This window comes from Cedecea sp. Ae19-4, assembly GCF_059801165.1.
In genome coordinates, this window is sequence record NZ_JBCHWG010000002.1 from 170,590 (window position 1) to 285,932 (window position 115,343).

Annotated in this window: 100 protein-coding genes (2 of these 100 only partly in view); 41 read left to right on the plus strand and 59 right to left on the minus strand. The window is 55.8% G+C overall.

Translation table 11 applies throughout. From position 1 onward, the window contains the following. Positions 1-474 carry the final stretch of a cellulose biosynthesis protein BcsG gene (bcsG, locus tag AAIE02_RS13620; RefSeq protein ID WP_498532759.1) on the plus strand. It extends 1,209 nt beyond the left edge of the window, so the window shows 474 of its 1,683 coding nt (coding positions 1,210-1,683); the start codon falls outside the window, past its left edge; the stop codon is at positions 472-474. A 171-nt stretch (positions 475-645) separates the two neighbouring features. Here the strand turns inward: bcsG and AAIE02_RS13625 are convergent, their stop codons facing one another. Beyond that, a complete protein-coding gene (locus AAIE02_RS13625) occupies positions 646-1,308 on the minus strand; it encodes an OmpA family lipoprotein (protein WP_498532760.1) in 663 nt (220 codons plus the stop codon). A gap of 154 nt (positions 1,309-1,462) precedes the next feature. Between AAIE02_RS13625 and AAIE02_RS13630 the strand changes: the two genes are divergently transcribed. Next, positions 1,463-3,793, plus strand: a complete 2,331-nt coding sequence (locus tag AAIE02_RS13630) for a molybdopterin guanine dinucleotide-containing S/N-oxide reductase (protein WP_498532761.1) — start codon at positions 1,463-1,465, stop codon at positions 3,791-3,793. Here the strand turns inward: AAIE02_RS13630 and AAIE02_RS13635 are convergent. Continuing rightward, positions 3,741-4,202, minus strand: a complete 462-nt coding sequence (locus AAIE02_RS13635) for an N-acetyltransferase (protein WP_008460587.1) — start codon at positions 4,200-4,202, stop codon at positions 3,741-3,743. The two genes, AAIE02_RS13630 and AAIE02_RS13635, sit on opposite strands and share 53 nt — an antisense overlap. Then, positions 4,199-4,762 carry a DNA-3-methyladenine glycosylase I gene (gene tag / locus AAIE02_RS13640; protein WP_498532762.1) on the minus strand — a complete coding sequence of 188 codons (564 nt, stop codon included), beginning with the start codon at positions 4,760-4,762 and terminating at the stop codon, positions 4,199-4,201. The genes AAIE02_RS13635 and tag overlap by 4 nt, the downstream gene beginning before the upstream one ends. A 359-nt stretch (positions 4,763-5,121) precedes the next feature. On the opposite strand from tag, the gene AAIE02_RS13645 reads away from it, so the two are divergent. The 3 genes from AAIE02_RS13645 to eptB all read left to right on the plus strand — a co-directional run bounded on the left by AAIE02_RS13645 (position 5,122) and on the right by eptB (position 10,153). Further along, entirely contained in the window at positions 5,122-6,330 is a 1,209-nt protein-coding gene (locus AAIE02_RS13645; RefSeq protein ID WP_166878835.1) for an L-lactate MFS transporter, read from the plus strand. A gap of 272 nt (positions 6,331-6,602) precedes the next feature. Continuing rightward, positions 6,603-8,279 (plus strand): LTA synthase family protein, encoded by a 1,677-nt coding sequence (locus AAIE02_RS13650; protein ID WP_498532763.1) that lies wholly within the window; start codon positions 6,603-6,605, stop codon positions 8,277-8,279. A 191-nt stretch (positions 8,280-8,470) separates the two neighbouring features. Beyond that, entirely contained in the window at positions 8,471-10,153 is a 1,683-nt protein-coding gene (gene eptB, locus AAIE02_RS13655; RefSeq protein WP_498532764.1) for a kdo(2)-lipid A phosphoethanolamine 7''-transferase, read from the plus strand. Positions 10,154-10,231: 78 nt separating this feature from the next. Here the strand turns inward: eptB and AAIE02_RS13660 are convergent, their stop codons facing one another. The 3 genes from AAIE02_RS13660 to AAIE02_RS13670 all read right to left on the minus strand — a co-directional run bounded on the left by AAIE02_RS13660 (position 10,232) and on the right by AAIE02_RS13670 (position 11,158). Then, complete coding sequence (locus tag AAIE02_RS13660) at positions 10,232-10,462, minus strand: hypothetical protein (protein ID WP_498532765.1); 231 nt, start codon at positions 10,460-10,462, stop codon at positions 10,232-10,234. 214 nt (positions 10,463-10,676) lie between these two features. Further along, positions 10,677-10,922, minus strand: coding sequence for a hypothetical protein (locus AAIE02_RS13665; RefSeq protein WP_336983224.1), 246 nt, complete (start codon positions 10,920-10,922; stop codon positions 10,677-10,679). Beyond that, positions 10,919-11,158, minus strand: a complete 240-nt coding sequence (locus AAIE02_RS13670) for a hypothetical protein (RefSeq protein ID WP_498532766.1) — start codon at positions 11,156-11,158, stop codon at positions 10,919-10,921. Before AAIE02_RS13670 ends, AAIE02_RS13665 begins: the two co-directional genes overlap by 4 nt. Before the next feature lie 251 nt (positions 11,159-11,409). Here AAIE02_RS13670 and AAIE02_RS13675 point away from each other — a divergent pair, with 251 nt between their 5' ends. Then, a complete protein-coding gene (locus tag AAIE02_RS13675) occupies positions 11,410-11,502 on the plus strand; it encodes a hypothetical protein (RefSeq protein ID WP_498532767.1) in 93 nt (30 codons plus the stop codon). 277 nt (positions 11,503-11,779) lie between these two features. Here AAIE02_RS13675 and AAIE02_RS13680 read toward each other — a convergent pair whose 3' ends face one another. Both AAIE02_RS13680 and AAIE02_RS13685 read right to left on the minus strand, forming a co-directional pair. Beyond that, entirely contained in the window at positions 11,780-20,434 is an 8,655-nt protein-coding gene (locus AAIE02_RS13680) for a hemagglutinin repeat-containing protein (protein ID WP_498532768.1), read from the minus strand. A gap of 10 nt (positions 20,435-20,444) precedes the next feature. Beyond that, positions 20,445-22,121, minus strand: coding sequence for a ShlB/FhaC/HecB family hemolysin secretion/activation protein (locus AAIE02_RS13685; protein ID WP_498532769.1), 1,677 nt, complete (start codon positions 22,119-22,121; stop codon positions 20,445-20,447). An 846-nt stretch (positions 22,122-22,967) separates the two neighbouring features. On the opposite strand from AAIE02_RS13685, the gene dppA reads away from it, so the two are divergent. The 12 genes from dppA to ghrB all read left to right on the plus strand — a co-directional run bounded on the left by dppA (position 22,968) and on the right by ghrB (position 36,304). Beyond that, entirely contained in the window at positions 22,968-24,575 is a 1,608-nt protein-coding gene (gene dppA, locus AAIE02_RS13690) for a dipeptide ABC transporter periplasmic-binding protein DppA (protein ID WP_008457607.1), read from the plus strand. Positions 24,576-24,749: 174 nt separating this feature from the next. Further along, a complete protein-coding gene (gene dppB / locus AAIE02_RS13695; RefSeq protein ID WP_008457609.1) occupies positions 24,750-25,769 on the plus strand; it encodes a dipeptide ABC transporter permease DppB in 1,020 nt (339 codons plus the stop codon). A 9-nt stretch (positions 25,770-25,778) separates the two neighbouring features. Continuing rightward, the gene (dppC, locus tag AAIE02_RS13700; protein WP_498532770.1) at positions 25,779-26,681 is read left to right on the plus strand and encodes a dipeptide ABC transporter permease DppC; all 903 of its coding nucleotides are present in this window, start codon (positions 25,779-25,781) and stop codon (positions 26,679-26,681) included. Positions 26,682-26,691: 10 nt separating this feature from the next. Beyond that, the gene (dppD, locus tag AAIE02_RS13705; RefSeq protein WP_008457613.1) at positions 26,692-27,675 is read left to right on the plus strand and encodes a dipeptide ABC transporter ATP-binding protein; all 984 of its coding nucleotides are present in this window, start codon (positions 26,692-26,694) and stop codon (positions 27,673-27,675) included. Continuing rightward, positions 27,672-28,679 carry a dipeptide ABC transporter ATP-binding subunit DppF gene (gene dppF, locus AAIE02_RS13710; protein ID WP_008457615.1) on the plus strand — a complete coding sequence of 336 codons (1,008 nt, stop codon included), beginning with the start codon at positions 27,672-27,674 and terminating at the stop codon, positions 28,677-28,679. The genes dppD and dppF overlap by 4 nt, the downstream gene beginning before the upstream one ends. 202 nt (positions 28,680-28,881) lie before the next feature. Beyond that, positions 28,882-30,069 (plus strand): MFS transporter, encoded by a 1,188-nt coding sequence (locus tag AAIE02_RS13715; protein ID WP_498532771.1) that lies wholly within the window; start codon positions 28,882-28,884, stop codon positions 30,067-30,069. 58 nt (positions 30,070-30,127) lie between these two features. After that, the gene (locus tag AAIE02_RS13720) at positions 30,128-31,021 is read left to right on the plus strand and encodes a LysR family transcriptional regulator (protein ID WP_498532772.1); all 894 of its coding nucleotides are present in this window, start codon (positions 30,128-30,130) and stop codon (positions 31,019-31,021) included. Between the two features lie 79 nt (positions 31,022-31,100). Further along, a complete protein-coding gene (locus AAIE02_RS13725; protein WP_166994876.1) occupies positions 31,101-32,120 on the plus strand; it encodes a substrate-binding domain-containing protein in 1,020 nt (339 codons plus the stop codon). 113 nt (positions 32,121-32,233) lie between these two features. Beyond that, complete coding sequence (locus AAIE02_RS13730; RefSeq protein ID WP_336819334.1) at positions 32,234-32,983, plus strand: sugar phosphate isomerase/epimerase family protein; 750 nt, start codon at positions 32,234-32,236, stop codon at positions 32,981-32,983. Between the two features lie 2 nt (positions 32,984-32,985). Further along, positions 32,986-33,921: a PfkB family carbohydrate kinase gene (locus AAIE02_RS13735; protein WP_166994877.1), complete on the plus strand. Its 936-nt coding sequence runs from the start codon at positions 32,986-32,988 to the stop codon at positions 33,919-33,921. Positions 33,922-33,989: 68 nt separating this feature from the next. Next, entirely contained in the window at positions 33,990-35,273 is a 1,284-nt protein-coding gene (locus tag AAIE02_RS13740; protein WP_008457627.1) for an MFS transporter, read from the plus strand. Positions 35,274-35,329: 56 nt separating this feature from the next. Next, positions 35,330-36,304, plus strand: coding sequence for a glyoxylate/hydroxypyruvate reductase GhrB (gene ghrB / locus AAIE02_RS13745; RefSeq protein WP_336983236.1), 975 nt, complete (start codon positions 35,330-35,332; stop codon positions 36,302-36,304). A gap of 577 nt (positions 36,305-36,881) precedes the next feature. Here the strand turns inward: ghrB and AAIE02_RS13750 are convergent. From AAIE02_RS13750 to AAIE02_RS13760, 3 genes are all read right to left on the minus strand, one after another. Continuing rightward, the gene (locus AAIE02_RS13750) at positions 36,882-37,574 is read right to left on the minus strand and encodes a hypothetical protein (RefSeq protein ID WP_008457632.1); all 693 of its coding nucleotides are present in this window, start codon (positions 37,572-37,574) and stop codon (positions 36,882-36,884) included. 177 nt (positions 37,575-37,751) lie between these two features. Further along, entirely contained in the window at positions 37,752-38,462 is a 711-nt protein-coding gene (locus AAIE02_RS13755) for a DUF3053 domain-containing protein (protein ID WP_312745393.1), read from the minus strand. 271 nt (positions 38,463-38,733) lie between these two features. Then, positions 38,734-39,540, minus strand: a complete 807-nt coding sequence (locus AAIE02_RS13760; protein ID WP_494494211.1) for a MipA/OmpV family protein — start codon at positions 39,538-39,540, stop codon at positions 38,734-38,736. Between the two features lie 547 nt (positions 39,541-40,087). Between AAIE02_RS13760 and AAIE02_RS13765 the strand changes: the two genes are divergently transcribed. Next, on the plus strand, positions 40,088-40,375 hold the full coding sequence (locus AAIE02_RS13765) for an HTH-type transcriptional regulator (protein ID WP_008457638.1): 288 nt from the start codon (positions 40,088-40,090) through the stop codon (positions 40,373-40,375). A 108-nt stretch (positions 40,376-40,483) separates the two neighbouring features. Here AAIE02_RS13765 and AAIE02_RS13770 read toward each other — a convergent pair whose 3' ends face one another. Beyond that, positions 40,484-40,876, minus strand: a complete 393-nt coding sequence (locus AAIE02_RS13770; RefSeq protein WP_498532773.1) for a nuclear transport factor 2 family protein — start codon at positions 40,874-40,876, stop codon at positions 40,484-40,486. 92 nt (positions 40,877-40,968) lie between these two features. Here AAIE02_RS13770 and AAIE02_RS13775 point away from each other — a divergent pair, with 92 nt between their 5' ends. Further along, the gene (locus AAIE02_RS13775; protein ID WP_498532774.1) at positions 40,969-41,715 is read left to right on the plus strand and encodes an AraC family transcriptional regulator; all 747 of its coding nucleotides are present in this window, start codon (positions 40,969-40,971) and stop codon (positions 41,713-41,715) included. A gap of 91 nt (positions 41,716-41,806) precedes the next feature. Here the strand turns inward: AAIE02_RS13775 and tcp are convergent, their stop codons facing one another. The 4 genes from tcp to AAIE02_RS13795 all read right to left on the minus strand — a co-directional run bounded on the left by tcp (position 41,807) and on the right by AAIE02_RS13795 (position 47,027). After that, positions 41,807-43,468, minus strand: a complete 1,662-nt coding sequence (gene tcp, locus AAIE02_RS13780; protein WP_498532775.1) for a methyl-accepting chemotaxis citrate transducer — start codon at positions 43,466-43,468, stop codon at positions 41,807-41,809. A 172-nt stretch (positions 43,469-43,640) separates the two neighbouring features. Then, positions 43,641-45,710, minus strand: a complete 2,070-nt coding sequence (gene glyS / locus AAIE02_RS13785; protein ID WP_498532776.1) for a glycine--tRNA ligase subunit beta — start codon at positions 45,708-45,710, stop codon at positions 43,641-43,643. A gap of 9 nt (positions 45,711-45,719) precedes the next feature. Beyond that, complete coding sequence (gene glyQ / locus AAIE02_RS13790) at positions 45,720-46,631, minus strand: glycine--tRNA ligase subunit alpha (protein ID WP_039298895.1); 912 nt, start codon at positions 46,629-46,631, stop codon at positions 45,720-45,722. A 108-nt stretch (positions 46,632-46,739) separates the two neighbouring features. Continuing rightward, on the minus strand, positions 46,740-47,027 hold the full coding sequence (locus AAIE02_RS13795) for a YsaB family lipoprotein (RefSeq protein ID WP_336983241.1): 288 nt from the start codon (positions 47,025-47,027) through the stop codon (positions 46,740-46,742). A 199-nt stretch (positions 47,028-47,226) separates the two neighbouring features. Here AAIE02_RS13795 and AAIE02_RS13800 point away from each other — a divergent pair, with 199 nt between their 5' ends. After that, positions 47,227-48,222 carry an acyltransferase gene (locus tag AAIE02_RS13800; protein WP_008457652.1) on the plus strand — a complete coding sequence of 332 codons (996 nt, stop codon included), beginning with the start codon at positions 47,227-47,229 and terminating at the stop codon, positions 48,220-48,222. Here the strand turns inward: AAIE02_RS13800 and AAIE02_RS13805 are convergent. From AAIE02_RS13805 to xylA, 4 genes are all read right to left on the minus strand, one after another. Continuing rightward, positions 48,219-49,142: a GlxA family transcriptional regulator gene (locus AAIE02_RS13805; RefSeq protein ID WP_336983243.1), complete on the minus strand. Its 924-nt coding sequence runs from the start codon at positions 49,140-49,142 to the stop codon at positions 48,219-48,221. The two genes, AAIE02_RS13800 and AAIE02_RS13805, sit on opposite strands and share 4 nt — an antisense overlap. Next, entirely contained in the window at positions 49,139-49,681 is a 543-nt protein-coding gene (locus tag AAIE02_RS13810) for an isochorismatase family protein (protein ID WP_498532777.1), read from the minus strand. The genes AAIE02_RS13805 and AAIE02_RS13810 overlap by 4 nt, the downstream gene beginning before the upstream one ends. A gap of 250 nt (positions 49,682-49,931) precedes the next feature. Next, positions 49,932-51,386: a xylulokinase gene (xylB, locus tag AAIE02_RS13815; RefSeq protein ID WP_166878887.1), complete on the minus strand. Its 1,455-nt coding sequence runs from the start codon at positions 51,384-51,386 to the stop codon at positions 49,932-49,934. Between the two features lie 45 nt (positions 51,387-51,431). Then, entirely contained in the window at positions 51,432-52,754 is a 1,323-nt protein-coding gene (gene xylA, locus AAIE02_RS13820; RefSeq protein ID WP_166994889.1) for a xylose isomerase, read from the minus strand. A 371-nt stretch (positions 52,755-53,125) separates the two neighbouring features. On the opposite strand from xylA, the gene xylF reads away from it, so the two are divergent. From xylF to xylR, 4 genes are all read left to right on the plus strand, one after another. After that, entirely contained in the window at positions 53,126-54,118 is a 993-nt protein-coding gene (gene xylF, locus AAIE02_RS13825; protein ID WP_498532778.1) for a D-xylose ABC transporter substrate-binding protein, read from the plus strand. Positions 54,119-54,168: 50 nt separating this feature from the next. Further along, positions 54,169-55,710, plus strand: a complete 1,542-nt coding sequence (locus AAIE02_RS13830; RefSeq protein ID WP_498532779.1) for a xylose ABC transporter ATP-binding protein — start codon at positions 54,169-54,171, stop codon at positions 55,708-55,710. Beyond that, the gene (gene xylH, locus AAIE02_RS13835; RefSeq protein WP_166994892.1) at positions 55,688-56,869 is read left to right on the plus strand and encodes a xylose ABC transporter permease XylH; all 1,182 of its coding nucleotides are present in this window, start codon (positions 55,688-55,690) and stop codon (positions 56,867-56,869) included. The genes AAIE02_RS13830 and xylH overlap by 23 nt, the downstream gene beginning before the upstream one ends. A gap of 110 nt (positions 56,870-56,979) precedes the next feature. Further along, entirely contained in the window at positions 56,980-58,158 is a 1,179-nt protein-coding gene (gene xylR / locus AAIE02_RS13840; protein WP_498532780.1) for a D-xylose utilization transcriptional activator XylR, read from the plus strand. Positions 58,159-58,218: 60 nt separating this feature from the next. Here xylR and AAIE02_RS13845 read toward each other — a convergent pair whose 3' ends face one another. Then, a complete protein-coding gene (locus AAIE02_RS13845; protein ID WP_008457665.1) occupies positions 58,219-59,055 on the minus strand; it encodes a protein bax in 837 nt (278 codons plus the stop codon). Between the two features lie 347 nt (positions 59,056-59,402). Here AAIE02_RS13845 and AAIE02_RS13850 point away from each other — a divergent pair, with 347 nt between their 5' ends. From AAIE02_RS13850 to avtA, 3 genes are all read left to right on the plus strand, one after another. Beyond that, on the plus strand, positions 59,403-60,158 hold the full coding sequence (locus AAIE02_RS13850; protein WP_498532781.1) for a hypothetical protein: 756 nt from the start codon (positions 59,403-59,405) through the stop codon (positions 60,156-60,158). Positions 60,159-60,276: 118 nt separating this feature from the next. Beyond that, positions 60,277-62,307: an alpha-amylase gene (locus AAIE02_RS13855; protein ID WP_498532782.1), complete on the plus strand. Its 2,031-nt coding sequence runs from the start codon at positions 60,277-60,279 to the stop codon at positions 62,305-62,307. A gap of 243 nt (positions 62,308-62,550) precedes the next feature. After that, positions 62,551-63,804: a valine--pyruvate transaminase gene (gene avtA / locus AAIE02_RS13860; protein WP_498532783.1), complete on the plus strand. Its 1,254-nt coding sequence runs from the start codon at positions 62,551-62,553 to the stop codon at positions 63,802-63,804. 39 nt (positions 63,805-63,843) lie between these two features. Here avtA and AAIE02_RS13865 read toward each other — a convergent pair whose 3' ends face one another. The 13 genes from AAIE02_RS13865 to hycA form a co-directional block, all read right to left on the minus strand. Next, the gene (locus tag AAIE02_RS13865) at positions 63,844-64,866 is read right to left on the minus strand and encodes a HoxN/HupN/NixA family nickel/cobalt transporter (protein WP_008457672.1); all 1,023 of its coding nucleotides are present in this window, start codon (positions 64,864-64,866) and stop codon (positions 63,844-63,846) included. Further along, positions 64,844-67,102 carry a carbamoyltransferase HypF gene (hypF, locus tag AAIE02_RS13870; RefSeq protein ID WP_498532784.1) on the minus strand — a complete coding sequence of 753 codons (2,259 nt, stop codon included), beginning with the start codon at positions 67,100-67,102 and terminating at the stop codon, positions 64,844-64,846. The genes AAIE02_RS13865 and hypF overlap by 23 nt, the downstream gene beginning before the upstream one ends. A gap of 80 nt (positions 67,103-67,182) precedes the next feature. After that, the gene (gene fdhF / locus AAIE02_RS13875) at positions 67,183-69,333 is read right to left on the minus strand and encodes a formate dehydrogenase subunit alpha (RefSeq protein ID WP_336983252.1); all 2,151 of its coding nucleotides are present in this window, start codon (positions 69,331-69,333) and stop codon (positions 67,183-67,185) included. Positions 69,334-69,370: 37 nt separating this feature from the next. Beyond that, entirely contained in the window at positions 69,371-69,916 is a 546-nt protein-coding gene (gene hydN, locus AAIE02_RS13880; protein ID WP_008457677.1) for an electron transport protein HydN, read from the minus strand. 325 nt (positions 69,917-70,241) lie between these two features. Then, positions 70,242-70,724, minus strand: a complete 483-nt coding sequence (gene hycI / locus AAIE02_RS13885) for a hydrogenase maturation peptidase HycI (protein ID WP_008457678.1) — start codon at positions 70,722-70,724, stop codon at positions 70,242-70,244. Beyond that, the gene (locus tag AAIE02_RS13890; RefSeq protein ID WP_008457679.1) at positions 70,717-71,127 is read right to left on the minus strand and encodes a formate hydrogenlyase maturation HycH family protein; all 411 of its coding nucleotides are present in this window, start codon (positions 71,125-71,127) and stop codon (positions 70,717-70,719) included. Before AAIE02_RS13890 ends, hycI begins: the two co-directional genes overlap by 8 nt. Beyond that, positions 71,127-71,891, minus strand: a complete 765-nt coding sequence (locus tag AAIE02_RS13895) for an NADH-quinone oxidoreductase subunit B family protein (RefSeq protein WP_008457680.1) — start codon at positions 71,889-71,891, stop codon at positions 71,127-71,129. The genes AAIE02_RS13890 and AAIE02_RS13895 overlap by 1 nt, the downstream gene beginning before the upstream one ends. Continuing rightward, positions 71,891-72,433: a formate hydrogenlyase complex iron-sulfur subunit gene (locus AAIE02_RS13900; RefSeq protein ID WP_498532785.1), complete on the minus strand. Its 543-nt coding sequence runs from the start codon at positions 72,431-72,433 to the stop codon at positions 71,891-71,893. The genes AAIE02_RS13895 and AAIE02_RS13900 overlap by 1 nt, the downstream gene beginning before the upstream one ends. Before the next feature lie 154 nt (positions 72,434-72,587). Next, a complete protein-coding gene (locus AAIE02_RS13905) occupies positions 72,588-74,297 on the minus strand; it encodes a hydrogenase large subunit (RefSeq protein ID WP_498532786.1) in 1,710 nt (569 codons plus the stop codon). Between the two features lie 17 nt (positions 74,298-74,314). Continuing rightward, on the minus strand, positions 74,315-75,241 hold the full coding sequence (locus tag AAIE02_RS13910) for a respiratory chain complex I subunit 1 family protein (protein ID WP_498532787.1): 927 nt from the start codon (positions 75,239-75,241) through the stop codon (positions 74,315-74,317). Positions 75,242-75,250: 9 nt separating this feature from the next. Further along, complete coding sequence (gene hycC / locus AAIE02_RS13915) at positions 75,251-77,059, minus strand: formate hydrogenlyase subunit 3 (protein ID WP_498532788.1); 1,809 nt, start codon at positions 77,057-77,059, stop codon at positions 75,251-75,253. Then, positions 77,056-77,661 (minus strand): 4Fe-4S dicluster domain-containing protein, encoded by a 606-nt coding sequence (locus tag AAIE02_RS13920; protein ID WP_008457685.1) that lies wholly within the window; start codon positions 77,659-77,661, stop codon positions 77,056-77,058. The genes hycC and AAIE02_RS13920 overlap by 4 nt, the downstream gene beginning before the upstream one ends. An 88-nt stretch (positions 77,662-77,749) precedes the next feature. Continuing rightward, on the minus strand, positions 77,750-78,205 hold the full coding sequence (gene hycA, locus AAIE02_RS13925) for a formate hydrogenlyase regulator HycA (RefSeq protein WP_008457686.1): 456 nt from the start codon (positions 78,203-78,205) through the stop codon (positions 77,750-77,752). 310 nt (positions 78,206-78,515) lie between these two features. Here hycA and hypA point away from each other — a divergent pair, with 310 nt between their 5' ends. The 8 genes from hypA (at position 78,516) to AAIE02_RS13965 (ending at position 85,818) form a co-directional block, all read left to right on the plus strand. After that, the gene (gene hypA, locus AAIE02_RS13930) at positions 78,516-78,878 is read left to right on the plus strand and encodes a hydrogenase maturation nickel metallochaperone HypA (protein ID WP_166867612.1); all 363 of its coding nucleotides are present in this window, start codon (positions 78,516-78,518) and stop codon (positions 78,876-78,878) included. After that, positions 78,871-79,734, plus strand: a complete 864-nt coding sequence (hypB, locus tag AAIE02_RS13935; RefSeq protein ID WP_008457688.1) for a hydrogenase nickel incorporation protein HypB — start codon at positions 78,871-78,873, stop codon at positions 79,732-79,734. Before hypA ends, hypB begins: the two co-directional genes overlap by 8 nt. Next, the gene (locus tag AAIE02_RS13940; RefSeq protein WP_008457689.1) at positions 79,725-79,985 is read left to right on the plus strand and encodes a HypC/HybG/HupF family hydrogenase formation chaperone; all 261 of its coding nucleotides are present in this window, start codon (positions 79,725-79,727) and stop codon (positions 79,983-79,985) included. Before hypB ends, AAIE02_RS13940 begins: the two co-directional genes overlap by 10 nt. Next, entirely contained in the window at positions 79,985-81,106 is a 1,122-nt protein-coding gene (hypD, locus tag AAIE02_RS13945; protein WP_498532789.1) for a hydrogenase formation protein HypD, read from the plus strand. Before AAIE02_RS13940 ends, hypD begins: the two co-directional genes overlap by 1 nt. Further along, positions 81,103-82,113 (plus strand): hydrogenase expression/formation protein HypE, encoded by a 1,011-nt coding sequence (gene hypE, locus AAIE02_RS13950; protein ID WP_498532790.1) that lies wholly within the window; start codon positions 81,103-81,105, stop codon positions 82,111-82,113. Before hypD ends, hypE begins: the two co-directional genes overlap by 4 nt. Before the next feature lie 109 nt (positions 82,114-82,222). Further along, positions 82,223-84,307, plus strand: a complete 2,085-nt coding sequence (flhA, locus tag AAIE02_RS13955; RefSeq protein WP_498532791.1) for a formate hydrogenlyase transcriptional activator FlhA — start codon at positions 82,223-82,225, stop codon at positions 84,305-84,307. Positions 84,308-84,353: 46 nt separating this feature from the next. Beyond that, the gene (gene yajD, locus AAIE02_RS13960) at positions 84,354-84,701 is read left to right on the plus strand and encodes an HNH nuclease YajD (protein ID WP_008457693.1); all 348 of its coding nucleotides are present in this window, start codon (positions 84,354-84,356) and stop codon (positions 84,699-84,701) included. A 148-nt stretch (positions 84,702-84,849) separates the two neighbouring features. Continuing rightward, the gene (locus AAIE02_RS13965; protein ID WP_498532792.1) at positions 84,850-85,818 is read left to right on the plus strand and encodes a chemotaxis protein; all 969 of its coding nucleotides are present in this window, start codon (positions 84,850-84,852) and stop codon (positions 85,816-85,818) included. Positions 85,819-85,854: 36 nt separating this feature from the next. On the opposite strand, the gene rhaM is transcribed toward AAIE02_RS13965, so the two are convergent. The 5 genes from rhaM to rhaB form a co-directional block, all read right to left on the minus strand. Then, positions 85,855-86,169 (minus strand): L-rhamnose mutarotase, encoded by a 315-nt coding sequence (rhaM, locus tag AAIE02_RS13970; RefSeq protein WP_166994921.1) that lies wholly within the window; start codon positions 86,167-86,169, stop codon positions 85,855-85,857. Further along, entirely contained in the window at positions 86,166-87,314 is a 1,149-nt protein-coding gene (gene fucO, locus AAIE02_RS13975) for a lactaldehyde reductase (protein ID WP_498532793.1), read from the minus strand. The genes rhaM and fucO overlap by 4 nt, the downstream gene beginning before the upstream one ends. Before the next feature lie 10 nt (positions 87,315-87,324). After that, entirely contained in the window at positions 87,325-88,149 is an 825-nt protein-coding gene (gene rhaD, locus AAIE02_RS13980) for a rhamnulose-1-phosphate aldolase (protein ID WP_336706689.1), read from the minus strand. A gap of 108 nt (positions 88,150-88,257) precedes the next feature. Then, positions 88,258-89,520 carry an L-rhamnose isomerase gene (locus AAIE02_RS13985; RefSeq protein WP_498532794.1) on the minus strand — a complete coding sequence of 421 codons (1,263 nt, stop codon included), beginning with the start codon at positions 89,518-89,520 and terminating at the stop codon, positions 88,258-88,260. Beyond that, on the minus strand, positions 89,517-90,989 hold the full coding sequence (gene rhaB, locus AAIE02_RS13990) for a rhamnulokinase (RefSeq protein WP_498532795.1): 1,473 nt from the start codon (positions 90,987-90,989) through the stop codon (positions 89,517-89,519). Before rhaB ends, AAIE02_RS13985 begins: the two co-directional genes overlap by 4 nt. A gap of 310 nt (positions 90,990-91,299) precedes the next feature. Between rhaB and rhaS the strand changes: the two genes are divergently transcribed. Both rhaS and rhaR read left to right on the plus strand, forming a co-directional pair. Further along, the gene (gene rhaS, locus AAIE02_RS13995; protein WP_498532796.1) at positions 91,300-92,136 is read left to right on the plus strand and encodes an HTH-type transcriptional activator RhaS; all 837 of its coding nucleotides are present in this window, start codon (positions 91,300-91,302) and stop codon (positions 92,134-92,136) included. Positions 92,137-92,209: 73 nt separating this feature from the next. Continuing rightward, positions 92,210-93,052, plus strand: coding sequence for an HTH-type transcriptional activator RhaR (gene rhaR, locus AAIE02_RS14000; protein ID WP_498532797.1), 843 nt, complete (start codon positions 92,210-92,212; stop codon positions 93,050-93,052). 3 nt (positions 93,053-93,055) lie between these two features. On the opposite strand, the gene rhaT is transcribed toward rhaR, so the two are convergent. Continuing rightward, positions 93,056-94,093 (minus strand): L-rhamnose/proton symporter RhaT, encoded by a 1,038-nt coding sequence (gene rhaT, locus AAIE02_RS14005; protein ID WP_336983692.1) that lies wholly within the window; start codon positions 94,091-94,093, stop codon positions 93,056-93,058. Positions 94,094-94,499: 406 nt separating this feature from the next. Between rhaT and sodA the strand changes: the two genes are divergently transcribed. Together sodA and yiiM are read left to right on the plus strand one after the other, a co-directional pair. Further along, entirely contained in the window at positions 94,500-95,120 is a 621-nt protein-coding gene (sodA, locus tag AAIE02_RS14010; RefSeq protein ID WP_008457716.1) for a superoxide dismutase [Mn], read from the plus strand. Between the two features lie 73 nt (positions 95,121-95,193). Next, positions 95,194-95,871 (plus strand): 6-hydroxyaminopurine reductase, encoded by a 678-nt coding sequence (gene yiiM, locus AAIE02_RS14015; protein WP_336983691.1) that lies wholly within the window; start codon positions 95,194-95,196, stop codon positions 95,869-95,871. An 85-nt stretch (positions 95,872-95,956) separates the two neighbouring features. On the opposite strand, the gene phoU is transcribed toward yiiM, so the two are convergent. From phoU to pstS, 5 genes are all read right to left on the minus strand, one after another. After that, on the minus strand, positions 95,957-96,682 hold the full coding sequence (phoU, locus tag AAIE02_RS14020) for a phosphate signaling complex protein PhoU (RefSeq protein ID WP_008457720.1): 726 nt from the start codon (positions 96,680-96,682) through the stop codon (positions 95,957-95,959). 13 nt (positions 96,683-96,695) lie between these two features. Then, entirely contained in the window at positions 96,696-97,469 is a 774-nt protein-coding gene (gene pstB, locus AAIE02_RS14025) for a phosphate ABC transporter ATP-binding protein PstB (RefSeq protein ID WP_008457722.1), read from the minus strand. Between the two features lie 47 nt (positions 97,470-97,516). Further along, the gene (pstA, locus tag AAIE02_RS14030) at positions 97,517-98,407 is read right to left on the minus strand and encodes a phosphate ABC transporter permease PstA (RefSeq protein ID WP_008457724.1); all 891 of its coding nucleotides are present in this window, start codon (positions 98,405-98,407) and stop codon (positions 97,517-97,519) included. Next, on the minus strand, positions 98,404-99,366 hold the full coding sequence (pstC, locus tag AAIE02_RS14035; protein WP_008457726.1) for a phosphate ABC transporter permease PstC: 963 nt from the start codon (positions 99,364-99,366) through the stop codon (positions 98,404-98,406). The genes pstA and pstC overlap by 4 nt, the downstream gene beginning before the upstream one ends. A gap of 64 nt (positions 99,367-99,430) precedes the next feature. After that, positions 99,431-100,471 (minus strand): phosphate ABC transporter substrate-binding protein PstS, encoded by a 1,041-nt coding sequence (gene pstS, locus AAIE02_RS14040; protein WP_008457728.1) that lies wholly within the window; start codon positions 100,469-100,471, stop codon positions 99,431-99,433. 192 nt (positions 100,472-100,663) lie between these two features. Here pstS and AAIE02_RS14045 point away from each other — a divergent pair, with 192 nt between their 5' ends. Then, positions 100,664-101,047 carry a hypothetical protein gene (locus tag AAIE02_RS14045; RefSeq protein ID WP_157141406.1) on the plus strand — a complete coding sequence of 128 codons (384 nt, stop codon included), beginning with the start codon at positions 100,664-100,666 and terminating at the stop codon, positions 101,045-101,047. 63 nt (positions 101,048-101,110) lie between these two features. On the opposite strand, the gene AAIE02_RS14050 is transcribed toward AAIE02_RS14045, so the two are convergent. From AAIE02_RS14050 to mnmG, 14 genes are all read right to left on the minus strand, one after another. Continuing rightward, a complete protein-coding gene (locus AAIE02_RS14050) occupies positions 101,111-101,518 on the minus strand; it encodes a cupin domain-containing protein (protein WP_166994937.1) in 408 nt (135 codons plus the stop codon). Positions 101,519-101,687: 169 nt separating this feature from the next. Then, positions 101,688-103,517, minus strand: a complete 1,830-nt coding sequence (glmS, locus tag AAIE02_RS14055; protein WP_166994939.1) for a glutamine--fructose-6-phosphate transaminase (isomerizing) — start codon at positions 103,515-103,517, stop codon at positions 101,688-101,690. Positions 103,518-103,796: 279 nt separating this feature from the next. Further along, complete coding sequence (gene glmU / locus AAIE02_RS14060) at positions 103,797-105,167, minus strand: bifunctional UDP-N-acetylglucosamine diphosphorylase/glucosamine-1-phosphate N-acetyltransferase GlmU (protein WP_498532798.1); 1,371 nt, start codon at positions 105,165-105,167, stop codon at positions 103,797-103,799. A gap of 295 nt (positions 105,168-105,462) precedes the next feature. Then, complete coding sequence (locus AAIE02_RS14065) at positions 105,463-105,882, minus strand: F0F1 ATP synthase subunit epsilon (RefSeq protein ID WP_008457739.1); 420 nt, start codon at positions 105,880-105,882, stop codon at positions 105,463-105,465. A gap of 19 nt (positions 105,883-105,901) precedes the next feature. After that, complete coding sequence (gene atpD / locus AAIE02_RS14070; protein ID WP_008457741.1) at positions 105,902-107,284, minus strand: F0F1 ATP synthase subunit beta; 1,383 nt, start codon at positions 107,282-107,284, stop codon at positions 105,902-105,904. Between the two features lie 158 nt (positions 107,285-107,442). Beyond that, positions 107,443-108,306, minus strand: coding sequence for a F0F1 ATP synthase subunit gamma (atpG, locus tag AAIE02_RS14075; protein WP_008457744.1), 864 nt, complete (start codon positions 108,304-108,306; stop codon positions 107,443-107,445). A 50-nt stretch (positions 108,307-108,356) separates the two neighbouring features. Then, positions 108,357-109,898: a F0F1 ATP synthase subunit alpha gene (gene atpA, locus AAIE02_RS14080; RefSeq protein ID WP_008457747.1), complete on the minus strand. Its 1,542-nt coding sequence runs from the start codon at positions 109,896-109,898 to the stop codon at positions 108,357-108,359. Positions 109,899-109,910: 12 nt separating this feature from the next. Then, complete coding sequence (gene atpH / locus AAIE02_RS14085) at positions 109,911-110,444, minus strand: F0F1 ATP synthase subunit delta (protein WP_039299001.1); 534 nt, start codon at positions 110,442-110,444, stop codon at positions 109,911-109,913. A 14-nt stretch (positions 110,445-110,458) separates the two neighbouring features. Then, a complete protein-coding gene (atpF, locus tag AAIE02_RS14090) occupies positions 110,459-110,929 on the minus strand; it encodes a F0F1 ATP synthase subunit B (RefSeq protein ID WP_008457751.1) in 471 nt (156 codons plus the stop codon). Between the two features lie 61 nt (positions 110,930-110,990). Then, the gene (gene atpE, locus AAIE02_RS14095; protein WP_000429386.1) at positions 110,991-111,230 is read right to left on the minus strand and encodes a F0F1 ATP synthase subunit C; all 240 of its coding nucleotides are present in this window, start codon (positions 111,228-111,230) and stop codon (positions 110,991-110,993) included. Between the two features lie 47 nt (positions 111,231-111,277). Then, on the minus strand, positions 111,278-112,096 hold the full coding sequence (atpB, locus tag AAIE02_RS14100; protein ID WP_008457754.1) for a F0F1 ATP synthase subunit A: 819 nt from the start codon (positions 112,094-112,096) through the stop codon (positions 111,278-111,280). An 8-nt stretch (positions 112,097-112,104) separates the two neighbouring features. Then, entirely contained in the window at positions 112,105-112,485 is a 381-nt protein-coding gene (gene atpI, locus AAIE02_RS14105; RefSeq protein ID WP_008457755.1) for a F0F1 ATP synthase subunit I, read from the minus strand. Positions 112,486-113,104: 619 nt separating this feature from the next. Then, on the minus strand, positions 113,105-113,728 hold the full coding sequence (gene rsmG / locus AAIE02_RS14110) for a 16S rRNA (guanine(527)-N(7))-methyltransferase RsmG (protein WP_008457757.1): 624 nt from the start codon (positions 113,726-113,728) through the stop codon (positions 113,105-113,107). Between the two features lie 56 nt (positions 113,729-113,784). Continuing rightward, positions 113,785-115,343, minus strand: partial view of a tRNA uridine-5-carboxymethylaminomethyl(34) synthesis enzyme MnmG gene (mnmG, locus tag AAIE02_RS14115; RefSeq protein WP_498532799.1) — the 3' portion only. It continues 331 nt past the right edge of the window; the window shows 1,559 of its 1,890 coding nt (coding positions 332-1,890); the start codon falls outside the window, past its right edge; the stop codon is at positions 113,785-113,787.

Here is a 115,343-nt window from a genome sequence, read left to right on the forward strand (position 1 = left end):
GGCAACAGCAAAACAGCCGACTATAAGGCGCGGGCGCAGAAGCTGTTCGATGAGCTGGATTCTTTCCTGACCGAGCTTGAGAAGTCGAACCGCAAAGTCATGGTGGTGATTGTGCCGGAGCACGGCGCGGCGTTGAAAAGCGATAAAATGCAGGTTTCCGGGCTGCGTGACATCCCGAGTCCTGACATCACCCACGTGCCGGCAGGCGTAAAATTCATCGGCATGAAAGCACCGCACAGCGGCGATGCCATTGAAATCAACCAGCCAAGCAGCTATCTGGCGATTTCAGAACTGGTTTCCCGCTCGGTGGACGGCAAAAACTTTGTTGCCGACCAGGTGGACTGGAGCGCGCTCACCAGCAATCTGCCACAAACTGCCCCGGTTTCGGAAAACTCAACGGCAGTGGTACTGAAGTATCAGGATAAGCCTTATGTCCGCCTGAGCGGGGGTGACTGGGTACCGTATCCGCAATAACGTTTGTGTTTAGACGACCAAAAACCGGTGCCTTATGCGCCGGTTTTTTTATGGCGAAAATCGAAAATACAGTGCAACAACTGCAATAAGTCTAACTCTTCAGCGAGAGGGGTTCCTGAAAGAAAAAGACGTCATATCGAGAGGCTGCTAAGCCCACTGCCGGACATTACGTTAGCCCAAAGGACTCAGGGTAATTTCTACGCGGCGATTCTGAGCTTTACCATCCGCGGTGCTGTTGCTGGCGATCGGGTTCGCAGGGCCTGCGCCGGTGGTGCGAATACGGCTGGCATCAACGCCCTGGGTAATCAACGCGCTTCCTACGCCGTCTGCACGCTGCTGTGACAGGCGCATATTCAGCTCGTTACTGCCGGTGCTGTCGGTGTAACCGACCACGTTAACCGCCGTTTTTGGGTACTCTTTCAACACCATCGCCACGCCGGTCAGGGTATTGGCACCCGCCGGTTTCAGGGTGGCGCTGCTGCTGTCGAAGGTGACATTGTTCGGCATATTCAGCACGATGTTGTCGCCGCTACGGGTCACGCTCACGCCGGTTCCACGCATTTTGTCGCGCAGCTTAGCTTCCTGCACATCCATGTAATAGCCTACCCCGCCACCGAGCGCTGCACCAGCCGCGGCACCAATCAGCGCGCCCTTGCCGCGATCTTTCTTCGATGACGAAAGTGCCCCCACGCCCGCCCCAACCAACGAGCCAATCCCGGCGCCTATGCCAGATTTTCCGGCCTGGCTTTCGCCGGTGTACGGATTGGTGGTGCAGCCGGAAACCGCTAAGGTGCCACACACGACGGCGGCGATAATCATGACGCGTTTTTTCATCTTATTTCCTTCTATCCTTATTCATCCTTTGCCGGATATGCGCCCGGCGATTGATTATGACGACAAATCGTGTAGAAAATTCCGGTAAGAATTCTGAATAGTGAACATAAATACGCGGGCGTAGAGCCCAGCACCTGCCATCGCGGAGTCCAAATTGGCCAATACATCGCCTGCACGAAAACAAATCCTCACCGCCGCACACTGGGGCCCCATGCTGGTCGAAACCGACGGGCAACGGGTTTACCACTCTCGCGGTGCGCTTGAAACCGGTCATCAAAACTCGCTGCAAAGTGCCGTGCCAGACCAGGTTCACAGCAAAGCTCGCGTGGCGTTTCCTATGGCCCGGAAAGGGTTTCTGGCCTCCCCGGATAAGCCTCAGGGAGTTCGCGGTAAAGATGACTATGTCCGCATCAGTTGGGATGATGCCCTGACGTTGATTCACCAGCAGCACAAGCGCATTCGCGAGAGCCACGGCCCGGCGGCCATTTTCTCAGGTTCCTACGGCTGGCGATCCAACGGCGTGCTGCACAAAGCCTCCACGCTGCTTCAGCGCTACATGAGCCTCGCGGGCGGCTATACCGGGCATTCCGGCGACTACTCCACCGGTGCTGCGCAGGTGATCATGCCCTACGTGGTGGGCTCTAACGAGGTTTACCAGCAACAGACCAGCTGGCCGCTGCTGCTTGAGCACAGCGAAGTCGTGGTGCTCTGGAGCGCGAACCCGCTCAACACGCTGAAGATTGCCTGGAATGCCAGCGACGAACAGGGCGTGAAGTTCTTCGAACAGCTAAAAAACAGCGGCAAAACGATCGTCGCCATCGACCCGATGCGCTCTGAAACGGTGGATTTCTTCGGGGAACGAGCCGAATGGATCGCCCCGCATATGGGCACCGACGTAGCGCTGATGCTCGGCATTGCCCACACGCTGGTCATTCGCGGCAGGCACGATACCGCTTTCCTCGCCCGCTGCACCTATGGCTACGACAAATTTGAAGCTTATCTGCTCGGCAACGCTGACGGGACGCCCAAAAGTGCGGCCTGGGCGGCTGAGATCTGCGGTATCCCCGCGGTAACCATCGAAAATCTGGCCGATCTTTTCAGCCGCAAGCGCACCATGCTGATGGCGGGCTGGGGTATGCAGCGCCAGCAATACGGCGAACAGAAACACTGGATGCTGGTCACGCTGGCCGCCATGCTGGGCCAGATTGGCACTCCGGGCGGCGGCTTTGGCCTTTCCTACCACTTCGCCAACGGCGGCAACCCGACCCGCAGCGCAGCGGTTCTCGGTTCCCTGCAGGGCTCTCTTAAAGGCGGCACCGATGCCGTGGAGAAAATCCCCGTGGCGCGCATCGTCGAGGCGCTGGAAAACCCCGGCAGGGATTACCAGCACAACGGGCAACGGCACACCTTCCCGGACATTCGTATGCTGTGGTGGGCCGGCGGCAGTAACTTCACCCATCATCAGGACACTAACCGCCTGGCCGCAGCCTGGCAAAAGCCTGAGCTGATCGTTATCTCCGAATGCTTCTGGACCGCAGCGGCAAAACACGCCGATATCGTTCTGCCGGTGACCACTTCGTTCGAGCGGAACGACATGACGATGACCGGTGATTACAGCAATCAGCATCTGGTCCCCATGAAACAGGTCGTCGCCCCGCAGGGAGAAGCGAGAAATGACTTTGATATTTTTGCAGAGCTAAGCGAACGATGGGAATCCGGCGGTGAAGCACGGTTCAGCGAAGGGAAAAATGAGCTTGAATGGCTGGCGTCTTTCTATGATATCGCCCGTCAGCGTGGCGCTACGCAGCAGATCGAGCTCCCGGACTTCAATGAGTTCTGGGCAGCTAACCAACTGATAGAAATGCCAGAAAATGCGAAAAATGCCGAATTTATTCGCTTTGCCGCTTTTCGGGACGATCCTGAGGCAAACCCACTCAAAACGCCGAGCGGTAAAATTGAGATCTACTCTGAGCGCATCGCCAGCTTTGGCTATGCCGACTGCCCGCCGCACCCAAGCTGGCTGCCACCAGACGAATGGCAGGGAAATGCTGCCTCCGGCCAGCTACAGCTACTTTCATCCCATCCGGCTCACCGCCTGCACAGCCAGCTGAACTATGCCGGACTGCGCGACCAGTACGCCATCGCCGGGCGAGAGCCTATTACGCTGCACCCGATTGACGCTAAAGCGCGCGGCATCGCTCACGGAGATTTAGTGCGGGTATGGAACGCTCGCGGGCAAGTGCTGGTTGGCGCTCAGGTAACCGATGGCATCAGGCCCGGCGTGGTGTGTATCCACCAGGGCGCATGGCCCGACCTGGATGAAGACCGGCTGTGTAAAAACGGCGCGGTTAACGTCCTCACCATGGATATTCCGTCTTCGCGGCTGGCCAACGGCTGCGCGGCAAATAACTCCCTCGTCTGGGCGGAGAAATTTACTGGTCCTGCTCCTGTCGTGACGGCGTTTGATCCGCCTGCCAGTTCATAATCCACGTCGGGTGCTGCGTTTCTTCCTGCCAGGCGCTCTCTTCGATATGAAAGCCGTGGCGGTGGTAGAAATGCACCGCCCGGCGATTTTTTTGATACACCTCGAGACTTAAGGCCGGGTATTCCGCCTTCACCTTCGCCAGCAATTCGCCGCCGATCCCCTGCCCGGCAAAAGAAGGTGCCACGAACAGCGCGCCGATAAACTGCCGATCCATCACGCTGATAAACCCCACCGTCTGCTGCTGGTGCAGATAAACCCACGTTTTTGACTGAGGAATATAGACATTGCGTACCAGGTTGAGGCTTTCGTACCAGTAGCTTTCCGGGATAAACGGATGGCCGTCGATAGTACTTTCCAGCCAGAGCGCCATGAGCGCATCCATTTCCCCAATGTTAAACAGCTGGATCATTGGCGAACATCAGGGTGGCAGAAGCAGCCCGTCACATGGTCATTGACCAGGCCGCAGGCTTGCATAAACGAATAGCAAATTGTCGACCCCACAAACTTAAACCCACGTTTTTTTAGCGCTTTAGACAGCGCATCTGACGTCGGTGTAAAGGCCGGGACCTCGCGGAGTGAAGCGGCATGCGACACCTGAGGTGTATGGTCGACAAATCCCCAGACAAAATCCGGGAAGCTCTCGCCGTTAGCTTCCATCGCGAGGAAAGCTTTGGCGTTGGTGATGATCGCCTCGATTTTCCCTCGGTGGCGAATAATGCCGGCATCCTGCATCAGCACATTCACCTCTTCCGGCTGAATCAACGCCACGGCATAGGGGTCAAAATGCCTGAAACGCTGTCGGTAATTTTCGCGTTTTTTCAACACGGTGATCCACGACAGTCCGGCCTGCTGGCCTTCCAGGCAAATCATCTCAAAGAGCTTCTGCCCGTCGGTAACCGGCACGCCCCACTCTGTGTCGTGATACTCCAGATACAGCGGATCCTGAGTGACCCAGCCACAACGTTCCATTTAGCTCTCCCTGTAACCTGCCGAGCGCGGGTAAATTTTACTTTCTGACAATAGTGAATCCGGGATATTTCGCAACCCTGAATGAGATCAAAGAAAGGGCACTTAACACCGGTAATTTTGCAAAATGTTAACTATATCTCATTTATGATTTAACATTTGATATACAGCAAATACGCACAACACAACGATAGCGAGCACTAACCAACAAAACATAAAGTGCAACAGGAAGGCCGTTCATACCGTTTCAGAGGCACTTCATTCCGTTCTTCATGCATTTCATGCCGTTTTTTCCTGGAATAAACGGCGCTTCGCTATCGTAGGCGGCAGATAACTTCCCTTAGATTCGCAGGACATCTGCCATGAACACTGCCACCTACAACCGTACTCGCTGGTTAACCCTCATCGGAACCATCATTACTCAGTTCGCGCTGGGTTCCGTTTATACCTGGAGCCTGTTCAACAGCGCGCTGTCCCAGAAACTGGACGCGCCAATCAGCCAGGTCGCCTTCTCCTTCGGCCTGCTGAGCCTTGGCCTCGCCATCTCTTCTTCCGTGGCGGGCAAACTGCAGGACCGCTTTGGCGTGCGTAAAGTCACCATGGCGGCGGGTGTGCTGCTCGGAGCCGGATTGTTCTTCACCGCACATGCCAACAACCTGATGATGCTCTGGCTCACGGCGGGCGTGCTGGTTGGCCTGGCGGACGGCGCTGGCTACCTGCTGACGCTGTCGAACTGCGTGAAGTGGTTCCCGGAACGTAAAGGCCTGATTTCTGCCTTCTCCATCGGCGCCTATGGCCTCGGCAGCCTCGGTTTTAAATACATTGATACCCACCTGCTGGCGGCCTACGGCCTGGAAAACACCTTTATGATTTGGGGTGGCCTGGCGATGGTGATGGTGCTGTTCGGCGCCACCATGATGAAAGATGCTCCGCTGCAGGAAACTAAATCCGCAAACGGCGCGGCAAAAACCGATTTCACTCTCGCTGAATCTATGCGCCAGCCGCAATACTGGATGCTGGCTCTGATGTTCCTCACCGCCTGCATGAGCGGCCTGTACGTTATCGGCGTTGCAAAAGATATCGCTCAGGGCATGGTTCACCTGGATGCAATGTCCGCCGCCAACGCGGTCACCGTTATCTCCATTGCTAACCTTAGCGGCCGCCTGGTGCTCGGTATCCTGTCCGATAAAATTGCCCGTATCCGCGTGATAACTATTGGTCAGGTGATTTCTCTGGTCGGTATGGCGGCCCTGCTGTTTGCCCCACTCAACGAAGCCACCTTCTTTGCGGCCATCGCCTGCGTTGCCTTTAACTTTGGCGGCACCATCACCGTTTACCCTTCGCTGGTCAGCGAATTCTTTGGCCTGAACAATTTGACCAAAAACTACGGCGTGATTTACCTGGGCTTCGGCATCGGCAGTATCTGCGGCTCTATCATCGCCTCGCTGTTCGGCGGCTTCTACGTGACCTTCTGCGTTATCTTCGCGCTGTTGATTCTGTCGCTGGCAATTTCCACCACGATTCGCCAGCCGGTACGCGCCGTACTCAATCACAAGCACGCCCACGCCTGATAGCCTCGTCACACCCATATTAAGGCCGCCGAATAGGGCGGCCTTAACGCAATTCATCCCCGCCTCGCTTGCCCTCTTCAAACAAAAACACAACCACAGCAATGAAATAACCGGCTTTGGGGAGACTTTTTCACCACAAGCTGTATTATCCCGGCCAGGATAAATCCCCTTCTAACCGCCTTATCCTCTTTTCACGCGTCAGGCCAGCAGAGGGATGTCTCTCCTAAGACAACATTTGCTATCCAGAACAGTCCCACAGAGAAACGAGCATTATGGTACAAAAAACCAGCCGAAAATCGCTCTGGACATATCTTTATGTCACATTGCTTCTAATTGCAGCCCTGATCATCATTGCGGGTAACTCTCCGCGCGATATCTACCCTCTTGTTATCGCGGCAAGTGCCTTCATTTTTACCTGCGGACTGTTTTATTTACTCTCCGCCAGAGTCATTTTTGCCGTCGGGACCAGCAGCCTGCTGGTGATCCTGCTGCAATTTTGTAACCAGCTTAAGGTCCACTATTACAAAGACCAGCTGCTGTTTAGCGATTTTTACCTGATGGCCGATCCGGCCAATGCGGGCACGCTGCTGCATTATCCTTCCGCCGGTATCGCCGTTGCGGCAATGATAGCGCTGCTTATCCTGACGATTATTATCAGCTGGCGCGCCGTACCGCGGCGGAAAGGGATGCTCGCCCCGCTGATTGCCCTCGGCGTGATGCTGGGCTCGGCGTCAACGCTTAGCCACAGCGTAATGAAGAATCAGCACGACTGGGCCACCAAACTGCCTGGCGGAACCGGCGTGCTGTCAAACCTGGCGCTGTCAGGCATCCAGGCCAGCTATGACGCGCCAACGTTCCCTCAGGCGACGTCTCAGGAATTTATTTCCCGCGCGGCGGCGCTGAATAACAAGACAACCGCCTCAGCCAGCGTGAAGCCTGATATCGTTCTGCTGCTGCAGGAATCAACGGTGGATCCGCGCCTGTATAAAGTGCCTGATCCTCAATTACTGCCGCACTTCTCTATGTTTGAGCAGGACAGTAAGGTGAAAGCCCACACGCTGATGCGCGTGCAAACCTTCGGGGGCGGCACCTGGCTGTCTGAGTTCGCAGCCTTAACCGGCATGCGCAGCGATGATTTCGGGGCGTTGAAAAATTCGGTGTTTTATTCCGCGGTCGATCACGTCAACGACAGCCTGTTTAAGCAGATGAAAGACAACGGTTATTACACCGTGGTTCTGACGCCATTCAACAAATCGGCCTATAACGCCGGCCACGCCTACACCATGATGGGCGTGGATAAAATTATCCAGCCGCAGGAGTTGGGCTACCCGGGTGATTTGGCAGATAACCTGTGGCACATTCCCACCGCAGATGTCCTGAGCTATGTTAAAAAGCTCCTTGCCAGCCACACCGATAAACCCGTGTTTGTTTATGCCTTAACGATGTATGAACACGGCCCTTATGACGCAGGGCATGCCGATGATTACCAGCTGACGTCGGCGATGAAGAACAAGGATGCCGCCGGGAAATTCAGCCATTACGTTGAGAAGATTAAAAACTCAGAAACCGCGCTGGCTGACTTCTTCCAGTTTGTTGACCAACGCCCGCGTCCGACCATGTTTATGTACTTTGGCGACCACCAGCCAGCCATAGACTGGGCCAATGGCTACACCACGGAACAGGATGATCCGGTCCATCTTTCACAATTCAGCCTGCGGGATAATTATAATGCCCCGCCGGTGGCTGACCTGGGCGCCATCACCGACATCGCTTTCCTTGGGGGGATGTTGCTCGAACAGGCCCAGCTAAAAGTGTCGCCGTTCTATCAGGCCAATATCGATATGCGCCATTTGTGCCAGGGCAGGCTGAATGATTGCCCGGACACAACGCTGTTTAATAGCTACCGGCATTATGTCTACGATGAACTGCATGCGGCCTCGAAGCCCTGATTCTCTCTGCTAAGCAGACGGCAAAAAGACCCCGGCCTAAAACTGGGGTCTTTTTTTGTTAAAAACCGGCCATTTCCTTCGAATTTTGCCCTCTCACCAGGAATCCTCTTCGTTTCACAAGCTTTTCAGAACTAGCTGGCGACTCCACGGTCTGAATAGCGCTTATATTTTATATCGCCTGGATGCCCTGCATGAATTACATAAAAACATTATCCCAGCAAAAACTGTGTCTCTTGCTGGGGGTATACATTGGCTGGTTTTTGAATATCTCTGTTTTCTACCAACGTTTTGATAGCCGTGCCCAGCTCTTCATCGCTTGGAAGGGCCTGGCCGCCGCGGCAGAGTTTTTCGCCTGCCTGCTGGTGACGTTTTTCCTGTTACGCCTGCTGTCGCTCTTTGGCCGCAATCTCTGGCGGGTACTGGCCTCCTTCGTGGTGCTGTGTTCCGTGGCCGCCAGCTACTACATGACCTTCTTCAACGTGGTGATTGGCTACGGCATTATTGCCTCGGTGATGACCACCGATATCGATCTTTCCAAAGAAGTTGTCGGCTACCACTTTGCCATCTGGATGACGCTGGTCAGCGCTATCCCGCTGTTCCTTATCTGGTTCAACAGCGCCCAGGACACGCTGCTTCAGCAGTTGAAAACCCCCGGCCAGCGCATCAAAAACATCGCTATCCTGCTCTGCGCGGGGCTGCTGGTTTGGGCGCCTCTGCGTATGCTGGGTGAAATGCAGTCCGACGATGAGCAAGGTTCAACGACGGATATGGCAAGTTACGGCGGGGTGGTGGCCAGCTCCTATGTGCCGGTCAACTGGGTTTCCTCCTTGGGGCTGTTTGCCTGGGCGAATGCCGATGAATCCACCGGCAACGGTTCGCTAATGAACCCGACGAAAAAGTTCACCTACGTCACACCGCCGGGACTGGACGACGCTTATGTGGTGTTTATTATTGGCGAAACCACGCGCTGGGATCATATGGGAATATTTGGCTATGGCCGTGACACCACGCCGAACCTCGCCAAAGAGAAAAATCTGGTCGCCTTCCGCGGGGAATCCTGCGACACCGCAACCAAGCTATCGCTGCGCTGCATGTTCGTCCGCGAAGGCGGGGCAGAAGATAACCCTCAGCGTACGCTGAAAGAGCAAAACATCTTCGCGGTCTTAAAACAGCTGGGGTTTAGTACCGACCTTTACGCCATGCAGAGCGAAATTTGGTTCTACAAAAACGCCATGCCGGACACCCTTGCCTTCCGCGAACAAATCGCCGCCGAGCCCCGCAATCGCGGTAAAACCGTGGACGACATGCTGCTGGTTGATGAGATGAAGCAATCTCTCGAGCAGAATCCTGACGGCAAACATCTGATCATTCTGCATACCAAAGGCTCCCACTTCTCCTATGCCCAGCGCTACCCGCGCAGCTTTGCGAAATGGACGCCAGAATGCATTGATATTGGCAAAGGCTGTTCAAAGGAGATGCTGATTAACGCCTTTGATAATTCGGTCCGGTATGTCGATACGATGATAGACAGCGTGCTCGACCAGCTTCGCGATAAGAAAGCGATAGTCTTCTACGCCGCCGACCACGGTGAGTCCATCAGCGATTCCATGCATCTGCACGGCACGCCGCGGAAAATGGCACCGCCGGAGCAATTCCGCGTCCCGCTGCTGGTTTGGGCCTCGGATAAATACCTGGCCAATCCAACGGCTGCCGACGCCTTTAAACATCTGCAAGAGCAGGCAGCCATGAAGGTGCCGCATCGCCACGTTGAGTTGTTCGACACCATCCTCGGTTGCCTGGGCTACACCTCGCCTAACGGCGGGATTAATCAGAATAACAACTGGTGCCACGTGCCGGATAAAGCGGCGAACTGAATAAAAAAAGCTCAAAACCTCTGAAGGTTATGAGCTTTATTTTCTGCCTGAAAGCACCTGCGGGTGCATTCATGGTTATTATTCTACAGGCACAAACTCCTCAATCGGCTCGCCCATGCTGTTCAGGTAGGTTCTGTATTTTACTTTACCAGAATCGCCGTCAGAGAAATCGTAGGTCCCGGTGCACTCGAGCTTATCCTTACAGGCTTTGACCGTAACCTGGTCGTAAGCATCAATCACTTTTACCCCAGCGTTATTGGAGTCCAGCACGTCGTTATAAGCTTCAATCAGCGCCTTTCTGACTTCCACCTGATTGCAATCGACGCGGCTATAATCTTCCGCTGCGGCCTGAAAAGAGCATGCACTTAACGCGGCGAAGAAAACGCCTGAGATACGTGCTTTGCCTTTTATCCCGCGACATGTTCAGCAACAGCGAGCCACCGCCAGATTTCCGGCAGTCCGACAGCTCTTTATCGAAGGCCAGCGCCTGAGTTGAACTAAGCGCATTATTCTCAACAATAACTTATTTATTTAACATTCGCTTTCTATAGGACAAGTAATAGGAAAGCCATAGACATATCCCCAAAAAGAAACCTACAACTGCCATTTTGACGGCAACATGCACTTTTTCATGGCTAAAAAAATCAACATCAACTCCGGGGGCAAGGATCCACTGAAATACTAAGCTCAATATGAACATAGTAGCCGGAACGGCTGCGCAGGAATAAAAAAATAACAATACCAATTTCCATGTTGGTACTTTCATCATTTTTTTGCCTCCACATTTTTATCACTCGTAGCATAATTGGAAAGACCAGAAGCTGCAGAGTCTGCAACATTAGCTGCTACTGATGGCACTGAGCTTTGAGGTACAGATTTGGAAATTGTCCATACACCTGTAGGTATCCATTCGTACTGCTTTGACATTGGATTTAGCACTTTCTCAAAAGGAACTTTGATTATGTTACCAACGATATAACCTGTCCCGGCACTTACTGTACTCAAAATACCTCCTGATCCCCTCCCAATATCGGTGCCTTTCTCGTTGCCTTTGCCCTTGTTGGCGCTGGCGTTAACCGAAATGCCGGGGCTTTCGTTTTTGCCGTCCAGTTTCTGGCTGTTCAGGGATTAGGCGAAGTTTGAGACAGGGGCGCTGCTCAAGGCGCGGGTGGTGCCCGGTTGCCTGATACTGACTGCCTGGGAGCCACTTCCGACTCCGCCACCGGAGAGAGCTGCTCCCGCCAGAGCCGGAGATTATGCAGACCCTGAAGAAGATCTGTAAGTTCTCCGCCCACAAGCAGCAACAGGTGACGGAGCTGATCGAGGTGATCGGCAAACCGAAGCGGTAAAGAGCTAACTGACTGGTGTATAAAGTAAAGAACCCAACCGTGGAGGGTTGGGATTTATTGCTAGATAAGATCTTACTTACTTTTTAGCGCAGGCACTACATAGTAAAAAAACCATAGGATAATACTTGCTGGGATAGATCCAAAAGTAGCGCCTCTCAATCCTTTCCATAAGTTATAAAAATAAGAAGTACCTTCAGATAGATAAGTTAATCCTTCAAAAAAAAGGAAAAAAAACGTGACAATGGAGCAAATAGCAAGCTCAATTAGTAAGAAAACCTTAGCTAACACGACGAGGCTTTTCATCATTTATTTGCCTCAGATTTTTTTCTAAATATTTCGGTAATAGTTCTGATGCAGCAGAATCACCCATATTACCGACTATAGATGGTAAAGGATGTTGTGGCACTGGTTTAGTAATTGTCCATACTCCTGTTGGGACCCATTCGTACTGCTTTGATACTGGGTTAAGAACTTTGTCCATCGGTACTTTAATTATATTTCCTGCAACATAACCCGCTGAAGCGCCTGCCTTACTCATCAGAGTGCCTATAAACGGATCATCACCACTAATTTCAGCCTGGTAATAACCACTGGCTGCGTTCCATGTCACCGTAGGATTATATCCCTTACCGACTGTAATCCCGCCAACAATTACTGAACCAATTACGTCAGACAGTTTTACTTCACCTGTTGTTCCATATTGAATACCTGCACTGGCTGCCCCCGTAATACCCACAGCAACAAGCAACTCTTTGGAGTTATTCACCGCATTAGTAATAATCGCTTTGCCCCCCATTACCGCTACCGGCCAGGACGTTGGTGTCATAATCACATCCATAACTCTATCACTGGTTGTGATATTATCGTTCAGGAATTTCAGATCCGAGCCGTTAAGATATTTTACTATTGCCGCTGCATCCGGATCTTTCAGCTTCTCGCTTAACCTTACCTGATGCTTATTCGCATCCAGAGCAACGTTAGTGTTTGCCTGAATCAGCTCCTCCCAACTCACACAAGCCACACCGCCACCGGTACAGGCATCAATCAGTTCTTTACTATTTTTATTGCTGATATCGATATATTTTTCGACCACCTTTTTACAGTCACCACCAGATTTTTTGCATTCCTGCATTTCTTTATCAAGCTGACGAGCCTCTTTCTCACTCAGCCAGTTATTCTCAACCGTCATTTTCCCGGTCTGTGCCCCTGCGACCGCATCTGCTGTACCGTTACCGGTTAATCCACCCGCCAGCCCTGCCGCCAGCGTTGCCAGCGCGCTTACCGTCTGCTTCTCTGTTTCAGTCAGTTCGCTGACCGGCTTACCGTAGGCATTCGTCGCCACCATCCCGACCAGCTCTGCCGTGGCCGCTCCCGACGCGCCGACCAGTGCATTATTTCCCTGTGCCGCCGCCAGCGCCGCATTCACCGCCGCGTGAGCAAGTACCTTTCCGCCCGCGTCCAGCCCGCTGCTGCCGATGATATTCGCGATAAACGGAGCCGAACCGCCCGCCACCGCTTTGGCCAGGTCGCCACCTGCCAGGCCCTGCACCGCTGCCGTTGCCGCCTGAATGGCACGCTGCACTTTCCCGCCCGTGCCAAAGTCAGAGTCGGCAAACGCCCTGTCATAGAACGACTGATAAGCATGGCTGGCAACCTCTGCGTCAGTCGGCGTTTTATCCGGGTTAGCTTTAATCAACGCCTCTTTCGCCGCCTGAAGCTGCTCCGGGGTGACGCTCTTCATCTTCTCGTTCGCCACCCGGGTGGCTTCAATTTTGCCCTGCGTCGCCGCAATATTCCCCGCCTGCACCCCAATCTCACCGATAAGCTGCGCCTCACGCAGCCGATTCTGCTCTTTCTCTTTGTCGAAGATCGGGCTTAGCGTCTGGTTGGCGTGCTCCGCGTCACGACTCAGGTTAGCCACATCCTGCTGCTGTTTCTCTTTATCGCGGATAACGATGGTGCCTTCGCTCACCGCCGACTTCGTCGTGGAGCTGGCACTGCCGGAGCCGTTCGCCCCCACCAGTAGCCCGCTCGCCACGTTCCCCAGGAACTGGCTGCCCACGCTACCGCCCGAGCTGATGCCCACGCTCTGGTGCTCTACCTTGTACTCCGCGCTGTTCTCAATATCCTTAAAGCCCAGCGCCCCCGTATCCAGTTTATTTTTTCCGGCATCCGCCGTCGAGCCGATGACCGCCCCGTTCAGCTGCGTATGCTCGCCCACCGTAATATCAAACCCGCCTTTACCGGCGAAAATGCCCGTCTGCTCCTGCACCGACGCGTACGTGCTGTGCATTTTATCCCGCGAGGCGTTGAGCGACAACGAACCACCGCCCAGACTTGCGCTCCCTCCGGCGCTCATATTGGTCTGCTTAGAGTCGTAATTGTCCGTGTCCTGCTCGCTGGTAAGCTGAAGGTTGCGGCCCACGTCCATCTTCACGCTGTTACCGCTCGCCTGCGCCCCGCTCAGCGTCGTGTCGCGCCCGCTGACGATATTGAGGTTATTCCCTGCATTCAGCGTCGTTTCGGTATGCGAGGTACCGGTGCCTTTCTCGTTGCCTTTGCCTTTGTTGACGCTGGCGTTAACCGAAATGCCGTTCGCCCCGCTGCCGAAGTTGATCCCCACGCCGTAGGCGCTGCCGTGGCTTTCGTTTTTGCCGTCCAGCTTCTGGCTGTTCAGCGCGGACTCCAGCACCACGTCACGCTTCGCGTTCAGCAGCATGTCTTTGCCCGCCTGTAGCTCGCTGCCCTGTACGCGAATATCGCCCTCGCTTGCCTTAATCGTCAGGTTATTCCCGGCGGTAAGCTGGCTGCCCTGGCTCTGGTTCGACGTCTGCGTCTGGGTCGATGTCGACGACTGGCTGCCCCAGGAGAGATTCACGCCCACCACGCTACCCGGCGAGCCGCCTTCGGCGTTATTCAGTTGATTCCCCTGGTAAGCCTCCACACCACTTAGCGCCGACTGCACGCCCTGTAGCGTGGCCAGGCGGCCGTTGCTCTCTTTTCTGGCGGAGTTTGCCTGGCTCACCGCCTGATTCACCGCGCTCCCCACCACGCCGGACAGCGCCAGCGTCAGGCCGCTGGTTTTTTGCTCGGTGATGTGGGTTTGCGTACTCTGATTTTCCGCCGCAAGAATGCTCACGTCCTTCCCGGTCAGCAGCAGACCCTGCTTCGCCAGCACCTCTGAGCCTTTCACCGTCAGCGCGTTACCGGCGCTCAGGTTCACGTTCCCGGCGGTGCTGCCTACCGTGCTGCCGGTGCTGCTCAGTGATTTGCCGCCGTCGGTGGTTTTCAGCTCACTCTTGCCATAGCTCACCCCAATCCCGCCGGTGCCGGACAGGCCGGAGGTTTTCTCCTGATACTGATGATTTTCCTGGCGGGTGTTTTCAGCCGTGGTTAAGGTCAGGTCGTTGCCGGCAGACAGATTAACGTCATGGGTTGCCGCCACGCTGCTGCCCTTCACGGTCAGATTATTTCCGGCCTGCAGGGTGATACTGTCGCCATCAAGCGTACTGCCCAGCGCGTCCGTTACCTTCACGTCGTCATGGGTGGTGATGGTCTTTTTCGACAGCCAGCCGCCGGAGCTTTGCCGGCTATTTTCGGTGACCTGATACGACGACTCGCCGCTGGTGATATTGATATCGTTGCCTGCCGCCACCGCAAGCTTATCTGCCGCAGTAACGCTTGCCGCGCGGGCGTTCACGTCGTGCCCGGCGCTCAACGCCACGGTGCCGTTGCCGTTTATCTGGCTGCCGACATCCGTTGTCTGAACGACGTGCCGGTCGTTGCCGCCGCCCCAGTCGCCGGATTCCGTGTGGGTGGTGGTCACGGTGTTCAGGCTCAGGTCATTGCCGGCCAGCAGCCGCATTTTGCTGTTTGCGCCGCTGTTGCTGACCAGGCTGCCGGTCAGGCTGATGTTGTTCAGCGCCTGCAGCCCCAGCTCGCCGCCATCGTTCTGCACGAAGATACCGGCAGGGCGGTCGATCCAGCTGTTGGTGCCATCTCCACGCGTGGTGGTGGTGCTATTGATGTCGCGGCCAGCCACGGCAATCAGGCCATCGCTGGCCTGCAGCGTTCCGCCTATGTTATTGATATCGGTCCGCGCCTGAAGACTGACGCGATTTCCACCAAGATAGCCGCTGTTGGTGATGTTTTCGGCAGTGATTTGCGTAATTTCGCGTCCGCTGATATGTCCGCTGTTAGTGAGATCGTTTTTCACGTTCAGCGCAATGTTGCCGCCGGACATCAACGCCCCGCTGCCGTCGAGGTCGCCCGGCCGCACGCGGGCATAGACCTGCGGCACCAGTACGCTTTGTACCGACCCGTCAGGCAGCGTCACGTCCTGTTTCACCAGCCAGACCATATCGCTGGTCAGCAGCGCCATTTGCTGAGGCGTCAGCGCCACGCCCGGCGTGAGGTTGTATTGTTTACCAAACGCCACGCCCGCATCCATCAGCGCCTGATACTGATTCTCATCGTTATCAAACCCTTTCAGGAAGCGGTTCCCGGTCAGTTCAGTTATCTGCTGGCGGATCAGGTTTTGCTCATAGAAGCCATCGCCCAGCCGCTTGAGGATGTTCCCGCCGTCCAGCGCGAACTGGCTTTGCATATAGTCGCTGCTGAGCCACTGCTTCTGATTGGTAAAGCGCGGGTCGGTCTCAATCAGGAACGGGACGTCGTTCGACGGGCGCAGCTGATAAAGGCTATTATCGGGCAAACGAAGATCGGGCTGCGTAATGCTAATCGCGCTGTCCGGGCCGCTGGCAATCTCCACCCTTTGCCCCGGCGGGGCGGTAATGGGGTGCTGCGCCAGCGCTGCATCCAGCTTGCCCGGGTCGATAATATGGGTTGTGACGCCGCCGGTATCGCGGCTTGAGATAGCCGTGCCGCTGCCGTTAACCTGGGCGTTGCTCTGCCAGGCCATCTGCTTCAGATCGATTTTTTGGATAATCACGGCCGGTTTGTAACTGCTGGTGTCTTTCCCCTGGCTGGTTTTGGTGCCGCCCAGTTTCTTTTTCTTCTTCTTGGCATACCAGCGCGTCTGGCTACCCACGTCGGTAATCACACGCTCGCCCAGGGTTGCCAGGTTATTCAGTTGAACTATCGTGCCGCCCAGCAGCCCACCGGCAACAACCGTGCTGTCGCGGTTATTCAGCTGATTGCTGTTGATGGTCAGGTTGCCGCCGGCGATGATTTTGCCCGGATCGGTCTCCACGACCTGCGTCTCTTTCACCGTCCGCTGGTAGTTGTACTCATAAAACTCTTCGCTCTGTGAACCGTCCGGCATCTTAGCCGTATGCACGCCGTACTTATTCTTTTTACTGGTATCGACCTTACTCCAGTCGTAATGCGTCGGAGAACCTTTCAGCGCCGCTTCGTGATGCGCAGAGTTTTCCGTCTCCAGTACCTGTGTTTTCAGGTTGTCATTGAGGTTATTAATCTCGCCAATATTGAGGGTCATATTACCGGCGGATTCCAGCGTCGAGCTGTGGTTATTGAACGTCAGCGCCTGCCCCTGAGCCTGCCATTGATCGTTGAGACTGCCGCCGATAGCCACATCACCTGCGCTGTAGATCATGGCGTGGCCGACGTTATTTAGCGTTCCAACGCCCAAATCCAGGCGCTGACGGGCAGCGATAACGGGGGCCACATTGTCTTTCGCTTCGTTATTTAGCGTTCCTGCCTGCAGGGCAACGCGGTCGCCATAAATACGCCCGGTGCCGTAGTTGTTAAGCGTGCCGGCGCTGATATGGGTTAAGCCGCCGTCCAGCAGCCCCCAGTTTGTCAGCGCCCCGCTTACCAGCAGGTGAGTTTCCCCGGCGCTTATCTCCCCGTTTGCACGGTTGAGCAATGCCGGAACGTTCATAGTCATTACGCCCCCGGCTTTCGCCAGGCCTTCATTAATTAGCCCCTCGGCAAAAGTGAAGCTGACGTTGCCGTTGGCAATAATCTGGCCGACGTTAAGCAGCGCTTTTTGCAGGTTCAGCGCCATTGCATCCTGCGAGAGAAGTTTGCCGTCGCCGGTCGCTGACCCGGCATCCAGCGTAAGCATCTTCCCGGCAATGAGCGTGCCCGCGCTGTTGGTCAGCGCCAGGCTCTGGCCGCCGTTCACCGTTAACTGATTGCCGGACGAAAGCAGGCCGCGCGTATTGTCCAGGACGCCACCCGAGTTAAGCGTCAGGGTATCGCTGCTGCGAACGGCGCCATCGATATTGTTGAGTGAGCCGGTATTCAGCGTTACCGACTGACCTTCGATGCCTTGCTGGTCTGAATGAGTGGTACGGTTGACTATGCTGGCGGCGTTAAGCGTCGCAGTTTTCCCGCTACGGATAAGCCCGCTGCCGTTTTCCAGCGCATTCTGCGTCGTGAGCTGCAGGTTACCCGCCACCTGAACCTGCCCGCCGGTGTTGTTGAGCGCGTGAGCGGTAATGCTCGCTTCACCTCCGACAGCAATCGTCCCGGCCTGGTTGTTGAACGGGTTACCGAGGGTATCCAGCCGCGCATCTTCCGAGGCAACGATCCGCCCGGCGTCGTTCAGCAATACGCCACTCAGCAGGGTCAGATGCTTGCCTGAGGTCAGCTCGCCATGGCTGTTTACCAGCGCTCCGCCGCGAGTATCCAGCGAAAGCGATTTGCCCGCCTGAATCAGGCCCTGCTGGTTGTTGATGCCCTCATTGATAAGCGAAAGCGTGCCGTCGCTTGCCAGCGTGCCTGAGGTGTTATTCAGCGCCAGCGTGGTCAGGCTGGCGTCTTTGCCGGAGGCAATAAACCCGCCGCTGTTATCCAGCGCGCCGCTCTGCACGGTAAGCTGACCCTGGCTCAGAACGCCGCCGTTTTTCCCGCTGTTGCGGTTGGTGAATGTACCGCCCGCTAAATCCAGAGAGAGATCCCCTCCCGCCTGGAGCAGGCCGGCGTCATTGTTTAGCTGGCTGCCGTTCAGGCTGAGGCTCTGCGTGCTGGCTATCACGCCGCTGCTATTATCCAGCGCTCCGCCTTTGAGGCTTAGCGCCCCTTTGCCCGACAAGTTACCGCCGCTGCGGTTTGTCAGGCTGCCGCCCTGCACGTTAACGTCCAGCGTTGAGCCGGACTGGAGCGAGCCCGCGTCGTTATTCAGCTGGCTGCCGTTGAGCTGGAGCCCCCCGGCGCTGGCGATAACGCCATGTTGGTTGTCTAACGCACCACCGTTTACCGTCAGCGCGCCATTGCTGAAAATGCCTTTCTTGCCGCTGTTGCGGTTGCTGAGCGCGCCGCCCTGCAGGTCCAGCGCTAAATCAGTCCCAGCCTGAACCAGCCCCTCGTCATTGTTCAGCCCGCCGCTTTGCAGCTTCACGCTTTTGCTGGCGGCGATTACGCCCTGCTGGTTGTTCAGGCTTTGCTTCGCGGTGTTGACCTCGACCGCATCTGCCTGAATTCTTCCCTGCTGGTTATCAAGTTTCGCCCCGCTAAGCGTCAGCTTTTTACTGTTTGCGACAATGTTTCCGCCGCGGTTATCAATGCCGCCCGCATGAGCCAGCGTCAGTTCGCTATCTCCGCTTTGCTGTAACAAACCCTGGCGATTGGAAAGCTGGCTGGCGGTAAGGTTAAGTTTATCGGCGCTCAGGCTGCCGCCGTCATTGTTCAGCATCCCGTTGGTGCTGACCGTTATCTGCTGCGCCGCGACATTCGCTTTTTGGGTATGAACATCGCCCTGCGCTGCCGCTAGCTCCACAGAACCCGCCCGGTTCTGGCTGGCGCTAAAATCAATGCTTGTGCCCTTCGCCGTCAGCTTGTTTACCGCGCTATTCTGCCCGCTAACGGTGAGTTTGCCCTCACTTTGCATCGCCAGGTCGCCCGCCGCGCTGGCGGTACCGTCCGCTTTCATCCCTGCAGCAAGCACGCCGTGACTTGAAATATCATTGCGTGAGGCAAGCTGCACGTTGTTGCTGGCCTGGATCAGGCCGCTGTTGGTGATTGAACCATCGGCATTGACCACGACGTCGCCTGCCGAGGCTCCTATTGTTCCGGCATTGTGTACGCCGACGCCGGATTCCGTCCCTCTCAGCTGGATTTTATTGGCGTACATGCCGCCAAGCTGCGCCACATCCACCGCAAACTGTGGGCGCGCGCTGCCATCATCGGATTTCGCCGTCGCAGAACGATCGCTGGCGCGGACGTTATTCCGCCCGGTGGTTATCTCAAGCTCTCTCGCCTGAATAGTGGCGTTCACTTTTACCGCCCGGGCAATCAGTTCGGTCGTGTCCTGGCGCGAACTGTCCATCCCTCGCCCCTGTACGGTAATAGTGCCCCGGCTCACGTCGTAACCGGTTATCTGGCCGTTCGACAGCTGCACCTGCCCGGTGGTCAACGTTGTGCGGTTGGCGTTGATAAAACCGCAGCCGTTACAGGTGATCCCGGCCGGGTTAGCAATGACGATTTGCGCCTGCCGCCCCGCCACTTCCAGCATCCCATTGAGCTGGCTTGGATCGCGCGAGTTCACTTCGTTCAGAATGACCTTCGCCTCGCCTTTCGCCAGCCACGGGTTAGCCGCCACCATGCCGCCCAGCTGGGTTTGGGTCATCTGATGGGAGTTGTTTAAAATCGCCCCTTTCTGGTCGATGTCGAACTGGCTGTACTTATTCTGGGAAACCCCGGCCGCGCTCGGCGTCTGGATGTTGATCTGCGGTGTGCCGTTCGCGCTGTTTATGATGGTCGGCTGCTGCTGGCCTGGCGCGCTGCCGTCGGCCACGATGTCTGCCCAGGCCGGCGTACTGACACAGCCCATCGCCAGTAAAAGACTGAAGCTAATACGCCCGAGGCGGCTCATGCAACGGCGCTGAGTATGGCCCACTCCCTCGGATGGAGAGGAGACAGCTCGACCCGAGGCGGCAATATCCGGCACGACCATCAGCACGCCACGCGCTTTGTTAAACACGATGCGATAGAGATTCTTATTCATCCTTGAGTCCTCAATATTGCCAGTTCAGATTGAAACCGAACGTCACCGGGTCGGTGGTAAAACCCTGCGGCTTTGACAGTGGAATACCGGCGAAAATATCGTAGCTTGCACCCAGTAACAGCCCGCGTAGCCCGAGCGCACCGCCCGCCAGGTGATTGCCTACAAGATAAGGGCTACTGTGACCGCTCACTTCCCCGTAATCCACGCCGAGATAGAGCTGCTGACTCGGCAGCGGCGTAAACCAGCCAAATTCATTGCGAACCGTCCAGCCGTTATCCGCGCTCAAGGTACGCTCGCCGTCGAAGCCTCTCACCGTCCAGCGGCTGCCGATAGAAAACTGCTCCTGCGGTGTTAAAGGCGTGTTGGTCTTCTGCCGCATATACTGCACGTTGTAGCGGAAGTTTTGCCCTGCCAGCGCGAAAGGCAACTCAAGCTGGGCGTTCATCAGCAGGATTTTGCTCAGCGCCGTTGCCTCGCCAAAATACTCTTCGGTAGCAGGGATCGAACCAAACCAGCGGGTGCCTCGCTGGTAGCTGATACCGGCATCCAGCGTAGCGGCGTAGATATAGTGGCGATGCTGTAACCCCACTTTCCAGGCAGCGGTTTTACGGCGCTGGGCGTCTATCTGGGTATCATCGAGAAAGTTTTTCGACTCACGGGTAATAATGTCGTAGGTAAAACTGGTCTTCTGGCTGCCGCTGCGGTGCAGGACGCGGCTTAGCTGAAAGGCGAGGTTATTGCTTTTTCCCCGGTAGCGGTAATCCCCGTTCAGCCCGGCGATAGTCTGGTAGTAGTCGTTGCTGCTGGCCGTCAGGCTCGTCATCCAGTAACCGAAAGGCACCGCGTATTGCCCGGTGTAGTTATGCGTCCCCTTTTCACCGTGAGGCTGCAGCGCACTGCCGGCGTTAAGGTAAAGCGTGTCGCTGAGGCTTAACGGGTTATCAACATAAAGCGTTACGCCGCCCTGATAGCGCCCTGTACTTCGGCTCCCGGAATCATCCAGCGACAGGCCAAGCCGCCACATACGCGACTGTTTCCAGTCCAGTAATATATCGCTCTCGCCCGGCTGTTCCCCGGGAATAATTTCCATATTGGCCTGAACGGTGGGTACGCGCTGGAAATTCTCCAGGCCTTGCTCGATATCGCGTAAATCCAGTAGCGCACCTGGTTTTGCCGGGAAACTATTTAATAACGAAACATAATGCCCGCTTTGCGGGGTAAATCTCACCTGCCGGATAGTGCCCGGCAAAATAGTAAGAATTAACTTACCTGAATTAAGATTTTGCTGAGGGGCAAGTACACGGGTCGTGACGTAGCCGCTATCAATAAGACGATTTTGTAATACGCTCATTAACTTATTAATGCCTTTACCACCCAGACAATGCCCGACCCCGCGATTGGCTAATTTTTGCAGCGGCAGCCAGCGAGGTATTTTTTCGCGCTGCTGTAATTCAACCTGCCGAATGGGAAAACAAGGCGTTTCCTTTGGAAAATCAAGGCTGAAAGAAGGCGTAGCCTGCGGTGACAGCCTGACGTCCGGCACCGGCGGTGCGAGTTGCGCCTCACGAGCACGCTGGCTTTCCTGTTGTCGAATAAGCTGCTCGTCAGCCAGTGGGGCGGAATATCCAGAATGAAGCAGTGAGAGTAAAACAATACCGCCATAAACAAAGAACTTTAGAACGCGCACAGAAATTCCCTTTAATTTTCACGCCATTATTGGCGCGAGGTCCATAAATCAACAGGTGAAAATTGCAGGCATTCCATTTACAGCAGCGTATTGATGAGAGTGTTAACAATTGCAGGAAGCCAATAATTGTTTCAGGTTATTAAGATATTAAATTAATGTCAATTTGTTATTTTTAGGAATCTTCCAATTATCGTACGTATTTATATAACGAATTAATTACTTGGATGAATACTTTAAATTTACCTCGCCAGACTCCCTATTAATTATAAGGGGGGATTACCAGCCAGGAAGGGTTGAACCGCCTCCGCCCCTCACTTACTGCCGTGGTTATGCTTTTATGCGGGATATAATTCATCGTATTTGGTTATGGAAAAGCATGGTTTTTTGCGCCGCCGCTTATGATGGCAGACAGCATTTTCCGCTGTGAGCGATGCAGATCACAAAATAAATCGTGCAACAATTCATCGTTTAACACAAAATTTTACCTATTCCGGACAATCGATTCGCGCTATAGGTTGCAAATTAAGCAGTGCAATATTCTGGTAACAAGCCTGTAGCATAAATTTCCCTGCTGGAAATGTCCCCGGAAGGTTTTTTTAATCTTTGCCCGCCGAATCCCACCTTGCTTGTAAATCCCCGTGACCTGTATTGACGTTTCCTTAATCTGTTGACAGATTGTAGGACGAGAGGGGCTATTTACGGACCGTCTGTGCTACCTCCATGCATGACTCGCGAAAGGAACTGCTAGCCTCACCACCGCCTCCGGGCACACCGTACCGACCACCCACCAATAACAATGGTCAGACGGTTACAAAACACAACACGACACATAATTGGAGCAGAATAATGAGTATTTCCTTGAAGAAGTCAGGGATGCTGAAATTTGGTCTGAGCCTGGTTGCCATGACCGTTGCAGCAAGCGTACAAGCCAAAACCCTGGTTTATTGTTCAGAAGGTTCCCCAGAGGGCTTTAACCCACAGCTGTTCACTTCCGGCACGACTTACGATGCCAGCTCCGTACCGATTTATAACCGTCTGGTGGAATTTAAAACCGGCACCACCGAAATCATCCCAGGCCTGGCTGAAAAATGGGACGTTAGCCCGGACGGTAAAACCTACACCTTCCACCTGCGTAAAGGCGTGAAGTGGCAGGACAATAAAGACTTCAAACCGACTCGCGATTTCAACGCCGACGACGTTGTGTTCTCCTTTGACCGTCAGAAAAACAAAGATAACCCGTATCACAAAGTCTCTGGCGGCAGCTACGAATACTTCGAAGGCATGGGCCTGCCTGACCTGATCACCGAGATCAAGAAAGTCGACGATAACACCGTGCAGTTCGTGCTGGCGCGTCCAGAAGCGCCGTTCCTCGCGGACATGGCCATGGACTTCGCCTCTATTCTTTCTAAAGAATATGCGGACAATATGATGAAAGCCGGCACCCCGGAAAAAACAGACCTGAACCCAATCGGTACCGGTCCATTCCAGCTGCTGCAGTACCAGAAAGACTCCCGTATTCTGTATAAAGCCTTCCCGGGCTACTGGGGTACCAAGCCGCAGATCGATCGCCTGGTCTTCTCCATCACGCCTGACGCTTCCGTGCGTTATGCCAAACTGCAGAAAAACGAATGTCAGGTGATGCCGTTCCCGAACCCGGCCGACATTGCCCGTATGAAAGAAGACAAGAACATCAATCTGATGGAACAGGCTGGCCTGAACGTGGGCTATCTCTCCTTCAACACCGAGAAGAAGCCGTTTGACGACGTGAAAGTGCGTCAGGCGCTGACCTACGCGGTGAACAAAGAAGCGATCATTAAAGCCGTTTATCAGGGCGCGGGCACCGCGGCTAAAAACCTGATCCCACCAACCATGTGGGGCTACAACAATGACGTGAAGGACTACACCTACGATCCTGAAAAAGCGAAAGCGCTGCTGAAAGAAGCGGGTCAGGACAAAGGCTTCACCGTTGACCTGTGGGCGATGCCAGTTCAGCGTCCATACAACCCGAACGCTCGCCGCATGGCTGAGATGATTCAGGCTGACTGGGCGAAAGTTGGCGTGACCGCCAAAATCGTGACCTACGAGTGGGGCGAGTACCTGAAGCGTGCTAAAGCCGGTGAACACCAGGCCGTCATGATGGGCTGGACCGGCGACAATGGGGATCCGGATAACTTCTTCGCCACCCTGTTCAGCTGCGCCGCGGCGAAAGACGGTTCCAACTACTCTCGCTGGTGCTACAAGCCGTTTGAAGATCTGATTCAGCCGGCTCGCGCCACCGACGACCACAACAAGCGTGTTGAACTGTACAAACAGGCTCAGGTTGTGATGCACGATCAGGCGCCAGCGCTGATCATCGCTCACTCCACCGTGTTCGAGCCAGTGCGTAAAGAAGTTAAAGGCTACGTGGTTGATCCACTGGGCAAACACCACTTCGAAAACGTGTCCGTCGAATAATAAAAGTAACGTGCTTTATTCCCTCTCCCCCATGGGGAGAGGGTTAGGGTGAGGGGTATTGGCGTTGTCCATCCTCACCCCGACCCTCTCCCTCAAAGGGAGAGGGGGAAACATTTGTGAGCAATACAGACGGAACAGTTACCAGGCTTTCCGTCACTACAGAGAATCCGGGATATGCTGCAGTTCATCCTCCGACGACTGGGGTTAGTCATCCCCACGTTTATAGGTATTACCCTACTCACCTTCGCTTTCGTGCATATGATCCCCGGAGACCCGGTGATGATCATGGCCGGAGAGCGCGGTATTTCTCCTGAGCGTCATGCCCAACTGCTGGCCGAGATGGGTCTCGACAAGCCAATGTGGCAGCAGTACCTCCATTACATCTGGGGCGTAATGCATGGCGATCTGGGCATTTCATTAAAGAGCCGCCTCCCGGTTTGGGACGAGTTCGTGCCGCGCTTTAAAGCGACGCTGGAACTCGGCATCTGCGCGATGATTTTCGCCGTTGCCGTCGGCATTCCGGTGGGCGTTCTGGCCGCCGTGAAGCGTGGTTCAATCTTTGACCACACCGCCGTGGGCCTCGCGCTGACCGGCTATTCCATGCCAATTTTCTGGTGGGGTATGATGCTCATCATGCTGGTATCGGTGCACTGGAACCTGACGCCGGTGTCCGGGCGCATCAGCGACACCGTGTTCCTTGATGACTCCCTGCCGCTCACCGGGTTTGCGCTGATAGATACCGCTATCTGGGGCCAGCCGGGTGATTTTATTGACGCCGTCGCCCACATGATTTTGCCTGCCATTGTGCTGGGCACTATTCCGCTGGCGGTTATCGTGCGTATGACCCGCTCTTCCATGCTGGAAGTGCTGGGCGAAGACTACATCCGTACCGCTCGCGCCAAGGGTCTGACCCGCATGCGCGTGATCGTGGTTCATGCCCTGCGCAACGCGATGCTGCCGGTCGTCACGGTTATCGGCCTGCAGGTCGGTACTCTGCTGGCAGGCGCCATCCTGACGGAAACGATCTTCTCCTGGCCGGGTCTTGGCCGCTGGCTCATTGACGCTCTGCAGCGTCGTGACTACCCGGTAGTCCAGGGCGGCGTGCTGCTGGTGGCGACGATGATTATCCTCGTCAACCTGCTGGTAGACCTGCTGTACGGCGTGGTGAACCCGCGTATACGCCATAAGAAATAAGGGGCCATCATGACGCAACTGACAGAAAACAAAGTGGTGGCAGCACCCAAGCCGATGACGCCTTTCCAGGAGTTCTGGCACTACTTCAAACGCAATAAAGGGGCGGTGATCGGCCTGGTGTACGTCGCCATCATGATCTTCATCGCCGTCTTCGCTAACTTCCTCGCGCCCCACGCGCCAGCGGAGCAGTTCCGCGACGCGCTGCTGCACCCGCCGGTGTGGCAGGAAGGCGGGAGCTGGAGCTACATCCTCGGCACCGACGACGTCGGTCGCGATGTGCTGTCCCGCCTGATGTACGGCGCTCGCCTGTCGCTGCTGGTCGGCTGCCTGGTGGTTGTCCTGTCGCTGGTGATGGGGATTATGCTGGGCCTGGTCGCCGGTTACTTCGGCGGCGTGGTCGACAACATCATCATGCGCGTGGTCGATATCATGCTGGCACTGCCAAGCCTGCTGCTGGCGCTGGTGCTGGTGGCTATCTTCGGCCCGTCCATCGGCAACGCCGCGCTGGCGCTAACCTTCGTCGCGCTGCCGCACTATGTGCGTTTAACGCGTGCTGCGGTGCTGGTGGAAGTTAACCGCGACTACGTGACCGCCTCCCGAGTGGCGGGCGCTGGCCCGGTTCGCCAGATGTTTGTGAATATCTTCCCGAATACCCTTGCGCCGCTGATCGTTCAGGCGTCGCTCGGCTTCTCGAACGCCATTCTCGATATGGCCGCCCTTGGCTTCCTCGGCATGGGCGCGCAGCCGCCAACACCGGAGTGGGGCACCATGCTCGCCGACGTGTTGCAGTTCGCGCAGAGTGCCTGGTGGGTTGTGACCTTCCCAGGGGTTGCGATTCTGCTAACGGTGCTGGCATTTAACCTGATGGGTGACGGTCTGCGTGACGCGCTCGATCCCAAACTGAAGCAGTAAGAGGTTCGAGATGGCGTTATTAAATGTAGATAAATTATCGGTGCATTTCGGCGACGAAGACGCACCGTTCCGTGCCGTGGACCGCATCAGCTATAGCGTGGATCAGGGGCAGGTTGTCGGCATCGTGGGCGAGTCCGGCTCCGGTAAATCCGTCAGCTCGCTGGCGATTATGGGGCTTATTGACTTCCCTGGCCGGGTGATGCCGGAAAAACTGGAATTCAACGGCCGGGATCTGAAGCGCATTTCTGAGAAAGAGCGCCGCAACTTGGTGGGCGCCGAAGTGGCGATGATCTTCCAGGACCCGATGACCAGCCTGAACCCGTGCTACACCGTCGGTTTCCAGATTATGGAAGCCATTAAGGTGCACCAGGGGGGTAACAAGAAAACCCGCCGCCAGCGCGCAATCGACCTGCTGACCCAGGTGGGTATTCCTGACCCGGCTTCACGTCTCGACGTTTACCCGCACCAGCTTTCCGGCGGGATGAGCCAGCGCGTGATGATCGCCATGGCGATCGCCTGCCGTCCTAAGCTGCTGATCGCCGATGAGCCAACCACCGCGCTCGACGTAACTATTCAGGCGCAGATCATCGAGCTGCTGCTGGAGCTGCAGCAAAAAGAGAACATGGCGCTAATCCTGATCACCCATGATCTCGCGCTGGTTGCCGAAGCCGCCCATAAAATCATCGTGATGTACGCAGGCCAGGTTGTGGAAGCGGGTTCGTCCCACGATATCTTCCGCGCGCCGCGCCACCCGTACACCCAGGCTCTGCTCCGTGCGCTGCCGGAATTTGCACAGGATAAAGCGCGTCTGGCCTCGCTGCCGGGCGTAGTGCCGGGCAAATACGACCGCCCGAACGGCTGTCTGCTGAACCCGCGCTGCCCGTATGCGACCGACAAATGTCGCAGCGAAGAGCCAGCGTTAACCCTGCTGGCAGATGGGCGTCAGTCCAAATGCCACTACCCACTCGATGATGCCGGGAGGCCAACCCTATGAGTACCCAACAGGCCGCCGCGCAACCGCTGTTGCAGGCCATCGACCTGAAAAAACATTACCCGGTGAAGAAGGGCTTTTTCGCTCCTGAACGCCTGGTAAAAGCGCTGGACGGCGTAAGCTTTACCCTCGAACGCGGCAAAACGCTGGCGGTCGTCGGTGAATCCGGCTGCGGGAAATCCACCCTCGGCCGCCTGCTGACCATGATCGAAGTGCCGACCGGCGGGGAGCTTTACTACCAGGGCCAGGATCTGCTGATCCCGGACGCCTCGGCGGAAAAGCTGCGCCGGCAGAAAATCCAGATCGTCTTCCAGAACCCCTATGGCTCGCTGAACCCGCGTAAAAAAGTGGGGCAGATCCTGGAAGAGCCGCTGCAAATCAACACCAGCCTGAGCAAAGCCGAGCGCCGCGAAAAAGCGCTGGAGATGATGGCGAAAGTGGGTCTGAAAACCGAGCACTACGACCGCTATCCGCACATGTTCTCCGGCGGCCAGCGCCAGCGTATCGCTATCGCTCGGGGCCTGATGCTTGACCCGGACGTGGTGATTGCCGATGAGCCGGTCTCCGCACTCGACGTGTCGGTGCGTGCTCAGGTACTGAACCTGATGATGGATCTGCAGCAGGATCTGGGGCTGTCCTACGTGTTCATCTCCCACGACCTGTCGGTGGTAGAGCACATCGCCGATGAAGTGATGGTGATGTACCTCGGCCGCTGCGTGGAGAAGGGCAGCAAAGAGCAAATCTTCTCCAACCCGCGCCACCCGTACACCCAGGCGCTGCTGTCCGCCACGCCGCGCCTGAACCCGGACGAACGTCGCGAACGCATCAAGCTGACCGGCGAGCTGCCAAGCCCGCTGAACCCGCCGCCGGGCTGCGCCTTTAACGCCCGCTGCAGCCGTCGCTTCGGGCCATGCACCCAGCTCCAGCCGCAGCTGAAAGACTACGGCAATGGCCAGCTGGTGGCGTGTTTCGCGGTTGACCAGGATGTGAACGGGGAACTGCGTTAATCGTTTTCACCCTCTTCTTAAAAGGAGAGGGTTTTTTCACAACACATTGATTAATTTATTTTTTCCAAGAAAACCTGGCAGACTCCCGTATTATTCCCCCACAGAAACAGTGAAATCATAAATCCTGCATTTATCCCCCGCCGCTGACTGAGTAAATTGTGATCCCTGTCACTCATGCATGTCTCTGCGGAAGCGCAATACTATGTCGAATAATAAAGATAAACCTGCCACATCCCCGTGGATCGCGGTCTTTTCCCTGACCGTGGCCTGCTTTGTCATGGTTACCACCGAGTTTCTCCCCATCGGTTTGCTGACCAACATCGCACCTTCCCTGAATGTTTCCACCGGCACCGCCGGGCTGATGGTGACCATGCCAGGCATTGTTGCCGCCGTCGCGGCCCCGGTGCTGAGCCTGGCTTCCGGCAGCCTCGACCGCCGCCTGCTGATGCTTGGCCTGTCGCTGCTGTTGGTCGTCTCAAACCTGGTGTCCGCCCTGGCCGTTAACTTCCCGATGATGCTGCTGGGCCGCGTACTGCTGGGGATCTCCGTCGGCGGGTTCTGGTCCTTCTCGATGAACTATGGCCGTCACCTTGTGCCGGAAGCGAGTCAGGGACGCGCCGTGGCGCTGATCATTAGCGGCGTGTCCGTCGGCGCGGTGTGCGGCGTCCCCGCCGGGGCATTCATCGGCGACCTGTTCGGCTGGCGTACGGCATTCTTTGCCAGCGCCTGTTTAGCCGCCATCACGCTGCTGGCCCAGTTTCGCCTGCTGACTTCCGTGCCGCCTGGCCGGGCGCTCACCGTTCAGGATTTGCTGTCTCCGCTGCGCCTGCCTATGGCCCGCATTGGGCTTATCGCCATTGTGCTGCTGTTTGTGGGCCATTTCTCGGCTTACACCTATCTGCGTCCGCTGCTGCAGCAGGTCTTTGTGCTCAGCCCGTCGGCGATCACTTTCCAGCTGCTGGCCTACGGCGCAGTTGGCCTGCTGGGTACCTTTATCGGGGAACGCCTGGCGGAGCGCAGCCTGCGCGGGACCTTCATTCTGGCGACGGCGATGCTGGCCATTATCCTGCTCGTCTCCCCACTGCTTAGCGGCCTTGCGGGCGCCACGGTAATGGTGCTGGTGTGGGGCCTGGCCTTTGGGGCCGTGCCGGTCTGCGCGACAAACTGGATGTTTGAAGCGGTGCCGGACGCGCCGGAAGCAGGCCAGGCGCTGATGGTCACGGTGATTCAGGTTGCCCTGGCATCAGGTGCCCTGATCGGCGGTGAAGTCGTAGACTGGCACGGCGTCAGCAGCGCCATGCTGTTTGGCGGGGCGCTGCTGCTCTCGGCCACGCTGGTTTTCGGCCTCTCCTTGCGCAGCCGGATGATTAGCGCTAAACAATGTGGATGATTGTTTACGTGGATAAACAAAACCCTGCCGGAGGCAGGGTTTTTCGTTGAGGACGGCTATGGATCATCACTTACTGGCTATTCGGGTGTTTAATCGCGTGGTGGAAACCGGCGGGTTTACCCGTGCCGCCGACTCTCTGAGTATGCCGAAAGCGACCGTCACTAAACTGATTCAAAATCTTGAAAACCACCTGCAGACCAAGCTGTTTCAGCGCACAACCCGCAGCGTATCGGTCACCAAAGAGGGCGAATGCTACTACCGCCGCACCGTAAAATGGCTGGCCGACCTGGAGCAGATGGAAGGCAGCATGACCGAATCACAAACCGAGCCTCAGGGCGTGCTGCGCGTGGATGTCGGCGGATCTTTCTCTCGCGAGATACTGATTCCCGCGCTGCCGGAATTTCTTGAACGCTACCCGGGTATCTCCATAGATCTTGGCGTCAGCGACCGACAGGTCGATTTAATCAACGACAATGCGGACTGCGTGATACGCAGCGGCCCACTGGTTGATTCCACGCTGATTGCCCGCCGCCTGTTTACTATGGACTGGGTTACCTGCGCCACGCCGGACTACTTTCAGCGCTACGGCACGCCTTCCCGGCCCGAAGAACTTGAACAGGGATACCCGCTGGCGCATTACCGCCACGCGCGCAATGACCGCATCTCTCCGCTGCGCTTTGTCGATCGGGGAAAAACCATCGAGATGCAGCACCGCTATCAGATTAGCGTCAACGAAAGTAACGCCCATCTCGCCATCGCGCTTTCCGGGGCGGCCTTAACCCAGGTCGTTCGCTTTGCCGCCCAGCCGTATCTCGACAGCGGGAGGCTAGTCAGCGTGCTTGAGGCTTACCCACCGCCGCCGGAACAGATGTACCTGGTTTATCCTTCCAACCGCCACCTTAGCGCCAGGCTGCGGGTATTTATTGAATGGGCCGTGGCGCGGTTTGCCTGACCGGTGTAAAGACGCCACCTCACTTTTCCCCGCATAAAAATATGTTACTCTCCGCAGGGTTAACCCTCTGGAGACGGCTATGAACGGCAAGGCAGCGCGCCCTACGATAAGCGATGTCGCGAAAGCGGCGAAGACCGGGAAGACCAGCGTTTCCCGCTACCTTAACGGTGAGCAGAACGCGCTGTCTGATGACCTTCGTGGGCGCATTGAGCGCGCCATTGCCGAACTCGACTACCGCCCAAGCCAGATGGCGCGAGGCCTGAAAAGAGGCCGCACCCGCCTTATCGGGCTGATCATTGCCGACATCACCAATCCTTATTCCGTCGACGTGCTGAGCGGTATAGAAGCCGCTTGCCGCGAGAAAGGCTTTACGCCGCTGGTGTGTAACACCAACAACGAAGTCGATCAGGAACTGCACTACCTCGACCTGCTGCGCAGCTATCAGGTTGAGGGGATTGTAGTCAATGCGGTTGGGATGCGTGAAGAGGGGCTCAACCGCCTGCAACAGTCCGCCCTGCCGATGGTGCTTATCGACCGCAAAATCCCGGACTTTGCCTGTGACATGGTCGGGCTGGATAACATTCAGGCCGCAACAACCGCCACCGAACACCTCATCGAGCAGGGCTTCGAAGCTCTCCTTTTCCTGAGCGAACCGCTTGGCATGGTGAACACCCGCCATGAGCGGTTGCGAGCATTTCGCAGCACTTTAGGCCGTCATTCCGGCATAATTGCCGAAAATGCCGAAACACCGCTGCATGAAGCAGAACGAATAGACAACACGCTTCGCGAGTTCCACTCCCGCCACCGCGGTATGCGTAAAGCGGTGATCTCCGCCAACGGCGCGCTAACGCTGCAGGTTGCCCGCGCAATGCGCCGCCTCGGCCTGAGCTGGGGCAGCGATATCGGGCTGTTGGGGTTTGATGAGCTGGAGTGGGCGGAACTTGCCGGCGTCGGCATCACCACCCTGAAGCAACCTACCTGGCAGATAGGCTACGCCGCGCTGGAGCAAGTTGTGAGGCGCATTGAAGGCACCGCTGAAACCGTACGTGAACAGCTATTCTCCGGCGAGCTTATCGTGCGAGGCTCCACCTCCCGCTAAATCTTTTGTTCGTGATGGCGCTCAAAAATTGGCAAGCAGGGTCTTTTCTTTGGAACCGGTTCCATCTAGCGTAAATAACATTAGTCGTTCGTTGTTATCGCCTGGAGACCACCATGCCGCGAAAAATTATTGTCGTCACCGCCGCCTACGGCCACGACCGCCTTGCCGCCCTCGGTGGCCAACAGGCGGTGCTGCCGATCATTGCTGAAGCGGGGGCCGACGGCGTAGAAATCCGCCGCGAACTGTTCACCGCCACACAGCTGGATTTTCTGTCGACCGTGGCCGGAGAAATTACCCAGCACGGGCTTGAGGCCTGCTATTCCGCGCCGGAGCCGCTGTTCACGGGCGACGGCAAGCTAAACTCGCTGATCCCTTCACTTCTGCAGGAGGCCCACCAGCTAAATGCCCGCTGGCTGAAGCTCTCTCTCGGGCAGTTCAACACCGCCCAGGCATTCGACACGCTAAAACAGTGGCTCAGCGAAAGCCCCGTGGCGCTGGTGGTGGAAAACGACCAAACCGACAGCGGCAAACTTGCGCCAATGCAGCGCTTCCAGGCCGCCTGTGGCGTTCACAACCTGCCGGTGACGCTCACCTTCGATATGGCCAACTGGCTGTGGGTGGACGACTCTCCACAGCAGGCCGCCCGCACGCTGGCACCTTCCGTGAGCTATATCCACGTCAAAACAGCGGTCGCCCAGCATAACCGCTACCGCGCTGTGGCGCTGGATGATGCCAGTTCAGACTGGAAAGGGCTGCTGAATATGCTGCCGCCAGATGCCCCACGCGGCATTGAGTTTCCGCTGGAAGGGCGAGACCTGGTCGCAGTTACCCGGCATTACGTCAATCTTTTACGCGAGGAATAACCATGCATCAGCTGGATGTCATCACGATAGGTGAAGCGATGGCGATGTTTGTCGCCAGCGAAACCGGCGACCTTGCCGCCGCCGAACATTTTGTGAAACGCGCGGCTGGCGCGGAGTTAAATGTCGCCACGGGGCTGGCTCGCCTGGGCCTGAAGGTGGGCTGGGTAAGCCGCGTAGGCAACGACTCTTTTGGCCGCTACGTGCTGCAACAGCTGGCGAAAGAAAACATCGACAGCCGCGGAGTGACGGTCGATGAGCAGTACCGCACCGGTTTTCAGCTCAAATCCAAAGTCGAAGATGGAACCGATCCCATTGTGGAGTATTTCCGTAAAGACTCCGCCGCAAGCCACTTATCTGTGGCCGATTTCAACGAGGAGTACTTCCTCTCGGCTCGCCATCTGCACCTGAGCGGCGTGGCGGCGGCACTCTCTGACACGTCTCTTGCGCTGCTGAGCCACGCGGCCAACACGATGAAACAGCAGGGCAAAACGCTTTCCTTCGATCCGAATCTGCGCCCGGTGCTGTGGCGCAGCGAAGCCGCAATGGTGAAACAGCTTAACCAGCTGGCATTCCAGGCCGACTGGGTGCTGCCCGGCGTAAAAGAAGGCATTGTGCTGACAGGTCAAAACACACCTGAAGGGATCGCCGATTTTTATCTGCATCAGGGCGTGAAGGTCGTGGTGCTAAAAACCGGCGCAGACGGCGCCTGGTATAAAACCGCAGACGGCGAGAAAGGCGCCGTGGCGGCGGTAAAAGTGGAAAACGTAGTGGACACCGTGGGGGCCGGAGACGGCTTTGCGGTCGGGGTGATCAGCGCCCTGCTGGAAGGGAAATCTTTGCATCAGGCAGTCAGCCGGGGCAACAAAATCGGCTCACTGGCGATACAGGTCATCGGTGACAGCGAAGGGCTACCGACCCGAAGCGCACTGGGCGAATAACGCCAAATCCATCGCTCTGTCCCCTACAAACAAAGCGATACGGTTAACCTCAAGATAGAGGCACTCTCATGAAAAACCAGACAATCGCGCCAAAGCGCTGGTGGTACATCATGCCTATCGTGTTTATCACGTATAGCCTGGCTTACCTCGACCGCGCCAATTTCAGCTTCGCTTCCGCCGCAGGCATCAACGACGACCTCGGCATCACCAAAGGCATTTCATCGCTGCTGGGGGCGCTGTTTTTCCTCGGCTACTTCTTCTTCCAGATCCCCGGGGCGATGTACGCCGAGCGCCGCAGCGTGCGTAAGCTTATCTTCGTCTGCCTGATTCTGTGGGGCGGCTGCGCCTCGCTGACCGGCGTGGTGAGCAACATTCCAATGCTGGCCGCCATCCGCTTTGTCCTCGGCGTGGTGGAAGCGGCGGTGATGCCAGCGATGCTGATTTACATCAGCAACTGGTTTACCAAATCCGAACGCTCCCGCGCCAATACCTTTCTGATCCTCGGCAACCCGGTCACCGTGCTGTGGATGTCGGTCGTTTCCGGCTACCTGATTCAGGCCTTCGGCTGGCGTGAGATGTTTATCATCGAAGGGATCCCGGCGGTTATCTGGGCGTTTGCCTGGTGGATGCTGGTAAAAGATAAACCTGCCCAGGTGGGCTGGCTGTCCGACAGTGAAAAATCGGCCCTGCAGGCGCAGTTACAGAAAGAGCAGGAAGGCATCAAAGCCGTGCGTAACTACAGTGAAGCCTTCCGGTCACGTAACGTGGTTATTCTGTGTATGCAGTATTTTGCCTGGAGCATCGGGGTGTACGGTTTCGTGCTGTGGCTGCCATCGATTATCCGCAGCGCGGGCGCGTCAGGCATGGGAATGGTAGAAGTCGGCTGGCTCTCTTCCGTGCCTTATCTGGCCGCGACCATCGCGATGATCGCCGTCTCATGGGCGTCGGACAAAATGCAAAATCGGAAGCTGTTCGTCTGGCCACTGCTGCTGATTGGTGCCCTGGCGTTCCTCGGCTCATGGCTGGTCGGTGCCAACCATTTCTGGGTGTCCTATACGCTGCTGGTGATTGCCGGGGCCGCGATGTACGCCCCTTATGGCCCCTTCTTCGCCATTATCCCGGAGATGCTGCCGAAGAACGTTGCCGGCGGCGCGATGGCCTTAATCAACAGCATGGGCGCGCTGGGCTCCTTCGTCGGCTCCTGGTTTGTGGGCTACCTGAACGGTGCCACCGGCAGCCCGGCAGCGTCCTATGTCTTTATGGGGCTGGCGCTGCTCGCCTCGGTATGGCTTACTCTGATTGTGAAGCCCGCTAATCATCAACAAATCCCGTCCGGCGCACATCACGCCTGACTCCGCGCCGGGCGCTCTGTCGCCCGGTTCGCGTTTAACCGAAAACGGAGAATCTCATGAAGCCGTCCGTCATCCTCTACAAGGCACTGCCTGACAATCTGCTGTCCCGGCTTGAAAGCCACTTTACCGTCACCCAGCTTGACGATATCAGCCCGGAAACCGTGCAAGCGAACGCAGCGCTGTTTGCCAATGCGGAAGGTATCCTCGGCTCTGGCGGCAAGGTCGACGCAGCGTTTCTCGCGCATACGCCAAAGCTGCGGGCAGCTTCTACCGTTTCTGTCGGCTACGATAACTTCAATGTGGACGCCCTGAACGAACGCGGCGTTGTGCTGATGCACACCCCGACGGTGCTGACCGAAACCGTCGCCGATACCGCCATGGCGCTGATCCTGTCCAGCGCACGCCGCGTGGTGGAAGTCGCCGAGCGCGTGAAGGTCGGCGAATGGCAAAGCAGTATTGGTGCTGACTGGTTTGGTATCGACGTGCATCATAAAACGCTCGGTATTCTGGGCATGGGGCGCATCGGCCTGGCGCTGGCACAGCGCGCGCACTTCGGCTTCAGTATGCCAATTCTGTACAACGCCCGCCGCCATCATAAGGAAGCGGAAGAGCGCTTTAACGCCCGCTACTGCGACCTGGACACCCTACTGGCAGAGTCTGACTTCGTTTGTATTCTGCTGCCGCTCAGCGACGAAACCCGCCACCTGATTGGCGCAGAACAAATGGCGAAAATGAAGTCTTCCGCCATTTTAATCAACGTCGGCCGCGGCCCGGTGGTGGACGAGAAAGCGCTGATTCAGGCGCTGGAAGAGGGAAAAATTCACGCCGCCGGACTGGATGTCTTCGAACAAGAACCCCTGCCGCTGGAGTCCCCGCTGCTCGGCATGCCGAATGTGGTGGCCTTGCCGCACATCGGTTCCGCCACCCATGAAACCCGCTACGGCATGGCAGAATGCGCGGTGGAAAACCTGATTACCGCGTTAACCGGCAGGGTGGAAGTGAACTGCGTGAATCCGCAGGTACTGAAATAGCTTTTCCGGCGGGCCAGAAAAAAGCTAGCCCGTCGAATAAATGACGTTATGCCGGTATGAGGCTGCCTCGGTCTTATACCGCATGATCATTTCCTGCATTTATGTTTGCTCGCATATAAATATAATTATTTTATCAATAATCCACGGCAGATTCCCCTGCACCTCACCATCTTAAGTATCTGGCAACGATATAAATCATAAATATGGCGAAAACACCAACAGGCCAGATGGGGCCATCAGGAAAAAAATAGACCCAGAGAATAGCGAACAAGGCCGTTGATGCTGTTGGAATACAGGGAAAAAATAAAGATCTAAAAAGTCGTTTAAAAAATCGTTTAATCACATTCATCATAGTTATCGAATAGCAAGGTAAAATACAATATAATTTACCATTTCAAGTAACGAACAGTTATATAAACCATAAGTATAAAGAAAACACCAACAGGCCAGATAGGGCCATCAGGAAAAAAATAGACAAGAACCACGGCAAACAAGAATGTTGCCGCTGTTGGGATGTACGGAGAGAATAAAGATTTTAAAAATCGCTTAAGAAGTCTTTTTATAATATTCATCATAGTTATCGAACCATGCTAGTGATAATGTCGATAATTTCGTCATCTGATGTCCAAACTACATCTCGTGCACGAGAATATTGAAACAATGGCTCAATCAGAAAGTACATCATCTCCAGATCTTGCGCGTATAGCGCTGAATAGTAACCTGGATAAGCGGCACGAAGCCGATGGGCGCTTTCTGCTGCTCTCTGGACGACACCATACATAGTCGCACCCATCGCCACTCTATTTGCTGTATGCCCAGCAAATATACTCACACCTTGTCTTGCGCCCATTCCAAAAGCAACTGTGCTCGCAACCATTAATGCGAGTCCGTGGCTGGTAAGTGTGTTGGACGCAATACGGGCATTTACAGCCATCAGTTTTTTCTGGATGTATTGTAATTGCTCAGATGTCCTAAATTTAATAAGATTAACAAAATAAATTTCCAACATATCACCAATGACGCCACCATTCTTTAACAGATAAATAACACCCTTAGTAAATCTGATATCTTCAGTTTTTTGCTGCTGGCACACATCCTGGTATTCTTCAGTAAAGCAGGATGTGTAATACAAAGCCCGCGTTGCCCCCGCGCCAATGGTTTCAATCTGATGTGAGACTGCTTTCCGAACCCCAATGACTGCACGATCAAGCTTTTGAGCAAGAATTTTATTTGACTGCAGATAACTAATAACGTCATTTCTGTAAAACATACATAGCCGCTCCGTGCTAATTATTAAGTCCGTTTTAAAAGGGTATATTTTAAAATCCGGCAAGTAAATAAAAAGCGTTTATTAAATAACCCAGCCGGCCATCCTTTTATCGAGAATATCAGCCATAAAAAAGCGGAGTCGCCGTGAAGCGCTCCGCTTTTTCTTAGAGCATAAAACTTACTGCGTAGCAGCCTGCGCTGCGGCCCAGGCCTGAGTAAATGCCTGGTGCTGAGCGGACAGCGGGCCAATCAGCGAGTTGTACTGGCTTGCCTGCTGGGAAGTCGGGAACTGAATCCCGCCGTTAGCAAAGCCAACTTGCGTTCCCTGCTGAGCGATAAAATCACCCACCTGCACCAGCTGCTGGGTCAGGGTCTGCGCGGCTGGGATCAACGGCGCCATGGCGTTCGCCGGGCCGGTGACGACTTTCTGGTAAACCTGATAGTAAACGGTTTTCAGATCGTCAGGCTGCTTCAGCGCTGCAAGCGCACCGTCGGCCTGCATCTTGGCATTCTGAACCTGCTGACCCAAAACGTTCAGCGAACCGTTAGCCTGGCGCAGCGCGTCGCGCTGGGTCATGTAATCCTGCGGAGCGCGGATGCTGTTCACGCTATCCACAACCGGCTTCATGCCTTCGTCCATGGCCTGGCTAACCTGCTGGGAGAAGCCGTACAGAATGGCGTAGTCAGAGACCAGCGGGCCAAACTGTTTTTTCTGATCGGACGTCAGCGTCGGCAGGCGGTCGCCGCTACGCATAGCCGTGTTTTGCAGAAAATCGATGAACGCCTTACGCTGATCGCCTTCTTTATCGAAGCAACCACTCAGGCTCACCACCATTAATAACGCCGCCAGCGGCGCAAACCAGCGAGACCAGGACTTACCTGTCGCCATCATTTCTACTCCTGTCACCAATGCACTACCTGGCAAATTGCCACCCAATAACGATGCTAAGAATAGTCCAACCGCCCTTCGCAAGATACCCTTTCGCAACAATCTCTTTCCGCTCTGAGCAAGCTTTGCCTCTCTGCCTGAACTTTGGCAAGGCACTGGCTGAGGAATAACAAAGACCTTCTACTTAGCAAGGTTTAGTCATGCAGAGTAAATAATAAAGCGGCCGCTAATCTGGCCGCTTATGCAAACACATCCTCGTCCAGGACCACTATCAGAAACTGTAGCTGGCGCTGACAAAACTCAGCGTGGCCACTTTCTTTGCAACAATTGGGCTGTCGGCGGCATCACCCACTAAGGCGGTGACTCCCGCCCCCGCCTGTAGCGCAATATTTTGGGTCCATTCATAATTTAGCGCTGCGGTCAGCGTGACATCCTTAAAACCACTGCCTGGTCGCCAGGTAGAAAAGGCCGTGCGCTGCGCCTGCTCGGGAGTCACGCCAAAATAGCCGCGTTGATAGCCGCTGTTTGCCCATGTTGTGGAGAGATTTGTTTGCAGAGAGAACTGATCGTTAAGAGGCGTTACGGTGCCAACCCCCAGTTCAGCCAGTAAAGTGCGGCCTAAATCCTCTCCGCCATAATGCCTTTTCTTCGTCGCCTGCAGCACCTTTACATAGCTGCGGAAGGGATCCAACAGATAGCTTAGCTCCACGCCCGCCTGCAAAGCGCCCCCCAGGTCGCCCATGCCCTTAAGCGTTCTGTCTTTGCCATCAAGCGTATTAATAACTTCATCCCGGCCTGAGTCATAATCAAGCAAGAGCGCCACGCCAAAAGGCTCATCCAGCGGCAGCGCCCAACTAAGGCCATTATTCCCAAGACTCACGCTGCCCCAACTTCCGTGACTGTAGCCGATGCTCAAATCGTAAAGCGCCGTTGGCCGGTATTTATCCGCCCCCTGATAAGCCGGGGCAAACGCGACGCCGCCGCCAACGGTTAAATAAGCTTTTCCATCTTCAGCCTGGGCTAATACAGGAAATAAAAGGGATAAAGCAAATGCCGAGATTGCCAGAGATTTTTTCAAAATTAAGTTCCTTTATTTAAAACCACGGTTAGGTATTAAGGAATTGAAATCATTGAATTAATGGTAAATGTTAAAAACATATCTTTTTATATTCAGATACCGCAAAATACAACGTATAGCACCGACAGTGAAACGCAGGATAAATAAACGACAGCAAAACAAAATACACAATTAATTCATTAGACATCTAATTAATAACGGCCGTTCTAATTTTATTTAGTTTTGTACCGCATCAGCGGATGAGTTATTTTTTAATGTGAGTACATTAGGCATGTCCAGCAAAATTTTATCTTTGCCCGCTGCGGCCAACACCTCTGCTCCAGGCATGATGTCATAAACCGCATAACTATTTACATATTTATACTAAAAGCCTGCATCTATGACTTTTCAAGCACTTACTTCGACTGCGTATTCAGCTGAAACGCATAAGCATTTTTTGCAGCACGTTTAGCCACTAGCGTGATCCCACGCACGCTTTAAATCCAGCTACAGTTAATAGGCTTCTTTGCGTTCACGTTCTCGCTGTGTGATTTATGAGGAGTTCTCAATGGAATATAAAGATCCAATGATTGAGCTGCTTAGCAGTCTTGAGCAGATTGTTTTTAAAGATAATCAGGCCGTTAGCCTGAGTCAGAAACCCAGCGCCTTCTCGGAGTTTGAGCAGCTACGTAAAAGTACCGGACTAAAAATCGATGATTTTGCTCAGGTGATGGGGGTCAGCGTAACGATGGTGCAGGAATGGGAGTCCAGACGACTCAAACCCTCCATCACCGAACTGAAATTAATGCGTCTGATTCAGGCCAACCCAGGCCTTAGTAAACAGTTAATCAGTTAGAAAACCGCTGTACCGCAAGAAAACAACCCCGCCATGACGCGGGGTTTGTCATTAATAAGCCACCGTCTTAGCTCCTGTCTCTGGCAACATCGTGGGTACTAAAGAAAATCAGCGCCTGCTGCCAAAATCACTGTCCTCGCTCACCCCGTGAATCATCCGGGTTACCTCTTCGCAACGATGAATTTTTCCAGCCAGTAAGGTAAATCGGGCAAACACTTCGAATTCACTCCATTGAGCCTCATTTTTCTCGACCTTTACATAGTGCTGCGTAAATACGGTGTCTCCTTCCCCAACGGCGGCCTTAACTGTCAGATGCATTTTTTGGGTCTGCACTTTTAGCGCGCTCATATGATTAATGAAGTCATTATAGCTCAGTGATTTGCCATCGACGATTTGCCGGTAATCCGCAGCAAAGTACTGTGCAATTTTTTGTTCATCATGCTCGGGGCTACAAATAATTTCCTGTAATGCGTCAATGACGCTCTGGCTTTGCGATTTCATAGAAAACTCCTTTTGTTGGAGCCCCCAGTCTACAAAGCATTAATAACTGGATAATATCCGTATCAAGACAACTTTTACGGTTAATCAGCCATATGATAAAAACACAAAAAATTGATTATTTGCGTCAACACTCAACGCCCTGGCACAAACATACCTCGGGACAGCTTTATTGGCTTGAGCAGGGCGTGATGGTGATTGAAACGCTACAGGCGCAGTGGCACGTTACCGCCGGCACGCTGGGTTGGTTTCCCACCGGAATAGAGCACCGGGCCTGGTTTCCGGGCAACGTCAAAGGAAGCAGCCTTTATCTCTCTGCAGCCTCCTGCACCTTATTCCCACCTGAACCGGGGATTTATGGGGTCGACCATTTTGTGTTTGCGCTGCTGGCGCGTTTAGAACTTAATGTTAACCAACCCCTGTCATCTGATTATTTATGTAGCCTTCTCACGCTCTTGAGCCATGAAATAAAGCAGCTCCCACAATGGCCTCTCGAGCTCACTTTGCCTTCGGATCGCCGGGCGCGTAACGTTGCAGAGGAATTATTGAGACATCCCGCCACCAGGCTCGATCAGGCGCAGCTTGCTCAGCAATGGGGACTAAGCGTCAGAAATCTCAGCCGTTTATTCAATCAGCAAACCGGGTTAAGTTTCAGCCAGTGGCGGCAACAGGCGAAAATAGTGTCCTCACTCCAGTGGATAATTTCGGGTTTACCCATCAGTGAAGTCGCCGAGCGAAGCGGCTACAGCAATATCAGCGCTTACATAGAGGCGTTTCGGTTGAGATTTGGCAAGACGCCCGGACAATTTAAAGTGTCATCCTGCCAGCCGTCAGCAGGATGAATCATGCCTATTCGCGGAGGGTGGAATCGGAAGTCCTGTACCTTCGGAACCCTCCCGGAGTCTCTTCGCTCAGCACTGGCAATGAAAAAAATCAGAACGTTTCCCAGTTTGCATCAGAGGCTGAGGCCATTTGCGGTTTCAACGTCGCTGGCTGCGGGCGAAGTTTTTCCTGCACCGCCTCCACACGGCGTCCGCCGGATTGCTGGAGCTGGAAAACCGCCACCGCCAGGCGTAGCTCGCTCGCCTGGTCTTCCAAAGCCGCAGCGGCAGAAGCGGACTCTTCCACCAGCGAGGCGTTCTGCTGGGTCACGCTATCCATCTCAGATACCGCCTGCGCCACCTGTTCAATGCCTTTGCTTTGCTCTTCAGAGGCCGACGCAATTTCGCCCATGATGTCAGTCACGCGAGTGACCGCCGAGACGATCTCTTTCATGGTCGCGCCCGCCTCTCGCACCTGGCTGGAGCCGGTATCAATGCGCGACACCGAGTTTTCAATCAGCACTTTAATCTCTTTCGCCGCCTGTGCGCTGCGGCTAGCCAGCGTTCTGACTTCTCCCGCAACCACGGCAAATCCACGCCCTTGCTCACCCGCACGCGCAGCTTCTACCGCGGCGTTCAGCGCCAGAATGTTGGTCTGGAAAGCAATGCTGTCGATAACGCTGGTGATATCCACGATTTTGCCAGAGCTTTCGGCGATTTCGTTCATGGTGCTGACCACGCTATCCACCACGCGCCCGCCTTTTTGCGCGGTTTCGGAGGCGTTTTTCGCCAGACCGGTGGCCTGACGAGCGTTATCGGTGTTCTGTTTCACGGTCGCGGTCAGTTGCTCCATGCTGGCCGCCGTCTCCTCCAGCGCCGCCGCCTGCTGCTCGGTGCGGGAGGAAAGATCGCTGCTGCCGGCAGAGATTTCGCTGGCACCGGTGTAAATAGAATCCGCATTGTCACGCACCACGCTCACGGTCTTCGCCAGCGATTGCTGCATGGATTTAAGTCCGGCAGACAGGCGGCTCATTTCGCTGCGCCCTTCGGCGTCGATCGTACGAGTTAAATCCCCCTCAGAGATCGCCTGGATATGCCCCATTACGTTTTTCAGCGGGCGCAGCAGCACGCGCTGCAGCCCCAGCCAGATAACCACCAGCGCCGCGATGACAATCAGTAAAATGGTGCCCAGCGTCCAGAGCATACCGGTATAGCTGCTTTGGTTCTCCGCGCTGGCGGCCTTCAACAGCCGGGTGTTCTGAGTCAGCCACTGGCCGTAAACGGCTTTGAAATCGTCCTGAGCCTGCTGGGCGTCGAGGTTGCCATAAGCCTGGTAGTTATCGGCCTTCAGGAACTGAATAGACTGGGCCATGACGTCGTGCATTTGCTTGAAGCTGGCCGCCGCTTTGTCGTCGAGGGCTTTATCCTGACCCGGCACATCGTCGGAATCCATGTAGCTGGAGAACTGCTTTTGCGCGTCGACCAGCAGCACACCGGCATTCGTTAGTAGCTTGTTCATCGCCTCCAGCGAGGCAGGATCGCGCTGATTTTTCAGCACACGAATCGCCACGCGGTTGATGGTGACGCGAGTTTCAACCAGCGTCTGGAAGCTGCCGCCCAGCTGCTGCTGCTGGTAGTTCAGCAGGCCGGTATTCTGGAAGTTAAGGCGATCGCTGCTGACGGAGGAGTAGTACAGAGCCCCGGTCACCAGCAAGAGCACGCTGAAGATCCCCAGCGTAGTGACAATTCCGGTGATAACTTTGATATTTTTCATAGCGCCCAACGTTCCTGAGGTAATGGCCGATATGAGATATATCGGTTCGGCGCAGATTTCCCTTACCGCCTGTGACGCGACTTTTTGTTAATCCATTGATATTTGAAAGTAAAAAAATTAATAAAAAAACCCGCCGAAGCGGGTTTTGGGATTTCGTCACAACACAAGGCAATTACTGCAGCAGAGAGATGTCCGCCACCTGCAGGAACAGCTCGCGCAGCTTGGTCAGCAGCGTCAGGCGGTTAATACGCAGATCTTTATCTTCTGCGTTTACCATCACTTTGTCGAAGAACTCATCCACCGGCTCGCGCAGATTCGCCAGCTCTTCCAGGGCTTCCTGGTAACGGCCTTCAGCGAAGTACGGCTGTAGCTTATCGCGCAGCACGACAACGTTGGTCGCCAGGCGAATTTCTTCGGCTTCTTTCAGCACGGTGGCCTGTACGGTGTCGTTCAGCACTTCGTCAGACTTGGCAAGAATGTTGGAAACACGCTTGTTCGCCGCCGCCAGAGACGCCGCCGCTTCCAGAGTACGGAAGTGGGAAACCGCCTTCATGCGAGCATCGAAATCAGCCGGTTTGGTAGGACGACGCGCCAGTACCGCCTGGATGGTGTCAACCGCGTGGCCTTCTTCCTGATACCAGGTGCGGAAGCGACCCAGCATAAAGTCGATAACCTCATCCACCACGTTGGTGTTGGTCAGCTTGCTGCCGTAGAGGCGAACCGCTTCTTCGGTCAGGGTCTGCAGATCCAGCGGCAGGTTTTTCTCGACGATAATACGCAGCACGCCCAGAGCGGCACGGCGCAGCGCAAACGGATCTTTGTCGCCTTTCGGATGCTGGCCGATGCCGAAGATGCCCGCAAGGGTGTCCATCTTGTCGGCAATCGCTACCGCACAGGCTACAAGGTTAGACGGCAGAGCATCGCCCGCAAAGCGTGGCTGGTACTGCTCGTTCAGCGCAACCGCCACGTCTTCCGCTTCGCCGTCGTGGCGCGCGTAGTGCATGCCCATCACGCCCTGGGTGTCGGTAAACTCGAACACCATGTTGGTCATCAGGTCGCACTTGGACAGCAGGCCTGCACGGGTCGCGTGGTTCACGTCGGCACCAATCTGGCCCGCAATCCAGCCGGAAAGGGCTTCGATACGGTTGGTTTTGTCGCGCAGGGTGCCCAGCTCTTTCTGGAACAGCACGGTTTCCAGACGCGGCAGATTGTCTTCCAGGCGTTTTTTGCGGTCGGTATTGAAGAAGAACTCGGCATCTGCCAGGCGCGGGCGAACCACCTTCTCGTTACCGGAGATGATCTGCACCGGGTCTTTGGACTCGATGTTCGCCACGAAGATGAAGTTCGGCAGCAGTTTGCCGTCGGCCGCGTAGACCGGGAAGTACTTCTGGTCACCCTTCATGGTGTAAACCAGCGCTTCAGCAGGCACGGCCAGGAATTTCTCTTCGAACTTCGCGGTCAGCACCACCGGCCATTCCACCAGCGAGGTGACCTCTTCCAGCAGGCTTTCGCTCAGGTCAGCCTGACCGCCGATTTTACGGGCGGCTTCTTCGGCATCACGTTTGATGACGGCTTTACGCGCTTCATAATCGGCAATGACCTTCCCGCGCTCCAGCAGGATCTGCGGGTACTGGTCGGCATTGTCGATGGTGAACTCTGGCTCGCCCATAAAGCGATGGCCGCGAATGACGCGGGCGGACTGAATGCCCAGAATAGTGGCAGGGATCAGTTCGTCACCCAGCAGCAGCGTCACGGTGTGAATCGGACGCACGAACTGGATATCGGACGCGCCCCAGCGCATCAGCTTAGGAATCGGCAGCTTAGCCAGAGAAGTAGCGATCATGTTCGGCAGCAGAGTCTGCACGCTTTCGCCCTTCACGTGGGCGCGATACATCAGCCACTCGCCTTTGTCGGTAGCCAGACGCTCGGCCTGGTCAACGGTGATCCCACAGCCACGAGCCCAGCCTTCGGCGGCTTTGCTTGGTTTACCTTCTGCATCGAATGCCGCAGACACCGCAGGGCCGCGTTTTTCGACTTCGCGATCCGGCTGTGAAGCCGCCAGATTAGCAATTTTCAGCGCCAGGCGACGCGGGGCAGCAAACCATTTTACTTCGCCGTGGGCGATGTTGGCCGCATCCAGCTCGGCGGTAACGTTGGCAGCGAAGGATTCAGCCAGGCTGCGCAGGGCTTTTGGTGGCAGCTCTTCAGTGCCGATCTCCACCAGAAAAGTTTTTTCAGACATGGCGGCCTCTTAGTTTTTCTTATTGCACATCGGGAAGCCAAGCGCTTCACGAGAAGCGTAGTAGGCTTCGGCCACGGCTTTGGTCAGGGTGCGAATGCGCAGAATGTAGCGCTGGCGCTCGGTCACGGAAATGGCCTTGCGCGCATCCAGCAGGTTAAAGCTGTGAGCGGCTTTCAGAATACGTTCGTAGGCCGGGAGCGGGAGCGGAGTTTCCAGCGCCAGCAGCTGCTGCGCTTCTTTCTCGTACTGCTCGAAGCAGGTGAACAGGAAGTCCACGTCGGCGTATTCGAAGTTATAGGTGGACTGCTCCACTTCGTTCTGGTGGAACACGTCGCCGTAGGTGGTTTTCCCCAGCGGGCCGTCGCTCCACACGAGGTCGTAAACGCTGTCTACGCCCTGAATGTACATGGCCAGGCGCTCTAAACCGTAGGTGATTTCGCCGGTTACCGGCTTGCACTCGAGGCCGCCAACCTGCTGGAAGTAGGTGAACTGCGTCACTTCCATGCCGTTGAGCCAGACTTCCCAGCCCAGGCCCCACGCGCCAAGCGTTGGGTTTTCCCAGTTATCTTCCACGAAACGAATGTCATGGATCTCCGGATCCATACCCAGCTCTTTCAGCGACCCGAGGTACAGCTCCTGAATGTTGTCCGGAGAAGGCTTAATCACTACCTGGAACTGGTAGTAGTGCTGTAAACGGTTCGGGTTTTCGCCGTAGCGGCCATCGGTAGGACGGCGGGACGGCTGCACATAAGCGGTGGCCATTGGCTCCGGCCCTAAGGCACGCAGGCAGGTCATCGGATGAGAGGTGCCTGCGCCCACTTCCATGTCCAAAGGTTGAACAATGGTGCAGCCCTGGCGAGCCCAGTAGTCCTGTAAAGTCAGGATCAGGCCTTGAAAGGTCTTGGTATCAAACTTTTGCATGTTGAATTCGCACGCGTTCGGTGGATTTAAGAGAAGCGGCCAGTATATACGCAAACGCGGTCGAGTTGTATCAACACGGCAACGGAACGGCCGTGAGGGAGAAAGGCGTCAGGTTGTTGCGCGTTGGTTGAGGTTTTCGCGGCTGGAAAGGTGTGAAAATTGACCGCTTTCGTCAAACGAACAGGTAAACCCCTCTTTGCGGGCGGTGCTGCCCATCATTTCGTAGCTGGCCTGATACTGCTTAAAATCTGACAGATTAATACGCTGCGGCTGGGTGTTGTAGCGATAAGCGGCCTGATTTTTACAGGCAAGCTCCATTGCTTCGGTGTGAACCACCGGGCGCAACTTCTGCGCGACCTGGCCTTCCTGCGGCGTAGAACTGCAGGCGCTGAGCATTAACGCCAGAAAAGCGGTTAAGAGGAGCCTATTTTTTCTTTCTGCCATCATCATTCGCTACCAGTACGTTAAACTCGGTTTCTTATGTCAACTCCTCGTGCAGCAGGCATTTTGCGAAGCCGCCACGGGGATAGCAAGATGCGCCGGGCAAACTCAGACATTTCCGGACACGGGTAAGCAAGCGGGTTCAGAGGGACGAATGCAGCAAAAAATAAACTGGATAGACAACCTTCGGGGCATCGCCTGCCTGATGGTGGTCATGATCCACACCACAACCTGGTACATCACGAATCCACACACCGTCACCGCGTTTAGCTGGGACTTTTCAAACGTTCTGAACTCGGCTTCTCGCGTCAGCGTCCCGCTGTTTTTCATGATTTCCGGCTACCTGTTTTTTGGTGAACGCAGCGCGCAGCAGCGGCACTTTCTACGGATAGCCAGCTGCCTGCTGTTTTATAGCGCCATTGCGCTGCTGTATATCTGGCTGTTTACCCCCATCAGCACCGGCCTTGCGCTACGCTATATCCTGGTCAAGCCGGTGTTCTACCACCTGTGGTTTTTCTTCGCGATTATGGTGATTTACCTGCTTTCACCGCTGATACAGGTCAAGAAAGTCAGTGCCGTGACAATTCTGGGGCTGATGGTGCTGCTCGGCGTGGTGGCCAACCCCAACACGGTGCCGCAGACGGTGGGCAATATGCGCTGGCTGCCCGTTAACCTCTACATCAACGGCGACACCTTCTATTACGTGCTTTATGGGCTGCTTGGCCGGGCGATTGGGATGCTCGAAACCCAAAGAAAAGGCGTCAGCGGCCTGGCAGGCGGCCTGTTTGTGATTTGCGTCATCTCCATTGCGCTGGGCACGCATCGGCAGTTGGAAATCAACAAAAACTTCGCCGAAACCTTTTACGTCTACTGCGGGCCGCTGGTGTTTATCGCCGCCATCAGCCTGCTGGTCGTCGCCAAAAACTGCCTGAACCAGCGCCCGCTGCCCGGCCTGACGTTTATCTCACGCTACTCGCTGGGTATTTATGGGTTTCATGCGCTGATTATCCATTACCTGCGTACCCATAATATCGAGCTGACCCACTGGCCAGTGCTGGATATTCTGTGGATCTTCGGCGCGACGCTGGCGGGCAGCCTGCTGCTGGCCGTTGGGCTGGGAAAACTTGACCGCAAAAAGCTGGTGAGTTAAGCGTCGCGGCTGCGGCCTCTGGCCCGATGAAGCTGGCGCGGAGAGGAAAACCCGGCGGCGCTGGCGGCCTGTTCCATACGCTGCCCCTGCTGCAGCCGCTGTTCCGCAACCGCCAGCCGGAGCTGTTCCAGGTAGTCGCGCACGGAAATGCCCAGGTGATGCTGAAAAAGGCGGGATAAATGTCGGGGGCTGACGTGAACCCGGTTAGCAATTTCCGGGATCGGCCAGGCAGCCTCAGGTGCAGCCGAAAGCAGATCCTGCGCGCGATGCACCGCCGGGTGAATGTGGTTCCGGTAGCGAAGCCAGGGCGAAAGCTGCGGATCGTCTCCCGAACGGCGGAACCAGACCACCATCTCTCTGGCAACATCGAGTGCCATCCGTGGCCCGCAGTGGCGGTTAATCAAATGCAAAGCGAGATCGATCCCCGATGTGATCCCTGCGCTGGTCCATATACCGCGATCTTCCACAAAAATGCGGTTATCTTTCACCTGCGCGCCCGGCGCAGCGGCTTTCAGTCTTTCAAGCACGTCATGGTGCGTTGTGCACTGAATGCCGTGCATCAAACCCGCACGGGCTGCCAGCAGCGCCCCGGAACAAACGCACATCAGATTAAGCTGCTGGCTGTGGATTTGCGGCTGCAGCCGGGTTAACCACCGCCGGACTTCTTCCGCCTGCGGCGTGGCAAAAAAGCGGTTTGAATCGCATACGCCGGGCAGCACCAGCAGACTTCCGGCGGGAAGGGTCTCAGGTAACGGCTGAATACCGCTGAACGTCAGGCCGATAGAGGTTTCGACCTCAGGGTCCGGGCCAATGTAGTGCAGATCAAACGCGTGCCTCGCCAGCACCAGCGTTTCCGCCGGGCCGCTCAGATCGAGGGACAAAACCCCCGGCAGCACCACAAACCAGACCCCCACACTCATTCCAGCGACTCCAGGCACTCGGCTACGGTTTGAATTTCGGCGAACCGCCCTGCCAGCACGGTTTCGGTGCGGTGGCGCAGGGTGGCGGCGTCCAGCGTAACGCCTTTCCAGGTCATCGGGAAGGTCAGCATCGCCTCGCTAACAAAAGAAATCCGGTAGCCCAGGTCGGAGGCCACCCGCGCAGTGGTTTCGCAGCATTGTTCGGTGCGGATCCCACAGATAATCAGGTGGTTGATGTCTCGGGCACGGAGCCAATGATCCAGCCCGGTACCGGTAAACGCGTTGTGGACGTGTTTCTGGAAACTGACCGCAGGCTGATGGCGTAAAAATGGCATCGGCGTAACAAACCCGGAGGCCAGCGAAAAGACATCGTCTTCATCCACATGGAAGATATCCACCACCGGCACGCCTTTCTGCTGGCAGCCTGCAATGAGTGCCAGCATCGCCCGTTGGAACGCCGGGACATCATCCTCCCGCCAATAATCCCTGTGAAAGAAAGACTGCTGGGTATCAATATTGATCAGCGCTGTACGTGACATTTTCGGACTCCTTGTTAGTGAGGTTAAAACCATTCTGACAAGGGATTTCACGGTTGCTAATACCAAAAACGGACAGGATAGTGTTGGTTTGAGACGATGAACGCCTCGCTGTACGTCCAGCATCTTCTTCAACCGCAATTTATTCCCTCTCCCTGGAAGGGAGAGGGAATAAATCATGCCAACCTTAGCTTGTGATCCCCCTTGCCACCTTGAGGGGAGGAATAAGGTGAGGGGAAAGTGAACACGACACTCAGGACATCAGCGGCAGCAGCTGCTGATAAATCTGGTTAAAGACCTGGCGCCGCCCGGCATAGCGCTGATGGCGAGCCAAATCAGGCTGATGCCTTTGCTCCAGCGGCGGCTGAGGTAACAGAGTCTGTAAAGGCTGGCCCGGTGAGAGCGCGATTTGCGCCAGGCGCGCCGCCCCAAGCGCGGGCCCAACGTCGCCGCCGGTGCGGTAATCCAGCACCTGGCCGCTGATATCCGCCAGCATTTGCCGCCAGTACGGGCTACGTGCGCCGCCGCCAATCAGCGTGACGCTGTCCGGCGTAATACCGCATTCGTGCACAACGTCCATGCCGTCCGCCAGCGCGTAGCCCACGCCTTCCAGCACCGCACGGGCAAGCTCGGCGGGGCCGTGCTGATGGGTCAGACCAAAAAAGGTGCCTTTAGCCTGCGGGTTATTATGCGGCGTACGCTCCCCGGAAAGATAAGGCAGGAACCAAACCACACCGGCGTCCTGATTTGCCTGTTCCGCCGCCGCCAGTAGAGCCGGTACGCTGCCGAGGCCAGTGAGTTTAGCTGCCCAGTCAAGACAGGAGGCCGCGCTGAGCATCACCGACATCAAATGCCAGCGGTTAGGTAACGCATGGCAAAAACTGTGTACTGCACTTTCCGGCCTGCTGCGGAAACCGTCGCTGACGGCAAAATAAACCCCGGATGTCCCGAGCGATAGCATTGCCTGTCCGGCATCAACCATGCCGACGCCAATAGCCCCTGCGGCATTGTCACCCCCGCCAGCCACAACGGGCACAGCAGGCATTTTCCAGGCCTCTGCAACTTCTCGCGTTAGTACACCGGTTATTTCACTGCCCTCAAACAATTCAGGCATGTGCCGCCGGGAAAGACGGCAGGCGTCGAGCATCGTGTCACTCCAGTCGCGCTTAGCGACATCCAGCCACATCGTGCCTGCCGCATCGGACATGTCACTGGCGAATTCTCCGGTCATTCTCAGACGCAGATAATCCTTCGGCAGCAGCACGTTATTAATTTGCGCAAAGATCTCAGGCTCATGACGCTCGACCCACAAAAGCTTAGGCGCGGTAAAGCCGGGCATCATCAGATTGCCGGTTATCGCTCTTGCTTCTTCTACGTTGCTCTCCAGCAACGCACATTCCTCGCCGCTGCGGCCATCGTTCCAAAGGATAGCCGGGCGGAGTACGCGCTGTTTGCTGTCCAGCAACGTTGCCCCATGCATCTGACCCGCAAGCCCAATCGCCTTTACACCGCTGAGTGCATGTTTCACGCCCAACGCCCGCATTGCACGGTCCGTTGCCTGCCACCAGTGTTCGGGATCTTGCTCGGACCACAGGGAATGAGGCCGGGATACAGTCAGCGGCTCGCTGCATGTAGCCATCACCTCACCTGCTTCACTGAGCAGGATCGCCTTCACGCCTGAGGTGCCAAGATCGATGCCGATATACATGGTAGCTCCTTAATATCGCGCCGCTTTTCAGCGGCGCAGACAAGTTTAGTTATCGAACAAATAGTGGTTAATCAGGTTTTCCAGCCGCTCCTGATGCCCGCTTTGATGCTGCGGGGCCAGCTTGTGCTGCTCAGCGTACTGCGCCAGCTGCGTGAGCGATATCTGCCCTTTAAGAATTTGCTGGCCCAGCTCACTATTCCACCCGGCGTAGCGTTTGGCGACACGTTTATCAAGCTCGCCGTCTTCAACCATGCGGGCAGCCACTTTCAGCGCCAGCGCCATCGTATCCATGGCGCCGATATGACCATAAAACAGGTCATATTTGTCGGTACTCTGGCGGCGCACTTTGGCGTCAAAGTTCAGGCCACCCGTCGTGAACCCGCCAGCTTTCAGGATCTCATACATCACCAGCGCATTTTCCTCGACGCTGTTCGGGAACTGATCGGTATCCCAGCCCAGCTGCGGATCGCCCCGGTTAGCATCCACCGAGCCAAAAATACCCAGTGCAATCGCGCTGGCGATTTCGTGGTGGAATGAGTGACCGGCGAGCGTCGCGTGGTTAGCCTCAATGTTAACCTTTATCTCTTTTTCGAGACCAAACTGCTTCAGGAAGCCGTAGACCGTCGCCACGTCGTAATCGTACTGATGCTTGGTCGGTTCCTGCGGCTTCGGTTCGATAAGCAACGCGCCACGGAAGCCGATTTTATGCTTGTGCTCAACGACCATTTGCATAAAGCGCCCGATTTGCTCGCGCTCCTGCCGCAGGTCGGTATTCAGCAGGGTTTCATACCCTTCACGCCCGCCCCATAGCACATAGTTTTCCCCGCCCAGTTGATGCGTGGCGTTCATTGCCGTCACGACTTGCGTCGCCGCCCAGGTAAACACTTCGGGATCGGGATTCGTTGCTGCCCCAGCGCCGTAGCGGGGGTGGGTAAAGCAGTTAGCCGTGCCCCACAGCAGCTTCACGCCGCTGTCCTGTTGTTTTTGCGCCAGGACTTCCGTCATCTGTGCAAAATTGTTCAGATATTCCTTAAGCGACGAGCCTTCAGGCGACACGTCAACATCATGAAAACAGTAATACGGCACGCCCAGTTTCTGGAAAAACTCAAACGCCACGTCGGCCTTGCGCTTCGCAAGCGCCATAGCGTCTCCGGCCTGCTGCCACGGACGTTCGAAAGCACCCACGCCGAACATATCCGCGCCCGTCCAGCAGAATGTGTGCCAGTAGCAGGCCGCAAAACGCAGGTGCTCTTCCATGCGTTTTCCAAGAATTAATGCATCCGGATTGTAGTGACGAAACGCCAGTGGGTTGGTGGTTTTAGGGCCTTCAAAACGCACGCGATCGAGTTGGTCGAAATAAGCTTGCATAGTTAACTCCGTCATCAGAAAACTGCGGCAGGATAGCTGGTCAGCTCATCCTGAGTTTTCCCTGACGGTTGCTCAATTACGTTATTTCACTCTGGGATTGAGAGAATACTCAAATGTGCGTCACCTCGCAAAAAAAGAATAAAATAATAAATAAACATCGCGTAACTGCTTCCATAAATTAGTGCAACAGGCTGGTCATTCAATATGAAATCAGATCGCCATCATAATTTTACGATTAAACAAAAAAACATAACGCGAAGATAAAAATCAGTAATTGATGCTTTCTCCATGAACGATAACAATTCAAACCGTCTGCTGATATGAATCACTCTTTATTCCGATAAGCCACTTTCCCCCTACAGGTAAATAACATGAAGATAAAGAACATCTTAGTTACGCTATGCGCCTCACTTATCCTGACCAGCGTAAGCGGCATCGCAAAAGAAGTGAAAATCGGTATGGCGATTGACGACCTTCGTCTGGAGCGCTGGCAAAAAGATCGCGATATTTTTGTGAAAAAAGCGGAATCGTTGGGGGCGAAAGTTTTTGTCCAGTCCGCTAATGGCAACGAAGAAACCCAGATGTCGCAAATTGAAAATATGATTAACCGCGGCGTTGATGTATTAGTGGTTATCCCCTACAACGGCCAGGTATTAAGTAACGTGGTTGCAGAAGCTAAACGCGAAAGCATTAAAGTGCTCGCCTACGACCGCATGATTAATAATGCTGACATTGATTTTTATATTTCTTTCGACAATGAAAAAGTCGGTGAATTACAAGCAAAAAGCATTGTGAGTAAAGTGCCGCAGGGGAATTACTTCTTAATGGGCGGTTCGCCGGTGGATAATAATGCGAAATTATTCCGCGCCGGGCAGATGAAAGTATTAAAGCCTTATATCGACGATGGAAAAATTAAAGTCGTCGGCGATCAGTGGGTTGACGGCTGGCTGCCGGAAAACGCGCTGAAAATTATGGAAAATGCCCTGACCGCGAACAATAACAAGATTGATGCCGTTGTCGCCTCCAACGACGCCACTGCGGGCGGTGCAATTCAGGCGCTTAGCGCGCAGGGGCTGGCGGGGAAAGTGGCTATTTCAGGTCAGGATGCCGATCTCGCGGGCATTAAGCGCATTATTGCCGGTACCCAAACAATGACCGTCTATAAACCTATTACCAAACTGGCAGATACCGCCGCCGAAATTGCCGTCGAGCTGGGGGAAGGTAAACAACCAGTCGCAGATGCCACATTAAATAATGGCCTGAAAGATGTTCCCTCCCGCCTCCTGACGCCTATTGAGGTGGAAAAAACCAATATCGACAGCACCGTCATTGCCGACGGTTTCCACAAAAAGAGCGATCTGTAGCCACCGGGCCTGCGCATACGCGGGCCTTCTCTTTCACCAGGAGGAGCCTTATGCCTCATTTGTTGGAAATGAAAAACATCACCAAATCCTTTGGGCAAGTAAAAGCCGTGGATAACGTGAGTCTGGCCCTGGACGCTGGAGAAGTGATGTCGCTGTGCGGTGAAAATGGCTCGGGCAAATCCACGCTGATGAAAGTGCTGTGTGGTATTTACCCTCACGGCAGCTATGAAGGTGAGATCTGGTTTGCCGGTGAGCCGCTGCAGGCGAGTCATATTCGCGACACTGAGCGCAAAGGCATCGCCATCATTCATCAGGAACTGGCGCTGGTGAAGCATCTTACGGTGCTGGAAAACATCTTCCTCGGCGTAGAAATTACGCGCCACGGCCTGCTCGACTTCGATGCCATGACGTTACGCTGCCAGAAGCTGCTTGCCCAGGTGAACCTTACGCTCTCCCCGGAAACTCGCGTAGGAGATTTAGGACTGGGGCAGCAGCAATTGGTTGAGATCGCGAAGGCGCTGAACAAGCAGGTGCGGTTGCTGATTCTGGACGAACCCACCGCTTCGCTCACCGAGCAGGAAACCGCCGTACTGCTCAGGATAATTCGCGATCTGCAGGCGCACGGCATCGCCTGTATTTATATCTCCCACAAGCTCAATGAAGTCAAAGCCATTTCCGACACCATCTGCGTGATTCGCGACGGGCAGCCCATCGGCACCCGCGAAGCTAAGCAGATGAGCGAGGACGATATCATCACCATGATGGTTGGCCGGGAACTGACGGCGCTGTACCCCAGCGAACCACACCAAACCGGCGATGAGATCCTGCGCGTCGAACACCTGACCGCATGGCACCCGGTCAACCGGCACATCAAGCGGGTCAACGATGCCTCTTTTTCTCTGCGAAAAGGGGAAATCCTGGGCATTGCCGGTTTGGTCGGGGCCGGAAGAACCGAGGCGGTGCAGTGTCTGTTTGGCGTTTGGCAGGGGCGCTGGGAAGGAAAGATCTACATCGACGGGCAGCAGGTTCATATCAATAACTGTCAGCAGGCTATCGCTCACGGCATCGCCATGGTGCCGGAAGATCGTAAGAAGGACGGCATCGTGCCGGTCATGGCCGTGGGGCAAAACATCACGCTTGCCGCATTGAGTCAGTTTACTGGCGCACTAAGCAGCCTGGATGAAGCGCAAGAGCAGCACTGCATGCTGCAGTCGCTGACACGCCTGAAAGTCAAAACGTCATCGCCCAGCCTGGCGATTGGCCGCCTGAGCGGTGGGAACCAGCAAAAAGCAATTCTTGCCCGCTGCCTGCTGCTCAATCCGCGCATCCTGATACTCGATGAACCCACTCGAGGCATCGACATTGGCGCGAAATACGAGATCTACAAACTTATCAATCAACTGGTGCAGCAGGGGATCGCCGTCATTGTCATCTCCTCTGAACTACCGGAAGTGCTCGGCCTGAGCGATCGCGTACTGGTGATGCACGAAGGCCGCATTAAAGCCGATTTGATTAACCATAATCTGACCCAGGAAAAGGTCATGGAAGCCGCCCTGAGGAGTGACCCCCATGTCGAAAAGCAATTTGTCTGAAATGAAACTGACGGCACCAGGCCGCGCCTCCGTTGGGGCATTAAAATCGCTGAATTTGCAGGTTTTTGTCATGATTGCCGCCATCCTGGTCATCATGCTGTTCTTTACGTGGCAAACGGACGGCGCTTACCTGAGCGCCCGCAACGTCTCCAACCTCCTTCGGCAAACGGCCATTACCGGCATCCTCGCGGTGGGCATGGTGTTCGTCATTATTTCGGCTGAAATCGACCTCTCGGTTGGCTCAATGATGGGTCTTCTGGGCGGCGTAGCGGCCATTTTTGACGTCTGGCTCGGCTGGCCTCTGCCGCTCACGATTGTTGTCACGCTGGCCCTGGGCCTGGTTCTCGGGGCATGGAACGGATGGTGGATTGCCTATCGCAAAGTGCCGTCGTTTATCGTCACGCTCGCGGGCATGCTGGCGTTTCGGGGAATTTTAATCGGCATCACCAATGGCACCACCGTGTCACCTACCAGCGGAGCCATGTCGCAAATCGGGCAAAGCTACCTGTCAGACGGCATTGGCTTTACCGTTGGCGTTATCGGTTTGATGGGCTTTATTGCCTGGCAATGGCGGCTACGCATTCGCCGTCAGGCTCTGGGCCTTGCCGCGCCCGCGTCGGGTGGCGTTGTTGGCCGCCAGGCAATCACCGCCGTGATCGTACTCGGCGCCATCTGGCTGTTGAACGACTATCGCGGCGTTCCCACGCCGGTACTGATCCTTGCGCTGCTGCTGCTCGCCGGGATGTTTATGGCTACCCGAACTGCGTTTGGCCGCCGCATCTACGCCATCGGCGGCAATATTGATGCTGCGCGCCTTTCGGGAATCAACGTTGAGCGTACCAAGCTAGCGGTGTTTGCTATAAACGGCCTGATGGTGGCGATTGCCGGGCTGATTCTTAGCTCGCGCCTCGGAGCAGGCTCACCTTCCGCCGGGAACATCGCCGAATTGGATGCCATTGCCGCCTGTGTTATTGGTGGAACCAGCCTGGCGGGTGGTATCGGCAGCGTTGCCGGTGCGGTGATGGGGGCATTTATTATGGCTTCGCTCGACAACGGCATGAGCATGATGGACGTCCCGACCTTCTGGCAGTACATAGTGAAAGGTGCCATTTTGCTGCTCGCGGTATGGATGGATTCTGCGACCAAACGCCGGGCGTAATGTGCCTGGCGGGCAAAACGTGCAAACGATCACAATGCCGGGGTGGCGTTCCCCGGCTCGCTCGCGGCTGTGATATGCAGACATCTGGTTAGCTACGGGAAACTATCGGCATGTTTGAGAAACGTCATCGCATTACGCTGCTATTCAACGCCAATAAAGTCTATGACCGTCAGGTAGTCGAAGGCGTGGGGGAATATTTGCAGGCCTCTCAGTCAGAATGGGACATTTTTATCGAAGAGGACTTTCGCGCCCGGATCGATAATATCAAAGAGTGGCTGGGCGACGGCGTGATTGCCGATTTTGACGATCGGGAGATTGAACACTTGCTGGAAGGCGCCGAAGTCCCGATTGTCGGCGTCGGTGGCTCCTACCACACGCCGGAGCACTATCCCGCAGTGCATTACATCGCGACCGACAACTACGCGCTGGTGGAAAGCGCCTTCCTGCACCTGAAGGAGAAAGGCGTGCAGCGTTTTGCGTTTTATGGGTTGCCCGGCTCGAGCGGCAAACGTTGGGCGGCCGAACGAGAGCACGCTTTTCGTCAATTGGTTGCGAAGGAAAAGTACCGGGGCGTGGTTTATCAGGGCATAGAAACGGCACCAGAAAACTGGCAGCACGCCCAAAACCGCCTGGCGGACTGGGTACAAACGCTGCCGCCGCAAACCGGCATTATTGCGGTCACGGACGCCCGAGCCCGACACCTGCTGCAAGTCTGCGAGCACCTGCATATCCCCGTCCCGGAAAAGCTTTGCGTTATCGGCATCGATAACGAGGAGCTGACCCGTTATTTATCGCGGGTCGCGCTTTCGTCAGTAGCGCAGGGTACGCGTCAGATGGGCTACCAGGCCGCCAAACTGCTACACCGCCTGCTGGACAGCGAAATCCTGCCGCTCCAGCGTGTGCTAGTGCCGCCGGTGAGGGTTGTGGAACGCCGCTCCACGGATTATCGCTCGCTGCATGACCCGGCGGTAATCCAGGCGATGCACTACATCCGCAATCACGCCTGCAAAGGGATCAAGGTCGAACAAGTGCTGGATGCGGTCGGGATCTCACGTTCGAACCTGGAGAAACGTTTTAAAGAAGAGGTCGGCGAGACGATTCACGCGGTAATCCACGCCGAAAAACTGGAAAAAGCGCGCAGCCTACTGATTTCAACTTCTTTATCTATCAATGAAATATCACAGATGTGCGGCTACCCGTCTTTGCAATATTTCTATTCGGTATTTAAAAAAGAGTATGACGCCACGCCAAAAGAACACCGCGATCGCTTTAGCGAAATTTTAGTTTAAACCTCTAAATAACAATGCCCTCCGAAGAGGGCATTGTTTATTTCATTCAGGCAATGAAAATTAATTCGGCAGCATTAAACGCTGGTTGCTCTGATACATCGCGAACAGGAAGTTATTATAGCTTGAGCCTTTCGCCGAATACCCTTTCAGCTTGTGAATCATATTATTAGCCGTCACTTCCTGATCCGCTTTGCGCAGCTTGGCACGCTCTTTACGGAACGAAGAATAGGCCGGATGGGTATTCAGGTTAGCGACGTAAGCATTCACGCCTTCATTCACAGAGCCGTAATGCAGGTAACCTTTCACTTTACCGGGCTCGCTGTTGCAATGGCGCTTGGTGCACTTCATGCCAAACAGATTGTTGTTGCTGCGGGCAAGTTTAGATGTGCCCCAGCCGCTTTCCGCCGCTGCCATTGTCGCCACCATATTGGTAGGAATGATATCGACTTTTTCCAGCAGGCTGTTCCACGGCACACGGTTGGTATTGCCGCGCCATGCCACCTTGTAACGCTGGGTAATTTCTTTCAGACGTGCACGCTCAGTCGGCGACCAGCGCTTTTCGTACTGCTTTGAAATCAACCAGTTACGGTCGGCAGTTATCGCTGCATTTTGGCGGGTAATATATGGCATGACCGTCCGGAGAAACGCTTTTTTCCTTGGTGTCCCGGAAGGGTATTTTCGCAAATCAGGAAGCGAACCATTTTCACTATTGCGAGAATACTCTTTTTTACTACTTGCCAGTTTACTGCTTACCGCTTTCTTGCTGCTTACTTTCGTTATATGGGCCTTGCTGTGCGATTTAGGCTCATGTTTACTGGCGAGCGCGTGACTTGAAAAGCCCACGGTCAGCAGCATGAGTATCGCGGCCCCGAATCGTCGAAATGGGGGTGATATCATTAGCTCTCCTGGTCGGATCGATCGTTTCCAGTGCCTTATTTTTTAAAAGGTTTTAGAAAAACAGAGGCGAATTATATCAAAATTAACCGCTCAGAGCACCTTTAGAAATAGTACTATTCCGAAACAATGTCACCTATGAACTTCTTATGGTGATAAAAAGTATTGTAAAATTCGGGGCTTAATCACACTTCGCGGCACAGTAAAAAAATGCACTGCGGAGGATGATTCCCGCATTTAGAGAGTGAGATTATTGGTTATATTTTTAAGGTGGCGGCGGCAATAGCCTGACGGCGGAACGACCGGGGTTAAGGCGCTCAAATAACATTTGATACAGGAAAACTGGCAACATGAGCCTGGTGCAGAACCTGATAAAAAAAGCCTTTGCAACGGCGAACACTAACGAAGCCGCAAGCTTCCTTGCCAGCGCGTGCAACCGTATGAAAGCGCATAATAAAGAGCAAATTCAGGCCGAGGTTAGCGCAGCATTAGTTAACGTTAATCTTGTTCGCATCAGTGAAAAACCGCCACAAACCAAAACGGTTTACCAGGACTCGCCGGAAACCCTCCGTCGCCTGAGAGAAGCTGAGTCACTCTCCACCAGCCTGCTTGCCCAGCTGCGAGAAGCCCAGCAGCGCTCCGCTCAGGGTAACACCGTAGAAACAACCACCCGCCTGCAACGATATGAAAAACAGGTCACAGAGCTCCAGAAAGCGCTGAATATCAGTCAGGAAATGCACCTGAAAGAATCTGCCCTGGTGCGCAGCGTGATGCAGCGGGAAATCGACGAGCTGAAAAGCCTGCTGAACCGCCAGAAAGAGTCCGGCTCCGGGCTGCTGGAGACACATCAGCGGGAAAAGGCCGAGCTTCATCAGCGCCTGGAAGCCGCCGACGAACTGATTAAAACCCAGCAGGAAGCGCGCTACAAAGCGGAAGCGGAAGTGGCGATCCTGCAGGAAAAACTTGAGAATCTGCGCGCCGATAACCATTACAGCTTTGAGCAGTGTGAAACCCTGAACGCCAGACTCACCAAAACAATCGATGAGCTGCTCGCCACCCGCAACACGCTGAGCGCCCACTTCGGCCACTGGTTAACGAACAAATAAAAACGTTAACGCCGTCACTCACCCCGGCGGCTACACCCTGTAAAACACACGGGCAGGATGAGCGCATGTTTCCAGGGGCATGGCAAACTGCGCAATAAATCCTCACTGGATGATGCGTATGACACGACTCTCTCTCTGCCTGTTGTTCACGCCCTGCCTTGCATTCGCGGGCTGGAACGCGCCTGGGCTTTCTGCTTTTCAGGCCACACATCCGGGCTTGTTTACCAGCGCAACAGACCTCGATAAAAGTACCCTTCCCCTCAGGCTGACGCAGGATAATCAATGCTGGCAGCCCTCAGAGGCCATCAAACTTAATCAGGTTCTGTCCCTGACGCCCTGCGCCGGGGATGCCCCGACGTGGCGGGTTTTCCGCGCCGGAGAGTACCAGGCGCAAATAGATACCCGCAGCGGGACGCCAACGCTGATGCTGACCCTTCAGCCGGAGGCCAGCAGTCAGCCCCTGCAAGTGATGGCGCAGTGCCCGAAATGGGATGGAAAGCCGCTCAACGTCGATGTCAGCAGCACTTTTGCTGAAGGATCGGTTGTGCGGGATTTCTACAGCGGGAATACGGCCCAGGTTGAGCAAGGCCACATCACGCTGATGCCCGCGGCCGGAAGCGACGCTTTATTGCTGCTGGAATCTGCCACTGTGGCGAAGCCTGCCCCGTTTAGCTGGCAGAATGCGACGGTCTATTTCGTTCTCACCGACCGTTTTGAAAACGGCAACCCGGCGAACGACCACAGCTATGGCCGCCATAAAGACGGCATGCAGGAAATAGGCACCTTCCACGGCGGCGACCTTGCCGGGCTGACCAGCAAACTGGATTACCTGCAGCAGCTTGGCGTTAACGCGCTCTGGATAAGCTCCCCGCTGGAGCAAATTCACGGCTGGGTGGGCGGCGGCACCAAAGGTGATTTCCCGCATTACGCCTACCACGGCTATTACACCCAGGACTGGACGAAGCTTGATGCCAACATGGGCAACGAAGCCGATCTCCGCCGACTGGTGGATGAAGCCCATCAGCGCGGGATCCGCATTCTGTTTGACGTCGTGATGAATCACACCGGATACGCGACGCTCGCCGACATGCAGGCATACCAGTTTGGCGCCCTCTATCTCAAAGGTGATGAACTTAAAAAAACCCTCGGCGAGCGCTGGACTGACTGGAAGCCAGCCCCGGGCCAAAGCTGGCACAGCTTTAACGATTACATCAACTTCAGCGACAAGGCCGCGTGGGATAAGTGGTGGGGCAAAGCCTGGATCAGAACGGATATTGGCGATTACGACAATCCCGGCTTTGACGATTTAACCATGTCGCTCGCCTTCCTGCCCGATTTGAAAACCGAAGCGACCGCGCCAGCAGAATTACCGGCGTTTTACAGCCGCAAGCCGGATACCGCTGCAAAGGCGATTCCGGGCTACACGGTTCGCGATTACCTGACCCACTGGCTAAGTCAGTGGGTGCGTGACTACGGCATTGATGGCTTCAGGGTCGATACGGCAAAACACGTCGAAAAAGCGGCCTGGGAGCAATTAAAAACGCAGTCCAGCGCGGCATTGGCTGAATGGAAACAAGTCAACCCGGACAAAAAAATTGACGATGCACCGTTCTGGATGACGGGCGAAGCCTGGGGGCACGGCGTGATGAAAAGCGACTACTACGCCAGCGGCTTCGACGCGATGATCAACTTCGACTATCAGGAACAGGCGGCCAAAGCCGTAGATTGCCTGGCCACGATTGGCCCGACCTGGCAGCAAATGTCTGACAAACTTCAGCAATTCAACGTGCTGAGCTACCTCTCCTCCCACGACACCCGCCTGTTCCGGGAAGGTGGACAAAAAGCGGCGGAGCTGTTGCTGCTCACGCCAGGCGCGGTGCAGATTTTCTACGGGGATGAAACCCAAAGGCCGTTTGGCCCGACGGGCTCTGACCCGCTACAGGGCACCCGCTCAGACATGAACTGGCAGGATGCCACCGGCCCGCAGGCCACAACGCTTGCCCACTGGCAGAAGCTGAGCCAGTTCCGCGCCCGCCACCAGGCCATCGGCGCAGGAAAACAAACCACGTTGAGCGTAAAACAGGGCTATGCCTTTAGCCGGGTCAGCGGGGATGACAAGGTGATCGTGGTGTGGGCGGGCAATCCATAGGCGTTAAAGCCTCTCAGCAAGGGAGAAAATAAGCGGTTTATTCCCTCTCCGTGAGGGAGAGGGTTAGGGTGAGGGTAATAACGCCACATCCCTGAAAAGAGCGCCCGGCTTCAACATATCCTGCTGCACAGCACAAATCACACAGCATATTCGCCAACAGTGGCTATGCTTACCGGGTTTGCACGGCGTTATTTGTAGCGCTATGGTTAGCCTCTTTTCAAAAGTATTCAGCAGACCCACGTTATGACGTTTTCACTTTTCGGCGATAAATTCACCCGCCATGCAGGCATCACCCGCCTGATGGAGGATCTCAACGACGGCCTGCGCACACCAGGCGCCATCATGCTTGGCGGTGGCAACCCTGCGCAGATCCCGGCGATGAACGACTACTTCCAGCAGCTGCTTTCCGAGATGCTGGCCAGCGGTAAACTGACCGACACGCTATGCAACTACGACGGTCCGCAGGGGAAAAGTGAACTGCTAAAATTGCTTGCCGGTATGCTGCGCGATGAACTGGGTTGGGACATCGAACCACAGAATATTGCACTAACAAACGGCAGTCAGAGTGCATTTTTCTACTTATTTAACCTTTTCGCCGGACGTCATGCGGATGGCCGCACCAAAAAGGTGCTCTTCCCGCTGGCGCCGGAGTACATTGGCTACGCGGATGCCGGACTGGAAGAAGAGCTGTTTGTCTCCACCCGTCCGAACATCGAACTGTTGCCGGAAGGCCAGTTTAAGTACCACGTTGACTTCGAACACCTGCATATCGGCGAAGATACCGGCATGATCTGCGTATCTCGCCCGACGAACCCGACCGGCAACGTAATCACCGACGAAGAACTGATGGAGCTGGACGCGCTGGCGAACCAGCACGGCATTCCGCTGGTGATCGATAACGCCTACGGCGTGCCTTTCCCCGGCATCATCTTTAGCGAAGCCCGCCCGCTGTGGAACCCGAACATCATCCTGTGCATGAGTCTGTCCAAGCTCGGCCTGCCGGGCAGCCGCTGTGGGATCATTATCGCTAACGAGAAAATCATCTCCGCCATCAGTAACATGAACGGCATTATCAGCCTGGCGCCGGGCGGCATTGGCCCAGCCATGGCCTGCGAAATGATTAAGCGGAACGATCTGCTGCGCCTGTCTGAAACGGTTATCAAGCCGTTTTACTACCAGCGCGTGCAGGAGACTATCGCCGTGCTCCGCCGCTATCTGTCGCCGGAACGCTGCCTGATCCACAAGCCGGAAGGCGCTATCTTCCTGTGGTTGTGGTTTAAAGACCTGCCGATCACCACCGAGCTGCTGTACCAGCGCCTGAAAAAGCGCGGCGTGCTGATGGTGCCGGGCGATTACTTCTTCCCGGGGCTGGACAAGCCGTGGCCGCACACGCACCAGTGCATGCGCATGAACTATGTCCCGGAGCCGGAAAAGATCGAGGCAGGGGTGAAAATCCTGGCTGAAGAGATTGAGCGAGCCTGGGCGGAAGCCGAATAACGAGTAACAATGTAAAACGGGGCTTAATGCCCCGTTTTCTTATCTCACCACTAAAGCGTCATAGCCTTTCCAGCGGTAGTTCAGCATCGAAATCCCCCAGCAGGCGATAAACAGCCCGACCACAACAAATCCGGCGTTGCCGAGGTTGTCGTTGAGCGCGCCAACCCACTGCCAGATCCCGTCCTCTAACTGGAATTTATCAGCCAGCAGGCCCAGCGCTTCAAGCCCACCGATAAACAACGCCACCACCACAGAAGTGCCGGTAATCGTCATGTTGTAGTAGAGCTTGCGCTGCGGTTTGTTAAACGCCCAGCCGTAGGCACCCACCATAATCACGTTGTCGAGGGTATCCACCAGCGCCATGCCGCTGGCAAACAGCGCCGGGAATACCAGAATCGACCAGATGGACATGCCGCTGGAGGCGCTGGCGGCAGAAATGCCCAACACACCAATTTCGGTGGCGGTGTCAAAGCCGAGGCCGAACAGGAAGCCGACCAGGTACATGTGCCAGCTTTTGCCGATCAGGCGAAAAACAGAGTTAAACAGCCAGCTCATCATGCCGCCGCCGGTCATTTCCGTCGCATCTGCAGCCAGCGGTTCACCGCGTTTAAGCTGGCGGAAGTTGCGCCACACGCCACGCAGGATGACCAAGTTAACCAGCGCCATCGCCAGCAGGAAGCAGGCCGACACGGCGGTGCCGATCACGCCGCCAACGTCATGGAACCAGTCCATTTTTTGCTGGAAAGCCGCAGCAGTAGCTGCAATGGCGACAGAAGCCAGAATCACAATGCTGGAGTGACCCAACGAGAACCAGGCTCCCACGCCAAACGGGCGTTTGCCCTGCTGCATCATTTTGCGGGTGACGTTATCAATCGCGGCGATATGGTCGGCGTCTACCGCGTGGCGCAGGCCGTAGCACCAGGCCAACAGGCTGGCCGCCATCAGCGCCGAGCTGTGGTTAAACGCCGCCAGCGCCCAGGCCCAGGCGGCAAAGTTAGCAGCCACTAAAACCGCCAGCAGCAGGCCGGCGCGCGGGTTGTCACGAAGAACACGCATTAACATCTTTTTTATCCTTGTGGTGATTCAAATAGCGGGCAGCGGCAACCACTGCCTGCCCCAGGGAAAGCGCCCCGTCACCGGCGGGAAGCCGCGTCGGGAAGAGAGGGGTGAAATCGGAGAGATAGAACGCCAGGCGCTCGCGCAGCAGCCGGTTGTGCAGCACGCCACCGCAGCAGGCCACGGTGGTCACGCCTGTGAGCAGGGCATGATGGCGAACCAGCGCCGACAGGCCTTTCGCCAGGGCATCGTGAAACGCCCAGGCCCGCGCTCCGGCCTCGCCCTGCCAGCCAAACCATTGCCGCCAGAAGGCCGCCAGATCGAGATGACCGTTCACCAACGGCAGCGTGACAGGGTGCGAGCAGGGGCCAGCGTCCAGCGCTAGGGCTTCAAGGTGACAGGCGGCTTCGCCTTCATAACTTTGTTGGTAAGGCGCACAGTTGAGCGCGGTGGCAACGGCATCAAACAGTCGCCCGCAGGATGAGGCTAGTGGAGCATTAACTCCGCGAGCCACCGCTTTGGCCAGAGGTCGCCACGCCTGCGCCCGCACAGCTTCTGTTTCGGGATAACGCTGCCAGCCGGGCACAAACGCCTCACACTGGGCGAGCAGGTTACGCCACGGCTGCACGGCGGCCAGATCTCCCCCCGGCAACGCCACGGCCGGCAATCCGCCGAGAGAGACACAGCGCCGGTAATTCACCAGCAGGCATTCGCCGCCCCAAAGCTGGCCAGCTTCGCCATAGCCAATGCCGTCCAGCACAAGGGCAATGACGCTGCCGCCGTTCAGCGGCCAGCCGTGTTCGGCCAGGCAGGCCGCCGTGTGGGCGTGGTGATGCAGTACTTCAGTAACAGGAAGCGCCATGTCATGTCCCACCTGCGCGCTGCGGTAGTAAGGATGCGCGTCGAGCGCGACATGCTCTGCCTTAAAGCCGTAGATCTCGCTCATCAGCGCCAGCGAGCTTTGCCATTGGGCCTCCACGCCCTCCTGAGCCAAATCGCCAAAATGCTGACTCAGCACCGCCTGCCCGCCGCGAACCAGGCAGAAGGTATTTTTGAGATCGCCCCCCAACGCCAGAATCGGCGGCAGGTCTTTAAAGCCAGCGGGCAAAGGAAGCGCATCCGGCACAAAACCTCGCGCACGGCGCAGCATTTCGCCGCTGGCTCGCATCACCGAGTCGTCCATGCGCTGAAGAATGTCCCGGTTATGCAGCAGAAAACCGTCGGCAATACTGTCCAAATCCTGAAGCGCCTGATCATTGTCGATGGCTGGCGGCCTGCCGTTGAGGTTCCCGGAGGTCATCACCAGCGGGCCACCAAAGTCCTGAACCAGCAGGTGCTGGAGCGGGTTAGCGGGCAGCATTACGCCGGTTTCGTTTCGCCCCGGCGCCACGGCAGCGCTCAGCTCAGGCAAAACATCACTCGCCACCAGCACCACCGGCGCTGCAGGCGTGGCAAGCCGCGCCATGGCCTCATCAGGCAACCCTTCGGGCGTAGCAATCATCACCGCCAGCGGTTTGGCGGGCCGCTGCTTACGCGCCCGGAGGCGTTCAACGGCGGCATTGTTACGGGCATCCACGGCAAGGTGAAAACCGCCCAAACCTTTAACCGCCACGATTTTTCCCTCACGCAGCGCGGCAACGGCCAGGGCGACCGCCAGCTCGCCGTCCAGTCGCTGCGCGCCCTGCTGCCAGTAGATCTGCGGCCCGCAGTCCGGGCAAGCTACCGGCTGAGCGTGAAAACGCCTGTCCATCGGGTTGCGATATTCTTCCTCGCAGGCGGCGCAGAGCGGAAACGCCGCCATCACCGTGGACGGACGGTCATAAGGCATCGCCCGGATGATGGTGAAACGTGGCCCACAGTGAGTGCAGTTGATAAACGGGTAGCGGTAGCGGCGGTCGGTCGAATCGTTAAGCTCGCGCAGGCATTCCGGGCAGGTGGCGGCATCCGGTACGATTTGGGTGTCCATCGCGCCATGGCCGCTTTGGCGAATGCTAAAGTCCTGGGGCAAAACGTCCCAGAAAATTGGCTGCTGCGCCACGCTGTCGATGCGCGCCAGCGGCGGGCAGTATTCGTGCAGTTCGCTCAGAAACGCTTCCGGGTTGGCCACCAGACGAACCACAACGCCTTCGCCATCGTTGCAGACATCGCCCATCAGCTTCAGCCGCTGTGCGATTTGCCAGACAAAGGGGCGGAAGCCAACGCCCTGGACTTTGCCGCGAATGCGGAGTTCGGTGCCCCTCACCCTGGCCCTCTCCCCAGAGGGGAGAGGGGACAAATCGAGTTCAGACTCCACGATTCCTTCATTCGGGGTGAGGGTAAAAATCACGCTTCCACCGCCTCGCGCAGCCGCGCCTTCATGCTGTTATAGGTCGTTTGCGCATAGCTCTCCGCCCACGCCTGATCCTCAATCGCGCTAACGTTCACCGCGCAATATTTGGTTTCCGGCGTTTTGGAGATCGGGTCGAGATTGTCCTGAGTCAGCTCGTTACAGGCGCCAATCCACCATTGATAGGTCATATAGACGGAGCCTTTGTTAATGCGCTCGTTCACGTCCGCGCGGCTGATAACCTTGCCGCGACGCGAACTTACCCAGACCAGTTGCCGATCTTTGATACCTAGCGCGTCCGCATCCAGCGGGTTGATTTGCAAAAAGCCGGGTTCATCCGCGAGGGTTTGCAGCGCCGCGCAGTTACCGGTCATCGAGCGGCAGGAGTAGTGCCCGACTTCGCGGACGGTGCAAAGCACCAGCGGGTAGGTATCGTCAGGCACTTCGGCGGGCGCACGCCAGGCGGCGGCAAACAGTTGCCCTTTGCCGCTTGGCGTGTCGAATTTGCTGTCTTTGTAGAGATACGGCGTACCGGGGTGGTCCAGCGTCGGGCAAGGCCACTGCACGTGTCCCATATCGCCCATTTTTTCGTAGGTGACGCCGTAAAACAGCGGACACAGCTCACGCAGCTCATCCCAGATTTGCTGGTTGTTTTCATAGTGCATTGGGTAGCCCATCGCCGTCGAAAGCAGGCTGATGATTTCCCAGTCGCGCTTCACGTTGTATTTCGCCTCGATGGCTTTCTCGAAGCGCTGGAAGCCCCGGTCGGCACAGGTAAAGACGCCGCCGTGCTCGCCCCAGGACGTGGCGGGCAGCAGCACATCAGCGACTTCGGCGGTTTTGGTCATGAAGATGTCCTGCACCACCACAAAGTCGAGCGCCTCAAATCCTTTGCGCACCAGGCCCAGGTCCGCTTCGGTCTGGAGCGGATCTTCACCCATGATGTAGTAGGCTTTGACTTTGCCCTCTATCGCCAGGTGCGGCACTTCGGTAATGCGCACGCCAACTTTGTCATCCATCACCGCCGGGTCAATCCCCCAGGCTTTAGCAAACTTCGCGCGCACTTCAGGATCAACCACATCCTGGTAGCCGGGGAACTGGTTAGGCAACACGCCCATATCGCAGGCTCCCTGCACGTTGTTCTGCCCGCGTACTGGGCCAACGCCAACGTTTTCACGCCCCAGGTTGCCGGTGAGCAGCGCCAGGCTGGACAGCCCTTTGACCACGTCTACCGCCTGGCCGAACTGGGTTACGCCCATGCCCCACATGATGGTGGCGGATGGCGCTGCGGCGAAGGTACGCATCGCCTGGCGAACCTGCAGAGCCGGTACGCCGGTTAAATGCTCGACGTCCTCCGGCGCGTAGTCCTTCACGGTTTCGCGGTAAGCCTCCAGCCCTTCGGCATATTTGGCGACGTACTCTTTGTCGTACAGCTGCTCTTCCAGCAGGACATAGCCAAAGGCGTTCACCAGCGCCATGTTGCAGCCGTTTTTGATTTGCAGATGCTGATCGGCAATGCGGGCGGTTTCGATGCGGCGCGGGTCGCAGACAATGATTTTCGCGCCGTTGCTTTTGGCTTTAATCACCCGACGAGCCACGATAGGGTGCGAATCGGCGCAGTTGTAACCCACCACCAGCAGGCATTTGGAGTTTTCGATATCGCCGATGGAGTTGCTCATCGCCCCGTTCCCCAGCGTTGCCTGCAGCCCGGCCACGCTTGGGCCGTGGCACACGCGGGCGCAGCAGTCGACGTTGTTGGTGTTCAGCACCGCGCGGGCGAATTTCTGCATCACAAAGTTGGTTTCGTTCCCCGTTCCGCGCGAAGAACCGGTGGTCATAATGGCGCGAGGGCCGAACTGCTCTTTGATCGCCTTCAGACGCGCAGCGGTATAGCTAATCGCTTCTTCCCAGCTTACCGGCTGCAGTTTGCCGCCCTTCTCGTAGCGGATCATCGGCTGCGTCAGGCGTGGCGTCAGCAGTTTGGTGTCGTTAAGAAAATCCCAGCCGTAGTAGCCTTTCAGGCAGAGTTCGTTTTGGTTAGTCACGCCCCCGGCCGCTTCGGCGCGAATAATTTTGTTGTTCTCAACGACCAGTTTCAGTTTGCAGCCGGCCCCGCAGTAAGGGCAGACGCTGGTAATTTTTTTCATCAGTAACAGACCTGTTAAAAGTTGAAATGCAAAGGGATTAGAACGTCAGCGCCGCAGGGGCATCTAACGCGGCACGGCGACGTTTTTCCGCGCTCATTTGTTCCAGCCGGTTACGGTCCACGCACAGGATGGCGTTGGTCGGGCAGGCTTCCAGGCAGGCAGGGCCAGCCTCGCGGTGGTAGCAAAGGTCACATTTGTTGGCCTCAGCTTTTTCCGCCATCACGTTTAGCCCGGCACCGCTGTTGCGGATCACTGGCCGCACGACGACCTCCATCGCGCCATAAGGGCAGGCAACGACGCAGGTTTTGCAGCCGATGCAGCGTTCCTGCATGACGTGGACAAAGCCCTGGTCCCGGCTGATGGCGCCGTTAGGGCAGACGTTGGCACAGGGCGCGTCCTCGCACTGGCGACACATGGTGGCGGTAGACACATTCACGCCTTTGATGACGTGAATACGCGGTAAGAAGGTTTGGGGGGTCAGCGCCGAACAGTCCTGGTTCTCCTGGTGAGAGACCACGCACGCCACCTCACAAGTGCGGCAGCCGATGCATTTGCTCGAATCGGCAATAATGAAGCGGTTCATCATGAACTCCTGCAATAAGTATGTTATTGCGTGGGGTTATTCATAAAGCGTGCCAGATTTGCAGGCCGCGCGGTTAGCGGGTTTGACGAGAGGTAAGAGGGATATTCGACACTTTTGACGATGTCATTTTGGTAACAGTAGTCATTAATGACCCTCACCCCGACCCTCTCCCTGGAAGGGAGAGGGGGAAAAGAATCGCGCCCTTTCTCCCGTGTAAATAGGGGAAAAGAATCAGACTCTTTCTCGCATGTAAGCAGGGGAAAAGAAGTACTGCCGTTCTGATCCCCTCTCCCCCATGGGGAGAGGGTTAGGGTGAGGGGAAAGACTAGAAAGGCGTTTCGCTCTCTGAAATAGTGAGGGGCTCATACCCACCCAAACCCGTCCACGTCGCCAGCCGCTGATAAACCTGCTCCACCGCCGCTTTCACCGCCTCCGTCATCGGATAGTAGAAGCCGACGATATCCGGCTGAATGCCGAGGAACACCACTTCCCCCACGTCCTCTTTCAGCTGATCGACCAGATAATTAAGCGGCATATTGTGGGTGGTCATCATAAACATCTCGGCGATGTCGTCCGGGTCAATGACGCGGATCTCGCCGGGGTTGAGCATCATGTCGGTGGCATCCACAATCAGCAGCAATTCCGGATGCAGTTCGCGGATGGCAACCACGTCGTTTTCAGGCGCACTGCCGCCGTCGATCACCACCCAGTCACCCTGCGGAGAAGCCTGACACTTCTCGGCCAGCAGCGGGCCAGCCCCGTCGTCGCCCATCATGCTGTTGCCTACGCAAAGCAGTACCTTAGTCATAGCGTCTCCTTACCATCAGGTAGATGGCGGGTTCTTGTTGAATGGCCTGCAGCATGTCGAGCAGCGCCTGGCTCCAGGCCTGCTGTGCCGGGGTCTGCGTCGGCTTAGCGGCATCCAGCGCCCGGGCCAGCATCACCACGTGATTCTGGTCGATAACAATCTCGCCGTAGCGCGGCACGCCGTTCATTTTGCGCCGGGCTTCGCCGTCAGCTTCAAGCGTGGCAATCCACGCCTGATAGGCTTCCAGCGGGCAAACCAGGCTCTCTTTCAGGCAGTCGATTACCCCCAAATGGTGGCCAATCGCCAGGCTGTAGTAGACCACCTGCTGAGCGTCAGCCGGGGTGTTGTCGTTCTCATCGACAAACTTGCGGCTGAGCTGACAGAACACCACCGACTCGCTCATTACACGCGCTCCTGATGAACCAGTTGCTCAAGGTTAGTGACGATTTCCGTCAGGCGTGGGTCGTTTTCCGCGCTCAGCCACTGCTGAACGGCATCGCCCCCGGTTGTCAGGTTAGTCATGTAGCTGTCGGCAATCTGGCGGCCATAGCGGTAACCGGCCAGGCGACGAGCGGCGCGGTCAATGCGCACGCGCAGCGGCTGAACCATATCCGGGTGGAGGATTTTTGCCGGCTCAACGTCCAGCTCGCTTGCCGGGCGCGCATGGATTTTTTGTTCCAGCAGGCCAAGCGCCATCGCAAACCCGTACAGCGTAGCGGCGGGCGTTGGCGGGCAGCCGGGAATGTACACATCGACCGGCACGATTTTGTCGGTCCCGCCCCAGACGCAGTAAAGGTCGTGGAAGATCCCACCGCTGTTGCCGCAGGCGCCGTAGGAGATGCAAATTTTAGGATCGGGCGCCGACTCCCAGGCACGCAGCGCCGGGGAACGCATCGCGCGGGTTACCGCCCCGGTAAACAGCAGAATATCGGCATGGCGCGGGGAGGGAACCACTTTGATCCCAAAGCGTTCTGCATCGAAGAGTGGCGAAAGCGTAGCAAAAATCTCGATTTCGCAACCGTTACAGCCGCCACAGTCCACACGGTAAACGTAGGCTGAGCGTTTGATGTTTTTCAGCAGCGACGCCTTCATGCTGGCGATAGATTCGTCCACCGTCATCGGCACCGGAATGCCGTTGTGGTCGCGCGGCCCCAGTAGGTTACTCATTAGCTGGCCTCTCTCATCTGACGGCTAAAGTCGATCCGGTCGGACGACACCAGGCTTTGCTGGCGCTTGCAGTCCGGGCAGGTTTCAAATGCCCCGCGGCGGCTTTCCGCACGGGAATCGCCGTTGTGCTCAAGCAGCGCAATGGCGTAGTCGATCTCTTTTTGCACGGCAAACGGGCGGCCACATTCGCGACAGTTACACAGCGGGAAGCTGGCCTGCTGCAGGAAGTCGGCTTTGTTCCACACCGCCAGCTCGTACTGCTGTGAGAGTTTGATGGCGGCCGTCGGGCAAATCTCTTCACAGCGCCCGCAGAAGATGCAGCGCCCGAGGTTAAAGCTCCACTGCAGTTGCCCGGCGGCAAGATCGGTCTCAACGCTCAGGGCGTTGGACGGGCAGGCGTTCACGCAGGCCGCACAGCCGATACATTGCTGCGGATTGTGCTCCGGTTTGCCGCGAAAATTCGGATCGACGGCAATGGGCTGGAGCGGGTAAGACTCGGTTGCCACGCCGCCTTTGATGGCTTTTTTGATGAAGTTAAACATGCGTTTTCCTTGTTTGTCTGGCCTGAATGATTGACCCTCACCCCGGCCCTCTCCCTGAAAGGGAGAGGGAGAAATCTGGCTCGATGCAGTTCCCTCTCCTCTTTGAGGAGAGGGTTAGGGTGAGGGGGTTTTCCTCAAAAGCCAGGCATCAAAATCATTTCAGCGGCGAATTGGTGCGCTCAATGCTGTAGCGCTCCAGCTCTTTGTACGGCACCACCTGGGTTTTCTTCTTGCGCACGTCCACCAGCGTCATGCGGTCGGTGCAGGAGTAGCAAGGATCAAGGCTGCCGATAATCAGTGGGGCGTCGGACACCGTGTTGCCGCGCAGCATGTAGCGCAGGGTTGGCCAGTTGGCGTACGTCGCCGCACGGCAGCGCCAGCGGTACAGCTTCTGGTTGTCGCCGGTCATGCTCCAGTGAATGTCGTCCCCGCGCGGCGCCTCTGAGAAGCCCAGGGCAAAGCGGTTTGGAATGTAGGTAAAGCCTTCCACGGCGAGCGGGCCGCCCGGCAGGTTATCCAGACCGAAATCAATCATGTTCAGCGCGGTAAAGACTTCGTTGATCCGCACTTTCAGGCGGGAAAGCACGTCGCAGCCGTCGAGGCTGTGTACTTCCATCGGCAGCAGGCCGTAACCGACAAATGGGTGATCGGCGCGGGTATCACGGGCGTGGCCGCTGGCACGCACCATTGGGCCGACATTGCTGAAATCACGGGCGATTTGTGGGTCAAGGCGGCCAATGCCGACGGTGCGCTGCTCAATGTTCGGCGTGCTCAGCAGGATATCCACCAGATCTTGCACTTCCCGGCGCATCTGCTGGGCGAGCTGGCGGGTCTGGATCATGTCGTCTTTCAGCAGGTCGCGGCGGATGCCGCCGATCAGGTTCAGGCCGTAGGTTTTCCGTGCCCCGGTCAGGATCTCCGCCATCTTCATCGACATTTCACGCACGCGGAAGAACTGCATAAAACCGGAGTCGAAGCCGACAAAGTGGCAGGCCAGGCCGAGATTCAGCAGGTGGCTGTGTAAACGCTCAACCTCCAGCAGAATGGCGCGAATCATCTGCGCGCGCTCCGGCACCACAATCCCCATCGCGTTTTCCACCGAGGTGGTATAGGCGGTGCTGTGGGCGAAGCCGCAGATGCCGCACACGCGATCGGACAGGAAGGTAACTTCGTTATAGCCCATGCGGGTTTCCGCCAGCTTTTCCATGCCGCGATGGACGTAGAACAGCCGGTAGTCGGCGTCGATAATGTTTTCGCCATCAACGAACAGGCGGAAATGGCCGGGTTCATCAGAAGTGACGTGCAGCGGGCCAATCGGCACCACGTTGTTCTTTTTCGTGCCCAGCTCGTTAATGAACTCGTAGGTCTCTTTGTCGGTGGTCGGCGCCGGGCGCTGACGGTAATCCATGCTGTCTTTACGCAGCGGATAAAGATCGTCAGGCCAGTCGTCCGGCAGCACCAGGCGGCGCTCATCGGGCAGGCCAACCGGCTGCAGGCCGTACATATCGCGGACTTCGCGCTCGCCCCAAACGGCGGCAGGAACGCGAGGCGTGACGGACGGGAACTCTGGTTTGTCGGCATCCACTTCCACACGCACGGTGATCCAGCACTTCACGCCGCTTTCCATCGACAGCACGTAATACACCGCATAGCTGCCGCACAGCTGGCGCTCATCGTTGCCAAACAGCACCGAAAGCCAGCCGCCCTGCTTGTAGTAAAGCCACTCCACCACCTCCGGCAGCATGTTGAGCTTCACGGTGACGGTGATTTGGTCTTTGGTCTGCCAGGCTTCGTCGATCACCGCATTCGGGAATTGCTGATGCAGCGCGGCGAGATAGTGTTGACCAATTTTTTCTTCAGACATCGATAGGTTCTCTTAAATCACGCCGCCAGCAAGGAGACGAAGGCTAAAAAGGCAAAGCCAAAACCGGCCCAGGTAATGCGCGAGGTTTCAAGCATTCGCAGGCGCGCCATGCTGTTTTCGAACAGCGCGATAATCAGCACGCCCGCCACCAGCTTCACAACGGCCAGCACCAGGGCAAGGACAAGCCCGCCCCAGCTAAAGGCGCTCATTTGCCCCCAGGGCAGGAACACGCCGACAAACATTTGCAGCACAACCAGTTGCTTCAGCGAAATGCCCCACTTCAGCACCGCAAAGCCCGCGCCGCTGTATTCGGACAACGGCCCTTCCTGCAGCTCCTGCTCGGCTTCGGCGAGGTCAAACGGCAGCTTGCCCATTTCAATAAAGGTGGCGAAGGCGCAGGCTGCGAAGGCCAGAACCAGCGTCAGGCTTTGCGCCGTCGGCCAGGCGTGAATAGCCCCGGCGATATTGCTGATGTGCGTGCTGCCGGCTATCTGCGCGGCAACCCACAAACCAAGCAGCAGAATCGGCTCGACCAGCACACCAAGCATGGCTTCACGGCTGGCACCAATCCCGGTGAACGGGCTGCCGGTGTCCAGCCCGGCGATGGCGAAGAAGAAGCGGGCGATGGCGAACAGGTAAATTAAGGTTATCAGGTCGCCTAATGACGGCAACGGCGAGGCAATTGTCACCACCGGCAGCGCGGTGGCGATGGTGAGCATCACGCCCACCATCACAAACGGCATCAGGCGGAAAACCCAGCCAGAGGCGGCGGGGGCCACGCTCTGGCGGCCCAGCAGCTTGAACAGATCCCGGTATTCCTGCAGCATGCCGGGACCACGGCGATTATGCAGGCGGGCGCGCGTCACGCGGGTAATCCCTGCCAGCAGAGGCGCGGCAAAAAACAGCGCCAGCGCCTGGATAAGAGCGAATAAAAACGTAGTCATATCAGTTCCTCAGGCAACCATCGCCACCAGTAAGACCGCCAGCTCAACCATCGCCAGGCGGCGGAACGTGCCGGACAGGCGCTCGCACTGCCAGCCAGGGATCCACTTCACCGGGTTCAGGGTTTGGCGCAGCTTAAGCAAAGGCGCAAACGCCGCTTTTACCGGCTGGGCAAAGCCCGTCGCGGTGATCACCATCGCCTGTTCGTGGTCGTAGCCGCAGACCCACGCCGAGCCGCGAGAGCGGTTTGGCAAACGGTCGCCGCGGAAAACGATCATCAAAATAAACGGCAGCAGCGGAGAGGCAATCAGCAACAGCGTGATCATCGGCTGAGACACGGCGGTATGCGCCGGTTGAAGCGGCAGCGGCACGGCGTGCTGAAGCAGAGGCAGCAGCCACGGGGCAGCAACCCCGGCAACTACGCAGCATGCGGCAAGCAGGGCGACTGAGACGTTCATTAGCCACGGCGCAGAGGTCGCGTTTTCCGCTTCTTTAGTACGCGGCGCACCCAGGAAGGTGACGCCATAGACTTTCGCCATGCACATGACCGCCAGTGCGCCGGTGATTGCCAGCCCCACGGCCAGCAGCGGCCCGATAAAACGGCCCACAAACAGCGGCAGGCTGCCAAGGCGGAAGAACGACTGATAGATAACCCACTCCCCGGCAAAGCCGTTCAGCGGCGGCAGCGCGGCCATCGCCATCAGCCCAACCAGCATCGCCAGCGAAATAACCGGCATGCGTTTGCCGATCCCGCCCAGCTTCTCGATGTCGCGGTGTCCGGTGCGGAACCAGACGGCACCTGCGCCGAGGAACAGCGTGGTTTTGAACAGGCTATGGTTGAACAAATGATAAAGGCCGCCGGTCATGCCCAGCGCCACCAGCACCGGCTCATGCAGTGCGATACCGATCAGGCCGCAGCCCAGGCCCAGCAAAATAATGCCGATGTTTTCAAGGGAGTGATAAGCCAGCAGGCGGTTGATGTTGTGCTCCATCAGCGCGTAAAGCCCGCCGATAAACGCGGTGATCATGCCGACCACCACGACCAGCACACCCCACCACAGCGGCAGCGTATTACCGATCAGCGAGAAGCTCATAATGCCGTAGAGGCCAATCTTCAACACCACGGCGGAGAACAGCGCGGCGGCAGGCGCGGAGGCATTCGCATGCGCCTGCGGCACCCAGCCGTGCAGCGGAATAATCCCGGCAAGCAGCCCAAAGCCGAGTAGCGCGAGGATCAGTACCGGGGCCGGCAGCGGCGCGCCGTCAAGGAGATGACGCAGATCGCCATAACCCAGCGTGCCGTAGCGCTGCCACAGCAGCCAGCAGGCCATTGCCAGCAGCACGGTACCCAGACGACCAAGGGCAAACCACAGCTGCCCGGACTTCTGGCAGCCGGTGAGGAAATAACCCGCCAGGGAGATGATTTCCGCCATCGCTACCAGCGTGACAAAGTTGTCGGCTACCAGCGCCGCAACGCTTGCCGCCAGGATTAAGTTAATCAGCAGGCCGTCGGCTTTTATCGCCGGATGGCGATGCCAGGCGCAGTTATAGACGGAAATAAACAGGCCGCTTAACGCCACCGTTACCAGCCAGACGCCGTTGAAAGCGTTGAGCTGCAGGTGCCAGTGCCAGATTTGCGCATCGCCGCTGAAGCCCAGCACCGCCTGAACGCCTGCAATCAGCAAAAGCACGGCGCTGATTGCGCCGCCAACGCCGCCGATAAAGCCGCTAACGGGCTTTGAAAATGCCAGAGCGCCGGCTAACACAGCGCTGGTGACAAATCCCAAAAGCGCCCAGTGAATCAGTAAAAAAGCATTCATTTTCTCGCCTCTGGCTGGGTAAACAGGGTCAGGTCGCCAAGCGTCGCGCCAAGCGTCAGTTCACGTTTGCGCTTGCTGGCCTGGGCGATGTCTTGGTTGTCGATCAGCCGCAGCGCCTTGGTCGGACAGGTGCGAACGCAGGCCGGGCCGCTTTCGTCGAAGCTGCACAGGTCGCATTTGACCGCGATAGCGCGAACGCCGGGAACCCAGTCCAGCAGCGGGCTAACGCGAGCCGGGGCCGGAGGCGCAGGTGGCGCTTTCGGGCTGTTCACGTTGGCGGGAATATGCAGCGGGCGGCTGCCGGAAAACTCAATGGCGCCGAACGGGCAGGCGATGCCGCAAAGTTTGCAGCTTACGCACAGGCTTTCATTCAGCTGCACGGCGCCGTCCACGCGGGTTATCGCGTTGACCGGGCAAACCCCGGCGCAGGGGGCGTCTTCACAGTGGTGGCACATCTGCGGCGCAGATTCATTCAGGTTGCGCATGACTTTCAGGCGCGGCATGGACTGCAGGCCGTGCAGGCGGTGCGTCTCGGCGCAGGCCGCTTCACAGGTATGGCAGCCCATACACAATTTTGAGTCAGCGATTACAAAACGGTTCACCAGTTCTTCCTCAGGTGACAATCGTCATTTTTGACGAAAACATGCCGAAAAGCTGCCGGTTCGACAGTTCTCGACACCCCAGATATCTTCATGCCACGGCGGACTTTTGCAGCAGCGCCATGGATAACGGGGTGTTTTGCTGCACGGCCAGATAAAGGCTGTCGTACACCGGGCGGATCAGCTCGAGGTAGTGTTCCAGCACTTTCTCGCGATCGCGGTTGCTGACGGCGTTATCAATCAGTCCGTCATCGTCGATAGTCGCCTTGGCAATCAGCACGTTATCGCTGCCGTCGCGCAGTTCGATGCTGTACTCGATGGTGTGGCTGTTAAAGCCTTCGGCGAGATTGATTTGAATGACGAAGTGGTCAAATAAGAAGAAGCGCAGGCTTTCGTCCGGGTTGCAGCCCACGGCGTGATGCAGCTTCGCTTTGGATAAGGTGATCCCCTGAATCAGGGTATTGCCGTACAGATGCCACTGCGAAAGCAGCCGCTGGTGCTTGTCGGCGATGTACTCGGCTTTTTCGCTCAGTTCCCAAATGTTCATGTTTTGTTCGCTCTGTTAGTGCTTGTCCCTCCGTAAGGCACGTTTCGTGCCATATTTTTAATTTATTGTTTTTAAATGGATTTAACCGATAAAAGTGTCTTTAGCGAGCAGAATGACATGTCATTTCGTCATCTTTGACTTTGGCTGACGGCACTTTTTTACCCTCTCCCTTCCAGGGAGAGGGGATAAACGTTCCCTTTTCTTAAAAGAATTCTCCCTCGCCCCTTCGGGGAAAGGGCCGGGGTGAGGGGCAAAGAAAAAGCCTGGCACCGTCCTTGCATTACCTGCCCCAGTTACCCCCGGAGGCCCCATGCACGAAATCACCCTTTGCCAGCGCGCAGTCGAACTTATCGAAAACCACGCCCGCCAGAACAATGCCCGTCGCGTGACCGGCGTCTGGCTGGAGGTCGGCGCCTTCTCTTGCGTGGAAACCAGCGCCCTGGAGTTTTGCTTTGATCTGGTCTGCCGCGGCACCCTGGCGGAAGGCTGCGAGCTGCATATCCACCAGCAGGAAGCCGAATGCTGGTGCCATGACTGCCAGCAGTTCGTCACCTTACTGACCCAGCGCGTGAAGTGCTGCCCCAACTGTAACGGCAGCAACCTGCGCATCGTGGCGGATGACGGCATGCAGATTAAGCGTCTGGAAATCGATCAGGAGATAGCTCATGTGTAGCACTTGCGGTTGCGGTGAAGGCAACCTGTACATTGAAGGGGACGAACGTAATCCCCACTCTGGCTTTCGCAGTGCCCCGTTTGCCCCGGCGGCACGCCCGCTGCAGCAGATCACCGGCGTCAAGTTTGCTCCTACGGCTGACGAACAGGGCGACCTGCATTACGGTCACGGCGCGGCAGGCACCCACGCGCCGGGGATGACTCAGCGTAAGATGCTGGAGATCGAGCTGGACGTGCTCGACAAAAATAACCAGCTCGCCGCCCATAACCGCGACCGCTTTGCCAGCCACAATCAGCTGGTGCTGAACCTGGTCTCAAGCCCCGGCTCCGGTAAAACCACCCTGCTCACCGAGACGCTGAAGCGCCTGAATGCCAAAGTGCCGTGCGCGGTTATCGAAGGCGATCAGCAAACGGTGAACGACGCCGCGCGCATCCGCGAAACCGGCACGCCAGCCATTCAGGTGAATACCGGGAAAGGTTGCCACCTTGATGCCCAGATGATTCGCGATGCCATGCTGCGCCTGCCGCTTGAACGCGACGGCGTGCTGTTTATCGAAAACGTCGGCAACCTGGTTTGCCCGGCGAGCTTTGATTTAGGCGAGCGCCATAAGGTCGCGGTGCTGTCGGTGACGGAAGGCGAAGATAAGCCGCTGAAATACCCGCATATGTTCGCCGCGGCGTCACTGATGCTGCTGAACAAGATCGACCTGCTGCCCTACCTGCAGTTCGACGTCAGCAAGTGCTTAGCTTTTGCCCGCGAGGTCAACCCGGACATCAAAATTATTCTGGTTTCCGCGACCAGCGGCGAAGGGATGGACGAGTGGCTTAGCTGGCTGGAGGCGGAGCGATGTGCATAGGCATCCCGGGGCAAATTGTTGCGCGCCTGGCCGACGGCAGCGCGAAAGTGGACGTCTGCGGCGTGCAGCGCGACGTGAATTTAACGCTGGTGGGCGACGCCGCCGTGGGGCAATGGGTTTTGGTTCACGTCGGTTTCGCCATGAGCATGATTGATGAAGCCGAGGCGCGGGACACGCTGGATGCCCTGCAAAACATGTTCGAGGTTGAGCCGGACGTTGGCGCGCTGCTTTATGGCGAGGAGCGTCGCTGATGCGCTACGTCGATGAATACCGCGATCCAGATCGCGTGATGCAGCTGATTAAAACGCTGAAATCCCGCGCCACGCTGCTGAACTACACGGCGAGCCACCCGCTGCGCATCATGGAAGTTTGCGGCGGCCATACCCACGCTATTTTTAAATTCGGCCTCGATCAGCTGCTGCCGGAAAATATCGAGTTTATTCACGGCCCCGGCTGCCCGGTTTGCGTGCTGCCGATGGGGCGAATCAACACCTGCATTGAGATAGCCAGCCACCCGGAAGTGATTTTCTGTACCTTTGGGGATGCGATGCGCGTGCCGGGTAAAAACGGCTCGCTGATGCAGGCGAAGGCGCGAGGCGCGGACGTCAGGGTGATTTACTCGCCCATGGACGCGCTGACGCTGGCTCGTCAGAACCCGGAGCGCAAAGTGGTGTTCTTTGGCCTCGGCTTTGAAACCACCATGCCCGCCACGGCAATCACGCTTCAACAGGCAAAGTCGCAGGGCATTGATAATTTCTATTTCTTCTGCCAGCACATCACGCTGATCCCGACGCTGCGCAGCCTGCTTTCCCAGCCCGACAACGGCATCGGCGCTTTCCTGGCGCCGGGGCATGTCAGCATGGTGATTGGCACCGAAGCCTATGACTTTATTGCCTCTGAGCACCAGCGCCCGCTGGTGGTGGCCGGCTTTGAGCCGCTCGATCTGCTGCAGGGCGTGCTGATGCTGGTCGAGCAAAAAATCAGGCAGCGCAGCCTGGTAGAAAACCAGTACCGCCGGGTCGTGCCGGAAGAAGGCAATTTGCTTGCGCAGAAGGCGATAAGCGACGTATTTACGGTGCGCGGCGAAGCGGAATGGCGCGGCCTGGGCGTAATCGGTGATTCCGGCGTGCAGCTCACCGAAGCCTACCGTCAGTTTGATGCCGAAGACCATTTCCAGCCCAAACCGCAGCGGGTTTACGACGACCCGAAAGCCCGCTGCGGCGACGTACTTACCGGGCGCTGCAAGCCGCAGCAATGCCCGCTGTTTGGCCGCGACTGTAATCCTCAAAACGCCTTCGGCGCCCTGATGGTCTCCTCCGAAGGAGCCTGCGCGGCGTGGTATCAGTACCGTTCTCAGGAGTGTGAAGTATGAAAACCGTTGAGCTGGCCCACGGCAGCGGCGGCCAGGCGATGCAACAGCTGATCGCCAGCCTGTTTATGCGGGCTTTTGATAATCCGTGGCTGGCCGAGCAGGAAGATCAGGCGAGGCTTTCGCTGGCAGAGCTGACCGCCTGCGGCGACCGGCTGGCGTTTTCTACCGACAGCTACGTTATCGATCCGCTGTTTTTCCCCGGCGGGGATATCGGCAAGCTGGCCGTGTGCGGCACGGCCAACGACGTCGCGGTGAGCGGGGCTACACCGCGCTGGCTGTCGTGCGGTTTTATCCTTGAAGAAGGCCTGCCGTTTGAAACGCTGGAGCGCGTGGTCACCAGTATGGCAAACGCCGCGCGCTCGGCAAATATCGCCATTGTCACTGGCGACACCAAAGTCGTACCGCGCGGCGCGGCGGACAAGCTGTTTATCAATACCGCCGGGATAGGCGCTATTCCTGCGGGCGTTAGCTGGGGCGCGGCTCAGATCAAAGCAGGGGATCGGCTGATTGTGAGCGGCACGCTCGGCGACCACGGCGCAACCATCCTCAACCTGCGCGAGAAGCTGGGGCTGGACGGCGACCTACAAAGCGATTGCGCGGTGCTGGCGCCGATGATCGCCCCGCTGCTGCAGATTCCCGGCGTAAAAGCGCTGCGGGACGCCACGCGCGGCGGGGTAAACGCCGTTCTGCACGAGTTCGCCGACACCAGCGGCTGCGGAATGGAAATCAGCGAAAACAAGCTGCCGCTGAACCCGGCGGTGCGCGGCGTCTGTGAACTGCTGGGGCTGGATGCGTTAAATTTTGCTAATGAAGGCAAGCTGGTTATCGCCGCGTCTCCCGAGTCTGCCCCGGCCGTTATCCAGGCGTTACAGCAGCACTCCTGCGGCAAACAGGCGGCTGTCGTGGGTGAGGTTGTAGAGCGAAAAGGCGTGCGCGTCGCGGGGCTTTATGGCGTAAAACGCACGCTCGATCTGCCGCATTTTGAACCCTTACCGCGCATTTGTTGACCTGCACCAGTATGCATTCACGCAACGCTGACTAAACTTAAACAATATTTATATTAATTATATTTTTTAGCCCTGCACCCGCCGCAGGGCATTTCAATGGAAAGCAAAAATGTCATACACGCCGATGAGCGATCTCGGGCAGCAGGGGTTGTTTGATATCACCCGCATGCTGCTCCAGCAGCCCGATCTCAACGAACTCGCCAGCAGCCTGACGCAGCTGGTGAAACAGGGCGCGCTGGCCGATCGCGTTAACATTCTGCTTTACCATCCCCAGCATCAGCGGGTGAGTTTTTATGGCAAGGATAAACACGGCAAGGAACTGCACTACGAAGATGAAATGGCTCTGGCCAGCGGCCCGGTGCGCCGCATATTGTCGCGCCCGGAGGCGCTGATTTGCAGCCAGCAAGAGTTCGATGAAACCTGGCCGCAAATGGCAAGCCTGGATCTGTATGCTCCTTTTGGCCGCTACTGCCTTTTACCGCTGGCCTCCGAAGGCAAAATTTTCGGCGGCTGCGAATTTATCCGCAACCGGGCGGATGGCTGGACGGAAAAAGAGCTGAACCGGCTTTATACCCTGGCGCAAATTGTCGGCCTGGTGACCGAGCAAATTCAGACCCGGCTCAATTCGAGCCACGATCACCAGTTATTGTGCCGGGAGCGCGACGATTTTCGCATTCTGGTGGCCGTCACCAACGCGGTATTGTCGAAGCTGGACCTGGACGAACTGATCAGCGAGATTGCCCGGGAAATTCACTATCACTTCGCCATTGATTCCATCAGCATCGTGCTGAAAAGCAGCCGCAAGTCGCGTCTCACGCTCTACTCTACTCACTTTGTGGATGAAGCTTCGCCGATTCACGATCAAAGCGACGTGCTTGAGGAAGGCACGATGTCAGAACGCGTCTTTAAAAGTGGCGAAATGCTGCTGCTCAATCTTTGCCCTGGCGACAAACTGGCGCCGTATGAGCGGATGCTGCTGGAGATGTGGAACAACAAACCGCAGACGCTTTGCCTGCTGCCGCTGAAGTTCGGCCCCAATATGCTGGGCGTCCTGAAGCTCGCCAAATGCAGCGAGCAGGGCTTTACACCAGCCAACCTCAAGCTGCTGCGCCAGATTGCCGAACGTATTGCCATCGCGGTGGATAACGCCCTCGCCTACCAGGAAATCAACCGCCTGAAAGAGAATCTGGTGGATGAAAACCTCTACCTCACCGAGCAGATTAATAACGTCGACAGCGATTTTGGCGAAATTATCGGGCGCGGCGAGGCGATGTCTATCGTGCTTAAGCAGGTGGAGATGGTGGCCAGCAGCGACAGCACCGTGCTGATCCTCGGCGAGACCGGTACCGGTAAAGAGCTGATTGCCCGGGCGATCCATAACCTGAGCGAGCGCAACAGCCGCCGGATGGTGAAGATCAACTGCGCCGCGATGCCCGCCGGGCTGCTGGAGAGCGACCTGTTCGGCCACGAGCGCGGGGCGTTTACCGGGGCGAACAATCAGCGCATTGGCCGCTTTGAGCTGGCGGATAAAAGCTCGCTGTTCCTCGACGAAGTGGGCGATATGCCGCTTGAGCTGCAGCCCAAGCTGCTGCGCGTGCTACAGGAACAGGAGTTTGAGCGCCTCGGCAGCAATAAGGTTCAGGAAGTGGACGTGCGCCTGATCGCCGCCACTAACCGCAACCTGAAAGAGATGGTTGCCGACCGGGAGTTCCGCAGCGATCTTTATTACCGGCTGAACGTGTTTCCTATCACGCTGCCGCCGCTGCGCGAACGCCCGGAGGATATCCCGCTGCTGGTGAAATCCTTCACCTTCAAAATCGCCCGCCGCCTGAACCGCAACATCGACAGTATTCCGGCAGAAACGCTGCGCGCCCTGAGCCGCATGGAGTGGCCAGGCAACGTGCGGGAGCTGGAAAACGTGATTGAGCGGGCGGTGCTGTTAACCCGGGGAAGCGTGCTGCACCTTTCCCTGCCCGAAATGGATCACCGCCCTCCTCTGGAACGCCATCTTTCTCCGGGTGTGGAAGAAGAGAGGCGTGAAGATGAGGACGAGTGCGAGCGCATCCTGCGCGTGCTGAAAGAAGCTAACGGCGTGGTGGCCGGGCCTCGCGGCGCTGCCCAGCGATTAGGGCTGAAGCGCACCACGTTACTTTCCCGGATGAAGCGCCTGGGGATTGATAAAGACGCGCTTTAGCCGGAAACTGGGTATAACCCTACATTTTTTGTCTGGAACCTGAATCATGGCAATTATCCCCAAGAACTATACGCGGCTGGAAAGCGGCTACCGCGAAAAGGCGCTGAAGCTTTTCCCGTGGGTGTGCGGGCGCTGCTCCCGCGAGTTTGTCTATTCTAATCTGCGTGAACTGACCGTTCACCATATGGATCACGATCACACCAATAACCCAGAAGATGGCAGCAATTGGGAGCTTTTATGCCTGTATTGCCACGATCATGAACACTCTAAATACACCGAGGCCGACCAGTACGGCTCCACGGTGATTGCCGGAGAGGACGCGCAAAAGGATGTAGGCGAAGCAACCTATAATCCGTTTGCCGACCTCAAAGCGATGCTGAACAAGAAAAAGTAAGCGCCCTCCGCTTAGAGGGGTATCACGTCCCTCTAAGCGAAATCATTTCGCCTTTTCCCTTCATTTTTTCCAGACGCTGCCGATAACTTAGACAAGCATTCACTCCGTACGGTTGGGTTCTGAGGCCGGGTTATCACTTGAGGTTAAAATGGATAGTTTTCAGAAAGATATTGATGAAAGGGCCAACCTGGCGTTATCCAACAAGTTCGAGCTGCTGCTGTTCCGCTTAGGCACCAGCCAGCACGACAGCAAGTCCGAGCTGTACGGCATCAACGTTTTTAAGCTGCGTGAAATTGTGCCGATGCCGAAGATTAACCGTGCCGCAGGCATGGAATCACCGCTGCTGGGCATGGCTAATATTCGCGACCAGATTATCCCGGTTATCGATCTACCTGCGGTCACCGGCTGCAAGCCGACCACCGGCCTGAATTTATTACTGATCACCGAATATGCCCGCAGCACCCAGGCGTTTGCCGTGGAGTCCGTGGAGAACATTATTCGCCTCGACTGGAGCCAGGTGCACGCCGCCGAGGCCGGGGTCAGCAGCCGCAATATCACCAGCATCGCCAATATTGACGACCCGCTAACCGGCAAAGACCTGGCGCTGGTGCTGGACGTGGAGCAGATCCTCTATGACATTATCCCATCCGGGAGAGATGTGAATATTGCCGCGATAGAAGAGAAAACTTATACCCTGAAACCTGGCGCGGTGGCTATCGTTGCCGAAGATTCCAAAGTCGCTCGTTCGATGCTGGAGCAAGGCCTGAAGGGGATGGGCATTCCGGCCATCATGCACGCGACCGGCCTGGAAGCCTGGGAAAAAATCAAACTTATTGCTGCCGATGCCAAAGCATCCGGCACGCCTATCACCGACAAAATCGGCCTGGTGCTGACCGATATCGAGATGCCGGAGATGGACGGTTTTACCCTGACCCGCAACATTAAGACCGAACCTTCTCTGAAGCACATTCCGGTGGTGATCCACTCCTCACTTTCCGGCAGCGCCAACGAAGATCACGTCCGTAAAGTCGGTGCCAACGGCTATGTCGCCAAGTTTGACGTCGCCGAGCTGTCTTCCGTCATCCACAAAGCGCTGGAAGACGCCGCCACTCACTAAGAGATAAGAAAAGGCCCGGAAACCGGGCCTTGTTTTTTATTCGAGCCAGAACACTTCTTTTAGCGCCTGGCTGACCGGGCTGCCGTCCGGGTTGCTGGGCATGATGTCGCGCATATGCTGCCACCAGCGCTGACAAACGTCGGTGTCGGCCACCGCATTCCAGCGCGCCTCGGACTCAATTTCTACCGTGGCAAACAGCAGATGGCGCTGTTCATCCAGATAGATCGCATAGCGATGAGCGCCGTGCTGTTTAAGCACCTCTTCCAGCTCGGGCCAAATCGGCGAATGGCGGCGCTGATACTCTTCGTGGGCGTCAGGATTAACCTGCATCACAAAAGCTTTCCTGATCACAGCGCCTCCAGATAAAGCTGGCGGATCTCTTCGCGCGAGGCGGGTCTTGGGTTACACGACGCGCACGGATCGGCCAGCGCTTTGTCCAGCCAGCCTTCAATATCGGCAGGCTGAACGCCAAGCTCACGAAAGCCGGACGGGATGCCAACCCTGGCGGATAACGCGCGAATCGCTTCGATGGCTTTATGGCTTGCCTGCTCGTCGGTCAGCCCCTGAGTATCGCTCCCCATCGCCTGCGCCAGACGAGCAAAGCGAGGCACCGCGTTTGGCCGGTTAAAGGCTTCAACAACCGGCAGCAAAATCGCATTACATACGCCGTGCGGCAGGTTGTGCATCGCGCCCGGCTGGTGCGCCATCGCATGTACCAGCCCCAACCCGGCGCTGTTAAACGCCATCCCCGCGAGATATTGGCCGTAGGCCATCATTTCACGCGCTTCCAGGTTCTGCCCGTCGTCTACGGCTTTCGGCAACCAAGTGTTTATCAGGCGAATGGCCTCCAGCGCGTTGGCATCCGTTAACGGATGTGCGCTGACGGAAACATAGGCTTCAACGGCGTGGGTAAGCGCATCCATCCCAGTTGCAGCGGTAACGGAGGACGGAATATTCACCATGACTCTGGCATCATCCACGGCAATATCCGGGATGAGATTGGTGTCAATGATCACCTCTTTCACCTGACGTTCGCTGTCGGTGATCACCGCATTACTGGTCATTTCTGCCGCCGTGCCCACCGTGGTGTTAATCGCCACCAGAGGAACTCCGCCATTTTTTACTTTCCCGACACCGGAATAATGCACGGAAAGCCCCGGGTTTGCGGTCAGGATTTTCACCGCTTTCGCCGTATCAATCGGGCTGCCGCCGCCGAAAGCAATGAGGTAGTCGCAGTCGGCCAGGTTAAATCTTGTGATGCCTTTTTGCACCAGCGCTTCGGTCGGGTTGGGGAACACTTCATCGAACAGTTCGTAAGGCAGGTTATGCTCGTCCAGCGCCACAAACAGGCTATCTAATAGCCCCATTTTCACCAGTTGTCCGTCGGTTACCACTAACGCTTTGCCCCAGCGTTTTTCGGCGATGAGCTCCACCATATCGCCAATGGCGCCCGCTCCGTGCAGGCTGATTTTGGGTAGTGCCAGCATAAAACTCATCTTTTGCTCCTCAATCCTTAAGTGCTTCTGCAAGTGGCGTGACGCCGAAACGCTCGCCAAGCGCCACCAGTTCCGTGCGAGTGATAGTCTGCTTCATGCCGCCCATCGAATAGATTTTCACCAGGATTTCAGCCGACTTCTCAGCGGTGTCTATCAGGCCAAAGGCTTCGTCGAGCGTAGGCCCGGTGCCAAAAATGCCATGATGTGGCCACAGCACCAGGCTGTGAGCGCGCATTTGCTCTGCGGTGGCGGTGCCAATGTCGTCAGTGCCCGGCACCTTCCACGGCACAATGCCGATACCCTCCGGGAAGACTACCAGGCATTCGGTACTGCCTTCCCAAAGCTGGCGCGTGAAGGCCGCGTTTTCCAACGGCAGGACGTAGCTTAGCGCAATCAGGTTGGTGGCGTGGCAATGCATGATCACCCGATCTTTCCCCCCGGAGATGAGCTTGCGTACCCCGTGGGATTGGAAATGTGCTGCGAGTTCTGAAGTTGGCATCCCGCCGTTGGTCAGCCCCCAGTGGATGCTGTAGGACTGGCCATCGTTGCTGACCTGCAGCAGCGCCAGATTGTCCGCCGGATCGAGCTGAACGTTACGGAAAAACTTGCCTGAACCGGTCACCAAAAACCAGCATCCCGCCAGCATTTCTGCAGGCTGGCTTAGCGCGACGCTGTGCGGTGCATGGCTGAATTGGTCGCGGTAATATTCGACGTCTTCGGCATCCAGCCGCAGGCTAATATTGCCGCCGTTGCGCTCGTCCCAGCCCTTTAGCCACATATCGCCGGTGGCCTTCACCATGTCCTGAATAAACCATGAGTTGAGGATGTTCTGCATTGTTTCGTGTTCCTTAAGACGCTCCCTCTCCCCAAAGGGGAAAGGGAATTGTTCAGTAAGAATGTCGGTTTCACCCTCTCCCTTTTAGGGAGAAGGCCGGGGTGAGGGTCAATTCACGCGCTGCGCTAAAATTTGCTGTTCATACTGGCGAACAGTGCTCAGCCAGGAGGCATCCGCTGGAGTGTCGTGGCGCAGGCAGTACATCTCCCAGACGGCCTGCCACGGCAGACATTTCTGTTCTTCAAGCAGCGCCAGGCGGGTGGTGTAATCGCCTGCCAACTCCAGTTGGCGAAGCTGGGCTGTGGGCTCAAGCAGCGCCCGCAGCAGGGCTTTCTTCATGTTGCGCGTGCCGATAACCCAGGCCGCAACGCGGTTGATTGAGGCATCAAAGAAGTCGAGGCCAATGTGGACGCGCTCAAACAGGTCGTGACGGATGATTTCGCTGGCGATCGCCTGGGTTTCGTCGTCCAGCAGCACAACGTGGTCGCTGTCCCAACGCACCGGGCGGCTGACGTGCAGCAGCAGGCGCGGGATGTAGAGCATGGCGCTGGAGATTTTGTCGGATATCGCTTCGGTGGGATGGAAGTGGCCAGCATCGAGGCACAGGGCCGTCTGGCGGCTGGTGGCATAGCCGAAGTAAAACTCATTGGAACCGACGGTGTAGCTTTCCGCGCCGATACCGAACAGTTTGCTTTCCACCGCATCAATGTGGTGTGCCGGGTTAAGTTTTTCAGCCATGGCTTCATCCAGCGCCTCCACGAGACGCCTGCGCGGGCCCAGACGGTCGACGGTGATATCTTTCATGCCGTCCGGGATCCAGATATTCATCACCGATGGCGTTCCCAGCTGTTCGCCGAAGTAAGCCGATATTTTGCGGCAGGCTTTAACATGATCGATCCAGAACTGGCGGGTTTCATCCCTGGCGTGTGACAGCGTAAAACCGTCCGCACTTAGCGGATGAGAGAAGCAGGAAGGGTTAAAATCCAGCCCCATGCCATGGTTTTTAGCCCATTCAACCCAGTTTTTGAAATGCTCAGGCTTGATGCAGTCGCGAGAGACAGGCTCGTCGGACTCGAGATAAATCGCATGCAAATTCAATCGCTTTGGCCCGGGGATCAGGCTCAGAGCACAGTCCAGATCGGCGCGCAGTTCAGCCGGATTACGCGCTTTACCTGGGTAGTTGCCCGTGGCCTGGATGCCGCCGCTTAGCTCGCCTTCGGGGCTTTCAAACCCGGCGACGTCATCACCCTGCCAGCAGTGCATGGAGACGGGCAGGCGATCGAGCTGGCGTAAAACCTCCTCCGCATCAACGCCTGCTGCGGCAAAACGCTGTTTCGCCAGGGCCCAGGCTTCTTCGATTTGAGTCGTCATGCGTAAAGCTCCTTACGTGTCTGAATGTTTTGCCGTTGCTGCCCGACGTAGCGGCGAATGTCACTGTCCGGGTTCGGCATGAAGGAAATGAGATTGCTGTTTTGGCGCACGAAGTGGCGAAAGGCGTCTACGTCTGGAATCACGTCCAGCGCCATCAGCTGACAGCCAATGTTTCCCAGCGTTGAAGCCTCCACCGGCCCGGCAACAACGGGGATCCCACAGGCATCGGCACAAAGCTGGTTGAGGAAATGATTCTGGCTGCCGCCGCCGACAATATGCAGGCAGTCAAAAGGCTCGCCTCGCAACGCTTCCAGCTCGCGCAGTACCTCGGCATAGAGCAAGGCCAGGCTGTCAAAAATACAGCGCGCAAGCTCTGCATCGCTTTCCGGCACCGGCTGGTTCGCCTCACGGCAGGCGGCCTGAATTTCAAGGCTCATGTTGACCGGATTGATAAAGCGATCGTCGTTGGGGTTGATGGTGAAGCGGCAGCCGGGCAGACGCTGCGCCAGGGCAATAAGATCGGGGATATCCATTCCCGCGCTTTCGCGGGAAACGCGCTGCAGCAGCCACAGCCCCATGATGTTTTTCAGGACGCGATAACGCCCTTCTGCCCCACCTTCGTTAGTTATATTGGCCGCCAGCGCCGCCTCGCTGACGCAGGGCGTTTTGCTTTCAAAACCCATTAATGACCAGGTCCCGGAGGAGAGATAAGCGGCGTTTTCCCCGACCAGAGGAGCGGCAATTACCGCGCTGGCCGTATCGTGGGTAGCGACGCTGACTACCGGAATTTTGTTGCCTTCACGGCACACCCACTCGCCGCTCATCACGCCGGGATGCGTGGGTGTGCCAAACCAACGCTCCGGCACCCCTGCCCAGGCAAGCAGCTGGCTGTCCCAGCTATCCGTCTGGATGTTTATCATCTGAGTCGTGGTGGCGTTGGTGTATTCCCAGTTCATCACCCCGGTAAGCCGAAAACTGAAATAATCTGGGATCAGCAGCGCGCGAGCGGTTCGCTTTACCCAGTCCGGGTGCTGCTCTACCAGTGCACGAAGCTGATATAACGTGTTGAAAGGTAAAAATTGAATACCGCTGCGGCGGTAGATTACTTCGCGCCCAAGCTCGCTGATAGCCCGAGCCATTACGCCGTCCGTCCGGCTATCGCGATAGGACACGGGCAGGCCCACGCGGCGGCCATTTTCATCGAGCAGAACGAAATCCACGCCCCAGGTGTCGATGCCAATGCTGTCGATTCGCACGCCTTCATCACAGGCTTTTTGTAGCCCAAGGCGTATTTCAGCTTCGAGGCTGTCAAGATCCCAACAGTCATGGCGGTCAATGCGAATCAGGCTGTTGGTAAAGCGGTGAATTTCCCGCAGGGAGATTTGCCGGGCTGCTTGATCATAGCCCGCCAGCATCACGCGGCCGCTGGAGGCACCGAGATCGACGGCAACGCTGTGGCGAAAAGTCATGATGGAAGTCCTTATTGGCGTCATTGTCCATCAGTCTAAAAATGCCGCTCTGCCCCTGCCTTCATCCCAATGACAGCGTGCGTTCCCGCCTGGCAAAGAGGCAAAGATGAACGAGAGAGAGTTCACATATTTACTTAGCCCGCCTCGAAAGGCCGCGCTTCACGCCTGTGACCGCACACACATTTCCCGATAAAGCCCGTTTCATCTTCAAAAAAGAACGCTTTATGCACGATTTTGTGTCGAAAATTTAAGGTGATGCCGGGCGCGGTTCTCTACTATCGACCCATCGTTAGCACAGTGAGAAGCAATCATGACGGTATTACACAGCGTGGATTTTTTTCCAGACGCCGGGATATCGGTGGCCATTGAGCCCCGCCAGCCTCAGCCGGACTTCCCTGAGCACATCCATGATTTCAATGAAATCATTATTGTTGAACGCGGCACCGGCTCCCATATTTTCAACGCGCAACCTTATACGCTGAGCGGCGGCTCCATCTGCTTTGTTCGCGATCACGATCATCATCAGTTTGAGCACACCGAAAACCTCTGCCTGACCAATATTCTCTACCGTGAGCCGGAAGCCTTTTGCTTTCTATCCGGGCTGCACAAACTCCTGCCGCAGGAACAAGACGGCTATTATCCGGCACACTGGCGGGTCAATCAGGGCGTATTGCGTCAGGTGAAAGGGTTTATCGAGCAGTTTGAGGCGCTGAGTTCGGAAAACACGGGGCCTGCCCTCGCCAGGCGAGAACTTCTCTTTATGCAGCTGCTGGTGTTGCTGAGCCAGGCGAATCAGGCAGACAATCGGGGCGGGGCCGACGAGCGCTTAAACCAGCTTCTTCTCTGGCTGGAAGATCACTCTTCGGAAGAGGTTTGCTGGGAGCAGCTGGCAGCCTCTTTTACGCTCTCGCTGAGAACCCTGCATCGCCTGTTAAATCAGAAAACCGGGCTCACGCCTCAGCGCTACCTCAACCGACTCCGTTTGATGAAAGCGCGTTATTTACTGCGACATAGCGAGGAAAGCGTGACGAATATCGCCTTTCAGTGCGGCTTTGGCGACAGTAACCATTTCTCCACGCTTTTTAAGCGAGAGTTTTCTTACTCTCCCAGGGTGGTACGCCAGGGCCGGGATACTCCGTTGGTATAACGTGGCTGACGTCACCGTATTTTAGGCGAAAAAAAGCAATGATTTCAGCCCATTCAGTCACGGAGCGACGTCTGTGCCAGGCCAGTTAGTGCTTAAAAAAGCGGATTTTTTTGCCTCCGATACGCAGCCGGTCGCGGTGGCCGATCGCTATCCTCAAAACGTTTTTGCCGAGCATACCCATGAATTTTGTGAACTGGTGGTGGTCTGGCGCGGCAACGGGCTGCACATTCTTAACGGCAGGCCCTGGCGCATCACCTGTGGCGATTTGTTCTACATTCGTGCGGAAGATAAGCACAGCTACGAATCAGTGCACGATCTGGTCCTGCATAACATTATTTACTGCCCGGAAAGGCTGGCGTTAAACGTTAACTGGGGGGATCTGCTGTCTAACCCTCCCCACGGCAGCGACAGCGATCCTCGCTGGCGGCTGGGTAGCCAGGGCATGGCGCAGGTACGTCAGATCATCGGGCAGCTCGAGCATGAAAGTCCGAAAACGGACCTCCTGTCACGCTGCCTGTCGGAAAGCTTGTTTTTACAACTGCTGATAACCCTGCGCCGCCATCGCTACCGGGTGGCCGATGCCGCCAGCCTGCGTGAGGGTGAAACGCTGGATATGCTGATGGCCGCACTGGGAAACAGCCTTGAAGAGCCGTTTGATTTCGGGCTGTTTTGCCACCACCATCAGGTGACAGAGCGGCAGATGCGCTCCCTGTTTCGCCAGCAAACGGGCATGACGCTAAACCAGTATCTGCGCCAGCTCGGTATTTGCCAGGCGCAGTATCTGCTGCGCCACAGCGAGCTGTTAATCAGCGAGATCGCCGCCCAGTGCGGCTTCGAGGACAGTAACTATTTTTCCGTGGTGTTCACCAAAGAGACGGGCGTGACGCCAAGGTTATGGCGCCAGCGTTTTCGTTGAGCCTCATCCGTTCGCCATGCCCAGGCCAACGATATTGGCAGCAAGAATGATCGTCAGGCAGCCCATCGCCAGTACGCCAACCGGCCTGCGCCCAGCGGACTTCCACTCCTTCATGATTAACCCTACCAGCCCGCCGCAGAGCACGTAGAAGCTCATATGCAGCATCCAGCTCATGTAGTCATACTGTGCCGGAATTTTAGCGTGCCCCCAGGCGTAGAAGAAGAATTGCAGGTACCACATCAGGCCGCCAAGCGCCGATAAAATCAGGTTGGTAACAATCAGCGATTTTGCCAGCGAGAAATCGGCTTTTACCGACAAGTTTTTTACTTTTACCAGTCGGATAAAGCAAAAGCCCAGATTAATAACGGCGCCGCCCCCCATGATCACCACATAGCTTGGCAGGGCAATATAAAGCGGATCGACGCCCAGATTCGACGCCGCCTGATGCATGGGCTTCGCTGCATCCATCGCAAATGACATACCGGCGGAGAAAATGCCGCACATCATTGCCAGCAGCAGCCCTTTTTTCAGGTTAAATTCTTCCGCTTTAATCCCCATCTGACGCTCTTTTAGCAGCCCGGCCCAGGTCACAATAGCCACGCCGATAAGCGCCACCAGCACGCCAAGGAGCGTCATGCGTCCGCCTGGCGTACCCGTCAGCATGGCAAATTTGCCATTGATGATCGGGGTCAGTAATGTGCCGACAATCAGCGTGATGCCGATAGCGACGCCAATCCCCATCGACATCCCCAGATAGCGCATCGTCAGGCCATAATTGATATTACCGATGCCCCACATGGCACCAAACAAAAACACCGGCAGCAGCGTGCCCACGCTGAACGACCCGTAATACCCCCAGAAATCGGGTAGCAGTACGGCACTCACCGCCCACGGCAGGATAAGCCAGGAGACAATCCCGCCGACGGACCACATGGTTTCCCAGGACCAGTGCCGCACTTTTTTAAACGGGGCATAAAAACAGGCGGCGCTGGCGGCGCCGATCAGATGCCACAGGATCCCCATCGTGATTGCATTGCTCATGATTAACCCTCGCTGTTTTCGGGCCGTCGCCTCTGCGACAGCCTGCAATGTCAACGAGTCTAAAGAGTGAGCTGCGGGCTAACCTTCAGGGCAATGCCGCGCGCCCGATGAAGCTGGCAAAATTCAGCGAGTGCCGCCGATGGCGATCACAATTTGTGCTCCTCTCGGGTTCTTCTCATGCCGTTACGTCACGACCGGGTAACAATTCGCCGTTACTCTGGGAAAATGGCTTTTTACCCGCTGCGTTATAGCCGTAAGCCGTGGTTTCATGAAGAAAAGTTATAACCACACGCTAAGTACGGCATTGATAAACATTTTCAATATCATTTAATTAACTATAATGAACCGACTGATTACGCGGCGTTAACAGCATTACAGCCGCTCTACGTTAATGGAGACGATGAATATGAGCTATACACTGCCATCCCTGCCTTACGCTTACGACGCGCTGGAACCGCATTTCGACAAAGAAACCATGGAAATCCACCACAGCAAACACCACCAGGCTTATGTCAACAACGCGAACGCCGCGCTGGAATCCCTGCCTGAGTTTGCCAGCCTGTCTGCTGAAGAACTGATCGCTAAACTGGATCAGCTGCCTGCGGATAAGAAAACCGTACTGCGTAACAACGCCGGTGGCCACGCTAACCACAGCTTCTTCTGGAAAGGCCTGAAAAAAGGTACCGAGCTGAAAGGTGACCTGAAAGCCGCTATCGAGCGCGATTTCGGCAGCGTTGACGCGTTCAAAGCTGAGTTCGAAAAAGCAGCCGCTACCCGTTTCGGCTCCGGCTGGGCGTGGCTGGTACTGAAAGGCGACAAACTGGCTGTAGTTTCTACTGCAAACCAGGACAGCCCGCTGATGGGCGAAGCTATCTCCGGCGCTTCCGGCTTCCCGATTGTGGGCCTGGACGTTTGGGAACACGCTTACTACCTGAAATTCCAGAACCGTCGCCCGGACTACGCGAAAGAGTTCTGGAACGTGGTTAACTGGGACGAAGCAGCAGCACGTTTCGCCGCTAAAAAATAAGGTTGCAATCCGACCTTAGAGAAGCGAGCCTGATGGCTCGCTTTTTTTATGTCTATTTCGCAGGGAGTCGCTTATGCATCGCTATCCGCTTCAGGTTTACGTTGGCCAGATCCGTGCTTACGAAGGGAGTCGGCCCAGCGCCATCGCCAAGGTGCAGGTGGACGGCGAACTTCGCCTGACCGAGCTTGGGCTGGAGGGCGACGAGCAGGCGGAGAAAGTGATTCACGGCGGGCCAGACAGGGCGCTGTGCCACTATCCGCGCGAGCATTATCAGCACTGGGCGCAACTCTTCCCGGATAAAAGCGATTTGTTTAACGCCCCGGCCTTCGGCGAAAACCTGTCCACGGAAGGGATGACGGAAAAGAACGTCTGTATGGGGGATATTTACCGCTGGGGTGAAGCGCTGATTCAGGTGACTCAGCCTCGTTCGCCCTGCTTTAAGCTGAACTACCATTTTGGCGTAGAGGATATGGCAACGCGGATGCAGGAAGCGGGCTACTGCGGCTGGCTTTATCGCGTGATTCTGGCGGGGAATGTTTCCGCCGATGCACCGCTGGAACTGGCCTCTCGCGTTAGCGACGTGACGGTGGCAGAAGCTATCGCCATTGCCTGGCATATGCCGTTTGATGATTCACAGTATCATCGGCTTTTGTCAGCGGCTGGGTTGTCGGTAAGCTGGAGCAGAACGATGCAGAAGCGCAGAATTTCAGGGAAGATCGAGGATAATTCTCGGCGTTTGTTCGGGAAGTAACGGCGCCTCACCCCAGCCCTCTCCCAAAGGGGAGAGGGGGAAGAAGCGTCGACCCCTCTCCTAAAAGGAGAGGGAACGGAAATGCTTACTCTTTCGGATCTTTACCCGCTAGCAGCTTGTCCAGCTCATCCCCGCCCACGTGACGGAAATCCTGCCCCTTCACGAAGTAGAAGATGTATTCGCAGATGTTCTGGCAGCGGTCACCGATACGCTCGATAGAACGAGCGCAGAACAGCGCGGTCAGCACGCTTGGAATGGTACGGGAGTCTTCCATCATGTAGGTCATCAGCTGACGCACGATGCCTTCATATTCCTGGTCAACTTTCTTGTCTTCGCGGTAAATACGCACCGCTTCGTCCAGATCCATACGCGCAAAAGCGTCCAGCACGTCGTGCAGCATCTGCACGGTGTGGCGCCCCAGCGATTCCAGGCTGACCAACAGCGGCTGGTGCTGCTGGGAGAACTTCTCCAGCGCGGTGCGGCAAATTTTGTCCGCTACGTCGCCAATACGTTCCAGCTCGGCGATGGTTTTGATGATCGCCATCACCAGGCGCAGGTCGCTGGCGGTAGGCTGGCGTTTGGCGATGATACGCACGCAGGCTTCATCGATCGCCACTTCCATCATGTTGACCTTCTGGTCACCGGCGATAACGCGCTTCGCCAGCTCGCTGTCCTGGTTGTGCATCGCGGTGATCGCGTCGGAGAGCTGCTGTTCCACCAGCCCGCCCATCGTCATCACCTGAGTACGGATGTACTCCAGCTCGGCGTTGAACTGGCCAGAAATGTGTTTGTTTAAGTTGAGGTTATCCATCGCGCTCTCCAAATCAACCGTAGCGGCCAGTAATGTAATCTTCGGTTTGTTTCTTCGCTGGCGTAGTAAACAGCGTATCGGTTTCGCTGAATTCGATCAGCTCGCCGAGGTACATAAACGCCGTGTGGTCAGAACAACGCGCCGCCTGCTGCATGTTGTGGGTCACGATCACTACGGTATAGTCTTCTTTCAGCTCGGTGATCAGCTCTTCAATACGCCCGGTGGAGATCGGGTCAAGCGCGGAACACGGCTCATCCAGCAGCAGAACTTCCGGGCGAATCGCGATGCCGCGAGCGATGCACAGACGCTGCTGCTGACCACCGGAGAGGCTGTAGCCGCTCTGGTGCAGTTTATCTTTAGTTTCGTTCCACAGCGCGGCTTTGGTCAATGCCCACTGCACGCGTTCATCCATGTCGCTGCGGGACAGCTTTTCAAACAGACGCACGCCAAAAGCGATGTTGTCGTAGATGGACATCGGGAACGGCGTCGGCTTCTGGAAGACCATGCCAACTTTGGCACGCAGCAGGGCGATGTCCTGGCTCTGGGTGAGAATATTTTCCCCATCCAGCAGGATTTCACCTTCTGCACGCTGCTCAGGGTAGAGCGAGTACATTTTGTTAAAGGTACGCAGCAGGGTGGATTTACCACAGCCTGACGGCCCAATGAAGGCGGTAACCTGGTTCTTCGCGATATCCAGATTGATGTTCTTCAGGGCGTGGAACTTACCGTAATAGAAGTTCAGATCGCGAACCTGGATTTTGCCTGGGGCTAAATCAACCTTACTCATCTGTGTCTTAATCTCCGTCCGGCGCCGCGAGGGCCGCGCCGTAAAATTTAACCGTGTTTACTCTTCGAGAAAATCACGCGCGCCAGAATGTTCAGCAGCAGCACGCAGAGGGTAATAATCAGCACCCCTGCCCAGGCCAGCTGTTGCCACTCGGCAAACGGGCTCATCGCAAATTTGAAAATGGTCACCGGCAGGTTGGCGATAGGCTGCATCATGTCCGTGCTCCAGAACTGGTTGGAGAGGGAGGTGAAGAGCAGCGGAGCGGTTTCGCCAGCGATACGGGCAATCGCCAGCAGCACGCCGGTGATAATCCCGGAGACGGACGCCTTAAGCGTAATCGCGGAGATCATCTTCCATTTTGGTGTTCCCAGTGCGTAAGCGGCTTCGCGCAGGCTGTCCGGCACCAGTTTCAGCATGTTTTCAGTGGTACGAATGACGATAGGCACCTGCAGCAGCGCCAGCGCAATCACGCCCGCCCAGCCGGAGAAGTGTTCCATTTTCGCCACCACAATGGTGTAAACGAACAGACCGACCACAATCGATGGGGCGGACAGAAGAATGTCGTTAATAAAACGAATCACTTCAGCCAGGGCGGATTTACGGCCATATTCGGCCAGATAAATCCCGGCCATAATGCCCAGCGGCGTACCGATAACGGTCGCCCACAGGATCAGCAGGCCGCTGCCCGCCAGGGCGTTAGCCAGGCCACCGCCCGCGGTATTAGGCGGAGGCGTCATTTCGGTAAACAGCGCCAGCGACATGCCGTCGATGCCGCGGGTTACCGTGGAAAACAGGATCCACACCAGCCAAAACAGACCGAACACCATGGTCGCCATAGAGAGCGTCAGGGCGATACGGTTCTTCATGCGGCGACGCGCCTGCATTTTGCGGCGCGACTCAGCCAGTGCCGCGCTGCTTTGCATTTCCATCGTGGTCATGAGCGAGCCCCTTCGTTTTTCGCCAGGCGCATAATCATGAACTTAGAGATAGCCAGTACGATAAAGGTAATCACAAACAGAATTAGGCCAAGCTCCATCAGCGCGGCGGTATGCAGGCCGGATTCTGCTTCGGCAAATTCGTTCGCCAGCGCAGAGGTAATACTGTTGCCCGGCATATACAGTGAGGCGCTGTCGAGCTGGTAGGTGTTGCCGATGATAAAGGTCACCGCCATGGTTTCACCCAGCGCACGGCCAAGGCCAAGCATCACGCCGCCAATAACGCCGTTTTTGGTGAACGGCAAAACAATGCGCCAGATAACTTCCCAGGTGGTACAGCCGATGCCGTAGGCCGATTCTTTCATCATCACTGGCGTTTGTTCGAAGACATCGCGCATCACGGAGGCAATGTAAGGGATGATCATAATGGCGAGGATCACGCCGGCGGCAAGAATGCCGATACCAAACGCAGGGCCAGAGAACAGCGCGCCAACGATAGGCACGGCAGAGAGCACGTTGCCTACGGGTTCCTGGAAGTAAGTCGCGAACAGGGGAGCAAAGATAAACAGGCCCCACATGCCGTACACGATACTTGGAATGGCCGCCAGCAGTTCAATGGCGATACCCAGCGGGCGCTTCAGCCAGCCAGGCGCAAGTTCTGTCAGGAACAGCGCGATACCAAAGCTCACCGGGACCGCAATCAGCAGTGCGATAAACGAGGTTACGAGGGTTCCGTAGATCGGCACCAGTGCGCCGAAGACTTCATTAGGGGCATCCCACTCTTTGGACCAGAGGAAAGAGAAGCCAAACTTCTCAATGCTCGGCAGCGAGGAGATAAACAGCGAGATGATAATCCCACCCAGCAGAAATAGCACAATCAGCGCAGCCAGTCTTACCAGCGCACTGAAAATTACATCGCCTTGTTTGCCAGGGGCTTTAAACGTCGGCTTAGTCACAGCCATAGCGTACTCTTCGTAGTTGCTGAATAAACCGGGGTAACATACCTGTTACCCCAGATTTTTGCACTTAGTACAGCGCCTTACCGGAACTGTCTTTTACATTGGTCTTCCATGCAGCGCGAACTTGCTCAACCACAGAGGCTGGCAGCGTTGCGTAATCCAGGGCGTTAGCTTCTTTCGCGCCAGATTTGTATGCCCAGTCAAAGAACTTCAGCACTTCTGCGCCCTGCTCAGGGTTTTTCTGCTCTTTGTGGACCAGGATGAAGGTGGTGGAGGTGATTGGCCACGCTTCGTCACCTTTCTGGTTGGTCAGATCCTGTGCGAAGGATTTGCTCCAGTCAGCGCCTTTAGCCGCGTTAGCAAAGTTTGCTTCGGTCGGGCTAACTGGCTTACCGTCAGCGGACAGCAGCTTGGTGTAAGTCAGGTTGTTCTGCTTAGCATAAGCGTATTCAACGTAGCCAATGGAGCCTGGCAGACGCTGTACGAAGGCTGCGATGCCGTCGTTGCCTTTGCCGCCCAGACCGGTTGGCCAGTTAACGGTAGAGCCTGCGCCAATTTTAGATTTCCACTCTTCGTTCACTTTAGACAGGTAGCTGGTGAACACGAAGGAAGTACCGGAGCCGTCAGCACGACGAACAACCGCGATGTTCTGATCCGGCAGTTTGTGGCCTGGGTTCAGCTTAGCAATCGCCGGGTCGTTCCATTTTTTGATGGTGCCCAGGTAGATGTCACCCAGGGTTTTGCCGTCCAGAACCAGCTCGCCAGACTTAAAGCCTGGCAGGTTAACCGCCAGCACTACGCCACCGATTACGGTAGGGAACTGGAACAGGCCTTCTTGCTGTAATTTGTCATCCGCCAGAGGGGCGTCAGAAGCGCCGAAGTCAACGGTGTTAGCAATGATTTGCTTCACGCCGCCGGAGGAACCGATACCCTGGTAGTTCACCTTGTTACCAGTTTCTTTCTGGTAGGTATCTGCCCACTTGGCATACACCGGCGCAGGGAAGGTTGCACCAGCGCCAGTCAGGCTTGCAGCTGCAAACGCAGTAGAAGCGCTCAGAGATAAGGTCGCGGCGACAACAGTTGCGACAGTGGTACGCATAACGTTCATAATGTCTCCTGCCAGATGTTCGTAAATTGTTGTTTAATTGAATACAGGGTAGAAAATAGGACAGTTTGGTGACAGTTAAATGTACGAATTATGACAGTTTTATGACAATCCGCTCAGCGCCATAAAAAAACACACAACCCCATGTTTTTTAAAGCATCATTAAATTCAGTTTATTTAAAAAGGTGTTTAAAAATGAAAGCCTATCTGTCTGTATTATGTACGATATCACTCATTATGACAGCCTCTACCGTTTACGCTGATGCCGTTGAAGCACGTAATACGGATAGTTTCAGCTCAACGCTCGCCACCTTTTCAGGAAGTAATACCCTCGTCCCTACATCGATTAAGGAAAGCACAATTGTCGAGATGAAGGATCGCCTGGAAAAGTTGCAGTCAAATTACGACGGTAGCGTCAGGAAAATAGATGAGCAGGAAACCAGGCTGGATGAGATGAAAAACAAACTGTCTCAAATGGAAAGTAAAGCCAATGAGCAGCAATCCAAAATGGACAGCCTGAAGCGGGATAACGAGCAGCTTTCCCGCAAGATTGATGAACTCGCCCAGAAAATTAAATAACAAAAAAGCCCTCAACTGCGTAGAGGGCTTCTCTATGACTCCGCGACAATTTATCCGGCGACGCTAGAGCACGTCTCTGTCCAGCTCGGGCATCATCACCACGCTCTCCTGCTCGTTAGGATCGGTCCGCGAAATAATCACCACCGCAGGCTCATCGGTATTGTTGTAAGGCAGGTGCGGGGTATCCATTGGGATATAAAGAAAACTGCCGGCGGGAAGCTCAAGAAAATGCTCCAGCCCATCGCCATAAAGCACCGACGAAGTTCCGCTCAGGGCATAAATTGCGGTTTCATGGTGTTCGTGCTTGTGGGCTTTAGCCTGCGAACGAGGAGGTATGGTCGCCAGCTGCATATGGATATGCTGTGAGTCGACGGCCTCCTTTGAAACACCTACCTGATAAGAAAGCCCCTGCTTGCCTATAAATACTGGCTGCGGCTTGACCAGCCGACAGTGAGGTTTGTTTGCCGACATTTGTTGTTTCCCGCTCAGAAATAAAAACACCCTGCAAACTCGCCGTTCGCAGGGTGGATGCGAAAGCTAACCCGGTATTTCGCCCGAGGTTAGCTTCGTTTATAGCATTATTGATCCGGTGAGAAACGGCTTTTCCATCCGCTAATCGCGACTGATTAGTGACAAAAAATTACTCAACCGTTACCGATTTCGCCAGGTTACGCGGCTGATCCACGTCGGTGCCTTTGATCAGCGCCACGTGGTAGGACAGCAGTTGCAGCGGCACGGTGTAGAAGATAGGCGCAATCACCTCTTCCACATGCGGCATCTCGATGATGTGCATGTTGTCGCTGCTGGTAAAGCCGGCGTCACGGTCGGCGAACACATACAGCTGGCCACCGCGGGCGCGAACCTCTTCGATGTTGGATTTCAGTTTTTCCAACAGCTCGTTGTTCGGAGCCACAACGATAACCGGCATATCAGCATCGATCAGCGCCAGCGGGCCGTGCTTCAGCTCGCCTGCCGCATAGGCTTCAGCGTGAATATAGGAGATCTCTTTCAGCTTCAGCGCACCTTCCATGGCGATCGGGTACTGATCGCCACGACCAAGGAACAGCGCATGATGTTTGTCAGAGAAATCTTCCGCCAGCTGCTCAATGCGTTTGTCCTGGGACAGCATTTGCTCGATACGGCTTGGCAGCGCCTGCAGGCCATGTACGATATCTTGCTCAACCTGTGCATCAGCGCCTTTCAGGCGGCTCAGCTTAGCCACCAGCATCAACAATACGGTCAGTTGAGTGGTAAACGCTTTGGTTGAGGCCACGCCGATTTCCGTTCCGGCATTGGTCATCAGCGCCAGGTCGGATTCACGCACCAGAGAAGAGCCTGCCACGTTACAAATCGCCAGCGAACCGAGATAGCCCAGCTCTTTGGAAAGGCGCAGCGCCGCGAGGGTGTCCGCCGTTTCGCCAGACTGGGAAAGGGTGATCATCAGGCTGTTGCGGCGCACCGCAGATTTGCGGTAGCGGAATTCAGAGGCGATTTCGACATCGCAAGGCACGCCGGCCAGCGCTTCAAACCAGTAGCGGGAAACCATGCCTGAGTTATAGGACGTACCGCAGGCTACGATTTGAATATGCTCAACTTGAGAGAGCATTTCATTGGCTTTTGGCCCCAGCTCCGTCAAATCCACTTCACCGTGGCTGATGCGCCCGGCCAGGGTGTTTTTGATGGCGTTCGGCTGCTCGTAGATCTCTTTCTGCATGTAATGACGGTAAATGCCTTTGTCGCCAGCGTCATACTGCAGATTGGATTCGATGTCCGGGCGCTGAACCTGCTCGCCTTTAGTATCAAAAACGGTCACCGCGCGACGGGTCACTTCTGCGATATCGCCTTCTTCGAGGAAGATAAAGCGGCGCGTTACCGGCAACAGTGCCAGCTGATCGGAGGCGATAAAGTTTTCACCCATGCCCAGGCCGATGACCATCGGGCTACCGGAACGCGCGGCCAGTAGCACATCCGGGTTACGGGTATCCATGATTACGGTGCCATAAGCGCCGCGAAGCTGAGGAATAGTGCGAAGGACAGCGTCGCGCAGCGTGCCACCCTGCTCCAGTTCCCAATGCACCAGATGAGCAATAACTTCGGTATCCGTCTGGGAGACAAACGTGTAGCCGCGAGACTGCAGCGCTTCACGCAGCGGCTCGTGGTTTTCGATAATACCGTTGTGTACGACCACAATGTGGTCGGAAACATGTGGGTGAGCATTAATTTCTGAAGGTTCGCCGTGCGTTGCCCAACGGGTATGGGCAATCCCGGTGCCGCCATGCAGAGCGGTTTCTTCCGCAGCTTCCGCCAGTTTCTGTACTTTACCCAGACGACGCAGACGGGTCATGTGACCTTTGTCGTCAACAACCGCCAGGCCCGCAGAGTCGTACCCGCGGTATTCCAGACGACGAAGCCCTTCGAGAAGGATTTCAGCGATATCACGTTGCGCCACTGCGCCAACAATTCCACACATAATTTTTAAGTCCTGATAATGGCGTTAGCCATGTGTTGTCGCTGACCTGTTTATTCCGGTTTTCCGGAGCCCCGAGCCTTGTAGAGAGTGGGGTTATTTTTATGGTTACTGCCTTTGGGCGGGGCGTTTTCAAGAACGACCCTCACCCCAGCCCTCTCCCTGGAAGGGAGAGGGAGGAAATCTGTGTTTTGTTCAGCTCCCTGGCCCTTAGAGAGGAAGGGAAAGCCATCTCAGTCCAGTTCCCTCTCCCTTTGGGGAGAGGGTTAGGGTGAGGGGAAATTACTTTTTCTTAACCGGACGCTGCCAGCCCTGAATGTGTTTCTGTTTTACGCGGCTGATCACCAGTTCATTTTCAGCAATGTCGCGCGTCACTGTCGTCCCGGCGCCAATGGTGACACCGCTGGCCACGGTAACCGGGGCCACCAGTTGAGTATCAGAGCCAACAAACACGTCATCGCCAATGATCGTTTTATGTTTGTTCGCGCCGTCGTAATTGCAGGTAATTGTGCCTGCACCGATGTTCACGTTGTCGCCAATTTCGGCATCACCGAGGTAGCTCAAATGGCCCGCTTTAGAACCTTTCCCCAGACGAGCTTTCTTCATTTCAACGAAGTTGCCCACGTGAGCGCCTTCCGCTAGTTCCGCGCCAGGGCGCAGGCGGGCAAATGGCCCGATGGTGCAAGCGGCTTCAAGCGTCGCATCTTCAATAACCGTATACGGACTGATTTCGCAGTCATCACCGATAACGGCATTTTTAATCACGCAGCCGGTCCCAATCTTCACGCGGTTACCCAGCGTAACGCGGCCTTCCACAATGACATTAGTATCTATTTCAACATCGCGCCCGTGCGTGAATTCACCGCGTAGATCGAACCGAGCCGGATCGCGGAGCATAACGCCCGCCAGCAGCAGCTTATCGGCCTGCTCCGTCTGGTAAACGCGCTCCAGGCGAGAAAGCTGCAGGCGGTTATTCACGCCTTCAACTTCACTCAGGCGATCCGGATGAACGGCGGCAATCTCACGCCCTTCACCATGAGCCAGAGCAATAATGTCCGTGATGTAAAACTCGCCCTGGGCGTTGTTGTTATCCAGCTTGCCGAGCCAGCGCTTCAGATCTGCGCCGTTAGCCACCAGAATCCCGGTGTTGATTTCATTGATTTTGCGCTGTTCTTCACTGGCGTCTTTATGCTCAACGATGCCAACGACCTTGCCATTTTCCCGCGCAATGCGGCCATAGCCGGTCGGATCATCAAGCTTAACGGTCAGCAAACCAATGCCGCCCTGCGGTTTAGCTTCACACAGGCGCCGTAAAGTTTCGACCGAGATCAGCGGCACATCGCCGTACAGCATCAGAATGTCTTCGTCATCGGCAAAGAACGGTGCCGCCATCTGCATCGCATGGCCGGTTCCCAGCTGCTCCGCCTGCAGTACCCAGTTAAGCGAGCCGTCGTTCAGGGTTTGCTTTAGCAGATCCCCGCCGTGGCCATACACCAGGTTCACCCGCTGAGCACCTAATTTATTAGCGGCGTCAATGACATGCTGAACCATTGGCTTCCCAGCCAGCGTGTGCAGCACCTTTGGAAGATCTGAGTACATGCGGGTTCCTTTGCCGGCGGCAAGGATAACCACGCTCATTGCGCTGTTTGACATACGTGTCCTGAATCTGTTTAGTGTGTGAAGTAAAGCGATTTAGCCTTGAAAATTCTACATATTTTGCACCAAAAAATACGTTGCTGCTAATTTCACCGCCTTGAGATTATCTGCGTCTTTTATAGCAGTAATCGCGGCAGAATCCATGAGAATTAAGGCCGAAACAGGGGCTAAACACCCCGAGAAAACCGCTATCTAGCTGGTTTTATGGTTATTTTGAGCATGGAATAAAGCTGAGAAATAAAAAATGCCAGTCAGGTTTCCCGGACTGGCATTTGTCTTTTCAAGCAGGTAGTTACATCGCTTTTTTGGTTAACTCGATAACGCGCAGTTTGGCGATCGCTTTAGCCAGTTCAGCAGAAGCCTGAGCGTAATCCACGTCACCGTGGGAGCTGTGCATGTGCTCTTCAGCTTTGCGTTTCGCTTCCAGGGCACGCGCTTCGTCGAGATCCTGGCCGCGAATTGCGGTGTCAGCCAGGACGGTTACGTTACCCGGCTGCACTTCCAGAACACCGCCGGACAGGTAGATAAACTCTTCATGTCCGTGCTGTTTAACGATGCGAATCATACCAGGCTTAATGGCGGTGAGCAGCGGGGCGTGACCTGGGTAGATACCCAGCTCACCTTCGCTACCCGTTACCTGGATCTTTTCGACCAGACCGGAGAACATTTGCTGCTCCGCGCTGACGACGTCCAGGTGGTAAGTCATAGCCATGTCACCCTCCGATTAGGCGTTAAAGTTTTTTCGCTTTCTCAACGGCTTCGTCGATGGAGCCGACCATGTAGAACGCCTGCTCTGGCAGATGGTCGTATTCGCCGTCCATGATGCCTTTAAAGCCACGGATGGTATCTTTCAGCGAAACGTATTTGCCTGGAGAACCGGTAAAGACTTCTGCTACGAAGAATGGCTGAGACAGGAAGCGCTGGATCTTACGCGCACGTGCTACAACCAGTTTGTCTTCTTCGGACAGTTCGTCCATACCCAGAATCGCGATGATGTCTTTCAGTTCCTGGTAACGCTGCAGGATAGACTGAACGCCACGCGCGGTATCGTAGTGCTCCTGACCAACAACCAGTGGATCCAGCTGGCGGCTGGTGGAGTCCAGCGGGTCAACTGCCGGGTAAATACCCAGAGATGCGATCTGACGGCTCAGCGTAACGGTTGAGTCCAGGTGCGCAAAGGTGGTCGCCGGAGACGGGTCAGTCAAGTCATCCGCAGGAACGTAAACGGCCTGTACGGAGGTGATAGAACCGGTCTTGGTGGAGGTAATACGCTCCTGAAGAACACCCATCTCTTCTGCCAGAGTTGGCTGATAACCTACCGCAGAAGGCATACGACCCAGCAGTGCAGATACTTCTGTACCGGCCAAGGTATAACGGTAGATGTTATCAACGAACAGCAGAACGTCGCGGCCTTCGTCACGGAATTTTTCCGCGATGGTCAGACCGGTCAGCGCTACGCGCAGACGGTTACCTGGTGGCTCGTTCATCTGGCCGTAAACCAGTGCTACTTTATCCAGAACGTTGGAGTCGGTCATTTCGTGGTAGAAGTCGTTACCCTCACGAGTACGTTCACCCACGCCCGCAAACACGGAATAACCGGAGTGCTCGATCGCGATGTTACGGATCAGCTCCATCATGTTTACGGTTTTACCTACGCCCGCACCACCGAACAGACCAACTTTACCGCCCTTAGCGAACGGACAAATCAGGTCGATAACTTTGATGCCGGTTTCCAGCAGTTCCTGAGAGCTGGACAGCTCTTCGTAGGAAGGTGCTGCACGGTGAATAGCCCAACGGTCTTCTTCGCCGATGTCGCCTTTCATGTCGATTGGCTGACCCAGCACGTTCATGATACGGCCCAGGGTCGCTTTACCTACCGGGACTTCGATCGGATGCTCAAGGTCATTGACTTGCAGACCGCGACGCAGACCGTCGGAGGAACCCATTGCGATGGTACGCACGATACCGCCGCCGAGCTGCTGCTGAACTTCCAGCACCAGCTTCTCATTGTTGTTCTGTACCTCAAGCGCGTCATAAACGCGCGGTACGCCGTCCTGAGGGAACTCGACGTCCACCACGGCGCCGATTACCTGGACAATCTTTCCAGTAGCCATCTTGAATCCTCTACGTAATTCGTTTACCCGTCATATTTCAATTTGCAGATGCGTTGACTGCCTTCCCTCACCTCCGTCACTTACTGAAGTAAGCTCTTGAGGATTTGCTCAGTTGGCGTCTTTCTGCAAACCGAACTATTTAGGGTAATAAACCTGGTTTAAACCGCGGACGCACCACCGACGATTTCGGTAAGTTCCTGAGTAATGCTGGCCTGACGAGCTTTGTTGTATACCAACCGCAGCTCTTTAATCAGGCTGCCGCCGTTATCGGTTGCGGCTTTCATCGCCACCATACGTGCGGCCTGCTCGCTGGCCAGGTTTTCTACGACGCCCTGATAAACCTGAGACTCAACATAACGACGCAGCAGGGTGTCCAGCAGCGCTTTCGGGTCCGGTTCGTACAGGTAGTCCCAGGATTTACGCTTCAGATCCTCATCTTCTGATGCCGGTAACGGCAGCAGCTGAGTGATGGTCGGAACCTGAGACATGGTGTTAACAAATTTGTTGCTGACAACGTACAGCTTGTCCAGACGACCTTCGTCGTAGGCTTGCAGCATCACTTTCACCGGGCCGATCAGTTCAGACAGGGAAGGGGTATCTCCCATGCCGGTAACCTGAGCAACCACGTTGCCGCCAACGGAGTTGAAGAAAGAAACGCCTTTAGAGCCGATCATCGCGAGTTCGCTCTGAACGCCCTTATCGGACCACTCTTTCATATCCGCCAGCACTTTTTTGAACAAGTTAATGTTCAAACCGCCGCACAAACCACGATCGGTCGACACCACCAGGTAGCCCACGCGCTTAACGTCGCGTTCTTCCAGGTATGGGTGCTTATATTCCAGATTACCGTTCGCAAGGTGACCAATCACTTTGCGCATGGTATCTGCATAAGGACGGCTGGCCGCCATGCGATCCTGCGATTTACGCATTTTGGAAGCGGCGACCATCTCCATCGCTTTGGTGATCTTCTGCGTGTTCTGGACGCTTGCGATCTTACTACGTATCTCTTTTGCGCCGGCCATGAGCTTCTCCTCAATGCCTTGCGGCTTGCCCTAGAGCAAGCCGCCAGACGTTACCAGGACTGGGTTGCTTTAAAGGAGTCGAGGATGCCTTTCAGCTTGCCTTCGATCTCGTCGTTATAGCCACCGGTCTGGTTAATTTCTTGCATCAGCGGAGCGTGATCACGGTCAGCGTAAGCCAGCAGAGCGGCTTCGAAGCTACCGATTTTCGCCAGTTCCACGTCTTCGAGGTAACCGCGTTCAGCCGCGAACAGCACCAGACCCTGTTGTGCAACAGACATTGGGGCATACTGTTTCTGCTTCAGCAGCTCGGTCACTTTCTGACCGTGGCTCAGCTGTTTACGGGTGGCTTCATCCAGATCGGATGCGAACTGAGAGAACGCAGCCAGTTCACGATACTGTGCCAGCGCGGTACGAATACCACCGGACAGTTTCTTGATGATCTTGGTCTGAGCAGCACCACCAACACGAGATACCGAAATACCTGGGTTAACTGCCGGACGAATACCGGAGTTAAACAGGTTGGTTTCCAGGAAGATCTGACCATCGGTAATCGAAATTACGTTGGTTGGAACGAACGCAGAAACGTCACCCGCCTGGGTTTCGATGATCGGCAGAGCGGTCAGGGAGCCGGTTTTACCTTTAACTTCACCTTTGGTGAAAGCTTCCACGTATTCCGCGTTAACGCGGGATGCGCGCTCCAGCAGACGGGAGTGGAGGTAGAACACGTCGCCCGGGAAGGCTTCACGACCTGGTGGACGACGAAGCAGCAGGGAAACCTGACGATAAGCAACAGCCTGTTTAGACAGGTCATCGTATACGATCAGCGCATCTTCACCGCGGTCACGGAAGTATTCGCCCATTGCGCAACCAGCATATGGTGCCAGGTATTGCAGTGCAGCGGATTCAGAAGCAGTTGCCACAACAACGATGGTGTTGGACAGTGCGCCGTGCTCTTCCAGTTTACGAACCACGTTAGAAATGGTGGACGCTTTCTGGCCGATAGCCACGTACACACATTTAATACCGGAGTCACGCTGGTTGATGATGGCATCGATTGCCATCGCGGTTTTACCAGTCTGACGGTCACCGATGATCAGCTCACGCTGGCCACGGCCGATTGGAATCATCGCATCGACGGATTTATAACCGGTCTGCACCGGCTGATCGACGGACTGACGTTCGATTACGCCTGGCGCGATAACTTCGATTGGCGAGAAGCCATCGTTATCAACCGGACCTTTACCGTCGATTGGTGCACCCAGGGTGTTCACCACGCGGCCCAACAGGCCACGGCCAACCGGAACTTCCAGAATACGGCCAGTACACTTAACCTTCATGCCTTCGGCGAGGTCAGCGTATGGGCCCATCACTACAGCACCTACGGAGTCGCGCTCCAGGTTCAGTGCGATAGCGTAACGGTTACCCGGCAGGGAAATCATCTCACCCTGCATACAATCGGCCAGGCCGTGAACGCGGATAATACCGTCACTTACAGAAACAATAGTACCTTCGTTATGAGCTTCGCTCACAACATTGAACTGAGCAATGCGCTGCTTGATCAGTTCGCTGATTTCGGTGGAATTCAGTTGCATGCTCCAGTCCCCTTAAGACTGCAAGACGTCTGCAAGACGTTCAAGACGGCCGCGTACGCTACCGTCAATGACCATATCACCCGACTGGATGATAACGCCCGCCATAACAGACTTATCGATTTTGCAATTCAGCTTAACTTTGCGTGACAGACGTTTTTCCATTGCGGACGTAATGTTTGCAAGCTGTTCATGGCTAAGTTCAGCCGCGGAGGTTACCTGAACCTCTGCAATCGCTTCACTCAGCGCGCGTAAATGCGCGAACTGCTCAAGAACATCCGGGAGCGCTTTTAAACGACCGTTATCAGCCATCACCTTAATCAGGTTCTGGCCGTTGGCGTCCAGCTGCTCGCCGCAAATGGCGATGAACGAATCTGCGAGCGTTTCTGGTGCCAGGGCACCGGAAAGAAGCTCTTCCATTTGTTCGTTTTTCGTTACCTCGGCAGCAAACGCCAGCATATTCTGCCAGCGGTCTACGCTCTGGTGTTCGACGGCAAAGTCAAAAGCTGCTTTGGCGTAGGGGCGAGCTACAGTAACAAATTCAGACATCAGCCCCTCCCTCCTTACAGTTCAGCGACCAGTTTATCGACGATGTCGCTGTTAGCAGCTTCATCTACGGAACGTTCGATTATCTTCTCGGCACCGGCAATTGCCAGCAGAGCGACCTGCTTACGCAGCTCTTCACGAGCGCGTTTACGCTCAGCGTCGATTTCTGCCTGAGCCTGCCCAACGATTTTATTACGTTCCTGCTCTGCCTCAGTTTTCGCTTCATCAAGGATCTGGGCACGGCGTTTGTTCGCCTGCTCAATGATCACCTGAGCTTCCGCTTTGGCTTTTTTCAGCTGGTCGGTCGCGTTGGCCTGTGCAAGGTCAAGGTCCTTTTGAGCACGTTCTGCAGAAGCAAGACCGTCAGCAATTTCTTTCTGACGCTTCTCGATGGCTGCCATTAATGGCGGCCATACGTACTTCATGCAGAACAGAACAAACAGGACAAACGCGATGGCCTGGCCGAGGATTGTTGCGTTAATGTTCACAGCACAATGCCTCTTTGTTAGTTAACGTTCTGATATTACTAGATGACTCAAACATCGCTCACTAGGCGACGGCGAACATCACGTACAGACCCAGACCAACAGCGATCATTGGGATTGCATCCACCAGACCCATTACGATAAAGAACTGAGTACGCAGCAGTGGAATCAGATCTGGTTGGCGTGCAGCGCCTTCCAGGAATTTGCCCCCGAGGATGCCGATACCGATCGCAGCACCGATTGCCGCCAGACCCATCATCACAGCGGCAGCCATGTACAGCAGATCCATATTCAGGTTTTCCATGACAGTCTCCAAGTTTGTTTCAGTTAAACGCAGTAGTGGTAAGTAAATTAATGTTCTTCAGACGCCATCGACAGATAGACGATCGTCAGAACCATGAAGATGAAGGCTTGCAGCGTAATAATCAGGATGTGGAAAATGGCCCACGGCACATTCAGAATCCACTGTGACCACCACGGCAACAGACCTGCAATCAGAATGAAAATCAGCTCACCGGCATACATGTTGCCGAACAGTCGCAGACCCAGTGATACAGGTTTGGACAGCAGGCTTACCCCTTCAAGGATTAAGTTGACAGGAATAAATGCCCAGTGATTGAACGGCTGCAGCGTCAGCTCTTTCGTGAAGCCGCCAATGCCTTTCATTTTGATGCTGTAGAACAGAATGAGGATAAACACGCCTAGCGCCATAGACAGGGTGATATTCACGTCCGCAGACGGCACCACGCGCAGGGCTGGCAGGCCTAAGAAGTGCTCGCCGATAAGCGGCAGCAGATCGATAGGCAACAGATCCATCAAGTTCATCAGGAAGACCCAGACGAAAATCGTCAGGGCGAGTGGAGCGATAACCTTGCTTTTGCCATGGTACATGTCTTTCACGCTGCCATGCACAAAGCCAATAATCAGCTCGATAAAAGTCTGAAATTTACCCGGGACGCCGCTGGTTGCGGTTTTCGCCACTTTACGGAACAACACCAAGAACACCAGCCCCAGAAATACTGAGAAGAACATGGAGTCGATGTTGAGCGTCCAGAAGGTAGCCGGGGGGTTATGCGGATCCACCAGCGAGAAAGTACGCAGGTCCAACTGAAGGTTATTCAGGTGGTGACCTATATACTCCTGCGGTGTAGAGATTTCTCCTGCAGACATGATGCCTCTTACCCTTTGTTGTTAATTACAGCTGGTGCGAGTATCTGCACAACCAGCACCGAAACCCACGTCACTATTAGCGGCAATACCACCGCCTTAAAGTACGCCAGCGCCACCACTAAAATGATGAAGGTCGCAATCACCTTTAGCACTTCGCCGAAAGCGAATGTCCAGGCCACGCGGCCTTTTGCGGGTGTATGCGCCTGATGACGCCAGGCAAAAATCATAAACAGCGCGTTTGGCAACCAAACCGCCAGGCCTCCACCGAGAGCGGAAGCGCCCCAAGAAGGAGCTTTAAGGCAAAACAGCAGTCCAATTGCTACCACAGCCAGAAGTTGGATGAACAGAAGCTTGCGGGCTACGTTCTTACTCAAGAGCGACACAGACATGACGTTTCCTAACTCCTGCTACCTATGAGGTATGTCGCGTGTCGTATAAAACTGTCTTTGCGACGCTGAGTCAAGCCTCAAAAAGCGAGCAAATTATACGGTGCGGCCCAGTGATTTCAAACAATAAGTAGCGAAAAGGTGAACAAATGTTTAATTAATTTTCCGCAGAGCCGTTTTCTGACTTTTGGTGAATCGCATCGGCTTCCTCAAAAAGTGCAAATAAGCCGAAATCCCTGACAGCAAAGCGTGCACACGATCACAAATTAAACATCTTATCGGCAGACATTATTTTGCCGCTTAAGAAAGCACTAATTACAGATGACTGATAATTAAGCTGATTAATGTGCACTCTGTTTAAAACAAGCTGAAACATCATAAAAACCTTTCATTGACATTCCAGTTAAACTTTTAACATCCGACAAAGGCCGTTTTTCGGCATAATTTTAGCCGGATGATATTTTCGAATAAAATTATTACCCTGGTAATTAATCACTTTTAAGTTAAAAGCAGGATAAATCCGAGTTAAAGATTGGTTAAATGTAACCAACCATTACATCGATCGCCCCGCCGTTTTTTAACCTCAGTGAAACATCTCTATCGCGTCGTTTTTTGATAAATATTAAGTTTTGTTTGCCTTAATCAGCACCAAATGCCTCTCCCCTTCCAGGCTCGGCACGTTGAGTTTGACGATATTTTCAACGGTGAATCCGGCAGGCAGTTGGGTAATTTCTTCATCCGGACGCACCCCTTTCAGCGCATAGAACTTTCCGTGCGCAGCAGGCAGATGGTGACACCAGTTCACCATGTCGCTTAGCGAGGCAAAAGCCCGGCTGATAACGCCGTCAAACGGAGGTTCCGCCGGAAAATCCTCCACGCGACTTTGTACCGGAGTAATGTTTTCCAGCTTCAGCTCGTGCTGGACCTGACGCAGGAATCGCACACGCTTGCCGAGGCTGTCCAGCAGGGTGAAATGCGAATCAGGGCGCACGATTGCCAGCGGGATCCCAGGCAGACCAGGGCCCGTGCCAACGTCGATAAACCGGCTGCCCTGCAAATGCGGTTCGACCACAATGCTATCCAGAATATGCCGCACCAGCATTTCATCAGGATTACGCACCGAAGTGAGGTTATAGGCCTTGTTCCATTTGTCGAGCAGCGAAACATAGCCCACCAGTTGCTGCTGCTGATTTTCAGGGAGAGTGATGCCCGCTTCTTTCAGCAGGCGAGATAATTTAGTCAGCACGTCATAAACCCATCAAAAAAAGAGGCCAGGATTGCCTGGCCTGTTGTCGTCTGTTTTTAAGCGCTGCGTCGCAGCAGCCCTTGTTTTTTAAGCCAGACAAGCAAAATAGAGATTGCCGCAGGGGTAATACCCGAGATGCGCGATGCCTGGCCAATGGAAACCGGTTTGTGATCGTTAAGTTTGGCGATCACTTCGTTAGACAGCCCGCTCACCTGACTATAGTCGAGCGTGGCTGGTAACACAGTATTCTCATTGCGTTGCTGTTTTTCAATCTCATCCTGCTGGCGTGCAATATAGCCTTCGTATTTAACCTGGATCTCGACCTGCTCTGCAGCCTGAGGATCTTGAAGTCCTGGCGCAAAGGTCGACAGCTGCGTCATCGCCGCGTAGGTCATTTCTGGGCGACGCAGCAGATCTTCGCCGTTAGCTTCTTTGGAAAGCGGGGCACTGAGCTGCGCGTTCACCTCTGCTACCTGCTCAGAGTTCGGGTGCAGCCAGATATCTTTCAGGCGCTGACGCTCACGTTCGATCATTTCCAGCTTGTCGTTGAAGCGAGCCCAGCGAGCATCATCCACCAGACCCAGCTCACGACCGGCTTCGGTGAGACGCAGGTCGGCGTTGTCTTCACGCAGCATCAGGCGATATTCAGCCCTGGAAGTAAACATACGGTACGGTTCTTTGGTCCCCAGAGTGCACAGGTCATCAACCAGCACGCCAAGGTAAGCCTGATCGCGACGCGGTGCCCAACCCTCTTTCTCGGCAGAGAACCGAGCGGCATTGAGACCGGCAAGCAGACCCTGAGCAGCGGCTTCTTCGTAACCAGTGGTGCCGTTGATCTGACCAGCAAAGAACAGCCCCTGGATAAATTTGCTTTCCAGCGTTGGTTTCAGATCGCGCGGATCGAAAAAATCATACTCAATCGCGTAGCCTGGGCGAACGATCTTCGCATTCTTCATTCCCTTCATCGAACGAACGATTTGCATCTGAACGTCAAACGGCAGGCTGGTGGAGATCCCGTTCGGGTAAATTTCGTTGCTGGTCAGCCCTTCAGGCTCCAGGAAGATTTGGTGCGCGTTGCGATCGGCAAAACGCATCACTTTATCTTCGATAGACGGGCAGTAACGAGGACCAATGCCTTCGATAATCCCTGCATACATTGGACTGCGGTCGAGGTTATTACGAATGACCTCGTGAGTTTGCTCATTGGTATGCGTGATGTAGCAAGGTACCTGCTCCGGGTGCTGGTTCACGTTCCCCATGAAGGAGAAGACCGGCATCGGGTTATCTCCGTGTTGCGGAGCAAGTACGCTGAAATCAATGGTGCGGGCGTCAATGCGCGGAGGTGTCCCGGTTTTCAGGCGACTGACGCGCAAAGGCAGTTCACGTAAGCGACGTGAGAGCGGGATCGACGGAGGATCGCCCGCACGGCCGCCGCTGTAGTTATCCAGCCCGATGTGGATCTTACCATCCAGGAAGGTGCCTACTGTCAGCACAACCGCTTTCGCGCGGAATTTAAGCCCCATCTGGGTGACCGCACCGACGACACGATCGTTCTCAACGATAAGATCTTCAACCGCCTGCTGGAAAATCATCAGGTTTGGCTGGTTCTCCAGCG

Coding starts and splice junctions, on each gene's coding strand:
- atpD (WP_008457741.1), bottom strand. CDS start 107,284: ATGGCTACTGGAAAGATTGTCCAGGTAATCGGCGCCGTGGTGGACGTC.
- AAIE02_RS13940 (WP_008457689.1), top strand. CDS start 79,725: ATGTGCATAGGCATCCCGGGGCAAATTGTTGCGCGCCTGGCCGACGGC.
- AAIE02_RS13905 (WP_498532786.1), bottom strand. CDS start 74,297: ATGTCTGAAGAAAAAATTGGTCAACACTATCTCGCCGCGCTGCATCAG.
- AAIE02_RS13750 (WP_008457632.1), bottom strand. CDS start 37,574: ATGTTTTACAGAAATGACGTTATTAGTTATCTGCAGTCAAATAAAATT.
- AAIE02_RS13965 (WP_498532792.1), top strand. CDS start 84,850: ATGGATAGTTTTCAGAAAGATATTGATGAAAGGGCCAACCTGGCGTTA.
- hypA (WP_166867612.1), top strand. CDS start 78,516: ATGCACGAAATCACCCTTTGCCAGCGCGCAGTCGAACTTATCGAAAAC.
- AAIE02_RS13740 (WP_008457627.1), top strand. CDS start 33,990: ATGAAAAACCAGACAATCGCGCCAAAGCGCTGGTGGTACATCATGCCT.
- ghrB (WP_336983236.1), top strand. CDS start 35,330: ATGAAGCCGTCCGTCATCCTCTACAAGGCACTGCCTGACAATCTGCTG.
- xylF (WP_498532778.1), top strand. CDS start 53,126: ATGAAGATAAAGAACATCTTAGTTACGCTATGCGCCTCACTTATCCTG.
- AAIE02_RS13635 (WP_008460587.1), bottom strand. CDS start 4,202: ATGATCCAGCTGTTTAACATTGGGGAAATGGATGCGCTCATGGCGCTC.
- atpB (WP_008457754.1), bottom strand. CDS start 112,096: ATGTCTGCAGGAGAAATCTCTACACCGCAGGAGTATATAGGTCACCAC.
- avtA (WP_498532783.1), top strand. CDS start 62,551: ATGACGTTTTCACTTTTCGGCGATAAATTCACCCGCCATGCAGGCATC.
- atpH (WP_039299001.1), bottom strand. CDS start 110,444: ATGTCTGAATTTGTTACTGTAGCTCGCCCCTACGCCAAAGCAGCTTTT.
- glmU (WP_498532798.1), bottom strand. CDS start 105,167: ATGTCAAACAGCGCAATGAGCGTGGTTATCCTTGCCGCCGGCAAAGGA.
- flhA (WP_498532791.1), top strand. CDS start 82,223: ATGTCATACACGCCGATGAGCGATCTCGGGCAGCAGGGGTTGTTTGAT.
- AAIE02_RS13730 (WP_336819334.1), top strand. CDS start 32,234: ATGCCGCGAAAAATTATTGTCGTCACCGCCGCCTACGGCCACGACCGC.
- AAIE02_RS14050 (WP_166994937.1), bottom strand. CDS start 101,518: ATGTCGGCAAACAAACCTCACTGTCGGCTGGTCAAGCCGCAGCCAGTA.
- dppA (WP_008457607.1), top strand. CDS start 22,968: ATGAGTATTTCCTTGAAGAAGTCAGGGATGCTGAAATTTGGTCTGAGC.
- dppD (WP_008457613.1), top strand. CDS start 26,692: ATGGCGTTATTAAATGTAGATAAATTATCGGTGCATTTCGGCGACGAA.
- tag (WP_498532762.1), bottom strand. CDS start 4,762: ATGGAACGTTGTGGCTGGGTCACTCAGGATCCGCTGTATCTGGAGTAT.
- atpI (WP_008457755.1), bottom strand. CDS start 112,485: ATGTCTGTGTCGCTCTTGAGTAAGAACGTAGCCCGCAAGCTTCTGTTC.
- AAIE02_RS13725 (WP_166994876.1), top strand. CDS start 31,101: ATGAACGGCAAGGCAGCGCGCCCTACGATAAGCGATGTCGCGAAAGCG.
- rhaB (WP_498532795.1), bottom strand. CDS start 90,989: ATGACTTTTCGCCACAGCGTTGCCGTCGATCTCGGTGCCTCCAGCGGC.
- xylB (WP_166878887.1), bottom strand. CDS start 51,386: ATGTATATCGGCATCGATCTTGGCACCTCAGGCGTGAAGGCGATCCTG.
- phoU (WP_008457720.1), bottom strand. CDS start 96,682: ATGGATAACCTCAACTTAAACAAACACATTTCTGGCCAGTTCAACGCC.
- hycA (WP_008457686.1), bottom strand. CDS start 78,205: ATGAACATTTGGGAACTGAGCGAAAAAGCCGAGTACATCGCCGACAAG.
- xylH (WP_166994892.1), top strand. CDS start 55,688: ATGTCGAAAAGCAATTTGTCTGAAATGAAACTGACGGCACCAGGCCGC.
- AAIE02_RS13650 (WP_498532763.1), top strand. CDS start 6,603: ATGGTACAAAAAACCAGCCGAAAATCGCTCTGGACATATCTTTATGTC.
- glmS (WP_166994939.1), bottom strand. CDS start 103,517: ATGTGTGGAATTGTTGGCGCAGTGGCGCAACGTGATATCGCTGAAATC.
- hydN (WP_008457677.1), bottom strand. CDS start 69,916: ATGAACCGCTTCATTATTGCCGATTCGAGCAAATGCATCGGCTGCCGC.
- sodA (WP_008457716.1), top strand. CDS start 94,500: ATGAGCTATACACTGCCATCCCTGCCTTACGCTTACGACGCGCTGGAA.
- hycI (WP_008457678.1), bottom strand. CDS start 70,724: ATGACTAAGGTACTGCTTTGCGTAGGCAACAGCATGATGGGCGACGAC.
- hypB (WP_008457688.1), top strand. CDS start 78,871: ATGTGTAGCACTTGCGGTTGCGGTGAAGGCAACCTGTACATTGAAGGG.
- AAIE02_RS13765 (WP_008457638.1), top strand. CDS start 40,088: ATGGAATATAAAGATCCAATGATTGAGCTGCTTAGCAGTCTTGAGCAG.
- AAIE02_RS13830 (WP_498532779.1), top strand. CDS start 54,169: ATGCCTCATTTGTTGGAAATGAAAAACATCACCAAATCCTTTGGGCAA.
- AAIE02_RS13910 (WP_498532787.1), bottom strand. CDS start 75,241: ATGACTACGTTTTTATTCGCTCTTATCCAGGCGCTGGCGCTGTTTTTT.
- AAIE02_RS13895 (WP_008457680.1), bottom strand. CDS start 71,891: ATGAGTAACCTACTGGGGCCGCGCGACCACAACGGCATTCCGGTGCCG.
- AAIE02_RS13890 (WP_008457679.1), bottom strand. CDS start 71,127: ATGAGCGAGTCGGTGGTGTTCTGTCAGCTCAGCCGCAAGTTTGTCGAT.
- AAIE02_RS13645 (WP_166878835.1), top strand. CDS start 5,122: ATGAACACTGCCACCTACAACCGTACTCGCTGGTTAACCCTCATCGGA.
- AAIE02_RS13680 (WP_498532768.1), bottom strand. CDS start 20,434: ATGAATAAGAATCTCTATCGCATCGTGTTTAACAAAGCGCGTGGCGTG.
- fdhF (WP_336983252.1), bottom strand. CDS start 69,333: ATGAAAAAAATTACCAGCGTCTGCCCTTACTGCGGGGCCGGCTGCAAA.
- pstB (WP_008457722.1), bottom strand. CDS start 97,469: ATGAGTAAGGTTGATTTAGCCCCAGGCAAAATCCAGGTTCGCGATCTG.
- yiiM (WP_336983691.1), top strand. CDS start 95,194: ATGCATCGCTATCCGCTTCAGGTTTACGTTGGCCAGATCCGTGCTTAC.
- AAIE02_RS13845 (WP_008457665.1), bottom strand. CDS start 59,055: ATGATATCACCCCCATTTCGACGATTCGGGGCCGCGATACTCATGCTG.
- atpA (WP_008457747.1), bottom strand. CDS start 109,898: ATGCAACTGAATTCCACCGAAATCAGCGAACTGATCAAGCAGCGCATT.
- AAIE02_RS13770 (WP_498532773.1), bottom strand. CDS start 40,876: ATGAAATCGCAAAGCCAGAGCGTCATTGACGCATTACAGGAAATTATT.
- AAIE02_RS13755 (WP_312745393.1), bottom strand. CDS start 38,462: ATGGCGACAGGTAAGTCCTGGTCTCGCTGGTTTGCGCCGCTGGCGGCG.
- dppF (WP_008457615.1), top strand. CDS start 27,672: ATGAGTACCCAACAGGCCGCCGCGCAACCGCTGTTGCAGGCCATCGAC.
- AAIE02_RS13800 (WP_008457652.1), top strand. CDS start 47,227: ATGCAGCAAAAAATAAACTGGATAGACAACCTTCGGGGCATCGCCTGC.
- pstC (WP_008457726.1), bottom strand. CDS start 99,366: ATGGCTGTGACTAAGCCGACGTTTAAAGCCCCTGGCAAACAAGGCGAT.
- atpG (WP_008457744.1), bottom strand. CDS start 108,306: ATGGCCGGCGCAAAAGAGATACGTAGTAAGATCGCAAGCGTCCAGAAC.
- dppB (WP_008457609.1), top strand. CDS start 24,750: ATGCTGCAGTTCATCCTCCGACGACTGGGGTTAGTCATCCCCACGTTT.
- fucO (WP_498532793.1), bottom strand. CDS start 87,314: ATGAGTTTTATGCTGGCACTACCCAAAATCAGCCTGCACGGAGCGGGC.
- hypD (WP_498532789.1), top strand. CDS start 79,985: ATGCGCTACGTCGATGAATACCGCGATCCAGATCGCGTGATGCAGCTG.
- atpE (WP_000429386.1), bottom strand. CDS start 111,230: ATGGAAAACCTGAATATGGATCTGCTGTACATGGCTGCCGCTGTGATG.
- AAIE02_RS13810 (WP_498532777.1), bottom strand. CDS start 49,681: ATGTCACGTACAGCGCTGATCAATATTGATACCCAGCAGTCTTTCTTT.
- AAIE02_RS13675 (WP_498532767.1), top strand. CDS start 11,410: ATGCAGACCCTGAAGAAGATCTGTAAGTTCTCCGCCCACAAGCAGCAA.
- AAIE02_RS13900 (WP_498532785.1), bottom strand. CDS start 72,433: ATGTTTAACTTCATCAAAAAAGCCATCAAAGGCGGCGTGGCAACCGAG.
- rhaT (WP_336983692.1), bottom strand. CDS start 94,093: ATGAGCAATGCAATCACGATGGGGATCCTGTGGCATCTGATCGGCGCC.
- AAIE02_RS13855 (WP_498532782.1), top strand. CDS start 60,277: ATGACACGACTCTCTCTCTGCCTGTTGTTCACGCCCTGCCTTGCATTC.
- xylA (WP_166994889.1), bottom strand. CDS start 52,754: ATGCAAGCTTATTTCGACCAACTCGATCGCGTGCGTTTTGAAGGCCCT.
- dppC (WP_498532770.1), top strand. CDS start 25,779: ATGACGCAACTGACAGAAAACAAAGTGGTGGCAGCACCCAAGCCGATG.
- pstA (WP_008457724.1), bottom strand. CDS start 98,407: ATGACCACGATGGAAATGCAAAGCAGCGCGGCACTGGCTGAGTCGCGC.
- rhaD (WP_336706689.1), bottom strand. CDS start 88,149: ATGCAGAACATCCTCAACTCATGGTTTATTCAGGACATGGTGAAGGCC.
- AAIE02_RS13865 (WP_008457672.1), bottom strand. CDS start 64,866: ATGTTAATGCGTGTTCTTCGTGACAACCCGCGCGCCGGCCTGCTGCTG.
- AAIE02_RS13985 (WP_498532794.1), bottom strand. CDS start 89,520: ATGACGACTCAAATCGAAGAAGCCTGGGCCCTGGCGAAACAGCGTTTT.
- AAIE02_RS13795 (WP_336983241.1), bottom strand. CDS start 47,027: ATGCTCAGCGCCTGCAGTTCTACGCCGCAGGAAGGCCAGGTCGCGCAG.
- AAIE02_RS13720 (WP_498532772.1), top strand. CDS start 30,128: ATGGATCATCACTTACTGGCTATTCGGGTGTTTAATCGCGTGGTGGAA.
- hycC (WP_498532788.1), bottom strand. CDS start 77,059: ATGAATGCTTTTTTACTGATTCACTGGGCGCTTTTGGGATTTGTCACC.
- AAIE02_RS13850 (WP_498532781.1), top strand. CDS start 59,403: ATGAGCCTGGTGCAGAACCTGATAAAAAAAGCCTTTGCAACGGCGAAC.
- AAIE02_RS14065 (WP_008457739.1), bottom strand. CDS start 105,882: ATGGCTATGACTTACCACCTGGACGTCGTCAGCGCGGAGCAGCAAATG.
- pstS (WP_008457728.1), bottom strand. CDS start 100,471: ATGAACGTTATGCGTACCACTGTCGCAACTGTTGTCGCCGCGACCTTA.
- AAIE02_RS13715 (WP_498532771.1), top strand. CDS start 28,882: ATGTCGAATAATAAAGATAAACCTGCCACATCCCCGTGGATCGCGGTC.
- glyS (WP_498532776.1), bottom strand. CDS start 45,710: ATGTCTGAAAAAACTTTTCTGGTGGAGATCGGCACTGAAGAGCTGCCA.
- AAIE02_RS13735 (WP_166994877.1), top strand. CDS start 32,986: ATGCATCAGCTGGATGTCATCACGATAGGTGAAGCGATGGCGATGTTT.
- AAIE02_RS13805 (WP_336983243.1), bottom strand. CDS start 49,142: ATGAGTGTGGGGGTCTGGTTTGTGGTGCTGCCGGGGGTTTTGTCCCTC.
- AAIE02_RS13775 (WP_498532774.1), top strand. CDS start 40,969: ATGATAAAAACACAAAAAATTGATTATTTGCGTCAACACTCAACGCCC.
- glyQ (WP_039298895.1), bottom strand. CDS start 46,631: ATGCAAAAGTTTGATACCAAGACCTTTCAAGGCCTGATCCTGACTTTA.
- AAIE02_RS13665 (WP_336983224.1), bottom strand. CDS start 10,922: ATGATGAAAGTACCAACATGGAAATTGGTATTGTTATTTTTTTATTCC.
- AAIE02_RS14045 (WP_157141406.1), top strand. CDS start 100,664: ATGAAAGCCTATCTGTCTGTATTATGTACGATATCACTCATTATGACA.
- hypE (WP_498532790.1), top strand. CDS start 81,103: ATGAAAACCGTTGAGCTGGCCCACGGCAGCGGCGGCCAGGCGATGCAA.
- xylR (WP_498532780.1), top strand. CDS start 56,980: ATGTTTGAGAAACGTCATCGCATTACGCTGCTATTCAACGCCAATAAA.
- AAIE02_RS13625 (WP_498532760.1), bottom strand. CDS start 1,308: ATGAAAAAACGCGTCATGATTATCGCCGCCGTCGTGTGTGGCACCTTA.
- yajD (WP_008457693.1), top strand. CDS start 84,354: ATGGCAATTATCCCCAAGAACTATACGCGGCTGGAAAGCGGCTACCGC.
- tcp (WP_498532775.1), bottom strand. CDS start 43,468: ATGAAAAATATCAAAGTTATCACCGGAATTGTCACTACGCTGGGGATC.
- eptB (WP_498532764.1), top strand. CDS start 8,471: ATGAATTACATAAAAACATTATCCCAGCAAAAACTGTGTCTCTTGCTG.
- rhaS (WP_498532796.1), top strand. CDS start 91,300: ATGACGGTATTACACAGCGTGGATTTTTTTCCAGACGCCGGGATATCG.